The following is a 110,578-nucleotide window of genomic DNA, read 5'->3' on the forward strand; positions in this document are numbered from 1 at the left end:
TCCCCTCGGCTCCACCAGGCGTTCCTGATCAGACACAGCGTTACTGGCTGGACATCATCCGGCGCACCCTTCAGTCTGCGTTCTGTCTCGTCTAGGGTGTATGATGGCTGCGCCGGATATCTTACTGATCGTTGTCGTCGTAGCCGCCTTTGTGGCGATCTCCGCCTTCGTCGGGGTCGCGGTAGCGTCCGACGATAGCCATCGCCGGTATCCCGGCACGAAGTTTGATCGCTCCAGGGACATCGCGGTGATGAATGTTCCGGCCATCCCGTTTTTGGCGCTGCTTTTCGCCAGTTCGATCAGTGATCTGGATAACGGTCGCTTCTTCACGCCCATATTGGCGCTTTGCGCTGGCTTCACCCTAGCGGGCCACTTTTTACCGCCGGTAAAAAGGGCGCGGGAGCGTTTCAGGCGCGCCTATTCCGAAAACCCTCCCTGGTGCTGAACCAGACAAGCCAGCCGCCAGGGCTAGCGATCAGTGCTGGGTCGGCCGGACCAGCGTCAGGTCATAGCCCAGGGCGCGGGTGCGGTTCAGGATGGTTTCGCGGGTCTGGGGCGAAGGTTGCGCGGTGCGGCTGAGTAGCCAGAGGTAGCGGCCCGACGGCTCGCCGACGATGGACCAGGAATAGTCGTCAGCGTGGTCCAGAACCCAATAGTCGCCGACATAGAAGGGGCCGAAGAAGGACACCTTCAGCTTGGCGTTGTCGGTGCCCTCGACGATCTTCGCCTTGCCCTCGGAGGTCTTTTCCGGACCATCGACCGCACCCTGGCGGCAGGTGTTCAATACCCCGATCAGGCCGTCATCGCGTAACCTGTATTGGGCGGTCACGCCTTCGCAGCCGCGCTCGAACCCGTTCTCGTAGCGCCCGATTTCATACCACAGGCCGGCGTAGCGGTTCAGGTCGACCGGCTTTGTGGGTTGGGGCACGGCGGCGTTGCCGACGGGACCGCGTTGCAGGGTGGCGCAGGCGCCCAGCGCCAGCGCGGCGCCGGCGATCAGGGCGATGGAAGCGATACGAGCGATTTTCATGGCCGCAAAACGATGACGAGGGCGCCCGGTTCCGGACACGTGTCCTCGTCAGATCACCGCAGCGCGACGTAGCCCCTTTCGATGACCCGGCGCAGGGCCTCATAGGCTTCGGCCAGTTCGTCATAGGCGGTGCGGGCGGCAGTCAGGCGGGCGACCTGGTCCGGCGTGACGGCCGAGCCGGAGTGAGCGAGGCGCAGCGATTCCGCGACCCATTTGGCGCGGGCCGTGGCGGTCATGACCGCCAGCTTTTGCAGCGAGCCGGCGTCCACGCCGGTCAGGGCGTGCCCGATCACCTCCTTGTTGGCGACGTAGGCGGCGTAGTCGATCTGCTCCAGCTGCCCGCGCAGGCGACGCTGTTCGTGCGGATCGGTGTCCTGCGGCTCGAAATGGTCGCTGTGGCGGCGGGTGCTGGACGTCATCTTGGTCGACATGGGCGAGCCCTCCCCGGCCTGTCCTGGCGGTCTCGGCGGCCGCTCGACAAAGAAGGTGCGCCGTCTCGGTTAACGCCGCGTTGCGCTGGGGACCCACGCATCCGATATCGGGGCCACACAGGATCGGAGAAGACCATGGACCTGAAACTCGACGGCAAGCGCGCCCTGATCTGCGGCGGCTCATCCGGCCTTGGCCGCGCCGTGGCGACGGCCCTGGTCGCGGAGGGCGCGCACGTCGCCCTGCTGTCGCGCGATGAAGGCAAGCTTCAGGCCGTGGCGGATGCGTTGAATGCGGCAGGGCCTGGCCGGGCGGTCGTGGTCACAGCGGACCTGGCGGACCATGAGGCGCTGTTGAAGGCGACGGACCGGGCCGAGCATCTGCTGGGCGGGCACATCGAAATCCTGTTGAACAACACCGGGGGGCCGCCGCCGTCGGGCGTGTCGGGGCTTGAGCCGGCGGTGTGGCGCGATCATTTCGAGTCGATGGTGCTGTCGATCTTCCGCCTGACGGACCGGGTGCTGCCGGCCATGCGGGCGGCCGGCTGGGGGCGGATCCTGAACGTCGCCTCGATCACGGTGGTCGAGCCGTCGGCGGCGCTGGGCGTGTCCAACACCCTGCGGGCCTCGGTCGCGGCCTGGGCCAAGACACTGGCCAATGAGGTCGGACCAGACGGGGTGACGGTCAACACCCTGCTGCCGGGGCGGATCGATACGCCGCGGATCGAAAGGCTGGACCAGGCGACCGCTGAGCGCACCGGCGCGACGCCGCAAGAGGCGCGAGATGAATCCGTCAAATCGATCCCGGTCGGCCGTATCGGCACGACCGAGGAGTTCGGCGCCACCGCCGCCTTCCTGGCCAGTCCGCTGGCGGCCTATGTCACCGGCTCGCTGATCCGGCTGGACGGCGGGGCGATCAAGGCGATCTGATCAGCCGGGCGCACGACGGCGCAGCACGCCGCCGAAGGCCACGCGGCTGCGGCCGTAATCCAGGGTGATGCGGCTGAACCGGCTCAGGATATCGGCGCCCAGCAGCAGGGCGGGCTTGTCGATCAGGTCCATGACCTGAAACACATGCAGGTCGGCGAACAGCAGCGGGGTCGGGCCCAGCGATCGTCCCGCGATGTGCAGGGTGGGCGTCGTGCCGGTGCGGGCCGTCACCGCCCCGCCGACGATGCCAACCATGCGCACCGGCTCGGATGAGGCGGGGGCCTGACCGATGTCGATCGCCTGCATCAGGGTTAGATTGCCGATCGAATATTGCGCGCCGCTGTCGATGAAGGCGGCGACCTCCAAGCCGGCGACATTGATCCGGGTCAGGAGTAACTGACCAAATCGGCCGCGACGACCGGCGACCAGCACGTCCTGCTGACGAAGCCGCGTGGCGTCAGCGCTGGTCGTCAAAGCGATGCTGGTCGACCCCGATGGCGACAGGGCGACCTGGCGGGCGTTGACGTCCAGCGTCAGGCGAAAGCGGGACAGCAGGTCCAGACCGAGCAGGCCGTCGGCGCCCAGGGCGTCGCGCGGGAAGACCGGCAGGGTCAGGTCGCTGAAGCGCCGCCGCCCGATCTCGATCTGCGCCAGTTCAACGGTCGGCGTGACCTCAGCCGCCGTGATCCCGTGCACCACGACCGGGCGGCCGGGCGGCAGGGCCAAGGCCTGGGCCAACTCGGCCGAAACCGCGCTGCGCTCGGCGCCGGTGTCGATGACGAAGACCTGATGGACGCTTCCGTTCAGACGCACGCCGACGCCCATCCGCGTCAACAGATTTTGCAAGAGCCGCACCTGATCGGGCGGGTCTGCTGGGATCGCGGTCTGGACGGACACAAACGGAACAGCCGCCAGCAGGCCCAGCGTCTTGCGCCGCGACGTTTTCACGCTCGATCCTTCGCCAAACCCTGGCCGCAATTGCCTGTCCTCCTCGGGCCTTCGTCAGGGCAGGGCAGGCTACGCGCTTTTGGCGAAGAGCCTGAGACATATTCTTGTCCGTCGTGTCTCAGCGCGGCTGCGCCTTCTCGCCCAGCGTTCGGTGCCGTCTGGCCAATCGGGGGTTGTCGACGTATCGTCCCAGCCGAAACAGGAGGATGCGATGCTGACCTTGCTTATGCTGGCCCTGGCCGACCCCGCGGCGGCGTCTTCCAGCGCGATCACCAGCCGTGATCTTGTTGTTTCCGCACCAAGGGCGGACACGCAGCGTTGCGGCGATCCGCTGATGCAGGCTCGGCAAGGCGGCGCCGGCGCCATGACGCTGGATCGATCGCTCGATGATGGACAGGTCCGGCGCTATCTGCTGCTGGACCGGCGCGATCAGAACAACTGCCCCCTGCCGATCAGCTACGCCGTGCCGGATCAACGGGCGCTGGGTCGAAACCTGATGCCGGCGCAGCCCGATGTCGGCGTGCCGCCGGCTCCGCCCGCGCCGCGTCGCTAGGCGCGGGGATGGGCGGCCGCATAGGCGTTCAAGAGGCGATCCGCGTCGACGCCGGTGTATTTCTGGGTCGTCGACAGGCTGGCGTGGCCCAGCAGTTCCTGGATCGACCGCAGGTCGGCGCCGGCGCCCAGCAGGTGGGTCGCGAAACTGTGGCGTAGGGCGTGAGGCGTAGTGCGCTCCGGCAGACCTAGCCGGCCGCGCAGCCGCTGGACCGAGGCCTGGACATGACGGGGGCTTAAGGGGCCGCCGCGGCGGGCGCGGAACAGGGCGTCGGCGGGCTGGAGCGGGAAGGGCAGCAGGGCCAGATAGGCGTCCACCGCATCGCGCACGGCGGGCAGGATCGGCGCGATCCGCGTCTTTGACCCCTTGCCGACGATACGCAGGGTTTCGCCCAGCGGCGCATCGGCGCGGGTCAGGGACATGGCCTCGGAGATCCGCAGGCCGCAGCCGTAGAGCAGGGTCAGGACAGCTCTGTCACGCGCGGCCTCCCACGGTTCGGCGTCGGGATCGGCGTCCGGTTCGGCCAGCAGGCCGCGCGCCTGATCTTCGGTCACCGGCCGGGGCAGGGACGGCTTGACCTTGGGACCGCGCACCAGGGCCAGCTGCGGGGCGGGCGTGTCCAACCGCCGGTCGAGGAAAGCGTGAAAACCGCGAATGGCCGACAGGCTCTGGCTAAGCGACCGGGCTGCCAGCGGGTGATCGCCTGAGCGCCGCTCGGCCATGTGGGCGCGGACCTCGGCGGCGGTGATCGTCCCCATGTCCTTTAGCGACAGGGTCTCGCCGCGATGGTGTTCGAGGAAGGCGACATAGAGCCGACCGATATGGCCATAGGCCTCCAGCGTGCGCGGCGACAGCCGACGTTCGTGCGCCAGGTGATCGAGCCAGGCGCGCAGGGCGTCGGAGGCGGTCAGTTCAGGGCTTTTCAGTTCAGGACCGGCCATCGCTCGGCCATCCGCTCCGTCACCCGCGCCAGGAAGGCGGCCAGTTCGCAGCCCATGTTGGGGGTGAAGCCTTCGGGCTCGGGCGAGCCGAAAGCGCAGATGCAGGGGCGGGGCGGGCCACCCGGCGTCAGGTGCGGGGCCATGCGGACCAGGGCGATGGACCTCACCTGATCCTCGGCCGCGCCGAAGAAGTTCAATCCCGAGATCATCGGGCCCAGCCAGGTCAGGCCGTGCTCGCCCAGCAGATTGTCGACATCGCCCTCTTCCAGGGCGCGCCAGCCAAAGGGCACGCCGCCCGGTTTTTCCAGAGCGATAGCGGCGCCGGCCAACCCAAACCGCCCCTGCGCCGCCGCATCCAGTCGACGGGCCAGGTCGGAATGATTCTTGGCCTCCATCAGGTCCAGGGTCGCGACGTGCGTCTGGGTCTGGGCGGCGAAGTTGGCGCGGGCGATCAGTTCGATCTCGCGCCGGGCGCCGGTCTCGCGCTCGACCACGGCCTCCAATCGTGTCAGGGCGGCGGCCCCGAACTCGACCACGTTGCGGCCATGCGGCCGCAGACCGATCTCTTCCAGCAGGGACCGGTCGTCCAGCAGGGTCTGGGGATTGGTCTGCAGCCAGCCGCGCACGTCGGGCCAATGCAAGCCATCGCCGATGTGGGGCGTTGCGTCTGATTCCGACGTTTCGAAAAGGTCCAATGAGCCGCTCAAACAGACCTCTCCGGGAACCGCGATGCTAGAGAATAGACTGACCCGTCTTGGCCCAGTCCGCCACGAAGGCATCAAGACCCTTGTCGGTTAACGGGTGGTTCACCAAGGCCTTGAATGTGTCGGCTCCGAAGGTGGCGGCGTCCGATCCGGCGACGGCGGCGGCGGCGACATGGCCGACATTGCGCAGGGACGCGGCCAGGATCTGGGTTTCGAAACCGTGCACGTCATACAGGACGCGGATTTCTTCCAGCAGGCCAATGCCGTCGGCGCCGTTGTCTTCCAGACGTCCGACGAACGGCGAGACGAAGGTGGCGCCGGCCTTGGCGGCCAGCAGCGCCTGGGCGGCCGAGAAGCACAGGGTGACGTTGGTCTTGATGCCCTTGTCGGTGAAGACGCGGCAGGCGCGCAGGCCATCCCAGGTCAGGGGCAGTTTCACCACCACGTTCGGCGCGATGGCGGCCAGCTTGTCGCCTTCCTTGACCATGGTCTCGAAATCGAGCGAGACGGCCTCGGCGGAAATCGGCCCCTCGACCAGGGCGCAGATTTCGGCGATGACCTCGGCGATGTTCCGACCCGACTTGGCGATCAGCGACGGATTGGTGGTGACGCCATCCACCATTCCTGTGGGGACCATGTCCTTGATGACGGCGACGTCGGCGGTATCGAGAAAGAGTTTCATGGGCGGCTTCATAGCCGAGGGCGCAGTTCGGTGAAAGTCGCCTCGGTCCTCATTCCCCTGCCGGTGCCGGAGGCCTTCGACTATGAGGCGCCCGAAGGCATGACGCTGACGCGGGGCGATCAGGTCGCCGTGCCGCTGGGGCCTCGCCTGATCCGCGGCGTGGTGTCCGAGGTGTTCGAGACCACAGGCTCAAACCGGCGACTGAAGGCGATCGACAGCCGATTGGACGATCCGCCGCTGCCTGCGGGCGTCATGGATTTCGTGGAATGGGCCGGACGCTGGACCCTGTCGGCGCCGGGTGAGATGGCGGCGACGGCGCTGAAGGGCTTGCGCGCGCCTCGGCCCCGGCCGGAACGCCGGGTGCGACGCGTGGGCGAGCGGTCGCCGTCGCGCGCCACCCCGGCGCGGACGGGCGTGCTGGAGACCCTGGGCGATCGCGCCATGCCGCCGGCCGACCTGGCGCGGGCGGCGGGGGTGTCATCGGGCGTGGTCAAGGGCCTGATCGACGAGGGCGTGCTGGAGATCATCGAGATCGCGGCCGAGGCGGCGTTCGACCGGCCCGACCCCGACCATGCGCCCGCCGCGTTGAACGGCGACCAGGCGGCGTCGGCGTCGGCGATGGCGGATGGCGTGGCGGGTGGCGGCTTCCGCCCCTTCCTGCTGGACGGGGTGACGGGATCGGGCAAGACCGAGGCCTATCTGGAGGCGATCGCGCGGGTGCTGCGGGCCGATGCGTCCGCGCAAATCCTCATCCTGCTGCCCGAGATCGCTCTGACCCAGGCCCTGATCGAGCGGATCACGGCGCGCTTCGGCGCCGCCCCGGCCGAATGGCATTCCGGCGTCGCCCCGCCGCGCCGCCGCCAGGTGTGGGAGGCGGTCGTCGCCGGGCGCTGCAACATCGTGGTCGGGGCGCGCTCGGCCCTGTTTCTGCCCTTCGTCAATCTGCGCCTGATCGTCGTGGACGAGGAGCACGACGGCTCGTTCAAACAGGAGGAAGGCCTGGTCTATCACGGCCGCGACCTGGCCGTGGCGCGGGCGCGGATCGAGGGGGCGGCGGTGGTCCTGGCCTCGGCGACGCCGTCTCTGGAGACGCTGTGGAACGCGCAGAGCGGGCGCTACGACTGGCTGAAGCTGGGCGCGCGGCACGGAACGGCGGTCCTGCCGGACATCGCCCTGCTGGACCTGCGTCAGAACACGCCCGACCCGCAGACCTGGCTGTCGCAGCCGCTGCGCCTGGCCATCGGCGAAACCCTGCTGCGCGGTGAGCAGACCCTGCTGTTCCTGAACCGGCGCGGCTATGCGCCCGTGGTCCTGTGCCGCGCCTGCGGCCATCGGCTGACGGCGCCGGACACCGACAGCTGGCTGGTCGAGCATCGCTATACCGGGCGGCTGGTCTGTCACCTGACCGGCTTTTCGATGGCTCGGCCCAAGCTGTGTCCCTCGTGCGGGGCCGAGGATTCGCTGGTCTCGGTGGGACCGGGGGTCGAGCGGGTCGAGGAAGAGGTGCGCCAGCTGTTCCCCGAGGCGCGCACCGCGGTCTTCAGCTCCGACACTGCGCCCGACGCCCGATCGGCCCGCGCCCTGATCCAGAAGATGACGGACGGCGAGATCGACATTCTGGTCGCGACACAGGCCGCAGCCAAGGGCCACAACTTCCCGCGCCTGACCCTGGTGGGCGTGGTGGATGCGGATCTAGGGCTACGCGGCGGCGACCTGCGCGCGGCCGAGCGGACCTATCAGCTTTTGGCCCAGGCGACGGGTCGGGCGGGACGGGCGGATCGGCCGGGGCGGGCGCTGCTTCAGACCTGGACGCCCGAGCACCCGGTGCTGATGGCGCTGGCAGCCGGTGATCGTGACTCCTTCGTGGAAGCCGAGATGGCCGAACGCGAGGCGGCGTCCCTGCCGCCCTATGGCCGGCTGGCGGCGATCATCCTGTCCAGCGAGAATGCGGCCGCCGTCGAGAAGACGGCGAACGACCTGGCCCAGGCCATTCCCAACGCCGAACGGCTGGAGGTCTATGGCCCCGCCGATGCGCCCCTGGCCCTGGTGCGGGGGAGGCGGCGCAAACGGCTGCTGGTGCGGGCCGACCGGGACGTGAACCTCCAGGCCTTCCTGCGGGCCTGGCTTCAGCGGGTGAAGGTGCCGGGCTCCGTCCGCCTGACGGTGGACGTGGACCCCTACTCATTCCTCTAGAGGCGGAAATCAGACCGCCATGACGGTGCCGAGCAGCAGGCGGGCGCCGGGGCGGCCCAGGGTGGCGTTGGTCGCCGCCTGAAGCGCGGCCGACAGCTGGTCGATGTCGGGCACGACGCCGGGACGCAGGCCGTTGGCGAAGCGCTGGGCGGCGGTGTTGTAGGCGGCGCGCAGGCGCGGCGCGGACTGCTGGGCGCGGGTGCGAAGGGTCGCATCGGGCACATCGACGCCGGTTTCGATGGTCAGCACGCCCCGACGACCGTTCGCCTGAAGGATCGAGGCGGTGATGACTGGCAGCCGGATATAGGTGTCGGCCGACGGCGCCGCGCCGCCGCTCGAAGCGCGGGCGGAGGTTGAGGCGGCCGTCGCGACGACGGCGAGACCGAGTAGAGCGCGGCGTTCCATGACGAGGTCTCTACCGGCAAGGATTTAAGAAACTGCTGAGCCTGGATCGCATAAGGATATCTTTATGTGTTTGTTGATACTCGACGCGCGCCGGGCTATGAGGGCCCAAACTCATTGCGGCCGGGAGCCCAAGCCATGACCGACTACATCGTTCGCGACATCACCCTGGCCGATTGGGGCAACAAGGAAATCGAGATCGCCGAAACCGAAATGCCGGGCCTGATGTCCCTGCGTGACGAGTTCGGCGCCAGCCAGCCGCTGAAGGGCGCCCGCATCGCCGGCAGCCTGCACATGACGATCCAGACGGCGGTCCTGATCCAGACGCTGGAAGCCTTGGGCGCCGAAGTGCGCTGGGCCTCGTGCAACATCTTCTCGACCCAGGACCACGCCGCCGCCGCCATCGCCGCCAACGGCACCCCGGTCTTCGCCACTAAGGGCGAGACGCTGGAAGAATACTGGGACTACGCCCACAAGATCTTCGAATGGGCCGACGGCGGCTATCCGAACCTGATCCTGGACGACGGCGGCGACGCGACCCTGCTGTGCGTGCTGGGTCCGAAGGCCGAGAAGGACATCTCGGTCCTGGCCAACCCGCAGAACGAAGAGGAAGAGGCTCTCTTCAAGGTCATGAAGCGCTATCTGGCTGAGAAGCCCGGCTTCTATTCGGCCATCCGCGACGCCATCGGCGGCGTGTCGGAAGAGACGACCACGGGCGTCCACCGCCTGTATCAGATGGCCGAAAAGGGCGAGCTGCCCTTCCCCGCCATCAACGTCAACGACAGCGTCACCAAGTCCAAGTTCGACAACCTGTACGGCTGCCGGGAATCGCTGGTCGACGCGATCCGTCGCGGCACCGACGTCATGCTGTCGGGCAAGGTCGCGGTGGTCTGCGGCTACGGCGACGTGGGCAAGGGCTCGGCCGCCTCGCTACGCCAGGGCGGCGCCCGCGTGATCGTGACCGAGATCGACCCGATCTGCGCCCTGCAGGCCGCGATGGAAGGCTATGAGGTCCAGACGCTGGACGACACCGCCGGCCGCGCCGACATCTATGTGACGACGACCGGCAACAAGGACGTCATCACCGTCGACCACATGCGGCAGATGAAGAACAACGCCATCGTCTGCAACATCGGCCACTTCGACTCGGAGATTCAGGTCGCCGGCCTGAAGAACTTCAAGTGGGACGAGATCAAGCCGCAGGTCCACCACGTCGAGTTCCCGGACGGCAAGAAGATCATCCTGCTGTCGGAAGGCCGCCTGGTGAACCTGGGCAACGCCACGGGCCACCCGTCCTTCGTGATGTCGGCGTCCTTCACCAACCAGACGCTGGCCCAGATCGAACTGTGGACCAACGCCGACAAGTACGAGAACAAGGTTTACACCCTGCCCAAGCACCTGGACGAGAAGGTCGCCATGCTGCACTTGGCCAAGCTGGGCGCCAAGCTGACCGTCCTGACAAAAGACCAGGCCGATTACATCAACGTGCCGGTCGAAGGCCCGTTCAAGGCGGATCACTACCGTTACTAAGCTCTCCCCGAGGCTGGAACCGCGAGGTTCCAAGTGACGAGGGCGTCTTCGGACGCCCTCGTCGACGTCCTTGTGGTCGGGGCCGGCGCGGCCGGGATGATGGCCACCATCGAGGCCGCGCGACGCGGGCGGCGAGTCAGGGTCGTGGACCATGCCGACCGGCCGGGCGAGAAGATCCGCATCTCGGGCGGCGGACGCTGCAACTTCACCAATCTGGGCTGCGGGCCGGCGAACTTCCTGGGCGAGAACCCCCGGTTCGCGACCTCGGCCCTGCGCCGCTACACCCAGCACGACTTCGTCAAGCGCATCGATAGGGCCGGGATCGCCTGGCACGAGAAAACGCTGGGTCAGCTGTTCTGCGACGACAGCGCCAAGCAGATCGTCCGTATGCTGACCGACGACATGGCGGCGGCGGGCGTGACCCTGAGCCTGAAGATCGGCGTGACGCGGATCGAGCGATCCGGCGACGGCTTCAAGGCGATCCTGTCGGACGGATCGCAGGTCACGGCGGCGTCGCTGGTCGTGGCGACGGGCGGCAAGTCGATCCCCAAGATGGGGGCGACCGGCTGGGCCTATGAGGTGGCGCGCCAGTTCGACATTCGCGTCACCGAGACGCGGCCGGCGCTGGTTCCCCTGACCTTCGAGGCGGGACTGCTGGAGACGCTGACGCCGCTGGCGGGGGTGGCGGTGGACGCCTCGGTCGCCTCGGCGCCCGAAGGGGCCAAGGCGCGCAAGGCCAGCTTCAACGAGGCGATGCTGTTCACGCATCGCGGTCTGTCGGGTCCGGCCATTCTGCAGATCAGCTCCTACTGGCGCGAGGGCGAGGCGGTGGTGGCCTCGATGGCGCCCGGCCGCGACGTGTTCGAGGAGTTGAAGGCGGCCAAGGCGTCGAACGGCAAACAGGCGGTGCACACCGCGCTGGGCCATATCGTGCCGCGTCGTCTGGCCGAGAGCCTGTGCCAGCGCGAAGGGGCGTCGGGCAATCTGGCGGACCTGTCGGACAAGGTGCTGCGGCGGCTGGATCAGGCGGTCAACGCCTGGGCGGTCAAGCCGGTGGGGTCCGAAGGTTACAGGACCGCCGAGGTGACGCTGGGCGGGGTCGATACGGCCGCGCTGGACCAGCAGACGATGCAGGCCAAGGCGGTTCCGGGCCTATATTTCATCGGCGAGGCGGTGGACGTGACCGGCTGGCTGGGCGGCTATAATTTCCAGTGGGCCTGGTCGTCGGGCTGGGCCGCCGGGCAGGTCTGCTAGAATTTTTTAAGGTGCAATCTGTGCACTTTAGCCGGCGGGTCCGCCGACAAAAACACCGTCTAATTCGTCTAATCTATCTATTTCGGCGCGCGTTCTGGCGGCGCGCGAAGATGTCAAAGACCGGGGCTCCATTCTAACCCGATCCAGGACCATGACCGGCAAAGAGTCGCTGGTCGGTCGTAACTCGTGGTAAAAGCTCGCAATCGTCGTCGCTGATAGGATGGCGAGGACGGCCGAAGCCCCCTGCGGCCCCGCGACGCATGGCGGCGGGCTGCGACGGCGCCTAGCTTGAAGAGGCGGAACGGGCCCCTCTGGCGTTCTCGCGGTCTGGCGTCCCCCTTCCTTGCGCCGGATCGTGCGACGCGATGTCGGACCGCAAGGGCGTGTCGATGCGGCGAAGCTTTCCCCTCCTGGCCTGTCGCATCGACCGCCCATTCTTTTTCGATCGGAGCCCGACATGCCCCTTCTGATGTGCCCCAACGACAACGCCGCCATGCAGACGCTGGAGCGCAACGGCGTCCAGTTCGACATGTGCCCCGACTGCCGGGGCGTCTGGCTGGATCGCGGCGAGCTGGAAAAGCTGATGGCCGCCGCCGTCGAGGAGGGCCGCGCCACAGCCCCGGTCGCGCCCGCGCCGCAGGCCTATCCGCCGCCGCCGCAGCCTCAGCCCTATGCCCAGCCCCCAGCCCAACCCTGGGGCGGCGGGGCGTCACAGCCGTATCGCGGCGACGATCGCGGCTACCGAAGCGACAAATATCGCGACGACCGGCATCGCGACGACGACTATCGCTACAAGAAAAAGAAGCGCGACAGCATCTTCGACATCTTCGACTGAGGCCGGCTAGGCCGCCAGGCCCGCCTGCTGCATCAGGCCTCTCAACGCCGCGACGTTTTGCGGCGCGGCGGTCAGGGCGGTGCGGACGTCGGGCGAGCGCAGCAGCTTGATGGCCTCGGCGCGGGCGCGGTCGGCCACGGGGCCCAGCGGGCCGGCTTCACCGGTGGCCAGTTTCAGCAGGGCCGTCAGCTTTTGAGGCGCAGCCGCCTGGGCGCGGACGATCTGGGCGACCAGATGGGCGTCGGCCTCCAGATTGGCGCCGACCGCGCCGATGGCGTCCATGATCTGGGCCTGGTCGTGGTCGGCCAGATGCGCGGCCTGAACCGAGCGTTGAAGCCGGGCCAGGGTCGCGAGTTTGTGCGAGGCGCTGGGGCCGCCCGGGACGGACTGGCGGATCTCGGTTTCGAAACGCAGCGAGCCGATACAGGCGCTGAGCCACCGCGCGGCGGCGCGTTTGTTCGCCCCGCCGGTCACGTTTTCGCACAGGCGGGTCAGCTGCTCGGCCTCGGCCAAGACCGTCGGGCAGGGGTTGACGTAGGCGCCGACGAAATCGGCCGTAACCAGGCTCTTGGAGCGTTCGACGAAGGCGGTCTGGACCTCTTCCAGCGTCAGCAGACGGCCGGCCGAGGCCGTCAGGGCCATGGCCAGCAGGCGCAGGATGTCGATCTCTCCGACCGGATCATGGGGGCGGAGGCGGCGCTGGCTGGTCAGTTCGCGGGTGACCATACGGGCGAGGGACGCGGCCAGAAGCGGAAACTCACCCGAGGCCAGATGCAGGCCCAGGCGCGCGGCCGGTCCTTCGACCTGGGGCATCATCAGGGCGAGGCGCGGGTCCATCCGCAACAGGGCGTCCATCTCGTCCGGCGCGACCATGCGAACGATGGCCGCCAGATTGGCGCCCTGGTCCAGTGACGGGCCCAAAATCTCGGTCAGGTTGGTGCGCACGGCCAGCATTTCGGCGACGATCTGCTCGACCACCACCACGACCAGGGCGCGCGGCGGACCGTCGGCGGGCGCGGCGTCCATCAGGTCCATCAGCACGGTCAGGCGATCGCGGGCGCCGCGCCGATCCTTCAGCGCGCCGGCGACGACCCCGCCCATGACGAGGGCGCGGTCCGGCGCACCAGCCAGCCGATGGGCCAGATCGGCGATGGAGCGGTCCTCCAGCGACGGAAAGACGCCGTCGCGCCCGGCCTTGCGCAGCCGCGTCATCGCCTGCTCGACCAGCTTCTGATAGTGGCGCACGACGCCGTGCACCTGCTGGCCCGTGGCCTCACTTTCGGGGACCGCGACCTTCTGGATGGCGTGCTGAAGCTCGACCCCGGCCGCCTCCAGCCGTTCGGCCACGTCGGGCCGATGCAGCAGTTCGAAGGCGGTCACGCCCTCGCGTTTCAGCCAGTCCTCCAGCACCCGGCCGATCAGGGCGCGGGCATGGGGCGAATAGAGTTCGGCCGGACTGCTGCAGGCCGGCGGGACCGCCTTGTCGGCGACCTTTTTCTTTCGCTCCTCCGGCGCGCCCAGCGTCAGGATGGTCAGGGAGCTGAACTCCATCGTCTCGGGGTCCAACGTCTCCTTGGTCACGCGCGAGGCGATGGCGAGACGGTCTCGAAGCTGTTCCTCGGCGGTCTCGATGGCGTGTTTGCGGTCTTCGGTCGCGATCAGCAGCGTCCACGACGACGGGGCGCTCTTGCGGACATAGACTTCGTAGTGGATCGGACCCGCCATGGGGCGATCCTGCATCCCAAGCCTTTAAGGCGAGGTTTTCGAAGCCAGAATGTTTCTTGGCGCGCCGGAGGAACGCTGTGCGCGCGTTGAATCGAGGCGGCGCCGTGACCATCTGACTGTCACCAAACCGCTTTCGGGTTGCAGGCGATTTTCATTCGGCCCGAAACGCTCTAGCCCTAATGTGACCGAGATCGAACGGTTACGCTTGCTGTGCGTTGTTGCTCGCGGGAACGTAAAGTTCAGGAGAAGACACCCTTGGCCAATATCACTCTGGTCGATGACGACGAGAACATCGTGGCGTCCGTTTCGCTGGCGCTGGAAAGCCATGGCCACAAGATCACCGCCTATCACGACGGGGCCTCGGGTCTGGCCGCGCTGGAATCCTCGCCGCCCGATCTGGCGATCCTGGACGTGAAGATGCCGCGCATGGACGGGATGGAGGTGCTGCGTCGCCTGCGCCAGACCTCGCAGATCCCGGTGATCATGCTGACGTCCAAGGACGAGGAGATCGACGAGATCCTGGGCTTCAACCTGGGCGCCGACGACTATATCCACAAACCCTTCAGCCAGCGTCTGCTGATCGAGCGGGTCAAAGCGCTGCTGCGGCGCACGGGCGCCGATGGCGGCGAACCGGAATCGGCCGCCGAAGTCTCGGGCCGGGCGATCAAGCGCGGCAAGCTGTCGATGGACCCGGCGCGCCACGAGTCGACCTGGGACGGCAAGCCCGTCAAGCTGACCGTGACCGAGTTCCTGCTGCTGCAGGCCCTGGCCCAGCGTCCCGGCTTCGTGAAGAGCCGCGACAACCTGATGGACGCCGCCTACGACGACCAGGTCTATGTCGACGACCGCACCATCGACAGCCACGTGAAGCGGATGCGCAAGAAGTTCCGCGCCGTGGACAATGAGTTCGACGCGATCGAGACCCTGTATGGCGTCGGCTACCGCTACCGCGAGAGCTGAACCGGGCGGGCGCGAGCCCGACGATGAGCCCCAGCGCCGGCCGTTGTTCCGCTTCGGCGGATTGCGGCTGGGCGGCTTCATCCTGGTGCTCAATCTGCTCAGCCTGCTGATCCTGTTCGGCGGGGCGTTGGCGATCAATGAATGGCGTCCGGGCCTGATCGAGGCGCGTCAGGAATCGCTGACGGTCCAGGCCGAGTTGCTGGCCAATGTGTTGCGCGAAGAAGGCGTGACCCGGGGCGAGCCGACGCCCGAACTGGACTATGTTCGTGCGTCAATCTGGCTGACCGACCGGTTCATCCCGGCGGGCCAGCGGGTGCGGCTGTTTGACGGGAACGGCCTGTTGCTGGTCGATAGCTATCAGGTGACCGAGGCCATCGGCGGGCAGCCCCTGCCCGACGCGCAGCCGGCGGGAACGGCGACCGAGGACGCCGCCAAGGCCAACCTGCTGTCCGAACGCCGGGTCGCCCGCGCCGACAGCGAACTGGCAGCGGAGGTGGCGGCGGCGCTGGACGGCTCGCCCCAATCGACCCTGCGTCGCAACGAATCCGGCGACCGCGTCGTCTCCGTCTCCATTCCCGTGCGCCATGTGCGTCAGGTGCTGGGCGTGCTGACCGTCGAATCCGGGGACGTGGACGAAATCCTGGGCGCTCAGCGGCAGGCGCTGTTCCCGTTCGCCCTGGTGGCGCTGGGGGTCAATCTCTTGGGATCGCTGCTGCTGCATCTGTTCGTGGCGCGGCCGATCATGCGGCTGTCGGCGGCGGCGGATCAGGTGAAGCTGCAACGCGCGCGGGCCATCTCCCTGCCGGATCTGGAGGATCGCAAGGACGAGATCGGCGATCTGGCGCGGTCCCTGGAATCCATGACCGACACCCTGTCGACGCGGATGGACGCCATCGAACGGTTCGCGGCCGATGTGTCGCACGAGATCAAGAACCCCCTGACCTCGATCCGGTCGGCGCTGGAGACCCTGCCGCTGGTCAAGACCGATGCGCACCGCGAGAAGCTGACGGCGCTGTTGCAGCAGGACGTGCGTCGGCTGGACCGGCTGATTACAGACATCTCCAACGCCTCGCGGCTGGATGCGGAGCTGTCGCGCGATCGGCCGCGGCCGGTCGATCTGAACCGTCTGCTGGTCGATATCGTCGGCGTCTATGAGACGACGGCCAAGCCCGGCGACATTCCGGTCGTGCTGACGGCGCCCGAACAGGCCCTGCGGGTCATGGGGCGCGACGGGCCGCTGGGGCAGGTGTTCCGCAACCTGATCGACAACGCCCGCTCGTTCAGCCCCGCAGGCGGCGTGGTGCAGGTGACGCTGGAGGACATCGGGGACGATCTGCCGATCCGGGTCCGGGTCGAGGACCAGGGGCCGGGCATTCCGGCCGAGAATCTGGAGACGGTGTTCGAGCGGTTCTATACCTCGCGGCCCAAGGGGGCGGTGTTCGGCTCCAACTCGGGCCTGGGCCTGTCCATCGTGCGTCAGATCGTCGAGGCGCATGGCGGTCGCGTCCACGCCGAAAACAAGACCGAAGGCGGGGCGCGGTTCGAGATCGTCTTCCCGGCGGTCGGCCGTTGGTCGTGACCCCGGGCCAGCCCGTCCACGCCACCACCGTCGCCGTGCGCCGGCGCGGGGCCTGGCAGGGGGTGATGATCCTGGGACCATCGGGCGCGGGCAAGAGCGATCTGGCGCTGCGGCTGATCGGGCGCGGCTGGCGGCTGGTCAGCGACGACTATACACAGGTCTGGGCCTCGGACGGGGCCGTTCATGCGTCGGCGCCGGCCTCCATCGCCGGTCGGATCGAGGTGCGCGGCCTTGGAATCGTGGCCGCCAGAACACGGCCGGTCTGTCGCGTGGCGCTGGCCGTGGCCTGTATCGCGGAAGGGGTCGAACGGCTTCCGGAGCCGCAGACACGGGCTTTTGCGGGGGTCGATCTGCCCCTACTGGCGCTCGATCCCCGACCCGCCTCGGCCGTCGATGTGGTCGCAGCGGCGTTGGAGACGCTTTGAAACCCCGAAAGACGGGTCTATGACACGCCCCTTGCGGTCCATAGAGGGCGGCGTCCGGCCTCCCTTGCCGGGCGGGGGAATGCCTGGGACGGTTCGGGGCGGGATGCGAGTGAAGTCCTCATGATCGGTCTGGTGATCGTCACCCACGGCGGGTTGGCGTCCGAGTTTCTCTCCGCCATGGAGCATGTGGTGGGCCCGCAGCGCGGCGTCGCGGCCATCTGCATCGGCCCCGACGACGACATGGAGCGTCGGCGTCGCGACATCGTGGACGCGGCCGCGGCCGTGGACGACGGCGAAGGGGTCATCCTGCTGACCGACATGTTCGGCGGCACGCCGTCGAACCTGGCCATCTCGGTGATGGAACAGACCCGCGCCGAGGTCATCGCCGGGCTGAACCTGCCCATGCTGATCAAACTGGCCAGCGTGCGCGGGCGCGAGACGCTGGAATCCTGCGTGGCCCATGCGCAGGACGCCGGTCGCAAATACATCTCCGTCGCGTCCTGGGTGCTCGCAGGCGAAAAATGACCGTCACCGCGACCCTGAACATCTGCAATACGCGCGGCCTGCACGCCCGCGCCTCGGCCAAGTTCGTCAAACTGGCCTCCAGCTTCGAAAGCGAGATCCACGTCACCCGCGACGGCGTGACGGTGGACGCCCGCTCGATCATGGGCCTGCTGATGCTGGGCGCCGGCATCGGCTGCAGCATCGACGTCTCCGCCGAAGGTCCTGACGCCGAAGAGGCCATGGAAGCCCTGACCGACCTGGTCGCGCGCAAGTTCGACGAGGATCAGTAGACCGAGGTCGCGGCCTGAAGCGCTGACCTTATAGGCTATTTGGCGTCCGCTGTTTGTATGGCGGCGAGTGCGGATTTTGCGCTCGCGCTGGTCGGATCGAGCCGAAGCGCGGTCTCGTAGCTGCGCCGCGCGTCTTCACGGCGGCCTGCGGTTAGGTAGGCTTCCCCAAGGCTGTCATGGACATTGGCTGACCGAGGGTGGGCTTCAGCATTCCATTCGAATACGCGGATCGCCGGATCTTTGAAGCCTTTTCGGAGAAGGCCGTAGCCGAGGCTGTTCAACGCCCCTTCACTGAGGTCGTAGGCGTCCGGTCCCACCGTGGGCAACGAGCGGTAGGCCGACTGCATGGCGGCGATGTCGTTGCGCGCCGCCATAGAGGTGAGAAGATCGCCCAGCTGGCGTTCTGGCGTGATGGCTTCGGCGCCGTGCGCGACAGCAAAAAGCGCTCGGCCGAGCTCGATTGTCGTCAGGCCCTGCCAGAAGTTGTTCATCACAATGACCACCGTGCCATCGTCGGCGCGCACGAGGACGCTCTGGTAGCCGGGAATGCTGCCGGTGTGGATCTGGACCGGCATCTTGTCGCCGTTGGTCGTCGGCCATTGCTCCACGCCCCAACCCAAACCGTATTCGTGGCCTCTGTCGGTGAACATTTGCGTCCTGAGCGCCAAGGGTATCAGCCGGTCGTCCTCCAAGGCTCGGCTGAATGCGAGAAGGTCGATAGCGTTGGAATAGACGGCCGCCGCCGAGTAGCTGACCGTCGGGTCCACCATCATCGGCAGGATCATTGCGCCAGCGTCCGAGCGGGCATAACCGCGCGCCAGACGCGGAATGATCGTTGTCCCGTCGAACACGCCGCTGTGGGTCATGCCGGCGGGGATCAACACACGCTGTCGAAGGGCGTCGGCATAGGCGGTTCCGGTCACCTTCTCGACGATCAATCCGAGAAGATAAAAGCCGTTATTGTTGTAGCGCCATTTTCCGGGAGGATCGGTGATCTCCGGCGGGATAAAGGCTTTCGCAAACGCCTCGGGCGCGAAGGTCTGACGCGCCGATGTCCGCCAGAACGGATCGTTGTAGTTCGCCGGCACATCCTTGATGCCGGACGTGTGCGACAGCAGTTGTTCAACGGTGATGGCCGCCGCCGGCGTGCCAGCATAGAGCTCCGGAAGGTAATCGCCCAGCGACCCATCCAACCTAAGCATCCCGTCCTTGACCAGCGACAGGACCAGCACGGCCGTCAGCGGCTTGGTCAAGGAACCGACGCGAAAGACATCGTCGGACTCAAGCTTGGCGCCGAGTTCCAGGGAAGATACGCCGCTTGCCTGACGCAGGATCACTCCGTCTGCATTGGCGAGCAGCACAACGCCGTTGAAGCCGCGATTTCGCACGAAGGCGTCCGTCGTCTCGGCAAGACGCGCCGGAAGGGGGCTGGATTGGGCAGCGCAAGCCATGGCTGGGCTCGCCGCAAGAACGAGGGAGATGAGCAGGGTCAGAATGCGCATGGCGCATGCTGAGCCATTTCGCCTGACAGCGAGCAAGTTAATCTTCAGACAGCTTGGCGGGAGCCAGTATCGATTTTGGGCAGGAAGCGACGGCGCTGTGAACTAAAGCCCCAGCGCCCGTCGGATGTCGCGCCAGTCGACGTATTTGAAGTTCTGGGTTCCCACGTCGTTGACGTCATCCTGGATAACGACAAGGCCGTCGGGGAAGGGGCCGACTTGACCGCTGGCGGCCGCCAGGCCGTCGGTGCCGGTGACGCCGTCAACCGCGCCGTCCACGATCTTGAAGCGGCCCTTGTATTCGGGCGCCGCGCCGTCGATGCGCCAGACGGGGAAGGTGGAGTCGCCCTGGCTGGAGGCGATCAGGTAGCGGCCCGAGGCGTCGGCGATCGTGGTCAGGCCTTCGGCGTCGGCGACCAGGATGTCCTTGGCGATGGGTTGGATCAGGGTGCGGGCCGCGCCCGAGGCCGGGTTCAGGCCATAGCGCCACAGGCCGACGTTCTCCTCGTTGATATAGAGGGCGTCGGTGGCTTCGTCGGCGGCGCAGCCTTCGGAGATGGTTCCGATCTCGGCGGTGCGGACCAGACGCGCCGTGGGCCGGCCGGCGGCGTCCACGCCCAGGATGAACTGGCGCAACTCGCCCTCATGGCCGACCAGGATGGCGTGAACCTCGGCTCCGCGCCGCGCAAAGCAGAAGCCGTAGGGTTCGACCACGTCGGTGGCGACCGCGCCCCAATAGCGCACGCCGTTCTGGCCCGTCCCGGCCGGGTCGAAGGTGTAGAGGGAGATGCCGGTCTTGCCCGGCGTGCGGTCGCTGGCGCCCAGCACCACCTGCGGACGCCCGCCGACTGAGAGGCCCTCGACCACATCGACGTTGTTCAGCAGACCCTCGGGCAGGAACTGCAGAATCTGGCCGTCCAAGCCGTAGATGTAGAGGCCGGACTTCTTGTCCGTGCCGGCGACGAAGCCGGAGGTTTGTTGACCCATGATCATGACCGGCGAAGCGCTGGCCCATACGGCGGGGTCGTCGGCGGCGTCCTGACCCGCCGTGCCGACCGACGGGGTTTCCAGCACGGCCATAACCGGGGCGCCCGGACCGACGAAGCCTGCGCCCTCGCCCTGATAATCGACCTCATGCGTGGCGCAGGCCGCGAGCAGAGCCAAGGCGGCGCAGGCGGTCAGCGAGCGGGCGAGGGAAGGGCGCATGTCGGTCTCCGGACGATCTGGACGCGTCCCTGTGACCAAGCCGCGTGTGGGTCAACGGCGCGGGCGTGACGGTTCGGCGTCGGTTCGATGACTGATGTTCCGTCAAGGGATCAAGCGTCGCCTTTCCGTCGGAAAACCGCGAACTGGGCGTCGTGGAATCGTCGCGGTCGCGTCGCCCCCAAAGGTTAAGCGGCCCCTCCATCGGCTGAAGCGAAACGTCGCTCGCCGAAGGGGACCTGACATGAAACTGAACCTGCTGATGGGCGCCGCGATGGCGCCGATGATCCTGGCGCCGTTCGCACTGCCCGCCCATGCCGATGACGCCGCCGTGGTCGCAGCCTCGGCCGCCGTCGCCGGGGACGTGATCTATGGCCGCGTGACCAACGCCGCCGGCGCGCCGCTGCCGGGGGCCGAGGTTCTGGTGCGCGGCACGGGCCAGCGGGCTGTGACCAACACCCAGGGCGAGTTCACCCTGCCGACCGCCAGCGGCTCTATGGTGCTTGAGGTCAACTATCTGGGCCTGCCCTCGACCAGCCAGACGGTCGTGACGACGCCGGGCGAAGACGCCAATGTCGCCATCGTCCTGGGCGCGCAATCGGCGACGGACGTGGCCGACGTGATCGTGACCGGCGTCATCACCGATGGCGTCGCCCGCTCGCTGAACCAGCAGAAGAACGCCGACGGCACGGTCAACGTCCTGTCGGCCGACGCCATCGGTCGTTATCCCGACCCCAATGTGGCGGAATCGCTTCAACGCGTTCAGGGCATCGCCATCCAGCGCGACCAGGGCGAAGGCCGCTACATCAATGTACGCGGCGCGCCGGCCGCCTTCACCGCCGTGTCGGTGGACGGGGTCGCCATCCCGGCCGTGTCGCCGACGACCCGCGCGGTCGATCTGGACACCCTGCCTTCGGACATCGTCTCCAGCGTCGAGGTGTCCAAGACCCTGACGCCCGCCCAGGACGCCGATTCCATCGCCGGGGCCGTGGACATCAAGACCCGCTCGCCCTTCGACAAGCGCCGCTTGGCCGTCAGCGGCTATGCGGGTGGCAGCTACAACGACTACGGTGGTTCGGACACACGCGCGGGCGCCACGGCGTCCAACGTCTTCGGCCCGGATCAGACCTTCGGCGCCCTGGTGTCGGTCAGCTATTCCGAAACCAACCGCCGGCCGGACAACGTCGAAAACGGCTGGGTTCTGATCAACCGCAACGCCGCGCAGGGCGGCGGCCAGATCTGGGGTCTGGAGAACACTCTGTTCAAGGACTACGAGACCGAACGGACCCGCAAGGCCGTCACCGGCGCGCTTGAATGGCGGCCGAGCGACGCGATCCGTCTGTGGGTCAAGGGCTCCTATGCCCAGTTCCGCGACGACGAGTTCCGCAACACGCTGAACTTCACCTACAGCGACGGAACGCTCCAGCCGGGCTCGACCGACACCAGCGCGACCTTCACCAACGCCCGCATCTACAAGCAGCTGCGTCACCGCACCCAGGAGAACGACATCTCCACCCTGGTGCTGGGCGGCGAGCAGACGTTCGGCAATGGGGCGGTCTGGGACGGCGCCCTGTCGTTCGCCAACAGCAAACAGACCTATCCGCATCGCGACGAGCTGGTCTATCGCTCCAGCGCGACGACCCTGTCCTATAACACGGCCGACCATTATCAGCCGACCTATTCGGCCTTCAGCGATCCCACGGGCTTCTATCTGAACGCCAACAACTACAGCTTCCGGGAAAACACCTTCCGCTCGAACACGACCGAGCAGGACGATGTGGCGTTCAAGACCAATCTGTCGCTGCCCACCGTCATCGGCGGCCGCGAAGTCGAGCTGAAGTTCGGCGCCAAATACAGCACCCGCGACGTTACGGCCGATGAAGAGCGGTTCCGCGACCGCAGCGCGGCCGCCAGCTCCGGCGCCCTGGCGGCGCTGCTGAGCGATCGTCCGTCCCAGAACTACGACTACAATCTGGGCTTCAAGTTCGATGCGGGTCTGGTGACCGACTATTTCGATCGGGTCCGGGCCGGCTCGACCAATCCCGACCCGGCCGCCGGCGTGCGCCGCATTCCGCAGTCGATCACCGCCGACTATACGGCGCAGGAAGATATTCTGGCGGGTTATGGCCAGGCCCGGTTCGATATCGGCGCGACCAATGTGCTGGTCGGCCTGCGTGTCGAGAAGACCGACTTCGAAGGGTCGGCGACCAGCGTGGCCCTGTCGGGCGCCCAGAGCCTGGTCAAGGTCGAGCGCGACCAGACCGACTTCTTCCCGAACCTGACGCTGCGCCACAGCTTCAGCGATCAGCTGGTCGGCCGTTTCGCCCTGACCCGCGCCATTTCGCGCCCGGACTATACCGACATCGTTCCGCGGGTTCTGGAAACCACCGACAGCGGCCGCACGACAGTGACGCGCGGCAATCCCGATCTGAAGCCGACCCTGTCGAACAACATCGATGCGGGACTGGAATACTATCTGCGGCCGCTGGGCGTCATTTCGGCCAACGCCTTCTACAAGGACCTGTCGAACTACCGCTTCACCCTGGTGACGGACGGCGTGCCCTATGTTACCCCGACCACCACGGTCGCCCAGGTCACCGAGGCCCGCAACGCCCGCGACGGCCATATCGCCGGCATTGAGTTCAACTGGCAGCAGACGTTCGACTTCCTGCCGGGCTGGGCGTCGGGCTTCGGCGTCTTCGCCAACTACACCCTGACGGATGCGGAGATCAAAACCAGCCGCGCCTTCGCCGGTCGCGACACCTTCGTGCTGCCGGGTCAGTCGGACGAGACCTATAACGCCGCCCTGTTCTACGAACGGTACGGCTTCAGCGCGCGCGTCTCCTACACGCATCGTAGCGAATTCCTGGAGGCGATCGACGCGACCAATCCCGGCAAGGACCTCTACGTCGAAGGTCGCGGTCAACTGGACTTCACCGCCAGCTACGACTTCGGCAATGGGGTGGAAGTGTTCGGCGAGGCCAAGAACCTGACCGACAGCGCGGGCGTCCGCTATTACGGCGTCAAGGAGCGGACCTACGAGTACGAGAAGTTCGGCTACAACGTCTTCCTGGGCGTGCGCTTCAAGCTCTGAGCGCGCCGGTGAGACATGATCGAAGGGGCCGGGCGGCGACGCTCGGCCCTTTTTCGTCGTCTGACCCTCTGCAATTGGTCGAAACGCGGCCCCATATGGGGTCCAGCGGTTGACCCGTGCGGGGTCGGCGCTAGTGTCCGCGCGCCTTTCCCCGCGCGCCAGAAGACCAGAGGATACCATGGCCGAAGCCACCGCCGCCTACGACGTCGTCATCATCGGCGGAGGCCCTGGCGGCTATAACGCCGCGATCCGCGCCGGCCAGCTGGGCCTGAAGGTCGCCTGCGTGGAGATGCGTTCGACGCTGGGCGGCACCTGCCTGAACGTCGGCTGCATGCCGTCCAAGGCTCTGCTGCATGCGTCGGAACTGTGGAACGCCGCTAATACCGAGTTCGCCAAGATCGGCATCGAGGTCCAGCCCAAGCTGCACCTGGACCAGATGCACAAGGCCAAGGACGACAGCGTCACCGCCCTGACCAAGGGGATCGAGTTCCTGTTCAAGAAGAACAAGGCCGACTGGATCAAGGGCAAGGGCAAGATCGTCGGGAAGGGTAAGGTCGAGGTGACCGCCGCCGACGGTTCGGTCCAGACGCTGGACGCCAAGAACATCGTCATCGCCACCGGCTCGGAGCCGACCCCGCTGCCGGGCGTCGCCTTTGAAGACGGCAAAGTCATCGATTCCACCGGCGCCCTGTCGCTGCCGGCCGTGCCCAGGAAGCTGATCGTGGTCGGCGCCGGGATTATCGGCCTGGAGCTGGGTTCGGTCTGGCGCCGTCTGGGCGCCGAGGTCACGGTGGTCGAGTTCCTGGACCGCATCACGCCCGGCATGGACACCGAGGTCGCCACCGCCTTCCAGCGCACCCTGACCAAACAGGGCATGAGCTTCAAACTGGGCGCCAAGGTCACCGGCGCCAAGTCGGGCAAGGACGGGGTGGAACTGACCGTCGAGCCGTCAGCCGGCGGCGCCGCCGAGACGATCAAGGGCGATGTGGTGCTGGTCGCCATCGGTCGTCGTCCGTACACGGACGGTCTGGGCCTGGACAGCGTCGGCGTGACGCCGGACAAGCGCGGCTTCATCGATCATGACCACTTTAAGGTGGCGGATGGCGTCTGGGTGATCGGCGACGTGACCCACGGTCCGATGCTGGCCCACAAGGCGGAAGAAGACGCGGTCGCCGTGATCGACACCATCGCCGGCAAGTATGGCCACGTGGACTATGCCCTGGTGCCCAGCGTCGTCTACACCTTCCCCGAAGTGGCCTGGGTCGGTCAGACCGAGGACCAGCTGAAGGCGGCCGGCGTTCAGTACAAGAAGGGCAAATTCCCCTTCACCGCCAACAGCCGCGCCAAGATCAATCACGAGACCGACGGCTTCGTGAAGGTTCTGGCCGACGCGGCGACCGACAAGGTGCTGGGCGTCCACATCATGGGCCCGCAGGCCGGCGAGATGATCCACGAGGCCGCCATCACCATGAGCTTCGGCGGCGCGTCGGAAGACATCGCCCGCACCTGCCACGCCCACCCGACCCGTTCGGAAGCCGTCCGTCAGGCGGCCATGGATGTCGAAGGCTGGATGATGCAGGCCTGATCCGAAACGGATCGCGACTTCAAGCAGGGCCCGGACGGCGACGTCCGGGCTTTCGTCACATCAGGCCAGACCCTTCAGCCGATAGAGCGCCTCCAGCGCCTCGCGGGGGGTCAGTTCGTCGGGGTCCACGCCACGCAGGGCCAGTTCCACGGGGGAGGGGCCGCGTATCGGTTCCGGCTCGGCGACGGCGAACAGGGGCAGGTCGTCCAGTCGGGCGGCGGCGGCCTTTTCGCCCTCCAGCCGGTTGAGCACCGAGCGGGCGCGGGCGACGACGGCGCCGGGAACGCCGGCCAGTTTCGCGACCTGGACGCCGTAGGAGCGGTCGGCCGCGCCGGGCGCCGCCTCGTGCAGGAAGACCAGTTCGCCGTTCCATTCGCGCGCGACCATGGACAGGTTGCAGACGTGGTCCAGCCGCGTCTCCAGCTGGGCCAGTTCGTGATAGTGGGTGGCGAACAGGGTGCGCGCCCGGTTGGTCTCGTGCAGGGCCTCGGCCGTGGCCCAGGCGATTGCCAGACCGTCATAGGTGGCGGTGCCGCGCCCGATCTCGTCCAGAACGACGAAGCTCTTCGGCGTGGCCTGGGTCAGGATGGCGGCGGTCTCGACCATCTCCATCATGAAGGTGGAGCGGCCGCGCGCCAGGTCGTCGCCGGCGCCGACGCGGCTGAACAGCCGGTCCACCACGCCCAGCCGCATTGAACGGGCAGGCACGAAGGCGCCGGCCTGGGCCAGGATCACCAGAAGCGCGTTCTGGCGAAGGAAGGTCGATTTACCGGCCATGTTCGGGCCGGTGACGATGGCCAGGCGCGATCCGTCCTGACCCGACCCGTCCAGCCGGGCGTTGTTTGGGGTGTAGGGATCGCCGCCTGCCTTGACCGCCGCCTCCACGACGGGGTGGCGGCCGGCCTCGACGCAGAAGGTCAGGGTGTCGTCCACGATGGGGCGGGTCGCGCCGACTTCCTGGGCCCATTCGGCGAGGGCGGCGTGGGCGTCCAGTTCGGCGAGCGCCTCGGCGACGGCCTGCAGCGGCTGGGCCAGGCGGGCGGCCTCGCGTCGCCAGCCCTCGAAGGTCTCGGCTTCGATGGCGAGCGCCCGGTGGCCGGCCTGGCTGATCTTGGCGTCCAGCTCCGACAGTTCGACAGTGGTGAAGCGGATCTGGTTCGCCAGGGTCTGGCGATGGATGAAAGGGCTGTCGGGCCCGGCGCGGAGCAAGGCTTCGGCCGCCTTGGCGCTGGTTTCGAGGAAATAGCCCAGCACGGCGTTGTGCTTGATCTTGAACGGCACGCCGGACTCGACGACGGCGCGGGCCTCCAGATCGGCGACGACGCGGCGGCTGTCGTCGCGCAGGGTGCGGGCGGCGTCCAGTTCGGGGCGATAGTCGGGGCGCACATAGCCGCCGTCGCGCGCCAGATGGGACGGCTCGTCCACCAGGCCTTCGATCAGGTCGGCCTTGAGCCGCGAAACGTCGGGCGACAGGGTTAGGCGGTCCAGCGCCGAGGCGATGCGGCGCGGCTGGCCGGTCAGAGGATCGACCTGGCCCACAAACAGGCCGGCGACGCCCTCGGCGATCGACAGGCCGGTGCGCACGGCGGCCAGGTCGCGCGGGCCGCCGCGACCCAGCGCCAATCGCCCGACGGCGCGGGCGATGTCGGAGGAGGCCTTCAGCGCGTCGCGCAGATCGCGACGCAGGTCGCGACGCTCCAAGAGCCATTCGACGGCGTCGAGCTGTTCGTTGATGGCCAGGGGATCGCGCAGGGGCCGGGCGATCCGTTCGGCCAGGGCGCGCGCGCCGCCCGAGGTGACGCTGCGGTCGATGCAGGCGAGCAAACTGCCCTCACGCTCGCCGCGCTGGGTGCGGTCGATCTCAAGGCTGGCGCGGGTCGCCGGGTCGATGGCCAGAAAGCCGCTTTCGCCCAGGCGGCGCGGCGGGGCCAGGGCGGGGACCTTGCCGGCCTGGGTCGTCTCCAGATAGGCGGCGATCAGACCCAGGGCCGAGACCTCGGCCTCTTCGAAGGCGCCGAAGCCGTCGAGCGCCGAGACGCCGTACAGGCGTTCGACGCGGGCGCCCGCGGCCTGGGGTTCGGCGATGGCGCCGGCCAGCGCCTGGACCACGCCGCCCGAGCCGTCCAAGGCGTCGCGGGTGGTCTCGTCCGAATACATCCGGTCGGTGACCAGGACTTCGGACGGGCGGAAGGCGGCGAGCGCCGCGCCCAGGTCTTCGATAGAACAGGCGACGCTGTCGACCGCGCCCGACGACAGTTCGACCACGGCGACGGCCGCGCGACCTTTACGCACCGCGACCGCCGCCAGACGGTTGGCGCCGCGCGCGTCCAGCAGGCTGTCTTCGGTCAGGGTGCCGGGGGTGACGACCCGGACCACGCCGCGATGCACCACGGCCTTGCCGCCGCGCTTCTTGGCCTCGGCGGGGTCTTCCAGCTGTTCGCAGATGGCGACCTTGTGGCCGATGCGGATCAGGCGGGCGAGATAGCCCTCCATCGCATGGACCGGCACGCCGGCCATAGGGATGTCCTCGCCCTGATGCTTGCCGCGCTTGGTCAGGGTGATGCCGAGCGCCGCCGCCGCGACCTCGGCGTCCTTGAAGAACAGCTCGTAGAAATCGCCCATGCGGAAGAAGAGGATGGCGTCCGGCTGGCCCGCCTTGGTCGTCAGATATTGAGCCATGAACGGCGTCGCGCCTTCCAGCGAGGCGGCGATTTCCGGGGGATGAGAGACGGGCGCGTTCATGTGGCCACAGGGTGACGGATCGCGCCCGGCGGCTCAAGGCCGTTGACCGGCTCTTGCACAGGCTTGTCGGCCCTGCGATAGGCCGGGTCAGGCGGTTAAGGGAACACGGTGTGACGCCGTGGCTGTGCCCGCAACTGTAGGCGGCGAGAGCGTCGTCCGTCCGGGGTTTCGATCCCGGCGCCACTGGGAGACTGGGAAGGCGAGGACGGCGGTTTACGACCCGCAAGCCAGGAGACCTGGCCGCCGACGTCGCTCGCTCCTGTCCGGGACCAGACAGCAGCGCGGTTTCTCCGTGGAAGCGACCCGACCTTGCGCCGTCCAGACGCCTAAGCGGTCTGGCGGGTCGGTTCGCTCATGACGGTCTCTCGCGCGCATTCGCGGGACCGAACACGGGGGTATCGCTCAATGAAGCGTTCCATTCTTCTTTCGACGGCGGCGATCGCGGCCGCCTTCGCCGCGCCTGCCTTTGCCGAGGACGCGACCCAGCTGGACGAGGTGATCGTCACCGCCACCCGCATCCCGGCCATCGTCGCCGACACGCCCGGCGCCCGCGTCATCGACGCCAAGACCATCGAGCAGCGCGGCGCGATCTTCGCCGCCGACATCCTAGCCGATGTGCCGGGTCTGTCGGTGACGCGCTCGGGCGCCTTTGGCGGCGTGGCCCAGGTGCGGATGCGCGGTGCGACGCCCGGCAAGACCCTGGTCCTGGTCGACGGCGCGCCGGTCAATGACGCGGCCGAACCGAACGGCGCCTATGACTTCTCCAGCTTCGAACTGGCCGACATCGCGCGCATCGAAGTGCTGAGCGGCCCGCAGTCGTCGCTGTGGGGATCCGACGCCATCGGCGGGGTGATTTCCTTCACGACGCAAGAGATCGACGGCCTGCGCGCTGAGGCCGAGGCCGGCAGTTTCGACACCGTGCGCGGCCGCGTGTCGGCGGGCGTCGCCAACGAGACCTACGCCTTCAGCGCCTATGCCTCGCGCTTCGACACCGACGGCATTTCGGCGGCGGACGAGGCTGATGGCAACACCGAGGCCGACGGCTTCCGCAGCACGACGCTCGGCGCCAAGGGGCGGTATGTCCTGTCCGATGCAGTCAAGGTCGATGGATCGGTGCGCTGGAACAAGTCCAAGGCCGATATCGACGGCTATTACTTTGTTCCGCCGGATAGCTATGTGTTCGGTGATACGAACGACACCCAGAAGAGCGAGCAATGGTCAGGCTTTGGTCGGGTGACGGCCAAGGCGTTCGGCCTGACGCACCAGTTCAGCGTTTCGGCGTCGGATCTGGATCGCAGTTCGGTCAGCGGCGGCTCCGGCTCCGGCTCCACCTTCACCGGCGACCGTCAGGCGTATCGCTGGCAGGCGAACGGCCAGGCGCAGGATATCGACTATGCGTTCGGCGTCGAACGCAACGAAACCTCGGCGGCCCTGTCGTCGGGCCTGTCGCGCGATCTGTCGATCACCTCGGTGTTCGGCGTGGCGCAATACGATGTCGGCGCGCTGAATCTGACCGGCGGACTGCGTTACGACGACACCGACGATTTCGGCTCCAAGACGACGGGGCGGGTGTCGGCGGCCTATGACCTGGCCGGTGGCTTCATCCTGTCGGGCGCCTACGGCACGGGCTTCAAGTCGCCGACGGTCAGCCAGGCGGTCTGCGACTTCTGCTTTGCGCCGCGGCCCTATCCCGAGCTGAAGCCGGAAACGGCCGACAGCGTCGAGATCGCCCTGGGCTGGGCCTCGGCCGACGGTCGGTTCGATGGGCGGGCGACCCTTTATCGCCTGAACGTCGAGGACCAGATCACCTATACGGCTGGCCGCTACATCAACGTCGCCAAGACCCGTTCGGACGGGTTCGAGCTGGAAGGCCGCGCCCTGCTGGGCGGCGGGTTCGACCTGACCCTGGCCTATGCCTGGACCGACGCGACGGACCGCACGACGGGCGCGCGCCTGCTGCGCGTGCCGGAACACGCCGGTTCGGCGACCCTGGGCTGGACGGGCGACCGTCTGTCCGGCGCGCTGACGGTGCGGGCGGAAGGCGATCAGGACGATTCGAACGGCTTCTCGACCGTGGCGCGCGACGGTTTCGTCACCGCCAATCTGAACGCGGCCTTTGAACTGAGCGACAAGGTCACCCTGACGGCGCGGATCGAGAACCTGGGCGACGAACACTATCAGCAGGTGTTCGGATACGGCGAGCCGGGACGGTCCGGCTACGTCGGGATCAGGCTGCGCTACTGATCCGGGCGCGGGCGTCGGCGGTGAAGGCCGCCGGCGCCTCGAGCGCCAGAGCCGCCCAGTCCAGATTGGGACAGGGAGCGTGGGCGGCGGCCAGGATGGCGCGCAGTTCGGCGGCGGAGGCGACGCTGGCCACGACCTTGTCGACGCCGGGAAGGGCGAGGGCGTAACCGAGCGCTGCCTGCATCGGATCGCAACGCTGCTCGGCCAGACGCCGACGCGTGCGCGAGAGGGCCTGGGCATGACTGGCCAGTTCGGCCGGAAGATCGTCGCCGCCTGCAAACAGCAGGCCGCCGGCGAAAACCGAAGACAGATGAACCGAGGCGCCTGTGTCGGCGATGGCTTCCAGAACGCCGTCCTGGGCCGCGCGCTGATCCAGCAGGCTGCACGGCACCTGGACCACGTCGGCTTCCAGACGGCGGGCCAGAAGCGCGGGACCGTCCTCGATCGTGGCGCAGAAACCGATGCGGCGGAACAGGCCGCGATCCTTCAGGCTGCGGGCGCGATCCCACAGGGCGCGGCCTTCGGCGCCGGCCAGATCGGCGGCGTTGGAAATCAGCAGAACATCGCCGCGCGGCAGGCCCATCCGCTCCAGCGAACGGCGAGCGCGGGCCTCGACCCGGTCCAGACCTTCGCTGAGCGCAACGGTGCGGACCGTAACCTGGAAAGGCGAGGGGAAGGGCCAGGCCTGACCCAGCAGGCGTTCGCCGTCGCCCTCGGGCCGGGTGGCGATCAGCTTGACCCCGGCGTCGGCTCCGGTTTGCAGCAGAAAACGCATGGCGTCTTCGCGGGCGCCGGAGGGCGCGCTCATGAAGGCGCCGGGCGCGCGCTCGGGCTCGGTCACCACGGCGAGGGCCAGGCGATGGATGGGCGACGACGCCGAAGGTGTGGCGGGGGAATACGACACGCCCGACACTATGATCGCCAATGCTTAAGGGACGCTGAGCGAGACCTTAAGCGAACCCTACTTATCCACCGCTGATATGCGCACTGAGGCGAAAATCAGGCGTCGGCGTCAGGCTGTAAGTCCGGGTGGGCCGAGGCGAAGGCGGGGTGGGCCAAGGCGGTCTGTTCGACCGCCAACAGACGCGGCCAGGGCGACAGGTCCATGTTGAAGCGTCGCGCCGAATACATCTGTGGAATCAAATAACAATCGACCAGGGTCGGGGCGTCGCCGAAGCTCCAGCCGGCGCCGTGGCGGGCGACTAGAGCCTCCAGCGCGTCGAAGCCCGGAGCGATCCACCGGGCCGCCCAGGCGTCCACGGCTGCGTGATCGGCTTTGAATTCAGACCGGATGGCCTTCAACACGCGCAGATTGTTGAGCGGATGAATGTCGCAGCCGATCAGCGCGGCCATGGCGCGCACGGTCGCCCGGTCGTTCGTCCCCTTCGGCAGCAGGGCCGGGTCGGAGTGGGTTTCCTCCAGCCATTCCAGAATGGCCGGGCTCTGGGTCAGGACGAAGTCGCCGTCTTGGAGGGCGGGGACCATGCCCTGCGGGTTCAGCGCCACATAGTCGGGCGTCTTCTGGTCGCCCTTGCGCAGGTCGTGCGCGGCGTTGTCGTAGCCGATCCCCTTGAGATTCAGAGCGATGCGAACGCGGTAGCTGGCGCCCGAGCGCCAGTAGCCGTGCAGGATCATGACTGCACCTCGAAGCTGAGCGTCTCCAGCCCGTCGATGGTCACGACCACGCGGTCCCCCGGCTTGACCGGGCCGACGCCGGACGGGGTGCCGGTGAAGATCAGGTCCCCGGGTTGCAGAGACCACAGGGCGGCGGCCGCCGCGACGATCCGGTCGGGGTTCAGAATCATGTCGTTCAGGACGCTGTCCTGTCTGGTTTCGTCATTGACGCTCAGGCGGATGGCGCCGTCGGGCGACGGCAGGTCGCCCAGGCTGATGGGCCCGCAGGGCGCGGACTGATCGAACCCCTTGGCGGCGTCCCAGGGCCGGCCGGCGGTCTTGGCCTCGGCCTGAAGATCGCGGCGGGTCAGGTCGCAGCCGACGGCCCAGCCGACGATAGCCACGCCGCCATCCTCACCCGGCCCGATCGCGGCGACCAGTTCGGCCTCGTAGTGCAGGTTCGCGGTGGCCGACGGATAGGATGGGTTCGCGCCATCCGAGACGATGGCGTCGCCCGGCTTGGTGAAGAAGAAGGGCGTCTGTTTGTCAGGGTCCGACCCCATTTCGCGCGCATGGGCGGCGTAGTTCTGGCCCACGCACAGGATGCGGCGAACGGGGAAGCGCTGGTCCGATCCGACGATCGGCAAGGACGGGGCGGGGCGGGGCGCAAACAGCCATTGGGTCATAACGACCGTTCTAGTGCGGCGAAAAGCCCGTGGCGAGAGGCGCACGCCCGACCCACCTAAAGGAACCTCGTTGCGCATGTGGCGTTGCAACACGGGGTTCTCTATTCTACCGCCAAGCTTTCAACGGAGCGCGCACCATGGCCACCACCAAGGCTCGAGAAGATATCAAGGCCGACCTGAAGACCCTCAAGGAGGATCTGAAGACCGGCGCCCGCGAAGAGACCCAACGCCTGCGCGACAAGGCCGCCGAGGCCGAGGCCAAGCTGCGCGCCAAGAGCGACGAAGTTCGCGAGCAGGCCCGCAGCTATTACGACGAGGCCCGCGTGAAGGGTCGCGAATATTATGACGACGCGGCCGAACGCTTCGATGAGGCGCAACGCTATGTCGTCGAGCGCGTGCAGGAGCGTCCGCTGCAATCGACCGCCGTGGCGCTCGGCGTCGGCGTCATCCTCGGCATGCTGCTGGCCGGCCGCCGTCGCTGATGTTCAAGGGCATCGTCAAAAAACTGGTGGCGACGGCTGTCGTCGCCGCCAGTGCGTTCCTTGCCGTCGTCTTCCTGGGCGTGGCCATCTTCTATGCGCTCAGCCTGACGCTGACGCCGCTCGGCGCGGCGGCCGTGACGTTTGGTCTGTTCGCCTTGGTCGCCCTGATCGTGGCGCTGGTCTTCCTGAAGGGCGACAAGCACGACGACGCCGAAGAGGAAAATGAGCCTGAGGGCCTTTTGGGCAAGGTGATTCACATCGTTCGCGAGCGTCCGATCGTCGGCGCCGTGGGCGGTCTGGGCGCGGCCTTCCTGCTGCTGCGCAACCCGGCCTTGGCGGCGATCGTCGCCAGCATGGTCGCGGATCGCAAGATGGATCAGGGCGGCTATTCGCGTCGTCGCCGTCGATAGGCGATGGAACGGCCAGGCGACCCTGGCGTTGATGATGCAGACCGACGAACGGCTCCCGGGTCGCCGACGGCAACATCAACTCAGGAGAGCTAAACCCATGATGCGCTGGGCAATTATCTTCCTCGTCGTGGCCCTCGTCGCGGCTGTTCTCGGCTTCGGCGGCATTGCGAACTTCTCGTTCGAGATCGCCAAGTTCGTCGCCGTCGTCGCTATCATTCTGTTCGTCATCGCCCTGGTGGCCGGCGGACTGCGTGGACGCGGCGCGCCACGACTTTAGGCTAAATACATAACGTCGAACGAGGGGCGGAGCCGAAGGCTTCGCCCCTTTTTCATGCACAGCGCGGCCCAATAAGAAAGAACTTTACAACACAAAGCAAATGGGTGATGTTGTCTCAACGGTTCGAGGAGGAGAGCATCATGACCCGCGAGACCCAAGCCATTCAGGACGACATCGCCTATATGCGCAGCCTGGCGCACGAGGGGCGGCATGCACCCCTTCTGGCCGGGCCGATCCTGGTGACGGCCGGCATCGTGTTCGGAACGACCAGTTTGATCCAATGGGCCATCCAGTCGGGTCTCGTTCGGCTCAATCCTTGGTCTCAGCTGTGGGTCTGGATCGTCGCCGGCGTGGTGTTCGCCGTCGCCCTGACGGTCCTGATCGGTCGCATGAAGACCAAGCCCGGCGTCAACTCCGCCGGCAACAAGGCGGTCGGCGCGGCGTGGGAAGGCGTGGGTTACGGCATCTTCGTCACCTGGTTGGCGCTGGTTGCCTTGTCCCTGAAGACCGGACAGTGGTCCTGGATGGCGGTGATGCCGACCGTGGTCCTGGTCGCCTATGGCTCGGCCTGGATGATCGGCGCGGCGATGACGCGGACGCGCTGGATGTCATACACCGCCTTGGCCGCCTACGTCGGCGCGGTCGCCGTCGCCTGGTTCATGGGCAGCGCCACGATCTATCCGGTCTTCGCCGTGATCCTGTTGGCCGTGGCGCTGGTCCCGGGCATCGTCCTGATGCGTCAGGAACCGTCGGAGGTGGTCTGAGCATGGCCGACGACTTCGACATCAGCCGGATCGACGACGTCATTCACGGGCGCATCCGGCTGGGGATCATGGCCTATCTGTCCGGCGCCGGGTCGGCCGACTTCACTACGCTGAAGACCCGGTTGCAGACCACGGACGGCAATCTGTCGGTCCATCTGCGAAAGCTGGAAGAGGCGGGGTTCGTCGCCGTCTCCAAGCGTTTCAACGGTCGCAAGCCGCTGACGGAGGCCAGTTTGACCGATCAGGGACGCGACGCCTTCGTCGCCTATCTGGATGCAATGGCGGGCCTGCTGCCAGAGCGGTGAACATAGGCTAGAAGCGCGGTCATGACCGACCGCCTTCACGCCTTCGAGGCCATCGACAACTTTCGGGACTATGGGGACTACGCCACGGCGGCCGGGCGGCGCGTGAAGCCCGGCCGTCTGCTACGTTCCGCCCACCACGCCCGGGCCAGCGAGGCCGATCTGGAGCGGCTGAAGGCGCTGGACATCGGAGCCGTGGTCGATCTGCGGCGACCGGGCGAGCGCCGCGACCAGCCGTCGCGTCGGCCTGAAGGCTTCAGCGGGGAGGTCATTGAGGGCGGCGTGGACGACGGGGCCGAGGCGCCGCACCTCACCTTTCTGAAGACCGCCGACCTGACGCCGGACTCCGGGCGGCGCTTCATGACGCAGACCTATCGCGCCCTGCCGTTCGACGCATCGCATCAGGAGGTGTTTGGCCGCTATTTCCAGGCCCTGGCGGATCAGGACCGGACGGTGGTGATCCATTGCGCGGCGGGCAAGGACCGGACGGGTTTTCTCGCCGCCCTGACCCACCATCTGCTGGGCGTGTCGCGCGACGATATGGTCGAGGACTATCTGCTGACCAACACCGCCGTCGATCTGGCGGGCCGGGCGCCCGGCATCGCCAAACAACTGCACAAGATGACGGGTCGGGTGGCCTCGGACGACGCGATCGTGGCCTTTCTGGGGGTCGAGGCCGCCTATCTGGAAGCCGCCCTCGCCGAGGTCGAGGCGTGGCATGGATCGGTGGATGCCTATCTGAAGGAGGCGCTGGGCGTCGATGCGGCGCGCCGTGATCGGATCGTGGAGCGGCTGACCGCGTGAGCGAGGTTTTCAGCCACACCGTCACGCGCGACGCGCCTTGGGTCGATCCGGTCGCGGTGGCGGCCGGTCTCGGCGGTGGCGACGGCGCGCTGGCCCTGCTGTCGGACGGCGGGCCGGGCGGTCGCTGGTCTCACGTCGCCCAGGCGCCGGACGTTGTGCAGGTTGGCCCGGTGGATGACGCCGCGCCGTTCGAGGTGCTGCGTGATCCGGTGTTCGCCGCGGGCGTCGTCGGTCTGGCTGCCTATGACGCAGGCGCCCGGCCGGCCACCGGACAGCGCGGCACGGTCTGGCCCGATCTGATGCTGGCCCGCTATCCCGCCATGCTGAGCTTCGATCATCTTGAGCGCTCAGTGTGCGCCACGGGAAGAGGCGCGACGGCGGAGCAGGCGACGGCGGCGGCCGAGCGGGCCCTGACCTGGCTGGCGACGGCCGCGCCGGTCGTGACCCCGTCCGCGCCGGCCGACCGGTTCGAGGCCGAGGCGCCGGCGAGCGCCTATCGCGCCGCCGTGGCGGATGTGGTGGAGCGGATCGGGGAGGGAGAACTATTCCAGGCCAATATCGCCCGGGCCTGGTCCGGGGAGCTGAGCCCCGGCCGCGATCCGTTCGAGGTCTTCCTGCGGCTGCAAAAGGAGCGCGCGTCGCCGTTCGGGGCCTATTGGCGGCTCGGGGATCGGGCGCTGGTGTCGAACTCCCCCGAACTGTTCCTCGCCTTCGATCCCGCCAGTCGCCGCATCGAGGCGCGTCCGATCAAGGGCACGCGCGCGCGGGCGGAAGAGCCTCGAGAGGATGCGGCCATGGCGGACGAACTCAGCGGCAGCGCCAAGGATCGCGCCGAGAACCTGATGATCGTGGACCTCATGCGTAACGACCTGGCCCGCGTGTCGCAGCCGGGGTCGGTCAAGGTCGAGGCGCTTTTCGAGGTTGAACACCATCCGACGGTGCATCATCTGGTCTCGACCGTGACGGGCGAAGCCATGTCTGCGGTCGGTCCGGCCGACTTGCTGGAGGCGACCTTTCCGCCCGGTTCGATCACCGGCGCGCCCAAACACCAGGCGATGAAGGTGATCGCCGCGCACGAGCCGCCGCGCGGACCCTGGTGCGGGTCATTGTTCCTCATCGGCGACGACGGCGCCCTGACCGCGTCGGTCTTGATCCGAACAGCAGGTTTCGAACGGAAAGACGGCGTCTGGAAATATCGCACCCTCGCCGGCGCCGGGATCGTCGCGGACAGCGATCCGGCAGCCGAGGAGGCGGAGACGGAGGCCAAGATTTCAGCCATGCGGCAAGCCCTGATCGGATCCTGAGATCAGCAGCCGGTGCAGTTGATGACGTCCACCGTGCGCGGTCGCAGATAGGACATGCGGCTGAACTTGGTCACATAGGGCGCGACCTGATCGAAGGGCGAGCGGTAGTCGTAGAAGGCCTCGGCGACGATCACGGACTCGCCCTCTTCCAGCATGTCGGACGGAATCTTCGCGTCAGCGACAGTGAGCTTGGACGTCACGCCTTTTCCGACGCTCCAATCGACCCTGTAGGTCGTGGAGTTCACGCGCGTGACGCTGCTGACCCGTTGGGTCAACGATGTTGCAGAAAACGGCGCCATGATCAGATCGCCGATGGCGAAGACGTCGGACAGGTCGGTCTTGGTGATGCTGTCGCTTTGGGAAACGAGATCGGCCACCATCGAGGAGACGTGGCCGGTGCGCTTCAGGGCCATGTAGCCCTGACAGAATTCCACCATGCTGAAGTAGAACAGGATCAGGATCGGCGCGAGGAAGGCGAATTCCACGGCGGCGACGCCGCGCGTGTCACGCCCCAGGAGCCGCAGCCATGGCATCACGGTGAACCGCTTCATTGCCATGGCTCATTGCGGAAGGCGGTGGCGGCGCTGAGCAAGACCTTGCCATTGCCCGCCCGCGATACGGCCTGGCTCAAGAGCGGCGTCACCAAAGGGTGGACGTACCAGACGCGAACCAGAATCAGGTCGCCGGCCTTGCCGCCGTCGTAGGTGGTCTTGCTCGGGTCCATCGCATTGTTGGAGATCGGGTCCGGCACGTTCGGCGCCGAGAACTTGGGCACGACCCGGACGTCCACGGTCACGCGATTGGCGCAGTCCGACTTGAACACCACCATCCGGTCGCAGATCTGGGCCTTGAACTTGTCCTGATCCAGCTTCTGCGTGTTGCCCTGGCCTGTACGGATGAGGCGACCGCTTTCCATGGTCGCCGTCTCCAGCACCGAATCCAGCACGAAGACCACGCCCAGCTCCAGGATCGAGAAGATCATCAGGAAGAAAGGGATGGCGACCATGGCGAACTCGACGGCGGCCGCGCCTTCGCGAGTTCGTCTCGACCGAGGCCGTCGCGACTTCGATGATGTCCACAGGGCCATGGCGTCGGATCAGGGCGCGGTCGGCGCGGTCGTCGTCGAAGATGACCGCGTGCTCGCCGAGCAGGATGCGCCGCAGGTCATCTCCGTCGCCTGTGCGCCGCGCCAGACGCGGACCGAACCGGTGGAGCCGCCGGTCACGACCACTTCACGCTGAAACAGGGTGCGCCCGACGCCATCAACGGCGACCACCTCGGTGACGCCATACCCTTTGCCGACGATGAACATGGTGTTGGCGTCCACCAGCGAGACATCGGCGATCTGAGGGTTGCCGACGATGATCGAGGCGGCGGCTCCCCGAAGCTGAACGCGCGCCGAGCGATCGATCTCGACATTCAGCGCGCCGTCCTGGGCGCTGGCGGCGACGGGGGCGGCGACGAGGGCGGCGGCGAGCAGAAGGGACGAGATGCGAGACATCGGCGGCTCTTGATAGTGGCGCGTGCAAACGCGGACGCGCGCATGATGCAGCCGTGATCCTCAACAAAGGCTGAAGCGCAGATATGAGAATTTTCTTTGGTAAATCTGCGCGTAACCAAACCTCGTGACTCAGATTTAACGGGCCTCGTGCATTTTGATCCTGCGTTTGGGGGTCAAGCGGGCTACCGGCTCCCCCCGCCAAGTTGCTCGCTAGACCATTTGAAAAAGGAACTACCCATGACCAAGTTCATCTCGCGCTTCGCCAAAGACGAATCCGGCGCCACCGCCATCGAATACGGCCTGATCGCCGCTCTGGTCGCCGTCGCCCTGATCACCGTGCTGACCACGATGAGCGGCAAGCTCAGCCAGACCTTCACGAAGGTTTCGACCTCGCTGGACAACGCCAGCAAGTAAATCTCGCCAGAGCTTTACGGGAAGGGCCGGGACGCAAGTTCCGGCCCTTTTTGCATGGTGGAAACCCAACCTTAAGTCCTGTCGAGCAAGATGTCGGTCATGGATACTCTGCTGCTCACCCTGCTCGGCGTCTTTCCGGCCCTGGTCATAATCGGGGGTCTGCACGACCTGATCACCATGAAGATCCCGAACTGGATCTCCCTGGCCCTTGTCGGAGCCTTCTTCCCCATCGCCTTTCTGATCGGCGTCGCGCCGATGGATGTCGCTATCCATGTCGGCATCGGGTTCGCGGCCTTGCTGGTCGGCATGGGCATGTTCGCCGCCGGCTGGATCGGTGGAGGCGACGCCAAGCTGCTGGCCGCCAGCTGTCTTTGGATGGGGATGAGCGGCGTCGCGCCCTTTTTGATCTACACCGGCATAGCGGGCGGCGCCTTCTGCCTGCTGCTGATGACCGCGCGTCAGTATTTTCCGATGGTCGCCCCTTCGGTGTCGCAAGGCTGGGTCATCAATCTGATGCAGCCCAAGGGCGACATTCCTTACGGTGTCGCCATCGCCATCGGCGCCCTGCTGGCCCTGCCCGAGAGCGGGCTGCTGCTGACCTTCGCCTCGGGTCGCTGACACCCCGTTGACCGGCGTTCGCGGCGCTTAGGAAGCGTTAACCCGCAAGGCCCATGATCGTTAACGGTAGGCGTCGGGGGATGAATCCGAAACAGAGCGCCTGCTGGAGACATCCTGGATGAAGCCTGCCCGCATCGTCGTCATCTGCATCGCCGCCGTCTCGGCCATCGGTCTGGCCTTGGTGGTCCGGGCCATGGGGTCGTCATCGAACGAGCCCACGACACCCGCCGCCGCCGCTCCCGTCGAAGTCCGCCCGATGGCCAAGGTGCTGGTCGCCGCCAAGGATCTGGAACCCGGCAAGCGTCTGGTGGAAGCTGACCTGGAATGGAAAGATTGGCCCGTCGACGAGGTCAATCCCGTCTTCATCACCGATGGCTCCACCCCGGTTCCGGCCAAGCCCGCTGCGGAAAGCGCGGCAGAGAAGGCGACGGACGCCGTGAACCGCGTGACCAAGGCGGCGACGGAACTGGCCACGACCGGCGCCAAGTCCGACTACATCGGCTCGGTGGTCCGCGAACCCATTCTGGCCGGAGAGCCGATCGTGTCGCGCAAGATCGTGCGCGCCGGCGATAGCGGCTATCTGGCCGCCTATCTGGAGCCCGGAATGCGGGCCATGGCCATCGCCGTGACGGTCGAATCTGCGGCCGGCGGCTTCATCCTGCCGGGCGACCGCGTCGATGTGGTGCTGACCGCCGAAACCAACCGCGACGGCGCCGTCGAGGGCGCGACCAAGTCCAAGTTCGCCTCGGGCGTCGTGCTACAGAACATCAAGGTCCTGGCCATCGACCAGGCGACCCGCGTCGGCGACGACGCCCAGGCCGTCGTGGGCGCCACCGCGACCCTGGAAGTCCGACCGCAGGACTCAGTTCTGCTGGCCCAGGCCAAGTCCGAGGGCGAACTGTCGCTGTCGCTGCGATCGTATGCCGACACCGCCGGACCATCCGGCGCCACACGCCGCCCTGTCGCGGCCGTTTCCCAACCCCAGGCCGTGCGCATCTATCGCGGCGGCGCGCCCGAAGTGGTGGCCGTGCCATGAGAACTCAACCGATGCGCCGACCCACGATGCGCAAGGCCGCCGCCGCCGCAGCCTGCGCCCTTCTGGCCACCTTGGCCGCCGCGCCTGCCGGCGTCGCCCAAACCCGCGCCGCCGTCTCGACGGGTGCGGCGCAGCGCTTGATCAACCTGCCGCGCGGCACCTCGTTCGCGGTGGATTTGCCGGCCGACGCCCGCGACGTGATCGTCTCCAATCCGCAGGTGGCCGAGGCCATGCTGCACTCGCCGCGCCGCATCACCGTCATCGGCATCGCGCCGGGTGAAACCGACGCTGTCTTCTTGGACGCGGCAGGCCGCACCATCCTGAGTCTGCGGGTTCGGGTGGACGCCGGCACCAGCGCGCTTCAGGACACTCTGGATCGCATGATCCCAGGGGGCGGCGTTAGGGCCGAGGCCGTCAACGACAGCATCATCCTGAGCGGGGTCGCCGAAAATCCTGCGCAATCGACGCAGGCCAGCCGCATCGCCGCCGCCTTCGTTTCGGCGCCCGAGAAGGTTCTGAACCTGATCACCGTTCCGGGCTCGGATCAGGTGACCTTAAAGGTTCGCGTGGTCGAGGTTCAACGCAACGTCATCAAACAACTGGGCTTCAATACGTCGGCGGTGCTGGGCCGATTGGGCGACGCCCAATGGTTGCTCGGCAATGCCGCAACGTGGGGCGTCAACGGCGCCCTGTTGGGCGGCGTCAGCGCCGGAACTTCGATCGATACGACCAAAAACTATCAGTTGCAGCGACCCTGCGGCGGGGCGTTCCCGGCCGGCACGCTCTGTAATTTCACCGTCAACGGCCCGGATGACGCCTCCAACTGGGACACGGCGCAACCCGGCACCGGACCAGGTTCAGATAATCTGAACAAGGGCGAAGCGACGCTAAAGGCCTTCGAGCGCGTGGGTCTGCTGCGTACTCTGGCAGAGCCGAACCTGACTTCAGTCAACGGTGAAGCCGCAAGCTTCCTAGCCGGGGGCGAGTTCCCCGTGCCGGCCAGCCGCGATTCGCAGGGTCAGATCACCGTTCAGTACAAACCCTATGGGGTGGGGCTGTCGTTTCGACCGGTCGTATTGTCGGGCGGTCGCATCAGCCTGCAGGTCAAGGTCGAGGTGTCCGAACTGTCGTCGCAAGGCGGCCTGACGATCGGCGCGGGGACGGCTTCATCGATCACCCTGCCGGGCCTGACGGTTCGCCGCAGCGAGAACACCATCGAAATCCCCTCGGGCGGATCGATGATGATCGCCGGCCTGCTTCAGGAAAACAGCCGCCAGACTGTAGACTCTTTGCCGGGTGTCACGAACCTGCCGGTGCTGGGATCGCTGTTCCGGTCGCGCGATTATCTGATGGGCGAGACCGAACTGGTGGTCATCGTCGAGCCCTATATCGTCAGCCCGACGTCGCCTGATCGGATGCAAACGCCGGCCGATGGCCTGCGAATCGCCGAGGACAGCCAGACCATCCTCTTTGGCCAGTTGAACCAGGTCTATGGGTTGCCGAATGCGCCCCCGGCCGGTTCGGTCGGCTATGTGATCGAGTGAGCACATCCATGACTCGCACCCTGATTGTCACACTTCTGACGACCACGGCCCTGGCGCTGGGCGCCTGTGTCGGCGGCCCCGCCAGCTTGGGCGGCGAGCCGCCGTTGACGCCGACCTCGCGTTATCAGCTCCAGGTCGAGCCGAATCTGGATCGGATCGCCCTCGCGGTTCACGACAGCGGCCTGTCGCCGGCGCAGAACGGCGCGCTGCAAGAGCTGGTCGGGCGCTATCGCTACGTCGGCACCGTGCCGATGGTCATCGAGGCCCCGGCCGGAAACGACCCGGTGGCCCTGAAGACCGCCTATGACATCCAATCGGCCTTGGCGGCCTATGGTGTCTCGCCAGAGCGCATCACCGTGGTCAGCTACGCCGCGCCGGATCCGCGCGCGCCCGTGGTCGTCGGCTATCAGACGATCCGCGCCGCCGTGCCGCAGTGCGGAACCGCCTGGGGCAATCTGAGCCGGACCGGCGACAATCGGTCGTCATCCAACTTCGGATGCGCCGTGACGGCCAATCTGGCGGCCCAGATCGAGGATCCACGCGACATCCAGCGGCCACGCACCATGACGCCGGCGGACGCCGGGCGCCGAACTGTAGTGTTCGATGCCTATCGCGGCGGCAAGCCGACATCGGCCGAGCGCGAAGACCTGATCCGGGATACCGCCGTGTCCCGTGCGGTGAACTGATCATGAGCACAGCCCCAGCCCCTCGCGAGTTCGATACCTTCGACGACGCGTTCGATGTCGATATGGAGTTCGCGCCTCCGGTTGACGACGTCGCCGCGCCGCGCAGCCCGCTTCAGTTCACGCCTGCGGCGTCGGCGATGCCGGCCGGAGCGGCGCCTCAGCCCCAATCGCCGCTTCAGGCCGCGCCTCTGGCGCCGGTCCCGGCCGCCCCGGCCTATGCGCCCGACGCCGCCGGCTTCAATCCGGTCGGTGACGTGGTCGCCCAGGCCCAGGCCAGCCTGATGGATACGGGTCTGGCCTTCACCGGTCTGGCCCCCGCCAGCAACATCGGTGAAGTGTCGGTGCCGCGCATCGCCATCCATGTCTTCGCCGAGCGCCAGGACACCCTCGCCTCGGCCGAGCGTGCGGCCCAGGACCGTCGCCTGTCGCGCGCCACGACCCAGATCCGAGTCGGCGGCGTCGCTGCGGCCGTCGAGACCTATCAGCATGAGCCGACACCGCCGCTGATCATCGTCGAGTGCCTGAAAGACCCCCAGACCCTGCTGTGGGAAGTCGATCAGCTGGCCGAGGTCTGCGACGCCGGCACCAAGGTCGTGGTGATCGGCGCGACGAACGACATCATCCTGTTCCGCGAGCTGATGCGGCGCGGGGTCAGTGAATATCTGGTCGCGCCCTTGCAGCCGCTGCAGCTGATCGCGGCCATCGGCGGCCTGTTCAACGACCCGGCCCAGCCCTTCGTGGGTCGCACCATCGCCTTCGTCGGGGCGCGGGGCGGGGCGGGGGCCTCGGCCGTGGCGCACAACACCGCCTATGCGATTTCCGAGCGGATCGGCGCCAATACGGTGATCGTTGACTATGACCTGCCGTTCGGCACCGCCGGCCTGGATTTCAACCAGGACCCGCTGAACGGCGTCGCCGACGCCCTGGGCCAGCCCGATCGGCTGGATTCAACGCTGCTGGACCGGATGATGGTCCGCTGCACCGACAAGCTGAGCCTGTTTGCGGCGCCCGCCAGTCTCGACACGGACTGGGACATCTCGACCGAGGCGTTCGAGGAGGTCACCAACCAGATCCGGGCCACGGCGCCCTTCGTCGTGCTGGACCTTCCGCACCTGTGGTCGCCGTGGATGCGCCGCACCCTGATCAGCGCCGACGAGGTGGTGGTCGTGGCGACGCCGGACCTGGCGTCCCTGCGCAACGCCAAGAACATGATCGACCTGATCCGTCAGGGCCGCCCCAATGACGCACCCCCGCGCCTGGTGCTGAACCAGGTCGGCGTGCCGGGACGCCCGGAAATTCCAGCCAAGGACTTCGGCGCGGCGCTCGGCGTGCATCCCAGCCTGATCATTCCGTTCGACGCCAAGACCTTTGGCGCCGCGGCCAACAACGGCCAGATGATCTTGGACGCCGGCGCGAAGACCAAGTCGGCCGAAGCCTTCCAGACCCTGGCCCAGATCGTGTCGCGCCGCGAACTGCCGATGGTGGCGGGCCCCAAGGCCAAGCCGGCAAAGGCTGGCAAGGCCGAGAAGACAAAGCCGGCCGATGGGGCGTCGAAATCCCTTTTCGCCAATATGTTCAAGAAGCGCTGACGGATGTTCGGCAAACGCACAGGTCAGCCCGGCGCCGCCCCTGCGCCCCTGCGGCCGGCCCCGGCCCCCGCGCCGGCGTCCGCGCCCGGCGGCGAACCTGTGTCCGTGTTCAGCATGCAGGCGGCCGCCGCGCCTATGGCGGCGACGACTAACGCATCGGCCTTTGCCTATGCGGACGAGGATCTGGAGCCGGCGGCCGACGCCTTCGACCGCGCGTCTGCGCCCACGCAGCCCGCGCCGGCCGATCGTCTGGACGCCCTGGCCTCACGTCCCAAGCCCAAGCCGGCGCCTGAGGCACCGCGTCCCACCGGCAATGTCGCCGGCACAGGTCCGAAGGCCACGGCGGGTCTTGAACAGCTGAAAAAGGCCCAGGCGGTCGCCGAGATCGTCCGGGAACAGAGCGACTACTATCACGCCACGAAGACGACGATCTTCAATGCGCTGATGAACACCATCGACCTGGCCCAACTGGCGCATCTGGACCAGAAGGCGGCGTCGGAAGAGATCCGCGACATCGTCGCCGAACTGGTGGCGATCAAGAACGTCTCCATGTCGGTCGCCGAGCAGGAGCATCTGGTCCAGGACATCGTCAACGACGTTCTGGGCTATGGTCCGCTTGAGCCGCTGCTGAGCCGCGACGACATCGCCGACATCATGGTCAATGGTGCGGGCCGCGTCTTCATCGAGGTCGCGGGCAAGGTCCAGCTGACCAATGTCCGTTTCCGCGACAATACCCAGCTGATGAACATCTGCCAGCGGATCGTGAGCCAGGTCGGCCGCCGCGTGGACGAGTCGAGCCCCATCTGCGACGCCCGCTTGCCGGACGGTTCTCGCGTCAACGTCATTGCTCCGCCGCTGGCCATCGACGGTCCGACGCTGACGATCCGGAAGTTCAAGAAGGACAAGCTGACGATGAAGAATCTGGTGGAGTACGCCTCCATCAGTCCCGAGGGCGCGCGCGTCCTTGGCGTCATCGGCGCGTCACGATGCAATCTGGTCATCTCGGGCGGCACCGGTTCGGGCAAGACGACGCTGCTGAACACCCTGACGGCCTTCATCGACCCGACCGAGCGCGTCATCACCTGCGAGGACGCCGCCGAACTGCAACTGCAGCAGCCGCACGTCGTGCGTCTGGAAACCCGCCCGCCGAACCTGGAAGGCCAGGGCACGATCACGATGCGGGATCTGGTCAAGAACTGTCTGCGGATGCGTCCCGAGCGGATCATCGTCGGCGAGGTGCGCGGACCCGAGGCGTTCGACCTGTTGCAGGCCATGAACACGGGCCACGACGGGTCCATGGGCACGCTGCACGCCAACAGCCCGCGCGAAGCCATCAGCCGGATGGAGTCCATGATCACCATGGGCGGCTACGGCCTGCCGTCCAAGACGATCCGCGAAATGATCGTCGGCTCGGTTGACGTCATTATCCAGGCCGCCCGTCTGCGCGACGGTTCGCGCCGCATCACTCACATCACCGAGGTCGTGGGCCTGGAAGGCGATGTGATCGTGACGCAGGACCTGTTTGTCTACGACATCACTGGCGAGGACGAGAACGGCAAGATCATCGGCCGTCATCGCTCGACCGGCATCGCCCGTCCCCGCTTCTGGGACCGCGCCCGATACTACGGGCTGGAGCGCGAGCTGGCCGACGCCCTGGACGCGGCGGAGTAGGACGATGCTTCCGATTCTCGCCGCCGTTCTGGCTTTCATCACCATCGGCGGACTGGGCTGGGTCTTCGTCGGGGGAGACGATTCCTCGGCTCAGGCCGTCAAGCGCGCGCAAAGCTTGGGCGAACCCAAGAAGAGCGCCGCGATCGCCCGCAAGGCGGCCGCCGCTAATACGCCCGAGGCGCGCCGCAAGCAGATTCTGGTTCAGCTTCAGGATGCCGACCGCCGCGAGCGCAAGGCGCGCACGACCCTGGCGTCGCGGCTGAAACAGGCGGGGCTGAGCCTGAGGGTGACGACCTTCTACATCATCTCAGCCGTGGTCGGGCTCGCGACCGGCCTGGGCGCGCTGATCTTCGGTTTGCCGATCCTGGTGGTTGTAGGCATCGCGCTGATCTTCGGTCTTGGCCTGCCGCGTTGGGTCGTGGGCTTCCTCGGCAAGTCGCGGATGAAGAAGTTCTCGCTGGAGTTCCCCAACGCCGTCGACGTGATCGTGCGCGGCATCAAGTCGGGCCTGCCGGTCCACGAGTGTTTCAAAATCATCGCTCGCGAAAGCCCGGCGCCGCTGGGACCAGAGTTTCAGACGCTGGTCGAGGGCCTGGGCGTCGGCCTGACTCTGGAGCAGGCGCTGGAGAAGATGTACGGCCGGATGCCGACGTCCGAACTGCGCTTCTTCACCATCGTCATCGCCATCCAGCAGAAGACCGGCGGCAACCTGGCCGAGGCGCTGGGCAATCTGTCTGCCGTGCTGCGCGCCCGTCGGATGATGGGCGAAAAGATCAAGGCGTTGTCGTCCGAAGCCCTGGCCTCGGCGGGCATCATCGCCTCCCTGCCGCCTGCGGTCATGACGATGGTCATGTTCACGACGCCTGGCTACATGATGCCGCTGTTCACCGACTTCCGCGGCAACTTCCTCTTGCTGATCGCGGCCGTCCTGATGTCGACCGGCATCTTCGTGATGAAGCGCATGATCTCGTTCAAGTTCTGAGGCCGGGGTCATGGAAAGCTTCATCCGCTTCATCACCGATCCGCAGAACCTGCTCAGCATCGGCGTGGGCGTGCTGGTCTTCGCCACCGTCATCACCCTGATGTCGTCGATGACGGGCGGGGTCGCGCTGGACAAGCGGATGAAGGCTGTCGCGGAACGCCGTGACGACCTGAAACGCCGGTCGCGGGCGAACATGGCCGGTGGTCAGGGCGCGCTGCGTCACACTGATGACGGCTTCAAGAAGCGGATCGTCGATCGGCTGAACCTCAGCAAGCTGCTGGAGGATCCCAAGGTCGCGGGTCAGATGGTGCAGGCCGGTTATCGCGGGCCGCGTCCGCTGACGACCTTCTACTTCTTCCGCTTCGCCTCGCCCTTCATCTTCATGGTGGTGGCGGCCTTCTACCTGTTCATTCTCAAGGTCGTGGACTGGCCCACGATGAATAAGTTGACGGCCACGATGGCGGCAGCGGTGGCCGGCTTCTATGCGCCGAACCTCTATCTCAAGAACAGGATCGACAAGCGCCGCACCTCGATCATGCAGGCGTTTCCTGATGCGCTCGACCTGCTGCTCATCTGCGTCGAAGCCGGCATGTCGATCGAGGCGGCGATCGCCAAGGTCAGTCAGGAAATGGGGCCTTCGTCGATCGATCTGGCCGAGGAATTGTCGCTGCTGTCCGCCGAGCTGTCGTATCTTCCGGACCGTCGCATGGCCTACGAAAACCTGGGCAAGCGCACCAACCACCCGGGCGTGAAGTCGGTGGCCACCGCCATGACGCAGGCTGAAACCTATGGCACGCCGCTGGCGACCGCTCTGCGCGTGATGGCCAAGGAAAATCGCGAGTTGCGCATGTCCGCCGCGGAGAAGAAGGCGGCGGCCTTGCCGGCCAAGCTGACCGTGCCGATGATCCTGTTCTTCCTGCCGGTGCTGTTCGTCGTCATTCTGGGACCAGCGATCCTGAACGTCATGGACATGATGAAGGGCGGTTAAGCCGCTCCAGCTTCCGCCGCCGCCTTCAGACCCTCGGCGGCGCTTTCCAGGGCCTTCTTCATCGCCGGGCGGTGCTTGTCGTGGAACAGCTCGCCGCGAATGCCTGAAAAGCGGATGCCGATGGCGACGATGCAGTTGCCGGGCGCCAGCTCCTCGATCTGGATATAGCGCAGGCTTTGAAACAGGAAGCCGCGCCGTTCGGCCCAGACCAGACGCGCGCGCGGCTGCCATTCCACCACCTGGGCCGCCGACTGGCGTTCGGCCATGTCGGGCCACGCCTCGGTCATGGTCAGACGGCCGCCATAGGCGATGGCGCCCTCGACGTCCTTGTCGATCGGGTTCCAGGCGCCCCAGCCGGACAGGTCCGCGACCAGGTCCCAGATGCGGTCCGAGGTCGCCTGAACGCCGACGCGTTTTTCGATGCGAGTGTCATCCATGGTTTCGCTCTGACACGGCTGGCCGCCGGAAGAAAGGCGCCGAGCCTCAGTCGGCGGCGTCGACCCGCTTCAACCGCCGTCCGTCATCCAACGCCAGCCGCGTCTTCACCTCGAACAGATCGGCGCCGGCCGGAATGATCAGCAGCTTCTTGGGTTGGGCCGTGTTGACGGCGACGACGGCGCCCTTTGGACAGATGTCGAAACAGTCGGCGCCGACGACCGTCAGCTCGCCCTTGCGACCCTGTTTGCCCTTCTTCAGGTGCAGATATTTGCGCAGCGCCTTCTTCAGCGTCAGATCGCCGCCGGGACCGAAGCCGCCGTCCAGCTTTTTCGAACATTTGCGGCAGACCAGAACGACGTCGCGCCATTCGGTCTTTGCGCTCTTGAAGGCCTTCTCACCCATGCGGACAGAAATCGGCGTTCGCGACGGCTTGCACAAGCGGGTGCGGCGCCGTCACCTGTCGTCGGGCTGAAAATTTCACGGGACCTTCACATGCGCCGATTGTTCGCCGCCTCCACAATGGCGCTGCTGCTTGCCGCCGGCTCCGCTCAGGCTCAGGTCGATACGGCCAGCGTGGACGCCGCCGTGCAGCGCGTCATGCCAGAGGTCGTCGCCTGGCGACGCGACTTCCACCAGCACCCCGAACTGGGCTTCGCCGAGACACGGTCGGCCGGTGTGATCGCCGATCATCTGCGGTCGCTGGGGCTGGAGGTCCGCACCGGGGTCGGCAAGACGGGGGTGATCGGCGTGCTGCGCGGCGCACGGCCGGGCCGGACGGTGGCCCTGCGCGCCGACATGGACGCCCTGCCGGTGCAGGAGGCGACGGGCCTCGACTTCGCCTCGAGCGCGACGGGGACATACATGGGCAATATTGTGCCGGTGGCCCACGCCTGCGGCCACGACATGCATATGGCCATGCTGATGGGCGCAGCCGAGGTGCTGGCGGGGATGAAGGACCGGATCGCCGGCACGGTGGTCTTCGTCTTCCAGCCGGCCGAGGAGGGCGCGCCGCCGGGAGAGCCCAAGGGTGGGGCGGCCCTGATGATCGCCGAAGGGGCGCTGAACGATCCCAAGCCCGAGGCCATCTTCGGCCTGCACGTCGTGCCTGGCCGTCCGGGCAGCGTCTTCTATCGGCCGGAAGGTTTCATGGCCGCCTCCGACCGCGTGGACATCCGCCTGAAGGGCAAGCAGACGCACGGCGCCTGGCCCTGGCGCGGGGTCGATGTGATCGCGGTGGCGGGTCAGGTGGTCGAGACGGTCAACACCCTGACCGCGCGCACGGTCGATCCGACCACCACCCCGACCGTCTTCACCATCGCCACGATCAACGCCGGCGTCCGCTACAACATCATCCCCGATAGCGCGACGCTTTCAGGCACGCTGCGCACCTTCGATACGGCCCAGCGCGACGCCTTGGTCGCCCGCGCCGAAACCGCCATCGACCACGTCGCCGAGGCCTACGGCGCCACCGCCGAGTTCGGCGTCAAACAGAACGCCGCCCTGGTGTTCAACGACCCCGGCCTGTCCGCCTGGCTGGCCCCGGTTTTGACCGACGCGGCGGGCGAGGGGAACGTCAACGCCGCGACGCCCCCCACCACGGTGGCTGAGGACTTCAGCTATTTCCAGCAGGTCATCCCCGGCGTCTTCTACCATCTCGGGGCCAGTCCCGACGGCGTCGATCCCGCGACCTCCGCGCCCAATCACTCGCCGGAGTTCTCACCGAACGAGAACGTTCTGCCGCTGGGGGTGAAGACGCATGTGCTGACAGTGCTGCGGTTCCTGGAGCGGAGCTAGAAGAGGCGAGCGATGGCGCGTGAGGCGATGGTCCTGACGTCCAACCACACCATCGATAACTGAGTGAGCTTCGCCATGACCGATGACTTCGAAAGCATCCTCCATATGCTTCCGCCCGACGTGGCGCAGGACATCGCCAACAAGACGGTCGATCGTGGGTTCTTGGAAGAGGGGTTTCTCTCCCCGATGTCCACGGTGTTGATCAACCATCTGGTCCCAAACAACGCTGAGTGGTTCGCCCTATGTGACCGCTTGAACCGGCTGGCGCAGAAGATCGTCAACAACGCCATCATCGATGGGAAGCGCGACGATCCGAAGCCAATCTCGGTCCGGCTTATGTTGAAAAGCAACCAGTCGCTCCAAGGCGCCGTCTTGCTCTCCCAACGCGGAATGACAGCCGAAGCCGAAACGCTGGCGCGGACATGCCTGGAGATCACATTCTGGCTTGGCTACCTCGCGAAAAAACCGGAAGAAGCAGCGGCGCTGTTCATGGCCGAAGAACACAAGTCGAGTTCCGAGCGCGCCAAGATGCTGGCCAAGCTCATGGAACCCGAGGCGGCGGCGCACTTCGTCAAGATCGCGGCCGAAGCCGACGCGGCTTATGCGAAGGGACCGAACAAAATCCGGATCAAAGAGCTGGCCGAACGCGCCAATCTTGCCGACCAATACGTCTACTATCGGACCCTTTGTGCAGTGTCGGCGCACCCGTCGATTTCGTCTTTGGACAGGTTCATAAAGGTCAACGAAGACGGCCTTCTTGGTTTCAATGTCGGCCCAGATGAAGACGGCATCCCGTTCGCGCTCATGAACACCGTCAACGCCCACCTCTGGGGGCTCGGTTTCTTCGCCATCGTCAACGACATGGACGACACAGAAGAGCATCTGAATGGGATCCGCGCCGAGCGCGACCGGCTATTGATGGCGATGGTTTAGACCAGTTGAGGTGCGAGAGATCGCGAACGCGGCCGATCTAGCCGCCGTCCGACAGAACCTTCGCACTCTTACGGTGAGAGGCGGTTGGCTGCGGCGATGTCTGATAGCCACTCTCATCGGACTCTAGGGATGTCGCGTTTAGAGCGCACCGAGTACAGTGACCTTCTAGCCTAACACGATCATCGAAAGCCGGCCTAAAGCCGCTCGAACACCGTCTCGATCACCCGGCGATAGACGGCCGTCAGCGTCTCCAACTCCGCCGTCGGCACGCGTTCGTCGATCTGGTGCATGGTCTGGCCGACCAGGCCCAGTTCCAGCACCGGGCACAGGGCGCGGATGAAGCGGGCGTCGGAGGTGCCGCCGGTGGTGGAGGCCTCGGGGCGGCGGCCCGCTACGGCCTCGACCGCGTCCTGAACCGCTTCCACGAAGGCGCCCGGCTCGGTCAGGAAGGCCTCGCCCGAGCACAGGTGCTCCAGGGTGATCTGAAGTCCGGTCTCGGCCTGCATGGCCCCGGCCTCGCGGTTCAGCCAGTCGATCAGGGCGTCGCCGGTGTGGCTGGGGTTGAAGCGGATGTTTAGCCGCGCCGTCGCCTGGGCCGGGATGATGTTGGTCGCCGGATTGCCGATGTCGATGGTGGTGATTTCGAGGTTCGACGGGGGAAAGTTCTCGTAGCCTTCATCCAGAACGTGGTCGTTCAGGCGGGCCATCAGCTTCGCGATCACCGGGGCCGGGTTGGCGGCGCGCTCGGGATAGGCGACGTGGCCCTGTTTGCCTTGGACGGTGATCCAGGTGTTCAACGAGCCGCGCCGCCCGACCTTGATCATGTCGCCCAGCTGTTGCGACGAGGAGGGTTCGCCGACGACGCAGGCGTCGATGACCTCGCGCTCGGCGGCTAGGGCCTCGACCACCCGTTTTGTGCCGTGCAGGGCGGGGCCTTCCTCGTCGCCGGTGATCAGAAAGGAGAGGGAGCCGGCGGGTTCACCGTCTGCGATGACCTGGGACACGGCGGCGACCCAGGCGGCGATCCCGCCCTTCATGTCAACCGCGCCGCGACCGTACAGGACGCCGTCCTTGACCTCGGCGTTGAAGGGTTGCGACGACCACTGATCCGACGGGCCGGTCGGGACCACGTCCGTATGGCCGGCGAAACAGAGGTTGGGCGAGGCGGTGCCGCGCCGCGCATACAGGTTCTCGATCCGCGCATGGACGCCCTCGCCCCCCGGTCCCTCGAAGGCCAGGCGACGGCAGGTGAAGCCCAGCGCCGTCAGATGCCGTTCCAGCACATCCATCGCCCCTTCGTCGGCGGGGGTGACGGAGGGGATGCGGATCAGGTCGCGAGTCAGTTCGACAGGATCGATAACGGGAGTTGATGCGCGGCTCATGTGGCTATGCTTTACGGAAATCGTGCGGAGGCGAGAAGAGCCATGCCCAAGATCAACATCGACAGCGCGCCGACGACGAACGGCACCACCTATCCCGAGGAATACGCCGGACCGTGCAAGCCGCGTCGCCGCTGGCGGCTGGGCGATGCGGCGGGGCTGAGCCAGTTCGGCGTCAACCTGCTGCGCCTGCCCGACGGCGCCTGGTCCAGCCAGCGCCACTGGCACGCCGAAGAGGACGAGTTCGTCATGGTGCTCGAGGGCGAGGTGGTGCTGATCGAGGACGATGGCGAAACGATCCTGTGCGCCGGCGACTGCGCCGGGTTCAAGTCCGGCGTGCCGAACGGCCATAAGCTGGAGAACCGATCCGGCCGCGAGGCGGTTCTGCTGGAAGTCGGCACACGCAGCCCGACGATCACCCCCGCCGACTATCCCGACATCGACATGGTGCTGCACGCCGGCGTCGACGGCTATTTCCACCGCGACGGCTCGCCCTATCCGAAATACCCAAGAAGAACGTGACCACAGAATCCATAGCTGCCGGCTCCGCCGCCCCGCCCGTTCCGCCGTCTCCATCATCTGGGGGGCCAGAAGGCCCGTCCAGCCCGTGGGGCATTCGCGACTTCCGCCTGTTGTGGTTCGGCCGTGTGGTGGCGGTGCTGGCGATCCAGATTCAGTCGTCGGCCCTGTTGTGGCAGGTCTATGAGATCGCCCGGCGCGATCACCCGATCGAGGAGGCCAGCCTGTATTTGGGGCTGGTGGGGCTGTGTCAGTTCCTGCCGCTGCTGGCCTTCACCCTGCCCGCCGGGGCGATGGCGGATCGGCGCGACAGAAAGCGCACGGTGTGGATCTCGATCCTGGTCGAGGCGGCCTGCGCGGGATCGTTCTTGGCCATGGCCCTGCACGGAAACCCGCCGCTGTGGGGTCTGCTGGCGGTCGCGGCCCTGTTCGGCGCCGCGCGGGCGTTTCTGGCGCCGGCCAGCCAGGCCTTCCTGCCGATGGTCGTGGGGCGAAAGGCTCTGCCGCCGGCCATTGCGGCTCAGTCCATCGCGTTTCAGACCGGGGCCATCGCCGGCCCGGCCCTGGGCGGGGTGATCGTGGGGGTAAACGTGCCGCTAGCCTATGCGGTGTCGCTAGGCATGTTCCTGCTGGCCGTCGCGGCCTTCATCCTGATCCGCACCAGCGGGAGACCTGCGCCCCAGGCCAATCCGCTGTCGCCGGTGGATTCGGTCAAGGAGGGTCTGGCCTATGTGTGGAAGACCAAGATCGTGCTGGGCGCCATTTCGCTGGATTTGGTGGTGGTGCTGCTGGCGGGGGTGGCCCTGCTGACGCCCATCTTCGCGCGCGACATCCTGCATGTCGGACCGCAAGGGTTCGGCCTGTTGCGGGCGTCGTTCGGCGTGGGGGCCATGGTCATGGCCATCTACCTAAGCCGCTATCCGATCCGTCAGAACGGCGGGCGCTGGATGTTCGCGGCGGTGGCGGTGTTCGGCCTGTGCACCATCACTTTTGGCCTGTCGCGCATCGTCTGGCTGTCGGGCCTGGCCCTGTTCATTGGCGGGGCGGCGGACATGATCAGCGTCAATGTGCGCCAGACCCTGATCCAGCTGGCCACGCCCGATCACATGCGCGGCCGGGTGTCGTCGGTGTCCATGCTGTTCATCGGCGCCTCGAACGAACTGGGCGAGGCCTATTCCGGCGTTATGGTCCGGCTGCTGGGCGCGGTTGGCGCGGCGGTGTTCGGCGGGTTCGGCGCCCTGGCCGCGACCGGGGCCTGGGCGACGATGTTCCGGGGGCTGAGGAAGGCAGATCGGCTGACATGACGATCGCGTCTCCTCCCCACAAAGTGGGGAGGGGGACCGCGCAGCGGTGGAGGGGCTCTTGAAGTCCCGCAGGCTCTAGCGATGCGGTGAAAAGCCCCTCCGTCTCTCCGCTGCGCTACGAGCCACCTCCCCATCAGATGGGGAGGAGACGGTCAGGACTGCCTCACCACGCCTTGAAATGCTTCGACAGCTTCAGGCCCTGGTTCTGATAGTGGCTGCCGCTTTCGCCATACAGGCGGCTGGGGCGTTCGGTCAGGGGTTCATAGACCAGGCGGGCGACGATCTGGCCGTGTTCCAACAGGAACGGCGTATCGTGCGTGCGGACCTCCAAGACGCCTTTCGAGCCCGCGCCGTGCGCCTCGTCGGTGCCGAAGCCGGGGTCGAAGAAGCCGGCGTAGTGGACGCGGAACTCGCCGACCGACGGATCGATGGGGGTCATTTCGGCGGCCTGATCGACCGGGATTTCGACGTCGTCGGACGAGGCCAGGATGTAGAACTCGCCCGGGTCCAGCAGCAGTTCGCCACGGCGCAGGCTCAGCGGCTCCCAGAAGTCGCGCGGATCGTGGCCGTCGATGTGGTCCAGATCGACCACGCCCGCATGGCGACGCCCGCGGAAGCCGACGATGTCGCCGCCCTGCAGATCGACGCCGACCGAGCGGGTCTCCAGCTTGGGCGGATCGCCGGCCTTGAGCCTCAGCTGGTTCAGGCGCGTGCCGGGACGGACCAGGATGGAGAAGGTCTGGGGCGCGACCTCCATATAGAGCGGGCCGTCATAACCTTCGGCGACGTCATCGAAGCTGGCGCCCTGATCGGTCAGCAGACGCACGAAGACATCGACGCGGCCGGTCGAGCTTTTCGGATTGGCGCGGGCGATCAGGCCCTGGGGCAGTTTCAGCCGCTCCTGAAGGCGCACGATGTAGACGCAGCCCTTTTCCAGCACGACGCCCGCCTCGGTGATCTCGATGGCGTGCATGGCCACGTCGGCGATGCGGTCCTCGACCTTGCGCCGGCCGGGCAGGAAGGAGGCGCGGATGCGCCAGGCCTGATCCGACAGCCGCAGGTCCAGACTGGCTGGCTGGACCTGGTCGTGGTCGAAGGGCGTGTCGGACGTGACGGCGCCGGCGGCGATCAACGTCTCGATGGACTGGGCGGGCAGGATGCCGGGACGGGGCGCTTGGAAGGAGCTCATGGCGTCTGTCTCACACGGTTTTCACGACTTGTCTCCAAGTCGCGCTTGCAGCCCGCGCGCGGCGGGGCGAGCATATAGCCCATGCACGATGGTCCTGCCTATACCGCCGAGACGAACGGCATCCTGATCCGGGTGCGCCCCAGCTATCTGGCGGGCCAGTCCGATCCAGACGAAGGCCGCTGGGTCTGGGCCTACCAGATCGAGATCGTGAACCTGACGGGTTCGACGGTGCAGCTGATGGCGCGTCGCTGGACCATCACCGACGGCTGCGGCCATGTCGAAGAGGTGCGCGGCCCCGGTGTCGTCGGCGAACAGCCGGTGATCGAACCGGGCGGCAGCTACGCCTACGCCTCGGGCTGTCCGCTGGGCACCGACAGCGGTTCGATGGTGGGCGCCTATTATATGACGGATGCGGACGGGCGCAGTTTCGAGGCGCAGATTCCGGCGTTCTCGCTGGATACGCCCGATGCGCGGCGGGTGCTGAACTGATCCAAGGGCGGATGGGGCTGCGTCAACCCGGATGAACCGCAGCCCCGCCCCTGAAGTCTCGCCGGCCGCTTGCGCGAACCGGCGAGGGGGAAGTCGGCTCCCTAAGGAGCATCTTTTTGGCGCTACGTTCGCGACGCGGTCGCTCGCGACTTGAGCGCAGTCGCGCGCCCTGCGCGAAACGCCGCGCTCAAGTCGCGCGAAGCGCGGTAGCGCCCTTAGATGTAACGACGCAGGCTGCGGGCCAGATCGGAACCGCTTTCTTTGGAGCCGCGACGGACTTGCGGTTGGTAGGCGACACGGGCGTGTTCGACGCAATAGACGCCTTCCGACGAGCGGCGGCCGCAGAAGCTGAACTCGCGCGACGACGGATCGCCGATCGGCCATTTGCACATGTGGGCGCCTAGCGTCATCACGGTCGCCGTGCCCGGCAGGTCCGGGATCGGGGCGGGGACGGGCGCGGCGGGTTCGACCGGCTTGGGCTGGACGGCTTCCAGACGGCGCGGGGCCGAAGGTTGCTGCGCCGGAGCGGCCGGCGCCGGACGCGGACGCGCGGTGCGGAAGGTCGCGGCGACGGTGCGCGCCGGTTGCGACGGGGCGGCCCGGCCCGACAGGCCCAGACGGTGCACCTTGCCGATCACGGCGTTGCGGGTGACCCCGCCGCCCAGTTGTTTGGCGATCTGGCTCGCGGACTGGCCCTCAAGCCAGAGCTTCTTTAGCGCGCCTACGCGGTCGTCGGTCCAGCCTGCGGTCATGCCACCCTCCAGCGAGTTTGGATTCAATATCTAGGTCTAGGCTCCCCCTCCGGGGTCTTGACCTACAACTAATCGTAAACCAGCCGTTAAGGGACGCAAGATGTGCGAATCATCCTGTCCACAGAAACCAGATATTGAATCATCGTTAAGGTTAAGGCGGCGCCGTCGTTTCCGAGACGATCTCGCCTGATCTCTTGCGAAGCGCGGCGGTCGAGCGCATCTGGCGGGCCATGACCGATACGCCCGATCTGATCTCCACCCGGCCTGCCGGCCTGCCGCAGCCGCGTCGCTATCCGGGGATCAACTGGATCGGGGTGCAGACCCTGTATCTGCGCGAGGTGCGGCGCTTCTGGAAGGTGGGCGCCCAGACAGTGGCGGCGCCGGTGGTCACGACGCTGCTTTATATGCTGGTGTTCGTGGTGGCGCTTCAGAACGCGCGGCCGCCGCTGCACGGCACGCCGTTCGCCCTGTTCGTCGCGCCCGGCCTGATCATGATGGCCATGTTGAACAATGCCTTCGCCAACGCCTCGTCCAGCCTGATCCAGGCCAAGATCATGGGTACGGCCACCGACTTCCTGACCCCGCCGCTCAGCCCGCTGGAGCTGACGCTGGGCTTTACGCTGGGCGCCGCGACGCGCGGTCTGGCGGTCGGTCTGGTGACGGCGATCTGCGTGCTGCCGTTCGCGCCTCTGGGCATCGCCAACATCTTCGCGATCGTCTGGTTCGCCCTCGCCGCCTGTTTCATCATGGGCATGACCGGGGTGCTGGCGGGCCTGTGGAGCGAGAAGTTCGACCACCTGTCGGCGGTCCAGAACTTCATCGTCATGCCGATGACCTTCCTGTCGGGGACCTTCTATCTGGTCGAGAACCTGCCCGAGCCGTTCCGGGCGCTGAGCCGCTACAACCCCTTCTTCTATCTGATCGACGGCTTCCGTTACGGTTTCATCGGCCATGCCGAGAGCAATCTGACGGTCGGCGTCATAGGGTCGGCCGTGCTGATGGCCGTCATGGGCGTGGTCTGCTGGCTGGTGTTCCGCTCGGGCTGGCGTCTTAAGAGCTAGATCGCTACCTGTTGCGGATCGCTCCCCCGAGAGGTCCGCTTCATGCTGTTTCGTTCGCTCGTCGCCGCCACGGCCCTGTTCGCCGCCACATCCGCTTTTGGGCCCGCCTTCGCTCAGGAAGCGACGCCCCAGGCCGGCGACCGCCCCGACATCGCCGCCGGCGCCGCCCAGTTCATCAAGCCCACCAACGCCGAGCGGACCCAGGTCCTGGTCGGTTTCCTGACGACGCTGGGCTTCACGCCCGAAATCCAGACCTTCGAGGGTGGCAACCAGGCCACCGGCCCGATGGAAGGCGCCAATGTCGTCGTCACCGTGGGCGAGGGCGACAAGGATATCGTCCTGACCGCCCACTATGACGCGGTGAAGCTGCGCGACGGAACCCTGTCGCAGGGCATTGTCGACAACGTCGGCTCGGTCATGGCGATGATGGAAGCGGCCAAGACGCTGGACATGGCGCTGGAAGGCCAGCCGGTCGCCCACCGCTTCGTCTTCGTCTTCACCGACCAGGAAGAGTTGGGCCTTCTGGGCGCCAAGGCCTTCCTGGCGAAACACGGCAAGGACCGGATCGCCGCCGTCATCAACGCCGATGTCGCCGCCTATGGTCAGACGGTCATGTATGGCGAGAACAATGGGCCGCAATCGGCCTTCGTGCTGGAGACGCTACGCGGCCTGTGCGCCGAACGCGGCTTCGACTGCATGCCCTATCCGACCTATCCGCCCAGCGACGACCGCGCCTTCTCGGCCGCGGGCGTGCCGGTCGTGTCGATGGGCACCCAGGATGCGGTCGGCGCCCACCAGATGTGGCTGGCCTTCAACGGCGGCAAGGACAACGGTTTGAAGGAGGGCTTCGTCCCGCCCGTCTTCCAGCGCATCCACTCGACCGAAGACAAGCTGTCGTATCTGAAGGGCGTCGACGTCGCTCGCTTCGGCCTGTTCATCGCCGACCTGGGCCTGGCCCTGGACAAGAAGCTGGTCGAAATCCAGGCCAAGGACGCGGCCGTCGCCGCCGAAACCGCGCCGGCGGCCCCGGCGACGACGCCCGGCGGCGAGTGACGACGGTCATCGAGGTTCGCGGCGTCAAGCCGACGCCGAAGGAAGGTCGGGCGGCCTCAAGGCGTGGCCCGTCGTCCGGCGCTGGGCGAACCTGCCCGTGTTGTTTCTGGGCGGCGCCATGCTGGCGACCATCGCCGTCTGCCTCGGCCTGCCCCTGGAGCGGACCGGCTGGATCGTCGGTCTTCAGCTGATCGGACTGTACGGCTTTATCGGGCTGTCGGCCCTGGCGCATTACAGGGTCATGGCGGCGGCGCGCCGGTCCCCGATCGCGCAGAAGCCGACCGACTGGCGCATCGATGACAGCGGTCTGGCGCTGTCGGGGGCGGATTTCGACACCCGCATCGGCTGGCGCAATCTGGTCGCGGTGGTGGAGGAGAAGGATCGGCTGCTCTTCGCAGCCTCGCCCAACACCAACTTCATCCTGCCCTTGCGCGTGCTGGAGACGGATCAACGGCAGGCGTTGCGCGTCTTGATCGCCGATGTGCGAGCGCGGGGCGTCCTCGGCGCCGGTGTTGACTAAGACCCGCGCGCGTCCGACAACGCCTGACCGTATTGATCCGGCTCCGTCGCGCTCGCGCCGGGGCCGTCTCGCTTTTGGAGGTCTTGGTCCCGTGTCCACTGAACATCTGATGGGTGTCTACAATCGCGCGCCGCTGGAAGTGGAACGCGGCCGAGGCGCGCGTCTGTGGGCGACCGACGGGACCGAATATCTCGACTGCGTCGCCGGTATCTCGACCAACGGCCTGGGCCACGCCCACCCCGAACTGGTCCAGGCGGTCAAGGACCAGGCCGAGAAGCTGTGGCACGTCTCCAACATCTTCCGCATTCCGGGTCAGGAAGCGCTGGCCGACGCCCTGTGCGAATCCAGCTTCGCCGACGTGGTGTTCTTCACCAACTCGGGCACCGAAGCCGTCGAATGCGCGCTGAAGACGGCGCGCAAATACCACTCGGCCAACGGCGCGCCTGAGCGGATCGACATCTACGGCTTCGACGGCTCGTTCCACGGTCGGACCTATGGCGCGATCAACGCCGCCGCCAACCCCAGCTATACCGAGGGCTTCGGCCCGCCGATGCAGGGCTTCCACCAGCTGAAGTGGGGCGACCACGAGGCGATCAAGGCCGCCATCGCCAACCCCACGACCGCCGCCATCATCGTCGAGCCCGTGCAGGGCGAGGGCGGCTGCCGCGCCATGCCCGAACAATGCCTGCGGGGGCTGCGCGACCTGTGCGACGAACACGGCGTCCTGATCATCTTCGACGAGGTCCAGTGCGGCATGGGCCGGACCGGCAAGCTGTGGGCCCACGAATGGGCGGGCATGGCGCCGGACATCATGGCGGTGGCCAAGGCCCTGGGCGGGGGCTTCCCCATCGGCGCCTGCCTGGCCTCGGCAAAGGCGGCCAAAGGGATGACGGTCGGCGTTCACGGCTCGACCTTCGGCGGCAACCCTCTGGCCATGGCCGTGGGCCAGAAGGCGCTTAGCCTGATCAACAGCCCCGAGACGCTGAACAACGTCAACGAGGTCGCCGGCTATCTGAAGCAGCAGTTCGCCGGCCTTCAGGAACGCTTCCCCGATGTGATCGCCGACGTCCGCGGCAAGGGCCTTCTGATCGGCATCAAGATGGTGCCGAACAATCGCGAGTTCATGGCCCTGGCGCGCGACACGCAGCAGCTGCTGATCGCCGGCGGGGGCGACAACTGCGTGCGCCTGCTGCCGCCGCTGAACCTGACGCTGGACGAGGCCCGCGAAGCCGTGGCCCGTTTCGAAGCGGCCTGCGAGGTCGCCCGCGAAAAGCTGGCGGCCTGATGGTCCGGCACTTCCTCGACATCCACCGGCTGGACGCGGCGGATCTGCGCGCCATCCTGGACGATGCCCATGCCCGCAAGGCCGCCCGCAAGGGCTGGCCCCAGGGGCGCGCCGACGCCGATGCGCCGGGCAAGGACCGCGTCCTGGCCATGATCTTCGAAAAGAACTCGACCCGCACGCGGTTCAGCTTCGACGCGGCGATCCGCCAACTGGGCGGCTCGTCCATCATCGCCACGGCCTCCGACATGCAGTTGGGCCGCGGCGAGCCGGTGGAGGACACCGCCCGCGTGCTGTCGCGCATGGTCGATGCCGTGATGATCCGCGCCAACGATCACGAGGATGTCGAGCGGTTCGCCCGCGTCTCGACCGTGCCCGTGGTCAACGGCCTGACCGACCGGTCGCACCCGTGCCAGATCCTGGCCGATCTGCAGACGATCGAAGAGCATCGCGGGCCGATCGCCGGCAAGACGATCGCCTGGATCGGCGACGGCAACAACGTCTGCCACAGCTTCATGCACGCGGCGCCCAAGTTCGGCTTTCATCTGAACGTCGCCTGCCCGGCGGAATACCACCCGGACCTGCGCGATCTGGCCAAGGGCGGCGACGCCGTCACCCTGACCAGCGATCCGCGCGAGGCGGTCAAGGGCGCCGACGTCGTCGTCACCGACACCTGGGTCTCCATGGGGGATCAGGACTATGAGGCGCGCCTGTCGGCGTTCGAACATTACGGCGTCGATGAAGCCCTGATGGATCTCGCCGATCCCGAAGCGGTCTTCCTGCATTGCCTTCCCGCCCACCGTGGCGAGGAAGTCGCCGACGCCGTCATTGACGGGCCGCGCTCTCTGGTCTGGGACGAGGCCGAAAACCGCATCCACGCCCAGAAGGCCGTTCTGGCCTGGTGCTTCGGCGGCTGATCTACGCTCAGTCCTTGCCGCTGATCGGCGGCGAGGCTGTCGACGGTCCCAGCGCCAGCAGACCGTCGTAGGCGCCGTCCTCTACTGGCGTCAGGATGACGCCTCTTACCTCGTCGTCATCGCTGGCGATCGAAGGATTGACGCCGCAGGCATCCCGCCCACAGTTCCAGGCAAAGCCGCCTTGCTGGGCGACCCTCAGGCTTAACGTCTCACTCGTGGGCAAATGGCCGGTCTCGGGAATGCCTATGTCCGGATATCTGGCGAGAGGGGTCTTCCGCGCGTGGATATTGCCCGCCAGTCCGATCACGCGCGCATCGGGTCTGTTCTGGCGCGCCTCGCTGAGAAGCTGGCCCATATTCAGCTCATACCACGCCTGATCGAGTTCTTGCCCTCGGGTCATGCTGGGCTGGAAAAGGTGGAGCGAGATGTCGCGTCCCGACGCCTTGAGCATTCGCGCTTTTTGCAAAAGAGCCAGAAGAGCCTTGCTGGTGCGTCCATCCTGACGCACGCGGTTCAGAAGAGAACTGCCGCTCAACGTGGCCAATGCGCTCGCCTCGTCCGGCTGTGAAATGAACGCATCGAGAGTGGATTGGAGCGTGTCTTCAAGTTCCAGTGCGACGACCACGGGCCCTTGCTCCGCAGCAGCGCAGGCGATTTCGCCGACGGCGCGCGGCGCTTCCTCCGTCCCGTGCAACTCGCCGATCATGATGACCCGTTCGGGCCTCTCCAAAAGCGCGGTCGTCCCATCCGGCGGCGAACAGGCCATGATGGCCGCGCTCAGCAGTCCCAGCATTCTCACTTCCCCCTGAAGTTATCGAGTTGCGAAAGACGCAACCTTGAGGGCGGAATTGTGGTGCGCTGGGACTGCTTATTGCGTCAGTCTTCCTACAGCTTCACGTCCGACACGCCGCCGACATCCGGGACGCTCTTGGTCAGGTTGGCCTTGAGAACTTCATAGCCGAAGCCCAGAGCGCCCTTGTCGGAGACCCACACGCGGCCGTCGTCGGCGTCGAAGCGGACTAGGGTCAGGTGGGCGTCGTCCTTGCCGTCCGGGTACCAGGCGGCGACGACCGGGTTCCAGTATTTCTCGATGCGGCTGCGGTCCTGATCGACGGCCAGGCGGCCGTGGATGCAGGCCTGAACCTTGCCGTCCTTGGCCTGGTAGCAGAACATGCCGTTCTGGCCGCCGCCGCCGACGTCACGGGCGAAATCGGTGTCGTCGCGGGTGAAGAACCAGATGGTCCCCGTCTCGTCCTCGCCGAAACCGGTCATGGGTTGGTGGTGATAGCCGGGGCGATCGATGCCCAGCATGCCGGTATTGGACTCCTTCAGGCTCTTCCAGAATTCCTTCTCGGCCTCGGCGGGGGTCAGTTTGTCGGACACGCGGTCTCTCCTTGAGTGGTTCGCAAGGTTCAACCGACCGGCCCTAATCGGGTTCCCGCAGCTTAAGCGCCGGGTATCCAGGGCGCACGCTCGGCGCCGAATAGCGTCGCCAGGTGGATCAGCAGCAGCATGGCGATCGCCGCCGCGCCGACCATCAGGAACCGCCACGGCATCAGGCGCGGTCCCTTGAACGGATCTGGCGGCCGGGCGCCCCGCCATCCGCAAAAGACCATGACGGCGAGGGCGACGCCCAGCAGGACGAGGGTGGTGGTCAGGCTCATGCGCCGCAGGTGGCGAAAGCCGCGCGGCTTGGCAAGCGAACCCTTGCCGGGAGGTTAATCTTCATGCCGCGTTAACCGAGATGATTCACAAATCCGGCTGTCTGGCGTGATGTCCACAGGATTGGGATATCGCTGCTAGATATTGCGGTTAACCATCAGTTTACACCCTCGATATTGACGGTATAGCCTTCGTCGCATGGGCTGGGAGACGAATCAGTGAGCGCTGCAGCGCCGTGGAGCGTTAAGGGAATCGATCCCAAAGCACGCGAGGTCGCCAAGGATCTGGCGCGCCGGTCCGGCATGACGCTGGGCGAATGGCTCAACTCCATGATCATGGAAGACGAGGAGGAGGGCTACGCCACCCTGCCGCGTCGCTCCCAGGCCGCCGAATACGAACGCCGCAACCGCAGCCGCCGTCTGGACGACGCCTATGAGGTCGAAGACAGCCAGCAGCGGATCAGCGCCTCCATCGATGTGATCGCCGCGCGGCTGGAAGCCGCAGAACGTCGCTCGACCGTCGCCATTCAGGGCGTGGATCAAGCCGTCGCGGGCCTGATGCGTCGGCTGGACGGCCAAGAGGTTGAGGCGCAGGGCGCCGCCCGCCGCATCGACGACATCGCTGAGGAGTTGCGCGAAGGGCATCGCCGCCTGCGCGCCTTCGAACGCGACACCGGCCCGTCGACCCAGGAAGCCTTCGGCAAGATCGAGACCTCCTTGGGCGCCCTGACCGGGCGTCTGTACGACATCGAGGAACGCCAGCGTCTGGGCGTCAGCGATCTGCGCGAGCGGATGGAGGCGGTCGAGAAGGCCGCCGGCCCCGGCGTCGGCACGGAGATGCTGGCTCAGGTCAGCGCGCGTCTGGACGAGGCCCAGAACCGCACGACCGAAGCCCTGAAGACGCTGGAACGCTCGTTCGCCGCGCTGGACCAGCGGATGCGGACGGCCGAAAGCCGCGTCGAGCCGGAAAGCGCGCGCGACCTGGCCCGTTTCGAGAAACTGGCCGAAAGCTTGTCGCGTCAGATCGACAACAATCGCGCCGAGATGATGCAGCGTCTGGACGCCGCCGAAACCGGCGCGCGCATCGACCGCATCGAACGCGCCGTCCAGGCCGTCGGCGATCAGTTGAAGGCGTCCGAAGAGAAGGGCGCCATCGGCCTTGAGGCCATGGGCCGCGAGGTCCTGCGCATCGCCCGCAACCTGAATGCGCGGGTCAAGAAGGTTGAGACGGACAACGACGGTCGCACCGACGCCGTCGCCCGCGCCGCCGCCGACGTCGTCAGCCAGACCATCGAAACCGAAGTCGCCCGCCGCGCCGCGCGTCTGGACCAGGAGTTCGCCCGCCACGTTGACCGCGTCGATCAACGCCTGACCGCCAGCGACGATCGCCACGCCATCGCCCTGGAGAAGCTTGGCGGCGAGATCACCCGCATCTCGGACCAGCTGAGCGATCGCATCGCCCAGTCCGAGCGCCGCTCGCAGCAGGCGCTGGAAGACATCGGCCGACGCCTGTCGGAAAGCTCGGACAAGATCGAGCAGCGCTACGACCGCGCGTCCGGCGAACTGGCCGAGCGGATGCGTCTGAGCGAGGAGCGCACCGCCCGTCTGCTGGCCGAGGCCCGCGAAAGCATCGACGCCCGCGCGCCGACGCCGATCCGCGACAAGCCGCTGGACAATGAGCCGGCGTGGACCCCGGCGCGACAGGTGCTGGAACGCGCCGCCTCGGCGACCATACAGGCCCCGATCCAGTCTGCATCCATCGAAGGCGACTGGCGCGCCGCCGCCTTCCCCGATGAGACCTTCACCGACCAGGACGCCTGGTCCAGCGATCCGGTGACGCCCGAAGTCGCGACCGCTGCGCCCTTCCCGTCGGCCCCCGTCGTCCAGACCGAGGCCGAGCCCGCCGAGGCGCTGGCCGACGACATGCCGATGCGCCAGGTCGATCCCGACGGCGTCGAACCCATCATCCAGCCCTTCAGCGGTTTCGGCGGCGCCGATGTCGACGATGCGCTGGAGGCGACGTCGCCGGGCTTCTCGACCGCACCGGTCGAAAAGCGTGACGCCGCCGTCCTAGACGCGGACGACGACGATTTCGGCGGTGAAACCGAGTTCGTGGATCCGCGCCGGCTGCGCTCCAGCATGGAAGCCGCCGCTGCGGCCGGCCGCGCCGCCTCGACCCGCAGCACCATCGACGCCGCCCGCGCCGCAATCACCGCGCCGGCTGAACCGGAACCTGCGCCCCGGTCGGGCTTCGGCCTGAAGCGCGGCGGCAAGTCCAAGCTGCAAGAACGGCTGGACCGGCAGGCGTCCAAGGACGGATCGACGGTCAAGAAGGCCTTCCTGGCTTCGGTCACGGCGGTCGCCCTGACCGGGGGCGTCTATGGCTATCTGTCCCTGACCGACGGCGGTGCGCCGGACTTCGAGATGCCCAGCTTCGGCGGCGGCTCGACAGCAAACGGCGCCGTGCCGCTGGCCGCGTCGGCGGTGACGCCGACCGGGCCGAAGGCGACCTTCGACATCGGCGGCCCTGGCGCTGCGGACTATGAGGCGGCGATCGGCAAGCTGGAGGCCGGCGACAACTCTGGCCTAGACGGCATGAAGCGCGCCGCCAACCTGGGCTACGCCCCCGCCCAGACCTATCTGGGTCAGCTGTATCTGGACGGCGCCAACGGCGTGCCCGCCGACCCGGCGCAGAGCCGTCAGTGGGGCCGTCGCGCGGCCGAGGGCGGTGATCCGCGCGGAATGCATCTGTATGGGATGCAGCTCTATGAAGGCGACGGCGGCGCGACCAATCAGGCCGAGGCCCTGACCTGGCTGCTGAACGCGGCCGAGCGCGGTCTGCCGGACAGCCAGTACAATGTCGCGCGCATCTATGAGACCGGCGCCGACGGCGTGGCCAAGAATCCGACCGAAGCGCTGAAATGGTACATGATCGCCGCGCGCGGCGGGGATGCGGAGGCCCAGGCCGCCGTGACGCGCCTGCGTCCGACGGCCAGCGCCACGGCTCAGCGCGCGGCCCGCACCGCCGCCGACGCCTTCGTGGCCCAGTCGCAGGGTCAGTCGCAGGCCCAAGCCCAGGCGACAGGCTAGATTCATAGGCGCCGGGCGGCTATCGGTCGCCCGGTCGTCCCCGACCTCGCCCGCCTGACGGCGATTCTTGTGTCCGCTCCAGCCGAAGGCGCGTCCTTTGGACATCTATCTGCCGATCGCCGAGGTTTCGGTGAACTGGCCGACCCTGGTGATCCTGGGGGCGGTGGTCGGATTCGTGTCCGGCCTGTTCGGCATCGGCGGCGGCTTCCTGATGGCGCCGATCCTGGTTTTCTTGGGCATCCCCCCGACCGTCGCCGTCGCCAGCCAGGCCAGCCACGTCGTGGCCTCCTCGACGTCGGGCGTCATCCGCTATGCGGGCGCTGGTTCGGTCGATTTCAAGATGGGGTCAGTGATGGCGGCCGGGGGTGCGGCCGGCGCCCTGGCGGGGGTCGAGCTGTTTCGCTACCTGCGCCTGCTGGGCCAGGCCGATCTGGTCGTGGCCCTGTCCTATCTCGTCTTCCTGGGCGCGATCGGCATTCTGATGCTGAACGAAAGCCTGACCGAAATCCTGCGCCGCCGCCGGGGCCTGCCCGCGCCGCACAAGCAGCGTCGGCGGCCGATGTGGCTGTATGGTCTGCCGCTGAAGATGAAGTTCCCGAAGTCGGGTCTGTATATCAGCGCCTTGCCGCCGTTCGGCCTGGGCGTCTTCGCAGGCGTCCTGTCGGCCATCATGGGGGTGGGCGGCGGCTTCATCCTGGTCCCGGCCATGCTCTATATCCTTCGCATGCGCGCGGGCGCGGTGGTGGGCACCAGCCTGTTCCAGATCATCATCACCACCGCCATCACCACCATCCTGCAAGCCGGACGAAACCAGACGGTCGACATCGTCCTGTCCACCATTCTGCTGCTGGGCGGCGTTGTCGGCGCCCAGATCGGCGCGCGCTTCGCCGGGCGGTTCCGCGCCGAGGAACTGCGGGCGGCGCTGGGCCTGATCGTGCTGCTGGTCGGGATCCAGATGGGGCTGGATCTGTTCGTGCGGCCCAACGACATCTTCATGATCGCGCCGGGGATCGCCGACTGATGCAGGCGCTTCCTCCCCCTCCGCCCCCTGTCGCGGCCCCGCCGCTCGATCGTTCCGAAGCGACGACCGGCGACCTGCGCGTCGCCGCCGCCCTGACCGACGCCCAGGTCCGGGTCGATAGCAGTTTCCGGGGCGCGTCCATCGTCCTCTACGGCGCGGTGTTCAATCCGACGCCTGAACCGGCCGACGTGGTGGTGGTGGTGCGGGGGCCGGACGCGCCGATCCGCCTGGTCAAGAAGACGCGCACGTCCGGTGTCTGGCTGAACAGCCGGCCCGTGCTGTTCGAGGGTGCGCCCGGCTTCTACATGACCGCCTCGACGCGCCCGCTCAACGACATCGCCGACTTCGGCCAGCTGCGCCGGCTGGGCGTCGGCGTCGATCACCTGCGCATCGACGCGCCCGAGGAAAGCCGCACCGTCACCCGCTACGGCGTGCGCGATGTGGTCGTCAGCCGTCTGGGCGACGACTATCTGGATTGGCGCCGCGCGGTGATCCGGCTGAAGGAGGCCGCCGCCCTCTACGACACCGACTCCGAAGGGGTCGAGTTCGTCGACCGGGGTCTGTTCCGCGCCGAGGTCAAACTGCCGACTGTCGCGCCCACCGGCAAATACTACGCCGAAGTCTGGCTGTTTCAGGACGGCGAGCCGCAGTCGGTGTCGAACCTGACGCTGACGGTCGAGAAGGTCGGGCTGGAGCGCGACATCTATGAGTTCGCCCACCGTCGGCCGTGGCTGTACGGCGTGCTGTGCGTCGTGCTGGCCGCCCTGACCGGCTATGGCGCCTCGCGCATCTTCAGCCGGCGGAGCTGAAGCCCAGCTCGGCGCGCAGGCCCTCGGCCGTCAATCCGCCGGCCCTCAGCTCGGCCAGGGTGATCGAGCGATCGCGCTTGGCGTAGCGCCGCCCGTCCGGTCCTGTTAGCAAGCTGTGATGACGATAGGTCTGCGCCGGCCAGCCCATCAGGGTCTGGATCAGCCGCTGCACATGCGTGGCCTCGAACAGGTCTTGGCCCCGGATCACGTGTGTGATCCCCTGCAAGGCGTCGTCATGCGTCACGGCCAGATGATAGGCGACGCCCGTATCCTTACGCGCCAGGACCACATCGCCTGCCGCCTCGGGATCCACGGCGACGACGCCGCTTTCGCCGTTCGGACCCTCGCCCTCCTCGACGAAACTCAGGCCGTTCCAGGCCGCCTCGCCCAAGGCCCCCCGCGCCTGATCCAGCGAGAGCCGCCATGCGAACGGAGCGCCCGAGGCCAGCAGATGCGCCTCCTCGTCGGCTGAATGCGGACCAGGCCTCGCCGCTTCCATCGCCCCGTGCGGTGCGTCGCCGATGGCGCTAAGGATCTCCTTGCGCGTGCGGAAACACCGATAGAGCAGGCCTCGGGCCCGCAGGTTCTCGATCACGGCGGCATACTCGGCCAGATGATCGGACTGGCGCCGGACCGGCGTATCCCAGTCCAGACCCAGCCAGGCCAGGTCCTGCAGAATGTCGGCCTCATACTCCGGCCGGCATCGCGTCGGATCGATATCCTCGATGCGCAGCACGAACCGCCCGCCTGCCGCCTTCGCCGCCGTCCAGGCGGTCAGGGCCGAGAAAGCGTGGCCCTTGTGCAGGCGGCCGGTAGGCGAAGGGGCGAAGCGGGTCGTGAACATCACGACGCTCCTTAGCGGTTTGCGGCCCTCAACGGCGCCCCCGCTCTTTCCGACAAGCGCGACGGGCCGTAAGCATGGCGTATGCCGCTCGCACCCACGCCTGATGATATCGCCGCTGCGCGCCAGGCGCTGGTCGCCGCCGATCCGGCGCTCGTGCGCGTGGATGCGCAGACGCCGCCGCTGGAGTGGCGGCTGCGGGTGGGCGGGTTCGAAGGCTTGTTCCGCATGATCGTGGAGCAGCAGGTGTCGGTGGCCTCGGCCGCTTCGGTCTGGGCGCGGCTGCGCGAAGGCATGGGCGGCATCACGCCCGAGCTGTTGCTGGCGCACGATCTGGATCAGCTGCGCGGCATGGGTCTGTCGCGGCAGAAGGCGACCTATGGTCAGGGGATCGCGCGGGCGCAGATCGCGGGCGAGATCGATCTGGAGCATCTGGCCAACCTGGATGACGAGGCCGCGATCGCCTCCCTGACGGCGCTGAAGGGCGTCGGCCTGTGGACGGCCGAGGCCTATCTGATGATGTGCGAGGGGCGGCTGGATGTCTTCCCGGGCGGCGACGTGGCCTTGCAGGAGGCGATCCGTTGGGCGGACGGCGCAGAAGTGCGGCCCGATCAGAAGGGTGCCTATGCCCGCGCCGAGATCTGGCGGCCCTATCGTGCGGTCGCCACTCATCTGCTGTGGGCCTGGTACACGGGCGTCAAGCGCGGCGAGATCGCGCTGGATGCGCCGGCGTGACCCCGCTCGATCCTGCTCTGACCGAACCGCTGCGCAATCCGCAGACCGTGTTGACCGCGCTGGATTTCGCCGGCGTGGCGGTGTTCGCCGCCACCGGCGCCCTGGCCGCCGCGCGCGAGAAGCACGACGTGGTCACCTTCGCCTTCTTCGGCGCCATCACTGGCGTGGGCGGCGGGACGCTGCGTGACCTGTTGCTGGGCCTTCCGGTCTTCTGGGTGCAGGACTGGCGCTATCTGGCGGTCTGCCTGTTCGCCTCGACGGCCCTGTGGCTGGTGGGGCAGCGCGACTGGCGGTTTCGCGCCCTGCTGTGGCTGGATGCGGTGGGTCTTGCGGCCTATGGCGTGATGGGGGCGGCCAAGGCCGAGGCAGCCGGGGCGCCGGCCCTGATCTGCATCGTCATGGGCACGCTGACGGCCTGTTTCGGCGGGGTGGTGCGCGACACCCTGGCGGGTCAGCCGTCGATCCTGCTGCGGCGAGAGATCAACGTCACGGCCGCGATCCTGGCGGCGACGGTCTATATGGTCTTGAGGGCGCCAGGCGTCGGCGTCTGGCCCGCCGCCATCGTCGCGGCGCTGTCGGGCTTCCTACTGCGCGCGGCCGCCTTGCGCTGGGGCTGGACCCTGCCGGGGTTCCCGACCCACGCGCGCCGGGTCTGAGGCAGGACGTCACGAAAACGCTGCACACTGGTCATGGCGATGAGCGGGAATCAGGGGTAGGCTGATCTCACAAGACTAGGGAAGGAGACGTGTCCTCACCTCTGTCGCCTCAAAATCCCCCCGTCCGCGCGGGAGGGCCTGATGCAGGTTCTCCATCGACCGCCCTCCGGTTTTCCCGCGTTGGTGCTTAACGCCGACTTCCGGCCGCTGTCGTACTATCCGCTGTCGCTGTGGCCGTGGGAGGAGGCGGTCAAGGCGGTCTATCAGGACCGCGTGGACGTGGTGTCCCTGTATGACAAGGTCGTCCGCTCGCCGTCGATGGAGATGCAGCTTCCCAGCGTGATCGCGCTGCGCAGCTATGTGGATCAGGACCGCAGCCCCGCCTTCACGCGCTTCAACGTCTTCCTGCGCGACGGCTTCGCCTGTCAGTACTGCGGTCAGTCGGCTGAATTGACCTTCGACCACGTCATCCCGCGCTCACAGGGCGGACGCACGACCTGGGACAATATCGTTGCGGCCTGCAGCCCCTGCAATCTGGCCAAGGGCGGGCGAACGCCGCGCCAGGCGATGATGCCGATCCGCCGCGAACCCTATCGCCCCAACGCCTGGCAGCTTCAGGATGCCGGCCGACGCTTCCCACCGCACTATCTGCACCAGAGCTGGCTGGACTACCTTTATTGGGACATAGAGCTCGAACCTTAGGGTTCTTTTCAGTTGCTCGAAATGGCTCAAACACCCTTGTGGTGGGCAGGTTCAGGGTTCGTTCTTTTACCGCTGATTTCTCGATTATCCTCCGAAATCCTCCCGGCTGGTGACCATGTGGTGACCAAAACCGGGACCAGAAACGGGACCCCTCGTGGGCCCGAGGAGAGATCGAATGGTTCAGAACCCGAGGTCCGGAAAGATCACCAAACGCCTGGTCGACGCCCTGACGTCTGAAGGGGTGCGCTTCACCCTCTGGGACACGCAGCTCAAGGGTTTCGGGGTGCGCGTCGCCGTCAGCGATACCAAAACCTACGTCGTTCGATACAGGACGATCGGCGGCGCTGACCGCCTCCTTCACATCGCTCGCCATGGCGTCGTGACCGCCGAGGAAGCCCGCGAACGAGCGGCCGCTGTACTGGCCGAAGTCGCGTCAGGTGGTGACCCTCAGGGGACCAAAGTCGAACGACGCGAAGAACTGACCATGTCGGAGCTCTGCGACCTCTACATGAAGGAGGGCGTGACGATGAAGAAAGCGACGACCCTTCGGATCGATCGCATCCGCATCGCCCGCCACATCAAACCCCGCCTGGGCAAGATGAAGGTCACCGATATCGGCCGAGCGGACATCGAGCGGCTGATGGTCGATGTCGGGTCGGGACGCATTCGTGGAGAGGCGACGCCGCACACTCGCGGCGGTATTCATGCGGCCTCGCGCACGGTCGGACTGCTGGGCGGTATCTTCACGTTCGCCGTTGAGCGGGAGTTCGTGAAGACCAACCCCACGCGAGGGGTGAAACGCTACAAGGACAACCGTCGGGACCGCTTCCTTTCCCCGGCCGAACTGGCCCGGCTCGGCGATGTCCTGGCGGAGCTCGAGAAGCATGGGGGCGATCCGCGCCACATCAACATCATCCGCCTGCTGGCGCTGACCGGCGCCCGCAAGAACGAGATCGCCAGGCTCAAGTGGTCGGAGATCGACCGCACCATGGGGATGCTCCGGCTGGAGGATTCCAAGACCGGGGCGAAGGTGATCCGTCTCGGGAGCGCGGCGCTGAAGCTGATCGAGGGCCTGCTCTCGAACGGGAGCATCTACGTGTTCCCGGATCGGAAGGATCCCAAGCGTCCGATCGCCAATCTCGACTGGGCCTGGGTCGGCATCCGCAAACGCGCCGGGATGGAAGACCTGCGGATCCATGACCTTCGGCACAGCTTCGCGAGCGCCGGGCTGGCCGGCGGCGAAGGGCTTCAGCTCATCGGCAAGCTGCTCGGCCACAGTCACGTCAGCACCACAAGTCGATACGCCCACCTGGCGGACGACCCGGTCCGTGCCGCCGCCGACAGGATCAGCGAGAGCGTCGCCGCCTCTCTCGCGGGCTGGTCGGTTGAAGACGGACAGACGGCCCATTGAAAGACGGCCGCCCGGCGGGTCGCCGGGCGGCCGAAGTTGTCGCGATGGACTGGGGAGCTAGGCGCCCTCGTGAGCGGCCTCGCCCCAATGTCCGGCCTGGCGAGGCTGGCTCGACGAAGACCGGAGGCCCGAGAGCTGGCTGCGCGCCCACTCGTGCAGCAGGCTCTTGGGGTAGTAGGGGGTCCGCCCGAGGTGGGTGCAGGGCGGTCCGTCAGACCGGGTGCAGAACACCTTCGCCAGTGTCGACGGTGACCGGCGGATGCCCATACGTAGAAGCTCGGTGGACGCTTCCTTGCGGGTCAGCAGCATTTCCTCAGTTCCGTGAAGATGTAGACCGGCCATGTGGCGCTCCTTTCCGTCTGAACCAGAACTGCAACCAAGCAAGCATCGACGGAAATAAACCGCAACCGGCGGACGTAGAGAACTGATGGACGGAATGAATAGGTGACCTGTTCGATCTGTTTCGGCCTGTTCCGATCTGGTTCTGAGTAAGGAAATCGATCACAGCCTTGTGAGATGGGTCGCTTATGAACTTCGGTTTTTCTTGGATCCCGCGGAGAAGCAAGACATCAAGCGGTGGTGAATGAAGGTGGCCTTGGCGTTGCCCTCGAGTGCGGACATAGTCGAGCGGGCTTTTACGCCCATACTGGTGAACCACAGCCGTTCAGGGGAACTGCATGTCTAGCTTCACGGATCGAGCCATGAGCGCCGAGGTATCGCCCGAGCTTTTTGCGGCGTCGTTGGAAGCCATCGGCGAACTGCCTGCGGATCAACGTGGTTCGTTCGAAGGTCGCGCCTTCCGCCTGTTCAGACTACTCGAGGAGCGTGACGAAGCGGATGAGGCAGCGCTTAATGCCTTTGCCATTCAGCTTCGGCTGGAGGCGCTCGCGCGGTTGCATGATGATCGTGGTCTGCGAGCCTGGACGCTTCCGGGGGACGCCGAAGGCGCTGACTACATACATGCCGACGTAGTGGCTGCCGCGGCAGTTGAGCCGCTTCTGGCGATCGATGATCACACAGTCGGATTCGATCTCGAGTCTTTCCGCGCGCGCGTGCTGGCCGACGCGGCTGTGCGCGGACACGCCTAGCCGGGACATCCTTCGTCATGCCAAGGCGCACAAAGTCACTGAAGCGAGGTGCGGCCGGCGACGCGGCCCCCGCAGGAGATATTGCGACGCGCGCCGGCGTGGTCGCCCAGCGCCTGCTCGCGGAGCGCGGCCTCCACTATCTCGAGGATATGTTACCCGACGATGCCCGAGAGTTGCTCCGAGCGGCTTGGCGTGAGGCCGCCGAACAGATGTTCGAAGGGCGTGACCTCGATGTTGTGCAGGCGGAAATCGACATCATGATCGACAGCCTGGATATGACCGAGCCGCCACCGCCCATGCATCGGTCCGAAATGCACTGACGCCTGCGGCATCACCCCTCATCGCGGTGGAGAGACGATGACCTTCACGTCAATCAGGCCGGTCCGTGGTTTAGACAGATCGGACTGGAAGCCTGCAGGGTTTTTCAGGTGGTTGTCGGGATCGTAAACGAGGCAGATGAGCTGGTCGACTTCGCTGTTACCGCCGTAATCGACAAAGTCGTTGGCGAGTTCTTTCTTGATCTTGGTCGTGTCGGACTTGCGGACGTATTTGAGTTCCACCATCGCCCGCAGCGGTTTGAGAAAGAACTCGCACCTCGACGCGCTGCCGGCGACGGATGGGCTCCATTCCTCTTCACGCACATCCGGGAAGTAGGCGGCGAGGATCGAGCGGAACAGGTATTGGCAGTCCCACTCGTCCTTGATGGCATAAACCGCTCCACCGTGCGGGTGGGTCTTCAAAGCAAGGACACTCTCGTGGAAACGGCGGGCAAGTGTGACGATCAGGTCCAGATCCGCGGTTTCGGAACTGACTGTGGCAGCGGGTGGCGAGGGTTTGCGTGCCAAGGTGTAATCAATGGCTCCGAGAACGTGGAAAACCTGCCGGCGGGCGACGTCGACGATGTGTGGTGCGCCGACGATCTTGTGCTTGAGTTCGTAGGCGGCCTGCTCCTCGTCGAGGTCGTCGACCATTGCCTGCACGAAAGCCCGGTACGCTACGAGCCCCTGCTCAAATCGCTCAGGTGAGGCGAACATCTCATTTGGGATCCGGACGTCCGCCACAAACTCCTCGGAGTAGTGGTAGAGATTGGAAATGATATCGCGCGATGTGCCATGCCATGGATCCTTCCAGGACCCTGGGTAGCCCTTCGCATCTTGCATGGCGCCGCGAAACTCATCGTCGATCGCGATGCGGGCTTTACGAAGATACTCCAGGCTCTCGACTGCCCACTCCATCTTGTCCATCAAATAGCCCCGGGGTTGGTCTCGTCCTTAATGCGGAGCTTTAGGATGCCGTAGGCGGCTGGGAAAGTGGTGCGATCTCATGCCTACCGAAAGTCCCGCGTCCTGACTCGAATGCCCTCGAGCGACAGGTCCGGAATGTAGATGTCCCGGGCCTTGGGTGTCCGGGCGTCCGGCTTACTGCCCCGATAGACCTCGTCGCCCCGCCCATGCGGCAACCGGAACTCGCCCCTCCGGCCCAGCGACGCCAAGAGGTCCGAGCCGTCGTGCAGCCGCTCGGCGACGATGTGCACCACCTCGCCTTCGCGCTGCACCCTGCCGTCGACCACCAGCAGGCTGGCGCCCAGCACCACCCGCCGCTGCTGCTCGTAGAGGCTCGGCCAGATCACTAGATTGGCCACACCGGTCTCGTCCTCGATGGTGATGAACATCACCCCCTTGGCCGATCCCGGCTTCTGACGGACCAGAACGAGGCCGGCGACCCGGGTCAGGCGGCGGTCGCGCATGGCCGTCCCGTCGGCGCAGGTCATCACATGCCGGACCTGGAGTTCGTCGCGCAGGAAGGCCAGCGGGTGGTCCCGCAGCGTCACGCCCACATGGGTGTAGTCCTCCACCACCTCCTGACCGGCGGGCATGGCCGGCAGGGCAGCATCAGGCTCATCCACCTCCGGCACGAGTTCGCCGGCCTCCGCCGAGGCCGCCGCGAACAGCGGCAGGGGATCGTCGCGGAGCGCCTTGATCGACCACAGGGCGTCGCGGCGGGACAGGCGGAGCCCCTCCAGAAAGGCGTCGGCCTCGGCCAGTCGCGTCAGGGCCCCGACGGGCGTCATGGCCCGTCGCCACAGATCGTCGATGCCGGCGAAGGGCCGATCCCCGCGGTTCGTCACCAGCCGGGCCGCGTCCCCGTTGGCCAGGCCCCGCACCATGCGCAGTCCCAGCCGCACCGCGAACCGGTCCTCCCGCTCCGTGGGCTCCAGGGTGCAGTCCCAGCGACTGGCATTGACGCAGACCGGCCGCACCTCGACCCCGTGCTCGCGGGCGTCCCGCACGATCTGGGCCGGCGCGTAGAACCCCATCGGCTGGGCGTTGAGCAGGGCGGCGCAGAAGACATCGGGATGCCAGCACTTGAGCCAGGAGGAGGCGTAGGCGATCAGGGCGAACGACGCCGCATGGCTTTCCGGGAAGCCGTAGGATCCGAAGCCTTCCAGCTGGCTGAAGGTCTTCTCCGCGAACTCGGCCGTATAGCCCCGCTCGACCATCCCTCCGACCAGCTTGTCCTTGAAGTGGCTGACCCCGCCGGTGAATTTGAAGGTCGCCATGGCGCGGCGCAGCTGATCGGCTTCCGACGCGGTGAATCCGGCGCATTCGATCGCCACCCGCATCGCCTGCTCCTGGAACAGGGGCACGCCGAGCGTCTTGCCCAGAACCTCCTCCAGTTCCGGCTTGGGAAAGACGACCGGCTCCTTCCCCTCGCGGCGCCGCAGGTAAGGATGGACCATGTCGCCCTGAATGGGGCCCGGTCGCACGATGGCGACCTCGATCACCAGGTCATAGAAGGTGCGCGGCTTGATGCGCGGCAGCATGGCCATCTGCGCGCGGCTTTCGATCTGGAAGACCCCGAGCGTGTCGGCCTTGCGGATCATGGCGTAGGTCTTGGGATCCTCGGCCGGGATGGAGGCCAGGTCCAGATCCATGCCCTTGTGATCGCGCAACAGGTCGAGACCGCGCCGCATGCAGCTGAGCATGCCCAGCGCCAGGACATCGACCTTCATGAACTTCAAGGCGTCGATGTCGTCCTTGTCCCATTCGATCACCTGACGATCCTTCATCGCCGCCGGCTCGATGGGCACGAGATCGTCCAGCCGGTCGTCGGTCAGGACGAACCCGCCGGGATGCTGGGACAGGTGGCGCGGAAACCCGATCAGCTGTCGTGACAGGTCCAGCGCCAACCTCAGACGCCGGTCCTCCAGATTGAGGTTCAGCTCCTCGGCGTGCCGATCCTCGACCCCCTCCGACGAATAGCTCCAGACCTGGGACGAGAGGGTCTTGATCAGGTCTTCGGTCAGGCCCAGCGCCTTGCCGACATCGCGCAGGGCGCCGCGCGAGCGGTAGCGGATGACGGTGGCGCACAGGGCGGACCGGTCCCGCCCATAGGTGTCATAGATCCACTGGATCACCTCCTCGCGGCGCTCGTGCTCGAAGTCGACGTCGATGTCCGGCGGCTCCTTGCGCTCCTGACTGACGAAGCGTTCGAACAGGAGGTCGTTGCGCCCCGGATCGATGGAGGTGACGCCCAGCACGAAGCAGACCGCCGAGTTGGCGGCCGACCCTCGCCCCTGACACAGGATGTCCCGGCTGCGGGCGAAGCGGACGATGGAGTGAACGGTCAGGAAGTAGGGCGCATAGCCCAGGGTCTCGATCAGTCCGAGCTCGTGTTTCAGCGCCGCCCGCACCTTGTCAGGCAAGCCTTCCGGATACCGGTCCGCCGCCCCCGCCCAGGTCAGGGCCTCCAGCGCCTCCTGCGGGGTCTGTCCCGCCGCCGCCTCGCGCGGATACTGGTAGGCCAGCTCGTCCAGGCTGAAGCGGCAGAGATCGGCGATCTCGACCGTGCGCGCTAGGGCCTCCGGATAGCGCGCGAACAGTCGGTGCATCTCGCCCACCGGCTTCAGGTGCCGGTCGGCCGTCCGGCTCCGGCGAAAGCCCACGTCGTCGATGGTGCAGCCTTCCCGGATACAGGTGACGACATCCTGCAGGATCCTGCGGTCGGGATGGTGGAACAGAACGTCGTTGGTCACCACCGTCCGCACCGCCGCGGCCCTCGCGGCTTCGCAGAGCTGATGCAGTCTCATCTGGTCGCGCGGCCGCCGATGCAGGGTCAGGGCCAGATGGGCGTCGTCGCCGAAGACTTCGACCAGATGCACCAGGTTCCGACGCGCCGCCGTCAGGCCGTCGGGGACCAGCACGGCGATCCATCCTTCGCCCCAAGTCTCCAGGTCGTCCCACCCGAGCCGGCATCCGCCCTTGCCCGCCCGCCGCTTGCCCACCGTCAGCAGGCGACAGAGCCGGGCGTAGCCCGCCCGGTCCCGGGGATAGACGAGAATCTCCGCCCCATCCTCCAGCACGAGACGGCAGCCCACGATCAGCCGAACCCCGGTCGCCCGCGCTGCCTCGTGCGCCCGGACGATGCCCGCCAGACTGTTCCGGTCCGTCACCGCCAGCGCGTCGAGCCCACAGGCGGCCGCCTGGGCAAACAGCTCCTCGCAAGAACTCGCCCCTCTCAGGAACGAGAAGTGGGACGCGCATTGGAGTTCGACGTACGACATGGGCCCAACGGGAGGTTTGTTCCCGTTATGTTCACATTCTTCGACGCCAGGAAAGCGAGATCACTTTCTTATTCAGGGGGCGGTGGCGTGTGACCGAGGGCGATGGCCTTCTTTCGCTGGGCAGGACTAAGCGCTGCCCAGAACCTGTGCACGCGTCCAGTGGGCATCGACTGTAAATCGTCGATGTGCTGCTGACGTTTGAGCTCGACCTTGAAGAAGCTGGGCTGGTGGTCGATCCCATTGGTCTTCAGACGCCAGAAGACCACGTTTGCGTATTTCGGCGTCAATGTCCCGTGCCGCTTGTAGTATTCCAACGCGCCTTCAAGGATCGCGTTGTTCTCCGCAGCAGCCAGCTTCTCCAGCGCGGCGATGCAGGCCTTGAGCTGCATCTCATTGGTCAGTTCGGTCAGTCGCCGCTTGGCCTCCTGTGGCGTCAGTCGGCGTCCTTCCTGGACGATGGCGACGTCGAACTTCAGAATGCAGTGTGACCCGACCCAAAGGGTCTCGTCGGTCCGCTCGTTGCCGATCTCGAAGTGGTAGCGGAGCCCTTCCTGACCGCAGAGGCGACAGGTCTCGACCGGCGCGCCGTGGTCCTCGGTCCGCTCGGTGAACCGCCATTCGCGGAACGCCGCAGGCAGGGTTTTGGCGATGGACAGGGGCAGGATGCTGTCGCGCACCCGGCTGGTGTAATGCTCCACGTCCCTCGCTCCCTTCCGGCCCGATCGATAATCTAGACGTGCAACGCAGACCGACGCTATCCCAACTGTCGAGGCTGCCGGGATTAAAAAGTCTTCGTTCCAGCCAGCTATTGGCGTTCTTGCAGGAATCCGTACAACTAACCGCTGTCCGGCGAAGCGGAACGCCGTTGAAGTTAGGGTCGGGGTTGGCGGCGATAAACAACACGGCGGCGCCGCAGGCGGCCGGCTACATCCTTCAACTCGAAAGGGCGCTTCACCATCTGGCCCATGCCGGTGTGGGGGCCGTGATCGCCGTGGAACATCTGGACGACGTGGTCGTCCTCAAGGATGGTAAGGCCGTCGTTCAGGAACAGGACAAGAGCACGGCGACGCCCAGCGCCCGATTGCTCTCTGACCGCAGCAAGGCGATCTGGCGCACGCTGGAAATCTGGTTGCTCCAGCAGGAGACGCCTGAGGCGATCGCCTGCGAGCGATATCTCTTCTTCGTCAATCGGCCTGTGGAGACGGCCATTTCCACCCTCTTGAAGAAGCGCAAGCTTGGCGAGGCGAGCGCGGCGCAGGTGTTGGTCGCCCTGCGAGCCGAAGGCACGGCGCCGTCCAAGAAAACGACCAAGGTCACACAGGCGCAGGCCTTGATCGACCGGGTGCTACAACGCTCCGACGACGAACTGCTCGACCTGATCGGACGCATCGAGATCGTCGAGGCCGGCGACCCGGCAGAGGATCGCGCCGCCATGGCGAACGGCCTCGGTTTGAGCCCCAGGGCGAATGCGGAGGACATTCTGGACGGCCTGCTCGGATGGCTGACGCGGCTGGTGCGTGAGGAATGGAATGCCGGGCGTCCCGGAATGGTGTCGCGTGCCGCGATTCTACTCCAGAAGGATGCCCTCCAGGCTCGCCAGGCGCGGAGCCGCCTTCTTCCGAGGGCGGCCTCGGATGTACGGGTGTCCGACGCCGATCGTGCCGGCGCCTTGTCGCGGACGTTTGTCGAGCACCTCGGCCGGATCGAAGCCCAGGATGAGGATGTTGTCGACGCCGTCGATCATTTCCTGAAGTTCAATGCCGAAAAGCACCGGCTCGTCATCGAGGGCGAGGTCGCCGACGGGGAATGGCGCGATCGGGGTGACCGCCTGCGCACCCGATGGCAGAATTTGATGCGGCGCCGAACCCGGGAGATGAAGCCCAAGCCGCCGACGGAGATCGGACAAGCCGTGCTCGCCGACGCCACTTATGATCACCAGGAACCGCTGGATGGTCAGCCCTGCGGCGAGCTCTACATGACGTCCGGCCACTACCACCGCCTGGCAGACGAGAATCAGGTCTGGTGGGACCCTAACTATTCCCCGGAGCCCTCCGGTGAAGATTGATCACGAGGAACTGCTGGCCAGAAACCCGGCTCTGATGGCCAGCGCCTTCTGGCATGTCGCCCAGCGCCACGCCGGCAAAGCCCATGGCGCGCCGCCGATCCTGCCCATCTTTGTGGTCAGCGCCGCCCTGCTTCTTCACCGCGCGACGGTGGACAAGGTCCACGGCATGAATTTCGACAGCGGGTTCCTCAAAGCCGTCGTGGAGCGGCCCGACTTGCTCGCCGGCCTGCAACGCCGTGTGGAGGCGCATGCCGACACCGCGCTCAAGGCGCTGCAGGTGGGTGTCGCCTCGGGCCTTCTGATCCGCGAAGGCGGAGAAGGCTTTCCTCGCTTCAGGGCGATGAGCGGCGCCGATCTTCCGCAAGCTATCCGGGATCTCGACCCCCCGGTCTCTCACGTCCTGAGCGCCGCCAAGCGGCTCGGGACCTGGTTCGCCATGGACGGCTTTGAAGCCGCCCAGCGACAGCTGAACATCGAGTTCTGACCCATGAAGCTCTTCATCCGCGAAATCATCATCTGGCCGGAAGACGTTCGCTTCGAACCCCGGACGCTGACCTTCGACCCGGGCGCGGTGTCGGTGGTGACCGGATGGAGCGGCACTGGCAAATCCTCGATCGTCAACATCATCGACTATGTGCTCGGGTCGGGCTCCTGCTCGATCGCTGTCGGTGTGATCCGCAACGCGGTTTCTTGGTTCGGACTAACCATCGAAACCGACGCCGGCCTTATGAGGATCGCCCGCCCTAAGCCGGCGGCGCGTCAGGTGTCCGAGGAGATATGGCTGCAACAGGGGCCTGAGGTGGAGCAGCCCCTGCCCATGCGCCCGGCGGCGAACTCCAACGTCGCGCGTCTTAAAGCGCTGCTCGACATCTATTCCGGCCTGTCCAATCTGGCGCTCGATCCGGAGAAGGACAAAGGCTTCGGCGGGCGGGCGAGTTTCCGCGATCTGGCGGCCTTCAACCTTCTGCCACAACATGTCGTGGCCAATCCCTACACGCTCTTCTTCAAGGCGGACTCTTCGGAGCATCGCGAGACCTTGCGCCACGTGCTGCCTCTCGCTTTGGGGATCGTGACCAACGAAGACTTGGTGAGACTCCATCGCCTTCGGCTGCTGCGTGACGAATTACGCAAGGTCGAGACAGAGCTGCGGACCCGGCGCAACGCCATCGACAACTGGAGCGCAAACGCACGCGGCGCCTTCTTCCGCGCCCAGGAGCTCAGTCTCGTGCCGCCCGGAGAGCCGCCCGGAGACCTGCGCGGGCTGCTCTCGGTGCTCGCCGAGGTGGTCGCCGCCGGCGGTCAATCTGTCGCCGCTCCTGGCCGGGTCACGGCTGCGGTGACCCGGCTGGACGACATTCGTCGTCAGGAGCAGGCGCTCGACCAGAAGATCGGCGCCGAACGGCGTCGCCTACGCAAGCTGCGCAGCCTTTCCCGAGCGGTGGTCGACTATGCCGATGTGCTGGCTGAGCAGTCGGCGAGCGTGAAAGGTGTCGGCTGGTTCAAGGCTCATGTCGCGGGAGAGTCCTGCGTTCTGTGTGGATCGGACACCGAAGCGGCGAAAGACGCCCTGGAGGAACTGAACGACCCGATCGCTGAGCTGCAGAGCCTCTCGACTGGCGCGACGACCGCTCGGCCTATGGTTGATCGTGACCTTATCGCTGTTCAGGGCTCCCTGCTTCAGGCGGAAAACGATCTTCAGGCCCTGCAACGCACCCGACGCGAGTTCGAGGCGCAGGTCGATAAGGAACGCGGCCAGTCGCAGAGCCTGGAGAACATCTTCAGATTTATCGGATCGACCGAACAGGCCTTGCGCATGCTCGGGGATATCCAGGGTGACGAGGGTCTGGAGGCCCAGGTCGCCAAACTTCGCGGCGACATCCGGGATATCGAGCGGCAAGGCAACGACGAAGAACGCCGCCGCCGCGCTTCGGACGTCCATGCCCGTATCTCAAGCTACATCGTCCGCTTCATCGAGCATCTCGGGATCGAAGGCGCCGAAGGCCGGCCCATGCTCGATGAGCGCGAGCTGAATCTCCGGTTCGAACGCGAGGGCGCCAAGGGCGCGGATTTTCTCTGGGAAATCGGCAGCGGCGAGAACTGGATGGCCTACCATCTCGCCGCCCTGCTCGCGCTTCACGGGGTCTTCCTCAATCGTCTCCAGAACAATCCGGTGCCGACCTTCCTCGTCATAGATCAGCCGAGCCAGGTCTATTTCCCGAGCGACACCTTCGAACAGATCGTCACCGGCGAAGCCGATCTTGACGAGCCTGGAGAGTCGATTGGCGCCGCTCGTGGGCGCAAAGGTCGGCTCGGCGATCTGGAGAGTACGCGCAAGATTTTCGCGAGCCTCGCTCGCGCGCACGGGTCGTTCAACTCCCGCCTGCAGATCATCGTGCTGGATCATGCGGACCATCATGCATGGGGCGACATCGAGGGCGTCAAAGAGGTGGCCAACTGGCGCGGCGAGGCCGATTTCCTCATCCCCTCGCACTGGTTGGCCGACGAGGCCGCTCCCGACGCGCCCAACGAGGTGACCCCGGATTGACGCGACAATCGATCACCCGAACAGTCCATGGATAAACCAGGCTTGCGACCCCGTCCGACCATCTTCGCCGTCGCCAGCCCGGAACAACCAGAACCGCCGCCCCACCTCATCCTCAACCTGGAAGTAGTCACGAACGGCCCAGACCTCGGCGTCCCGCCGTCGCCATTCTCCGAATATCCTTTCAGGGCCGTCCGCGCGGACTACCCGACGCCGTACGCCTCGCCATGTGAAGTGGGTCGGGGGATTGTCGGGCAGCAGGGCCATGGTCTCGACGGGCTCGGGCCGCTTCAACAGGCGTGCGGGACGCGGCCAATCCGGCGTCCAGTCCAGAACCGGAGCGACAGAAAGGGGCGGCGCCTTGCCGACGGAGCGCTCGGGCACGTCGCTCTCGACCGGGACCAGTCGATACAGGCGCTGGGCGCCGATGCGGTTGGACAGCATATCGACGAGATCCGACAGGTCTGGCCCCTCGGTCTCGCCCAAGGCGCTCTTGCCCCACCGCCAATCGAGGGGTTCGGCCTGGACTGCGGACAGGGTCATGCGCTCGATGCCGAACCCCGGATCGATCTTTTCGATCCGGTCGGTCAGCAGGCGCGACAGCCGGGCCGCATCCCGGGTCGGTCGGGCCAGGCCCACCCTCTGCGCCTCGACCCGGTTGTCGACACGGACGCACAACCAGTCCAGCCGTCTGGCTCCCAGGCTCAGGATCTCCAACGCCGCGCACAGTTCCGAGGCGAGCGCCGTGACATGGCGCTCGAGGGTCTCCGGCGCGCCGATCGGCTCCCCGAACACCCGCGACACCGTCGGGATCTCCGGCGCCTCGACCGGGACGAGCGGCTCGTCCACACGCCCGTAGGCCTGGTCGATGCGACGGCCGAGGTCATGACCGAACCGGAGCGTGAGAGGCGCGCGAGGCCGATGTGCGACGTCGGCGATCCGGTCGAAGCCCATCCGGTGCAGATGCGCGATCAACGCCTCCGGAAGCCGCAGCGCCGCCAGCGGCAATCCTGCGATGGCGGCGTCGACGGCGTCGGGCGCGATCATACGGTGCGCGCGTCGGAAGCGGACCACGGCATGGGCGGAGCCATAGGTCGGACCGATCGCGGCGTCGGCTTCAATGCCTTCCTCCTTCAGGCGTAGGATCATGTCCGCCAGCATGGCGGCCTCCCCGCCCTGAAGGTGGGCGGCCCCGGTGGCGTCGATGGCGAGGCCATCCGGCGGATCGGGCTGGCAGACGGGGGCGTACCGGCGCATGGCCCAGACGGCGAGACGACCGAGCGCGGCCTCGTCGCCCGCCGGATCCGCCACCCGAACGTCGAGGCCGGGGATGAGGGCCTGAGCCTGGGTCGCCGCCATGCCGACGCGTGCGCCCTGGGCCAGCGCCGCCGTGTTGGCGGCGAGCACGATCCGACGGCGCCCGGACCGACCCGCGAGGATCAGGGGAAGCTCAGGCGGCGGCGCGACGTCCGCCAGTCCGCGTCGCAGACGATCGACGGACCAGTTCGGCAGGTAGAGCGAGACGACCCGTCTCATCACAGGCTTCCAAGGTGAAATCCGCGGCCTCGGCGCCGCGACAACGGATGAGTTCGACGAACCAGCGCGCCCGCCCCACGCCGGGCACGGGCAAGGGCGAGGAGGGGGCCGGGCTGATGCGCCAGCGCGTGGCGGAGGCGGTGTGCTGACCGAAGTCGGCGGCTTCCGAAGCCCGTCGCCATCGGCGCACCGCCAGACCCAGGCCGCCCGAGTCTTCGGCGGCCAGTTGCAGCCGTCGGGACGCGACGAGACTGAGGCGGGCGGTCTCGGCCACGACGGCGGCCAGACCGGGATGACGAAGGCCTTCCTCGAAACAGGCGAGAAGGGAAGGCTCGTCCCCGGCCTCGACATAGATCACCCGGTCCGGCCCCAGACCGGCCTGACGCAGGGCCGGTGCGAAGAGGTCGGGGCGGGTTACGCACCACAACACCTGGCCGGGCCGCCGGGCGGCGATGCCTGCGGCGAACAGGGCGGCTGCGGCGCCGTCCACGGCCTCCTCGCCGCCGCCTGCGATCTCATGAACGGCGCCCAGTGAAAGACCGCCGCTGGGGAGATGGCGATCGAGATCTTTCACGCCGAAGGGCAACACCCCGGTGGTGTTCCGGCCGCCCTGTTCAAGGGCGCGGATCCGATCGCGCAGGATGTCGAGCCCGGCAGGCAGGCGGGCGCGCATGAGAAGCCTCCTGTTCCCAAGGCTGATGAATGTTCCTGTAATGTTCTGGTTCTGTATGATGCGAAGAGTCAACCTTCGCTCATCTCTTATCCCCTTCGCCGGACGACCTGTGGACCGCGCGCCAGGACGGCCAGGGACGGTCGCCGCTGGCTTTTTCAGCGAAGTCGGCGATCAATGGGGCGGTAGACGGAGGTCCGCATGTGCAACGAGTATCAGCTCATCCTGCCGTTCGACGAGGTGATCGAGACCTTCAACCGAACCGGCGACCGTCTCGTCTTTCCCGGCGGCATGCCCAACTTCGGACCCATGGCCTCGATCCGTATCGGCGACCGGGCGCCCATCATCACGCGAGGCCCCGATGGCTCGCAGCTGATCGTGTCGCCCTGGGCCTGGAAGTCGCCACAGGGAAGACCCGTGTTCAACTTCCGATCCGACGGTCGATCCTTCGACGGCGTCACCCGCTGCCTGATCCCCACCGACGGCTTCTTCGAGTTCACCGATGCCGAGCCGGGTCAGAAGCGCAAGACCAAGTGGCGGTTCACCATGGCCGACGCGCCGATCTTCTGGGTCGCCGGCCTGGTTCAAGACGGCGCCTTCGCCATGCTGACCACCGAGCCGGGACCGGACATCGCCCCCTACCACGACCGCCAGATCGTCCTGCTGAGACCCGATGCGGCCCTCGATTGGCTGGACCTGCGCAAACCCGAGGCCGAGCTGCTGCGCCCCCTGCCGGAAGGCAGCCTGTCTGTCGAGAAGGTCTTCCCGGAAGCGGCATGAGTTCGGCAAATCGTCACCGACCCAGATCCTGACCCAGATGCTTGCCGCTGAGGACCTGGGCGAAGCCGCGCGCATCGAGCGAAAGCGTGACCGCTTTTCCCACGGTTGGCGGGGTCTCGCCGACACCCAGCCGCCCATAGTGTTCGGAGCCGTCAGCGGCGCGCACCACCACATAGGCGGAGCCGCCCAGTTCGTCGTGGAAGCCGGTCTTCACGACCTTGCCCTGGACCGGCGCCTTGCCCAGCTGTTCCGCCGACCGCGCGCCGTCAAGACGCCGTTGGTTGAGGGTGCGAATGACGTCCTTCGAGAGCTGCAGCCTCCGAAGTCGGGCTTCCATATCCGGGGCCAGCCGGAAGCGCCGCCCTGTTCGTTCGGCGAGGCCCAGGGTCTCCAGATGGCGCAACCGTCCCCGGGTCAGCGCCGTCCAGGCGTCAGTGCCCCCGATCCCGTCATCGACACAGCCGTTGTTGTCCGCAGCTGCCAGGAGACGGCGGTCGAAGGCGGTGAACCGGTCGGCCTCGGTCTCACGCCAGACCCGCCGTTCGGCGTCCTGACGGCTGAGGTCGCCGAGCCGCTCCTGGGCCACTTCCTGGGCCCGGGCGCGAAAGCCGTAGCCGATGTAGTCGCGCGGAATCACGAGGTCCCGGCCGTCGCTTCTCCGGCCGCGCACAAGCACATGGGCGTGCGGCTGGTCGGTGTCGAAATGGCAGACGGCGATCCAGTTCAGACCCGGTTCTCCAAGGTCGTCGGCGACCCTCGACATGACCTCCCTGGCGAAGCCCTGGAGGTCCGAAATCCGATCGCCGTGCTCGGGTGAAATGATGAAGCGAAAATGGTGCCTGTCCTTCGCCCAGCACTCCGTGGCGCCGGTCGGATCGACCCTCTCACGCACCGGTCCGAAAAAGGCCGCGCGCTCGCCGTCCTCGCCCGCGCCCATGCGGCCGAGATAGGCGATATGGGCGGCGAGCGCCGCGCCCCGGGCGAACCCCTTGCCCATGTGCCGGGACACCAGCGCCTTGACCGTGACGCGCTGCCGGACGTCGAGACGGAAGGGACGACCCGAGCGGTTCTGGGCCGCGCGCAGACACCCGGCGCGGTCCCCGTAGGCGAACAGGCGCGAGGCCGCGAGCCTCTGGAACATGGCGATCCGGACGCTGGTCTTGTCCGACTTCAACCTCTGCGGAAGGCGCACTTTCAAGGTCGAGACGTCATCCTTTGACGCTTGGGCGAGGCGTACCTCAATGGCGGTTCGGACCTGCATGATCGGGGCTCCGGCCTGTCGTCGTCGCGGAATCAGGCGTCAACTCAGCGCAAGTCGACGTCGGTCTCCGCAATCCTCGCAAGTGTCTGCCCGGGCTCAGGAAAACAGAAGGCCAAAACCCCTCTTTTATCTTGCCCTAAGCCCTCAATCTGACGATTTCCAACCAGCCTCTCCAACAGTGAACACAGCCGATCAAACCTCGGCAAGACCCAGGCGACCCCGGCGTTCAGACCGCTTCGGGTCCGCCGGATGACAAGAAAAATCCCGCCCGGCCGAAGCCGAGCGGGTCATTGATCCAGATCGTGATGTCTCAGGCGGCCCGGGCCTTGATGGGCACGTGCCGCAGCCCGTTCTCCATCGCCTTCTGGCCGAGGTTGAGCGCCGGTCCGAACGGCCGCTGATCCTCCCGCACCCCGGCCAGCGAATGGACCAGGGTCAGGCAGACCTCCGGCTCCAGCGCGATCAACTCGTCGTTCGCCCGGAAGGGAGCCGCCTTTCCGTTCCTGTCGAAATCCGCCCGGGCGAGGATCAGCTTCACCCCCTTCTGCTGGGCCCATTTGATCGCCAGCTTCTCGGAGCCTTTCGCCCCGGTCGTCGCCAGAGCCATGTCCGGCCACTCCCCCTTAGCCCAGTTGAGGGCGTCGAAGATCCGCCCGGCGTCCTCGGCCGTGTCCGCCATCGGCGCGCCCCGGAAGGCGACGACCGGACCGCCCGGATCGGCCTCTCCGGACCGACGATTCCGGATCGCCCGGATCGCCTGTTTCGCCTCCAGCTGCGCCGCCGTCAGATGGGTGCCGCGCCGTGATCCCCGCCAGGCGGTCCAGACCTCCCCGGTCGCGATCGTCCAGGTTTCGGAGGCCGCATCCCGGATCAGTTCGCAGGCCTGCGTCGCCGCATCTCCGGATCTCGCTTTCGCCGTTGCGTCCTGAAGTTCGACATCGGCCGCTTCCGATCCGTCGAAATCCCGATCCAGGGCGCGCATCGCGTCACGGGCGCGGTCGGCGTCCCGTTCAATCCGTCCCGCGGCCGAGTGGAAGGCGCCGATAAGCGCTTCGCCGAGGATCGTCTGATAGTCCTCCAGAGCGGTGTCGGAGATCACGTCCACGAGCTCGGTCATGAGCGCGCGCCCCAGCTGGATCAGGGCGTCCTCGGTGGGGTGCGGACGCGCATCCCCCAAGGACGCGGTCAGGTCGTCGAAGGCGGAGTCGGTCTTCGAAGAGGCGGAGAAGGCGGTGTTGAAGTGGGTCATCGAACCATTCCTTTGAAAAGAGACTGTCGAAGCGCCCCATGCGCAACGACCCCGGCTTTGGCCACGGCGGGGTCCTCGGCAGTCACCGGAGCGGAGGGCCGCTTGCCCTCCGTGGAGGGGAACGGCGCAGCCGTTGACTTCCGGGGTGCCGTGACAAAGTCGGAGGGCGTTGTGTGGGGGCAAGTCGTCGTCGCCCTTCGCGACGACGACTCCATTCGGCGCCGTCGCGCCGATACGGACGAGAAGGCGTCGATCTTCTCGTCCCTCGACGCCGGCGGGCCGGCGGCGCATCCCCAGGCGAGCGAGCCGTCCTCAAGGCGCCACGCCCGCGAGGCGCATAAGGCCCTCCACCGACAGCGGTGTGGGCCGATAGGCGATCGCTGCATGGGCGGCGCAGAAGGCGCCGCGTTCAGACGGACGACCGCAGAGGCTGAAGGCGGCGTCGCCCGGTTCGCCATACGGCCAACGGCAATCCATCCGCCTCACCGACAGAATGGTCGCAACGCCATCGGGCGGCGGCTCGGGCGCCACGTGATGCGCCGCCTCGCGACGAGTCCGGGCGCCTGTGCGCCCCTCCGAGAGGCCGAGGCGAGCGACCTTGCCGAGGACGGCGTTGCGGGTGAGGCCGCCGCCGAGTTCCAGGGCGATGGTCTCGGCGCTCCGCCCTTCGGGCCACAGGCGCTTCAGCAGATTGATACGGGCTTGGGTCCATGCGGACATGGCGGTCTCCTTCGGCGAGCCCCGATGGCTCGTCCGACCGCGCCCTTCCTCCGGCCTTTCCGTCGCCAGCACGAAGAAGGGCCCGAGGCGCAGCGCGCCCGGGCCCTTCAAATCTCCCCTTCGGATCAGAACGGGATGTCGTCGTTGAGATCGTAGCCGCCGCCCGCCTCGACGCCGCGATCGGCGACGCCGGAGCGGTCTTCGGACGGTTCGCCGACGACGCGCCGGTTCTTCAACCGGATGTCGCTGACGACGAGGCGAAGGTCGTAGTGCTCCACCCCGTCCTTGCCGGTCCAGGTGTCGTTTTCGACATGGCCCTGGATCACGACGCGGCTGCCCTTTCGGGCATAGGGCTGGATGTAGTTTTCAGCCGTCGCCTCGTTGAAGCAGATACAGTTGAAGCCGGTGGTCCGCTCGCCGGGTTCACCGTTGGCGCGCCGGAAGCGGGTGGTTTCCACCACGCGGAAGCTCGCGCGCTTCTTGCCGGAGCCTTGCGCCGACAGGATGGAAGGGTCTGCGGCCAGGTAGCCTTCGAGGGTCAGGGTTTGCATGGTCAGTCTCCTTGAAATCAGGATGAGCGGTTGAGGATCAGGCGGCGGCGCGGTCGTCCGCCGCGTCTGCGCTCGCATCGGCCTGGCGGTCTTCCGCCCAGTCGAGGACGGTGAGCCGATTGATCACCAGCTCCTTGGCCGTCCGCTCCGACCCGTCGCGGGCGGTGTAGGCGGTGTCGATGAAGGCGCCGATCACGACGGCCTCGCACCCTTGCGCCAGCCCGCGCGCGATGACCTTCTCGTTGAGGCCCTTCGACCAGCTGACGCAGTTGACGCCGACCAGCCGGGCCTTGCCGGCATTGTCGGTCCCGCGCTGTTCGAGCAGGCGGAAGACCGCCTTGCCGAAGTCGTCGCTGATCTGGGGGTCGGCCGCGAGGCGGCCCGTGAACACCATGGTCTGCATATCAGTCTCCTGTTGATGCGAAGCCGCCGGGGAGCCGATCTCCCCAATCCCGCTTCGCCCGAGACCTCCCTTCCTCCTCAGCTCCCGGCCGGGCGCTTTCGCCCCGGGCGTGACCGCCTGGACTGTCGCTATCGATCCGCTTTCGCGCGATGCTGGGGCATGTGCGTTCTCACCCTCGCCTGGGATATCCACCCGGACTGGCCGCTCGTGGCGGCCGGCAACCGCGACGAAGAGTACGCTCGACTTTCGGAACCACTGGTGCTCCGCCGGGTCGTTCACCTGACCGATACGGCCAAGGTTGTTTGGAGTGACGGAACGCGAAGGGCCGTCGTCATGCGTGGAGACCGTCACAGTGCGCATGGTTTCCAAGCGCCTCAATCACTCGGCAGTCGGAAATCCGCCCACCTGAGCAACTCGCCGCCTGAATACGGGTGAGTTCGGCGTGCAGCGCCTGAAGCCCGGCGATGCGAGTCTCAACCGCCGCAAGCTGGCGTTCGGCGATCCGGTTGACCTCCGTGCAGGGCTGGTCGGGTTCGTCGGACAGCGCCAGCAGGGCGCGGATGTCGTCGATCTCGAACCCCAGCTGCCGCGCGTGGCGAATGAAGGCGAGCCGCCGCGTCGCAGCGCCGTCGTAAAGGCGTCGGTCGCTCGCGGTGCGGGGCGGCTCCTCCAGCAGTCCGATCTTCTCGTAGAACCGGATCGTCGGAACCTTCACGCCGGTCTCGGCCGAAAGGCGCCCGATCGTCCGGAGCGGGGGAGGGGATGGGTCTCTGGCCATGCTCGAAATATAGGGCTTGATCCTCTAGTGGCTAGAGGATGCATGAAGGGTGCATGACGACGCCCGCTCCGACAGAATCCTGCGCCCCGGCCCGAGGCTGCTGCGGCCATCAGGTCCGGTTCGACGGGGCCTCGCCCGCCTATCGGCGCGTGCTGATGGCCGTCATCGCCCTTAATCTGGGTGGGTTCTTCGCGGTCGCCGCGGGCGGTCTCATGCAGGGATCGGCGGCTCTCGCCGCCAATGCGATGGACTTCCTGGCCGACAGCGCCACCTACGCCGTCAGCCTCTGGGCCATCGGCAAGTCCGTGCGGGTGCGGTCCGGTGCCGCAGTCTTCAAAAGCGCAAGCCTCCTCGTCATGGCCGTGAGCATTCTCGGCTACGCCGTCTGGAGAGCGGTCACGGGGCAGCCGCCCGAAGGCGTCGTCATCACCGGTCTGGGACTGGTCGGCTTCGCCGCGAATCTAATCGCCGCCCTGCTGCTCGTGCGTTTCCGTGACGGTGACGCCAACGTGCGCTCCGTCTGGCTTTGCACACGGAACGATCTGATCCACAGCCTGGGCGTCGCCGCGGCCGGCGGGCTGGTCTGGCTGACTGGATCCCGGTGGCCGGACTTGCTGGCGGGCCTTCTGCTGGGCGGCGTCTTCCTCCAGTCCGCCATTTCGATCTTGGTGCAGGCTAGGGCGGAGAGCCGCGCAGCCCACGCCGCTGTTCGGACTTTGTAACGCATTGCCTAACTTCGAGAACGAAAGTATGCAGCGCGCGATGACCTGGTCGATGACGACATGGGCGAAGCTGATCGTGGCGATGACTCTTGTCTTCGCCGCCTTCTTCTTTGCGCCCGCCGTCGACGCCGCGACCTGTCTGCCGGAACCGCCTGCGGCTCACGCGGTCGTCGATCATGATCAAAGCGAGGGCGACCACAGCGGCAAGAGCGGCGGTCACGGGATCTGCTCGCACGGCCACTGCCACCACACCTCAACGGCGCGCGGTCCTGCCGTGGACGCCTTTGCTCCGTCGTTCGGCGAGCCTCCTCTGCAAAGCGGCCGACAGGATGACTTCCGGGCGTCCATCACGCCTGACGGCCTGAAGCGTCCTCCCAGAGTCTGACCGAAGACCTGCGCCTTAGCGCGCCTCTTCGTCCTCAGAAACTCTGGAAATGAATCATGTCTCCCACATCTCGCAGGCGGCCGCGTTACGCGGTCGGCTGCGCCCTCGCTGCGATCGCGGCGACCCTGGCCAGTCCCGTATGGGCTGACCCAGCTCCGACCTATGCCCAACTCCTCGCTCAACTCGGGAATGCGCCTGCGACCCTTGAGGCGGGCGCCAACTACGACGCAGCGGAAGCCCGTGTCCGTCAGGCACGGGTGCGTCCCAACCCTGTCCTCGGCTTCGATGTCGAGAACGGCTATGGCTCAGGCCCCTATTCGGGTCTGAACAACGCGGACATGACCCTGGCGATCAGTCAGGATCTCGAGCTGTGGGGACGTCGTTCGACGCGCATCGCCGCCGCTCGCGCCGAGGCCGGCGCAGTGGGCCTTCAACGAGACCTTGCGGTCATCGACGCCGCAGGCCGCCTGGCCCTGATCTATGCCGAAGCGGAGGCCGCGCAGAGGCGAGCCACGCTCGCGGAAGAAACCCTCACGCTGACCGTCGCGGATGCCCGCGCGGCCCTGACCCTCGTGGAGGAAGGTCGCGAACCTCTCCTCCGCGGCATTCAGGGGGAGGCCGAGGCTGCCTCGGCGCGCGCGACGCGGGATGAAGCTGTCGCGGAACGCGACGCGGCCTATGCCCGTCTCACGGCTGTCGCCATGATCCCGGTTCCGGTCACGCAGATCGAAGACAGCCTTCTCGACGAGGCGCCGACGACGATCGGATCCGTGATCGAGGATGCGCCGACGGTCCGCGTCGCCGAAGCCCAACGGTCCGCCGCCGAACGACGCATCGATGTTCAACGGGTTCAGGCCCGCCCCGACATCAACGCCAGTATCGGCATCCGCCGCTTCGAGGCGGAAGATGCGACGGCGCTGACTTTCGGCGTCAGCATGCCGCTGCCGTTGTTCGACCGGAACCGGGGAAACATCGAAGCGGCGCAAGCCGAGTTTCGCGCTGCCGACGCCCGGCTGATGAGTGCGCGGCAGGAAGCCCAGGCGGACCGCGCTGCCGCGGTCGCTCGCCTTTCGGCCTCGGTCAGTCGCGTCAACGCTGCTGACGGCGGCGTCACCGCCGCAGAGGAAGCCTATCGCCTGTCCCGCATCGGCTTTGAGTCCGGCCGCATTTCCCAGGTCGAACTGCGGGTGACCCGCACCGCCCTCGTCAACGCCCGGTCTGCAGCGGTCGACGCGCGTCTCGCGCGCGTCCGAGCCGAGATCGATCTCGCGCGCCTTGATGGCCGCGCCCCCTTCGAAGGAGCCCAGTGATGCGCAAGCGCACATCGAACAAGACCCTGCTGATCGGCGGCGTCGCCGCCCTGGTCATTCTCGGAGGCGGCGGCCTCTGGTTGGCCACCCGGTCCTCCGAACCCGCCGCGCCGGCTGCCGCCGAAGGCGAAGCCGGCCATGCCGAGGAAGAGGGGGGACACGCCGAGGGGGAGGCCGCCGGGGCAGAGACCGAAGGTCGGATTGAACTCACCACAGCAGAGATCCAGGCAGCGGGCATCACGGTCGTCGGCGTCGGCGGCGGAGGAGGAGGGGAGACCCGGCTCGCCGGCCGCGTAGAGCCGATGGTCGATTCTCGCGCTGCCGTGGGCGCTGCCGTCGGAGGTCGCGTCGAGCGCGTTCTCGTCGCGCCGGGTCAGTCGGTCCGCGCCGGTCAGCCGCTTGTGAGCCTTGTCAGCGGCGAGGCGGCGACCTTCCGCGCGGACGCCGACGCGGCCGGGGCATCCGCTGAAGCGGCGCGCCAGGCCTATGAGCGAAATCGCAGTCTGGCGGATCAGGGCATCGTCGCGCGGCAGGAGGTCGAAGCGTCACGCGCCCAGTTCCTGAGCGCCGAGGCGGCGACCCGCGCCGCTCGCGCCCGCTCGGCGGCCGCTGGCTCTCCGAACGCTTCGGGCAGGCTCAGCGTGACCAGTCCGATCTCGGGCGTGGTCAGCAGCGTCCAGGTCGGTCCGGGCGGGTTCGTCGCCCAGGGCGGCGTGGTGGCGGAAGTCAGCAATCCTGCTCGTGTCGAGATGGTCTTCAACGCACCGCCTGCCCTTGCGGCCAATGTGCGTGCCGGTGCGCCAATGCGCGTGACCGGGCCGAACGGCGAGTTCGACGCCGTCGTCACCGGCGTCGCCGCCGACGCCGGTCTCAGCGAAAGCGGCGCGACCGTGATCCGGGCCCGACCCTCTGGCGCGTCTCTGCCGCCAGCCGGTTCGGCCGTCACTGGCGCCATCGTGACCGGCGAGGCGACTGGCGGGATGACCGTGCCCACCGAGGCGGTCCAGACCGTCGATGGAAACACCGTGGTCTTCGTGCAGGTCGAGGGCGGCTTCCAAGCCGTGCAAGTGCTCGCAGGCCGCCAGGCCGCGGGCCGCACCGAGATCCTGCGCGGGCTCACCGGATCTGAACGCGTGGCGTCCGCCAACGCCTTCCTGCTCAAGGCCGAAATGGCCAAGGGCGAAGCCGAGCACGGGCACTAGGGGGCGTCATGTTCAAAGCACTTATCGAAGCCTCGGTCCGCTTCCGATGGTTCGTGGTCCTGGCGACGGCGATCGTCGCCGCCTTCGGCCTCTACAACCTGACGCAGCTACCCATCGACGCCGTGCCGGACATCACCAACCGGCAGGTTCAGATCAACACCATCGCGCCAGCGCTCGCGCCCGAGCAGATGGAACGTCAGGTCACCTATCCGCTCGAAACCGCGATGGCGGGTATTCCTGGCATCCAGACCACGCGGTCGCTGAGCCGAAACGGCTTCAGCCAGGTCACGGTCATCTTCTCCGACAACACGGACATCTACTTCGCCCGCCAGCAGGTGGCCGAACGGATGGCCCAGGCGCGCGAACGGTTGCCCGAAGGCGTGGAGCCGGCGCTTGCGCCCATCACCACGGGACTGGGCGAGGTGCTGATGTGGACGGTCGACTTCAAGCCGTTCAACAGCGCCAACCTCGCCAAACCGGGTGAGCCCGGCTGGCAGGCGGGCGGCGCCTATCTGACGCCCGAAGGCGAACTCCTGACCACGCCCCAGGCCCGCGCAACCTATCTCCGCACGGTTCAGGACTGGATCATCGCCCCGCGCATGCGGACCGCGAAGGGACTGGCCGGCGTTGATGTGAACGGCGGCTATGTGAAGGAGTATGCGGTCCGACCCGACGCCGCGCGTCTGGCGGGTTACGGTCTGAGCCTGAACGATCTCGTCGTCGCGCTGGAACGGGCTAACACCCAGGCTGGCGCTGGCTATGTCCAGCGGTCCGGCGAAGCCTTGACCGTGCGGACCGACGCCTTGGCGCAGACCATCCCGGATCTCGCCCAGGCCCCCGTCGTCAACCGCAACGGACTGGTCGTCCGGGTCGCCGACGTCGCCACCGTCGAGATTGGCCAGGCGCCGCGTCTCGGCGGCGCCAGCCGCGACGGCCACGAGGCCGTGGTTGGTACGGCGCTGATGCTGGCCGGCGGCAACAGCCGGACGGTGGCCCAAGCCGCAGCCGAACGTCTCGAGGAGGTTTCCGCGAGCCTGCCGCCGAGCGTTGTCGCCGAACCGGTCCTGAACCGCAGCTCGCTGGTCAACAAGACCATCTCAACCGTCGCCAAGAACCTGATCGAAGGCGCTCTGCTGGTGATCGTGGTGCTGTTCCTGCTGCTCGGCAACATCCGTGCGGCCTCGATCACCGCCCTGATGATCCCGATCAGCTTCCTGTTCGCGGTCATCGGCATGAACCGCTTTGGCATCAGCGGAAACCTGATGAGCCTCGGCGCGCTGGACTTCGGCCTTCTGGTCGACGGCGCGGTCGTGGTGGTCGAGAATACCCTGCTGATGCTCAGCCAGCGGCGGGCCGAAGCCGGTCGAATGCTGACACGCCGGGAGCGGCTCGAGGTTGCTGGAGCCGCGGCGCGTCAGATGGTCAAACCGGCTGCTTTTGGCCAGCTGATCATCCTCCTGGTCTTCACGCCGCTGCTGATGCTTGAGGGCGTGGAGGGCAAGACCTTCATCCCCATGGGCGCAACGGTGATGCTGGCCCTCGTCGGCGCCTTCATCTTCTCCTTCACCTTCGTGCCGGCGATGACGGCCCTGCTGGTCCGGGATCCGAAGAAGGTCGAGGTCGATGAGCACGGCCACGCCCACGAGCACGAGACCTTCATCCTCCGATACGCGCGGCGCTGGATCGAACCGGCGATCCGCGCCGCCGTCGACCGGCCCAAAGTCGTCCTGGCGTCCGCGCTCGGCGCCCTCGTCATTGGCGGCATCGCCTTCAGTTCTTTGGGGCGGGAGTTCATTCCGACCCTGGATGAAGGCGATATCGCCATGCAGGCGTTGCGCGTGCCGTCCGCCTCGCTGGAACAATCGCTGGCGATGCAGATGGCCCTCGAACGCGTCATCAAGGCCCAGCCCGAGGTGAAGACTGTCTTCGCCCGGACCGGGACGGCGGAGGCGGCGGTGGACCCGATGCCGCCGAACATTTCGGACGCGGTCATCGTCCTGAAAGACCGCAAGGAGTGGCCCGATCCGAACCTTCCGAAAGAGGAGCTGATCGAACGGTTCGAAGAGCTCGCCGCCGGACAACTCGGCAACAGCTTCGAGTTCAGCCAGCCCATCGAGCTGCGCTTCAACGAGCTGATCTCGGGGGTTCGGACCGACCTCGCCGTGATGGTCTATGGCGACGACTTCACCCAGCTGCAGGCCACTGCGGACCGGGTCGCCGCCGCCCTGCGCGCAACGCCCGGATCTGCCGACGTTCGCGTCGAACAGGCGTCCGGGCTGCCCACCCTGACCGTCAGCGTGGATCGTTTCGCGGCCGCCAACTACGGCTTGTCGGCCGCCGATGTCTCCGAGGCGGTTTCGGCCGCGGTCGGCGGCGCCGAGGCCGGGCAAATCTTCGAAGGCGATCGTCGCTTCAGCGTCGTCGTCCGTCTCGCGGATGATGCACGGAATGATCCGGCGGCCCTTGCGGCTCTGCCGGTAACGACCGCCACAGGCGTGACCGTGCCGCTCTCCTCCGTCGCCCGGATTCAGGTCGCGGAAGGACAGAACCAGATCAGCCGCAATGACGGCAGCCGGCGGATGGTGGTGCAGGCCAACGTTCGCGGGCGCGACCTGGGCGGCTTCGTCACCGAGGCCCAGGCCAAGGTGGAGGCCGACGTCGATCTTCCGACCGGCTACTCCCTGACCTGGGGTGGCCAGTTCGAGAACCTGAAGCGGGCCGAACAGCGTCTGGGGCTGGTCATTCCGATCGTCTTCATCCTGATCGGGGTCTTGCTTTTCATGGCTCTGGGATCCATCGCCGAGGCGGGCCTGGTGTTCGCGTGCGTTCCGTTGGCTCTGGTCGGCGGCGCCCTGGCGCTTGTCCTCAGGGGGATGCCGTTCTCGGTTTCCGCAGCGGTCGGCTTCATCGCCGTGTCCGGCGTCGCGACCTTGAACGGTCTCGTGCTGATGCAGGCCATTCGGGAGCGTCTCACGGGCGGAGCGGCGCCGCGTCTTGCCGCCATCGAAGGCGCGACAAGCCGGCTTCGCGCCGTCCTGACGACGGCTCTCGTCGCCATCGTCGGGTTTATCCCGATGGCATTCGCTCACGGCGCCGGCGCCGAAGTGCAGAAGCCGCTGGCCACCGTGGTCATCGGAGGCCTGCTCACGGCCACCGCGCTGACGCTCCTTGTCCTTCCGACCTTCGCGGCCAAGGCCGTGAAACACCGGAAGGCGGAAGGGATCGAGGAATGAGCGGGGCCCACGAAACAGAGCAGGTCCAGCGCCGCACCCTCCTGGTGGTGCTGTTCCTGAACGCTCTGCTGTTCGTGGGCCTGGGAGTCGGCGGCCTCGCCGCCGACTCCAGCGCTCTGCTCGCGAACGCCGTCGACAACGGCTCCGACGCGGCCGTCTATCTGATCAGCTTCCTCGCCGTCGGGCGCGCGCTGATCTGGAAGACGCGGGCGGCTCAGGTCTCCGGCGTGATGCTGCTGATCTTCTCGGTCCTCGTCCTGCTCGACGCCCTGCGCCGGACGCTGACGGGAACCGAGCCGGTCGGACCGACCATGATGGTGCTCGCTGTCGTAGCGGCGGTTATCAATCTGATCTGCCTGCTGTTGATCCGTCGTCAGCAGAGCAGCGACGTCAACATGAAGGCGGCCGAGACATTCAGCCTGAACGATTTCGCCTCGAACGGCGGCATCCTCGTCGCAGGCGGCCTGGTGATGTGGTTGGACCAGTCGTGGCCCGACCTGCTGGTGGGGGTGCTGGTCGCCGCCATAGCCGCCAAGGGCGGCTTCGACATTCTACGCGATGCGCGCCTTGCGCGACGCGACGCGGAGAGCTCGGTGACATGAGCCCGCCGTTGATCGACATCGCCTCCGTCCAGCGCTGGCGCAAACTCTTCATCGCCGCCGGGTTGTTCGCCCTGCTGGCCTGGACCGCTCTCGTGAAGGCCCAGCCACAGCTCGAGCATCCCGTCGAACATCTCGGGCTGATCGCCATCATGGTTTGCGTCTTGGGGCGCGCCTGGTGCTCGCTCTACATCGGCGGCCGAAAGAAGCAGGAGATCGTCACCAGCGGGCCTTATTCGCTGTGTCGAAACCCGCTTTATGTTTTCAGCTTCATCGGCGCATTCGGGATCGGCGCACAGACGGGCAGCCTGACCGTCGGCGCCACCTTCGCCGTCGCCTGCTGGATCGTGTTCCGCATCGTCGCGAGCCGAGAGGAAAGCTTCCTGACGTCGGCCTTCGGCGACACCTACCGCAGCTACGTCGTGCGCACCCCCCGCTTCGTTCCGAACCTGCGCCTCTGGCGTGATGAGGCGGAACTGTCCGTCCGGCCGGCCTTCTTCCTCCGGACTGTCCGCGACGGCCTTGTCTTCCTTCTGGCGTTGCCCGTGTTCGAGGGACTGGAGCACCTCCAGAACCTCGGCTGGCTCGACGCTCTCATCGCCCTACCGTGAGGTCGAGATGAACCGCAAGCGACTGGTCATCCTCCTGAGTGCGGCTTTGGCGATCGCCGCCTTCGTCGCTGGAGCCGTCGCCCAGCGCGCCGGGATGTTCGTGCCTGACCGCTCGATCCCTACCCGTGATGTCTCCTGAGGAGCCCGATCATGCCCAAGACCCTCCGCCTCAACATTCCCGTCCTCCTGCCTCATGCGCCCGATGTGCAGGACGGCTGCGTTGGACGGCTGATCGCGCTGTTGCGGGCCGAACCCGGCGTCTCTGAGGCGCATGTCGCCGAAGGCGAGGGAGGCCCAGAGCTTTGCATCCATTACGACCCCGACCAGCTGTCGCTGGCTCAGGTCCGTCGCCGTGCGCGTCAGGCCGGAGCCGAGGTCAGTGAGCGTTTCGGGCATCTCGTCGGGCGAGTGGAGGGTGTCCGCCACGCCCGGCACGCCCGCACGCTCGCGGCCGCGCTCGGCGAAGAAGCCGGCGTGATCGAGGCGGTGCTGGATCCGGCTGGCGCTCTGCGCCTGGAGTTCGACCGGCAGATCACGAACCGTGAGACGCTTGTCGATCGCCTTGCGAGCCACGGCCTCGCACTGGTCGGAGCGACGGAGGACGCTGCTTCAGCCACTGCAAAGCGCCCTGATGCGCAGCCGACTGCGCCATCCGATGACGAGGCCAGTCATACGCCCGATGACGGTCACGGCCATGGCCACTTCGATGGCGATGGCCATGACCACGGACATTCCGAAGGCGACGGGCACGACCATGGTCATGGCGGCTTCCTCGGACCCAACACGGAGCTCATTTTCGCGGTCGGCAGCGGTGTCGCGCTCACGATTGGTTGGCTGATCGAGAAATTCATTCCGGGCGTGCCGGGATGGCTGCCCTTCGGCCTTTTCCTGATCGCCTATGCCTTGGGCGGCTGGTTCACGGTCGGCGAGGCTGTCGGGAATCTGCGGCGCAAGCGTTTCGAGATCGACACCCTGATGCTGGTGGCCGCAGCCGGCGCCGCGGCGCTCGGAGCCTGGGCGGAAGGGGCGCTGCTACTGTTCCTGTTCAGCCTCGGGCACGCCCTCGAACACTTCGCGATGGGTCGCGCCAAGAAGGCGATCGAGGCTCTGGCCGCCTTGGCCCCGCGCACCGCTCATGTGCGGCGAGGAGAGGCCGTCGTCGAACTTCCGGTCGAAGAGCTGGAAGTCGGCGACCTCGTCGTCGTCCGGCCGAACGAGCGTCTCCCGGCCGACGGCTTCGTCGTGAAGGGAACATCCAGCGTGAACCAGGCTCCCGTGACAGGGGAGAGCATTCCGGTGGACAAGCAGCCTGTCCTGAACCCCGAGGAGGCCCGCGCCAAGCCGGCGAATGTCTCGGCGGCGTCGGTGGTCTTCGCCGGCACCATTAACGGCGGCGGCGCCATCGAGATCGAAACGACGCGTCGATCCAACGACACCACCTTGGCCAAGGTCGTCCGGATGGTGAGTGAGGCCGAGACCCAAAAGTCGCCGACCCAGCGCTTCACCGATCGCTTCGAGCGCGTCTTCGTGCCCCTCGTGCTCGGTCTGGCCTTCGTCCTCCTGTTTGCATGGGTTGTCGTCGACGAGCCGTTCCGCGACAGCTTCTATCGGGCGATGGCCGTGCTGGTGGCCGCCAGTCCGTGCGCTCTCGCGATCGCCACGCCGAGCGCGGTGTTGTCCGGGGTCGCCCGGGCGGCCCGCGCCGGGGTTCTCGTCAAGGGTGGCGCGCCGCTCGAAAACCTGGGAGCGCTCGACGCCATCGCGTTTGACAAGACCGGGACGCTGACCGAGGGGCGGCCGCGGATCACCGATGTCGTTCCGTTCGGCCAGACGACAGAGAGCGAGCTCCTGGAGATTGCTGTCGCGGTCGAACGGCTCAGCGATCACCCCTTGGCGGAAGCGATCGTCCGCGACGGAAGCCAGCGGTTGGTCGCCGCCCCCGTTCGAACCGCAACGGATTTGCGTAGCCTGACTGGCAAGGGCGTCACGGCACGCCTGGACGACCAGGATGTTTGGATCGGCAAACCGGAGATGTTCGGTTCGGACGCCATCGCTCCGCTCGCACCGGACACCGAGATCGCCGTCGCGGGCCTTCGAAACCAGGGACGGACGCTCATGGTGGTTCGCCGCGGGACAAAGGATCTCGGGGTCATCGGCCTTCTCGACACGCCTCGGGCCAAGGCGCGCGAGACCCTTACCGCGCTCCGCGCGCTCGGCATTCGCCGCATGATCATGATCTCGGGCGACCACCAGAAGGCGGCCCAGGCGGTGGCCGGTCAGGTCGGGCTGACCGAGGCGTGGGGCGACCTGATGCCGGAGGACAAGGTCGACGCCATCAAGAAACTCCGGGCGGAGACCAAGGTCGCCATGGTCGGCGATGGCGTCAACGATGCTCCGGCGATGGCCACCGCGACGGTCGGCGTCGCCATGGGTGCGGCGGGATCGGACGTCGCCCTGGAGACCGCCGACGTAGCCTTGATGGCGGATGATTTGTCGAAGTTGCCCTTCACCGTGGGTCTCAGCCGTCAAACCCGCCGCATCATCCGCCAGAACCTGTTCGTCAGCCTCGGGGTCGTGGCGTTCCTCGTCCCGGCGACGATCCTCGGTCTCGGCATCGGCCCTGCCGTCGCCCTCCACGAGGGTTCCACCCTGCTGGTCGTCTTCAACGCGCTTCGCCTTCTGGCGTGGCGCGGTCCGCGCGGCGTCGAATGACCCGCCTTCAGGAAAGCAAAGGATAGTCCAATGAAACGTCTCGGCTGGGTTGGCGTCATCGCCGCCTTTCTCCTGATCTCGGTCTTCGGCTTCGGGATGCTCTCGCGGCAGGGTCGCCCGGCGCCGGAGCCGACGGCAGTCGATGCACGCCCGATCGACCAGCATGCCGGGCACGGCGATGCCGCCTCGGATAATCCCGCCACCCGTTCCTACAAGGAGGCGAACGAGCGGATGCACGCCGCTATGAACATCGACTACAGCGGCGACGCCGATGTCGACTTCATGCGCGGGATGATCGCCCACCACGAGGGGGCGGTCGCCATGGCAAGGATTGCGCTCGACCAAGGTTCGGATCCCGAGGTCAAGGGCCTCGCGGAGGAGATCATTCGGACTCAGGAAGCTGAAATTGTCCGTATGCGGGTGTGGCTGGCCAACCGCGCGGCTCGCCCGGCGGACGCGCAGGGCTGAAGCCATGGGGGGCAAGCGATCCCCGATCCGGAGCAAGGCTCCTCGATGGCGTCCAGGGCGCTACAAGGGGCGCGGCCGGTCCAAGCTATACGGGAGGCCAGAGCCGTTCCGGCCGGTGCAGGACACACTGATCGCGATTGGCGCGAGCCTCGTCGCCGGCGCGATCGTCGTCTGTCTCGCCGTACCGCTGGCGGCGACCTACCGCATCCCGGTGTTCGTGTCCTTCGGCGTTCTCATGTCGCTCCTGGCGATCATGACCTATCGTCTCGGGCGGAAGGGGCAGGCTGGACGGGTCATGACCGCCGCCATGGCGACTGTATGTCTCTTGGGGTTCGGCCTTCTTGTTCTGACGCGAGATCAGTTGCAGTTCGGTCCGCGTCATCACGATCACCCCGGAGTGGCCGAAGCGGCACGGCCTTGAGACTGCAGCGCAGACCGCCAGGCCGCAGCCGGTCTGGGTTTCGCGGGACGGTGTCGCTCTTCCCATTTGGTAATCGTCGGCGCGCTGCCGCTGTTGATTCCAGTCGCCGGACTTGTCGGTATCGCGCCCGGCGACCCGCAGTGAGCCGGCAAGCGTAAGTCGCTGTTTCGCTAGGCTGCGGCACCCTCCAGGATCGACTGGACCGGATGGCGGCGCAGCACCCCCTCCACGACATCGGGCCGGTCCACCGGAACGAAGACCCGTGGGGCATAGGCGATGATCTCGACGAAGCAGCCGAGCGAGACCAGGGCGTCACGGTCGGTGCGGCCCCCGACCACTTCCAGCCGCCAGCGGTCCATGACCCGCGATCGCTTGAGCCACAGGCCGCCCGAAAGGGCGAGCTGGACATTGCGGTCGAGTACGGCCGCAGCGGTGCGCCCGCCATCGGCCCAGGCGTCGCCGACCTCGGTCAGGCCCAGCGCCGTCTTCAGGCTGGCGGCCTGAACCTCGTCCAGCACGCGGCCCAGCCAACGCCGACCGTCCGGCGCGCGTACGCGGCGAACCGAACAGCCCTTGGACGGCAGCCTTCCCCAGATTGGCAACAGAAGGCCGGTCGCCAGGGTCAGGCGGCGCGTCCGCCACGGATCGGTCGCGGCGACTTCGGCGTCCCAGACCGCCCGCCACGCCGCCTCATCGGTCTGGGCCCAGGCCGACTCCTCGAACGTCTTCTCCGGCGTGACCTGATGCTGGTCAGGCCGCAAGAGGCGCACCGCCGGAACAAGCCGGTCGTCATCGGTCGTGGTGGTCAACCCGAACTCGGCCAGGGCGGCGCGGCCGGAACGGTCGTTGACGACCAGGCGGAAGGCCGAGCCTTCAGCGCCTGCCAACGCCGCGTCCGAGCTGACGAGTTCACGCCGCACCTTGAGTTCGAAGGTGACGAGTGCGGTTTCCGCCCCGGTCGAGACGTCGGTCCGGATGGTCTCCTCCTCCACCACGGCCAACTCCTCAGCCTCGATGTCCTCCAGCCCGCGGTCCAGGTCGGCCGAGGCGGCGGCCCTTTCGAGAATGCCTGAAAGGATGCCGTCGAAGTCGGCGAACAGGGCGTTCTGGTCGGCGATGCGCAACGCCAGCAGCCGGTTCAGGAAGGTGTGGATCGGCGGCAGGTCGTCGGAGAGCTTGAGCCCCCCGTCGGCGTCGCGCAGCTTCAGGCCGGTCCTGGTCTCGAAGTCCTCCAGCGTCATGGACGACAGCTCGCCAAAGCCGAGCGCGCCATAGAAGACGAGCAAGGCGCGTCGCGCCCACGGGCTTTCCAGATTGTCCTCGGCCCGGAACAGACCGGCCCCGGCCGTTCGGCGTTCGCCGCGCGTCAGGGCTCCCAGCGAATCCAGCCGTCGAGCGATGGTCGAGGTGAACCGCTTCTCGCCGTGGATGTCGGTGGTGACCGGGCGGAACAGCGGCGGACAGGCCTGATGGGTGCGATGACTGCGCCCCAGACCCTGGATGGCGGCATCCGCCCGCCAGCCCGGTTCGACCAGGTAGTGCGAGCGGCGCTGCTGGTTCGGCGCCGAGAGGTCGGAGTGGTAGCTGCGTCCTGTGCCGCCTGCGTCCGAGAAGACCAGGATACGCTTGCGGCCGGACATGAAGGCGTCGGTCTCCGACCGCGCGGCCGAGGCGCCGCGGCGCTCGACGAGCCGGCGTCCGTCGCGCGCGACGACGCGACGCGACCGTCCCGTGATCTCTGCGACCGCCTCTGTTCCGAAGGTGTCCAGAAGGGCGTCCAGAACGCCGGGCACGGCGGGCAGGAGCGCCATCTTCTCGATCAGGTCTTCGCGCCGGCGCAACGCCTCCTGGCTCACGGCGGGCCGGCCGTCGACCATGACCGGGACCAGCGTCACCGAGCCGTCGTCACCCTCGATCGCCTCCATGAGATTCACCGGGAAAGCCTCGCGCAGATAGTCGAGGACATATTCGCGCGGCGTCAGGTCAATGGAGAGGTTGTTCCATTCCTCCGGCGGGATGGACGCCAGTCTTCGCTCCATCACCGCCTCGTTCGTCGAAACGATCTGGATCACGGCGGAACGCCCTTCGGTCAGGTCCGCCCGGATCGACGCCGCAAGCGTCGGCGCCTTCAATCCCGCGAGGAGGTGGCCGAAGAAGCGCAGCTTGGCGCCTTCAAACGCGGAATGGACGGCTGAGGCGGCCAGGCCGCTCTTGGCCTTGCCTTCCTCATCATTGAAGCCGGTCGCTTTCAGCGCCTCGCCCAGATTGGCGTGGATCAGCTGGAAGGCGTCGGCCCAGGCGTCCCAGATGCTGATGTCGTCCTCGGTCAGGGCGTGGAAGAGCGGCTCGTACTCGACGCCCTCGAACGACAACGACCGCGCCACATAGAGGCCGAGCGCCTTGAGCTCGCGCGCGACGAGCTCCATGGCGGCGACCCCGCCCTTGTCCATGGCGTCGAGGAAGTCGTCGCGGGTGACGAAGGGCGCCTCCGGCCCGCCCCAAAGACCCAGACGGGCCGCGTAAGCCAGATTCTCCGCGGTGGTGGCGCCGGTCGCCGAGACATAGAGCACCCGGGCGTTCGGCAGCCGGTTCTGAAGCGCCAGGCCGGCCATCCCCTGCAGGGAGGCCTTCTTCGTTCCCCGCGCCCCCTTGCCGCCCCCCGCGGCGTTGGCCATGGCGTGGGCCTCGTCGAAGGCGATGACCCCGTCGAAATCCTCGCCCAGCCAGGCGACGATCTGGTCGAGCCGCGACATCTTCTGGCCGCGCGCAGGCTGACGCAGGGTGGCGTAGGTGGTGAAGACAATCCCGCGATCCAGCCGCACGCCATCTCCCAACTTCCAGCTGTTGAGCGGCACGATGTCGTGGGCCCCGCCGCCGATGGCGGCCCAATCGCGCCGGGCGTCGTCCAGCAGGGAGTCGTTCTTCGACAACCACAGGGCCTTGGTCCGCCCCTGGGCCATGTTGTCGGCGATGACGGCGGCGATCTCCCGGCCCTTGCCGCAGCCGGTGCCGTCGCCAAGGAAGAAGCCGCGCCGGAGCTGGACGGAACCCTCATCCTCCTCCCGCGACAACCTGAGCTGACGAGCCGACTCTCCCGGCGTCCACCAGGCGGGCAGCATGCCGGCGTGAGCCTCGCCGGCGTAGATGACCGTCTCCAGCTGGGCGTCGGAGATCCGGCCGTCGAGACGCACCGCCGCCGGAAGGACCGGCCGGTATGACGGGGCGGGCGGGGCGACCGAGGCCATCGGACCGGACTCGACCAGGGCTGACGGGTGGGGCGTCTGCGCCGTCAGGGCGATCCGCGCCAGCCGGTGCGCCTGGTAGAGGCCGACATCGCGGCCCTCGCCCGTCCAGGCGAGGGTCTGATAGGTGATGGGGGACGCTCCCGCGAGGAAGCCGAGACGCCCGGACGGCAGGGCGAGTGACCGGTCCCGGGGCGCCAGCAAGGTCTGCGCCCCGAGTTCGAGGCGAACCCTCGGCCTCGCCTTGACGCGCTCGGGCACAGCCGAGGCCAGGGCGGCACAGGCGGCGAGATCTTCACCGTTCGCGAGCGCAGCGACCGCGGCGCCGCCCTCGAGCCGGTCCAGAACCAGCAACCCGGTCTCCACGCTGGTGCCGTGCCTGGAGAAGGCGCGTGGCGGAAAGCCGATCCGGGCGACGACACGCCCCCTGGCGCTCAACCGACGCATCAGACCCTCGTCGATGAGGGCGGTGATCGGCACGACGGCGGCCAGGCGCCCGCCATCGGCCAGGGCCGAGAAGGCCCCGGTCAGATGCGCCTCCAGATCGGTGAAGGGCGGATTGCAGACCGCGACGTCGAACCCGCCCGCGCCCGGCAACAGGTTCTGGACGCGTCGTCCATCAAGACGTGACCGCGTCGCCGAAACGAAGAGGCCGTCGAGCAGGACGGCGCGACCCTCGGCCAGTTCGTTCAGCGTCAGAACTCCGCCGCAGGCCTCGGCCACGATAGCGATCAGCCCGGTGCCCGCCGAAGGCTCCAGCACTTGGTCACCCGGGCGAACCTGACCGGCCAGCACCACGAGCGCCGCCAGTTCCGGCGGCGTGGAGAACTGGTCCAGCGCGATCTGATCTTCGCTGCGTCGGCTGTGGGTCAGACCCAGGGCGCCGACCGTCGCCAGAAGGACGGCGATGGCGGCCGGCGCGTCCTCGAGCCGCGACACCTGGGGCGCCAGCCGGCGGATCTGCAAAACGGTCGCCGCCTCGATGGCCTCATAGGCGTCCCGCCAGTTCCACAAGCCCTCGGCGTCCGACCCGCCGAAGCCGGTGGTCATGACGCTGGAGACCAGTTTGCGGTGCAGCGGGCGGGACCGGGCCAGGTGGGTGGCGAGCACCCGGGCTGCGGCCATGAGGTTGGCGGCGCGGTCGCACGGGCGTGGTGCGCTGAAGAGCGAGAGGCTGGCGGTCTGAGGCGGTGTCTGCGCGGCGGTCATGGGAAGGGCTCCGTCGCCTGGAGCGGCGGGCTCATCCCTCCGGTCCTCCAGGCTCGCGCCCAGCCGCCCTTCCTCCCGCCTTCCATGACGAAGGCCCGCCGCGACGATGTCGCGACGGGCCTCGTCGTCTTCACGCCTGGATCAGGCGGCGTCGTCGAGCGCCGCCTCGCCTTCAGCGGTGACCTCGAAGGCGCCGACGCCGTCGTCAGCATCGCCTTCGCTCTCTTCCGCCGTATCGCTCTCCGGACCGTCAGCGTCCGACGCCGCGACCTCGTCGACGTCGGGCGGTGTGGTCCAGGACAGGCTGGCCGGCGCCCATCCCTTCTCGGCCGCATTCTCCTCGACCCAGGGGATCAGATCGGCCTTCTTCAGCAGGGCCGCTCTCACATCGGCCCGGTCCATCTCTTCCAGCATCTTCAGCAGCAGGGTTTTGGAATGCGGCTTCAGGAACTCGGCGTCCGGGGTCCAGTGCAGACTGATGTCCGCGCCGCAAAGCTCGGCGAGTTCAGCGGCTTCGGCCCGGGCCGACTTGCGGATCAGTGTGGTCCGCTCCTCCCGAACATCCAGGGAGAGGGCGGTGAGCTCGGCCAGCAAACCCATCTTGTCGCCATGGGCGAGACCATGCACCCAGGCGATCACCGTCTGGCCCGACGCCTCCCACGCGGCGCGTCGATCGTCGAGCCTCTGGCGGACCTCGCCGTCCAACGCCTCGATGACGCGACCGCCGGTCGGCTTGAAGGCGGACGCGGTCAGGGCGAGGGCGGACTCGGACCTCTGGCCGGAGGTCCTGACGGCCAGCTGATTGAACAGGCGGGCGATCAGCGCCGTGAAGGCGACGCCGGGATCGTCGGCGAGGGCGCGGATCAGACCGCGGGTGGCCACGTCGGTGCGCACGGCGTGAAGGGCGTGGTTGACGCCCTCGGTCTCGGGTTCCGGCGTATCGACCTCGGGCGGCCGGTAGACGGGAGCGGCAGCGATGCCCCCCGCGGAGGCGGGCGCCTCATCGTCGGTCTCGTCCTCGACTTCCGGTTCCACGGGCGTGAAGCACCGGACTTCGATCCCGGTGCGTAGTGCAGGACGCAGGACCAGGGTCGTGGCTGCCCGGCCGCTCCATCCCGCCTGATCCATGGCCAGGCGGTCGCGGATCATGACGTCGAGCGCGGCGTCCACCGCCTCGGCGTCGGTCGTCTCCGTCAGGACCGCCTCGACCCCTTCGACGGCGGCGTTGAAGGCGTCTCGCTTGTCGCGGTAGGCCGCCATCTCCGTGGCCGGAAGCATGCCGCCGTAGACGTAACCGGCGGCTTCCAGATCGTCCGGCAGGTCCGGTTCGGGGCCCGCCGTGACGTGGACCGCCAGGCCCTCGGCCTCGTAGATCAGGGCGATCTCCCGTGCACGTCGGGTCCAGGCCTCCGTGAGAATGGCCGGGTCCAGCAGCACCGGCGGCAGCTCGCCGAACAGATCGGTCTCGGAGCGGCCGCCGGCCTCGGCGTATCGCTCCGGGCCGATGAGGGCGCAGCGAGGGTCGCGCGCGGTGACGCGAGCCTCGTCGAGCTTTTCGGTCACGCGCCAATCCTGGAAACCGTGACCGTCGAGGGTCATCCGGGCCAGCTCCGCCTGCTCGTCGGGGTCGGAGAGCCTGGCGAGCAGGCGCGCCTGGCGCAGGTTCAGCCGGCCGAGCCGCAGCGCCTGCAGCGCGACATCCGGCAGGGCGGCAAGGGCCGCGAGACGTTTGATGTCGATTTCCGCGTATCCCAGCGCCTTGGCGATCGTGGGCACGCCGAGCTTGCGTTTCAGCATCCGGCCGATCGCCGCGATGATGTCGGCGACATGGACCGGCACGGCCGTGTTGGTGAGCAGGACGGCCGCGGCCTGGCGGGCGGGATCCGTCTCGACGAAGACATCGACGAGGAAGCTGTCGTCGATACGTCCCTGTTCGACCAGAAGACGAAGCGCCAGCAAGCGCCGCCTGCCGTCGAGCGCCATGTTGGCGGCTTCCTTCTTTCGACCGGGCCGGACGGTCAGGGGCTGCAGCTGACCGGCGGCGAACAGAGTCTCGGCAAGCAGCGGAATGTCATCGTCGGAGGGCTCGCCGAAGCGAAGGTTCTCCGGGGCGATGTCGAGATCACGGAGATGGACCAGCGGGCGGTTACGGGTCGACGCGACCTGGAAGGGGGTGGCGACGACGGCGACGGCGGTGGAACGGGACATGAGGGCTCTCCTGCCGTAGGCGAGGTCCATCCCCGCCTTTACGGCGCCCGTCCGCGCTCTTCCTTTCCCGCTTTCTGATGGTCTCGAGCGGCCTCGTTCCAGTCGCCGAACGGGGCTGGGGGAAAGGCGACGATCGCTTCCACGCCATCGCGCTCGAGCCGCCTGGCCAGCCGCATCGCGGCGATCTCCCCGGCTTCGCCCCGGTCTCCGGCGATTAGAACCGTCGAAACATGGTGGGGTGCATGCCACCGCGAGAGGTTTCCGGCTGACATGAGCGCCCAGCCCGGCAGGTCGAAGCGGACCATGGCGGACAGGGTGGTGACGACGCCTTCGGCCACCAGCATCCGCGCCGCCGCGGGACGCAGCCGTACGGCCGATCCCGGCGGGACTTGGCCCACGGTCTTGCGGGGAACGCTCAGACCCGATGCGACCTGCCCGTTGGTCGCGAGATAGGTGAGCTCGACGGCCGTGAGATCCCCCGAGGGCGACCGGATCCCGGTCATCATCGCGCGTCCGACGCGCCGCCCCGGCCGGTAGACCGAGAGGGGCGCGCGGGGATGTTCGAGCAGGTCGTCGAGGTCTTCCCGCCAAGCGACGCCGCGCACGGCGAGGTGACGTGCGACCACGCCGGTCCGGGCGGGCCTTACCCCATCCTGCCAGAGCGCACCCGCGACCGCCCGCCGTCGGGGGTGGTCGATCACGGGCCTGTCCGGCGTGTCCGCGACACCCATGAGCCGACCGCCGTGATCGACCAGTCCGCGACGCCGCAGGTCGTCGCGCACCTCCCGCCAATCGGCCGCGCCGAAGGTGTGGATGACGACACGGCCGCCATCGAGCAGGAGCGAGACGGAACGGTCCGCCTTCCCATGGCCGGGCGCCGGCACATTGGCGCGCAAGCCGTTCTGGTAGAGGTCTCCGCCGAGGATCGCCACGATCTGGCGCAGGCTCACCGGAAGTGCCCGAGGGTGCGCAGGCTGGCCGTACCGTCCCTCCCGACGACCAGATGATCGTGAACCTGGATGTCGAAGACCTTGGCGGCGTCGACGATCTTCCGCGTCATCTCGATGTCGGCGCGGGACGGCTCGGGATCGCCCGAAGGGTGATTGTGCACGAGGATGATGGACGCGGCCGACCCCTCCAGCGCCCGCCGCACGACCTCGCGCGGATAGACGGGGGCATGGTCGATCGTGCCCTGGGCGACCAGTTCGTCGCTCAGGAGCCGGTTGCGCTTGTCGAGGAACAGGGCCCGGAACTGCTCGCGGGGTTCCTCGGCCAATGCGACCCGAACATAGGCGAGCAAGGCCGTCCAGCTGGTGATGACGGGCCGTCTCGAAGCCTCGGCGCGGACCAGCCGTTCGCTGAGCACACGAAGCAGTTTCAGGTCGGTGAGAGCCGCTGGTCCCAGTCCGCTGGCGCGCGCCAGTTCCGGCACATCGGCGGAAGCAATGGCGGCGATGTCGCCGAACCGGTCGAACAGGGCGTCCACGGCGGGCATTGATGTCTGTCGCAGGCTGCGGCCCAGCAGAAGCGCGAGGAGGGCG

General features: G+C 67.2%; 108 protein-coding genes and 1 riboswitch (1 of these 109 cut by a window edge). Of the genes, 65 read left to right on the forward strand and 43 right to left on the reverse strand.

Features of this window, described 5'->3' with window-relative positions; genetic code table 11:
• Positions 1-103 precede the first annotated feature (103 nt).
• Positions 104-445 (forward strand): hypothetical protein, encoded by a 342-nt coding sequence (locus BVE01S_RS10700; protein ID WP_157076454.1) that lies wholly within the window; start codon positions 104-106, stop codon positions 443-445.
• Positions 446-475: 30 nt separating this feature from the next.
• Here BVE01S_RS10700 and BVE01S_RS10705 read toward each other — a convergent pair whose 3' ends face one another.
• Together BVE01S_RS10705 and BVE01S_RS10710 are read right to left on the reverse strand one after the other, a co-directional pair.
• Positions 476-1,030 (reverse strand): lipocalin family protein, encoded by a 555-nt coding sequence (locus BVE01S_RS10705; protein ID WP_066627395.1) that lies wholly within the window; start codon positions 1,028-1,030, stop codon positions 476-478.
• Positions 1,031-1,083: 53 nt separating this feature from the next.
• Entirely contained in the window at positions 1,084-1,461 is a 378-nt protein-coding gene (locus tag BVE01S_RS10710) for a hypothetical protein (protein WP_055754368.1), read from the reverse strand.
• Positions 1,462-1,596: 135 nt separating this feature from the next.
• On the opposite strand from BVE01S_RS10710, the gene BVE01S_RS10715 reads away from it, so the two are divergent.
• The gene (locus BVE01S_RS10715) at positions 1,597-2,388 is read left to right on the forward strand and encodes an SDR family oxidoreductase (protein WP_066627397.1); all 792 of its coding nucleotides are present in this window, start codon (positions 1,597-1,599) and stop codon (positions 2,386-2,388) included.
• Here BVE01S_RS10715 and BVE01S_RS10720 read toward each other — a convergent pair whose 3' ends face one another.
• Positions 2,389-3,336, reverse strand: a complete 948-nt coding sequence (locus tag BVE01S_RS10720; protein WP_066627399.1) for an aspartyl protease family protein — start codon at positions 3,334-3,336, stop codon at positions 2,389-2,391.
• 211 nt (positions 3,337-3,547) lie between these two features.
• Between BVE01S_RS10720 and BVE01S_RS10725 the strand changes: the two genes are divergently transcribed.
• Positions 3,548-3,889 (forward strand): hypothetical protein, encoded by a 342-nt coding sequence (locus BVE01S_RS10725; protein ID WP_055807558.1) that lies wholly within the window; start codon positions 3,548-3,550, stop codon positions 3,887-3,889.
• Here the strand turns inward: BVE01S_RS10725 and BVE01S_RS10730 are convergent.
• The 3 genes from BVE01S_RS10730 to fsa are packed head-to-tail and all read right to left on the reverse strand — an operon-like array spanning position 3,886 to position 6,216.
• Positions 3,886-4,830, reverse strand: a complete 945-nt coding sequence (locus BVE01S_RS10730; protein WP_066627402.1) for a tyrosine recombinase XerC — start codon at positions 4,828-4,830, stop codon at positions 3,886-3,888. The genes BVE01S_RS10725 and BVE01S_RS10730 overlap by 4 nt on opposite strands.
• On the reverse strand, positions 4,812-5,525 hold the full coding sequence (locus tag BVE01S_RS10735; RefSeq protein ID WP_066627405.1) for a DUF484 family protein: 714 nt from the start codon (positions 5,523-5,525) through the stop codon (positions 4,812-4,814). Before BVE01S_RS10735 ends, BVE01S_RS10730 begins: the two co-directional genes overlap by 19 nt.
• Before the next feature lie 37 nt (positions 5,526-5,562).
• Positions 5,563-6,216 carry a fructose-6-phosphate aldolase gene (fsa, locus tag BVE01S_RS10740; protein ID WP_026108568.1) on the reverse strand — a complete coding sequence of 218 codons (654 nt, stop codon included), beginning with the start codon at positions 6,214-6,216 and terminating at the stop codon, positions 5,563-5,565.
• Positions 6,217-6,246: 30 nt separating this feature from the next.
• Here fsa and BVE01S_RS10745 point away from each other — a divergent pair, with 30 nt between their 5' ends.
• Positions 6,247-8,409 (forward strand): primosomal protein N', encoded by a 2,163-nt coding sequence (locus tag BVE01S_RS10745; RefSeq protein WP_066627408.1) that lies wholly within the window; start codon positions 6,247-6,249, stop codon positions 8,407-8,409.
• A 9-nt stretch (positions 8,410-8,418) separates the two neighbouring features.
• On the opposite strand, the gene BVE01S_RS10750 is transcribed toward BVE01S_RS10745, so the two are convergent.
• Positions 8,419-8,814, reverse strand: coding sequence for a hypothetical protein (locus BVE01S_RS10750; protein WP_055754374.1), 396 nt, complete (start codon positions 8,812-8,814; stop codon positions 8,419-8,421).
• 135 nt (positions 8,815-8,949) lie between these two features.
• Here BVE01S_RS10750 and ahcY point away from each other — a divergent pair, with 135 nt between their 5' ends.
• The 3 genes from ahcY (at position 8,950) to BVE01S_RS10765 (ending at position 12,430) form a co-directional block, all read left to right on the forward strand.
• Positions 8,950-10,341 (forward strand): adenosylhomocysteinase, encoded by a 1,392-nt coding sequence (ahcY, locus tag BVE01S_RS10755; protein WP_017506126.1) that lies wholly within the window; start codon positions 8,950-8,952, stop codon positions 10,339-10,341.
• 33 nt (positions 10,342-10,374) lie between these two features.
• Entirely contained in the window at positions 10,375-11,595 is a 1,221-nt protein-coding gene (locus BVE01S_RS10760; protein ID WP_084375378.1) for a BaiN/RdsA family NAD(P)/FAD-dependent oxidoreductase, read from the forward strand.
• Positions 11,596-12,052: 457 nt separating this feature from the next.
• Entirely contained in the window at positions 12,053-12,430 is a 378-nt protein-coding gene (locus BVE01S_RS10765) for a TFIIB-type zinc ribbon-containing protein (protein ID WP_066627411.1), read from the forward strand.
• Positions 12,431-12,436: 6 nt separating this feature from the next.
• On the opposite strand, the gene BVE01S_RS10770 is transcribed toward BVE01S_RS10765, so the two are convergent.
• Positions 12,437-14,155, reverse strand: coding sequence for a hypothetical protein (locus tag BVE01S_RS10770; RefSeq protein WP_066627560.1), 1,719 nt, complete (start codon positions 14,153-14,155; stop codon positions 12,437-12,439).
• A gap of 255 nt (positions 14,156-14,410) precedes the next feature.
• Here BVE01S_RS10770 and chvI point away from each other — a divergent pair, with 255 nt between their 5' ends.
• From chvI to BVE01S_RS10795, 5 genes are all read left to right on the forward strand, one after another.
• The gene (gene chvI / locus BVE01S_RS10775) at positions 14,411-15,115 is read left to right on the forward strand and encodes a two-component response regulator ChvI (RefSeq protein ID WP_039243953.1); all 705 of its coding nucleotides are present in this window, start codon (positions 14,411-14,413) and stop codon (positions 15,113-15,115) included.
• Positions 15,084-16,694: a two-component sensor histidine kinase ChvG gene (gene chvG, locus BVE01S_RS10780; protein WP_066627413.1), complete on the forward strand. Its 1,611-nt coding sequence runs from the start codon at positions 15,084-15,086 to the stop codon at positions 16,692-16,694. Before chvI ends, chvG begins: the two co-directional genes overlap by 32 nt.
• Positions 16,691-17,119 carry an HPr kinase/phosphorylase gene (locus tag BVE01S_RS10785; RefSeq protein ID WP_066627563.1) on the forward strand — a complete coding sequence of 143 codons (429 nt, stop codon included), beginning with the start codon at positions 16,691-16,693 and terminating at the stop codon, positions 17,117-17,119. The genes chvG and BVE01S_RS10785 overlap by 4 nt, the downstream gene beginning before the upstream one ends.
• Positions 17,120-17,239: 120 nt before the next feature.
• Entirely contained in the window at positions 17,240-17,644 is a 405-nt protein-coding gene (locus BVE01S_RS10790) for a PTS sugar transporter subunit IIA (protein ID WP_017506133.1), read from the forward strand.
• Positions 17,641-17,913 carry an HPr family phosphocarrier protein gene (locus tag BVE01S_RS10795; protein WP_017506134.1) on the forward strand — a complete coding sequence of 91 codons (273 nt, stop codon included), beginning with the start codon at positions 17,641-17,643 and terminating at the stop codon, positions 17,911-17,913. Before BVE01S_RS10790 ends, BVE01S_RS10795 begins: the two co-directional genes overlap by 4 nt.
• Before the next feature lie 35 nt (positions 17,914-17,948).
• Here BVE01S_RS10795 and BVE01S_RS10800 read toward each other — a convergent pair whose 3' ends face one another.
• Positions 17,949-19,415, reverse strand: a complete 1,467-nt coding sequence (locus BVE01S_RS10800; protein ID WP_066627415.1) for a serine hydrolase domain-containing protein — start codon at positions 19,413-19,415, stop codon at positions 17,949-17,951.
• 102 nt (positions 19,416-19,517) lie between these two features.
• Positions 19,518-20,618: a phytase gene (locus BVE01S_RS10805; RefSeq protein WP_066627418.1), complete on the reverse strand. Its 1,101-nt coding sequence runs from the start codon at positions 20,616-20,618 to the stop codon at positions 19,518-19,520.
• 241 nt (positions 20,619-20,859) lie between these two features.
• On the opposite strand from BVE01S_RS10805, the gene BVE01S_RS10810 reads away from it, so the two are divergent.
• Together BVE01S_RS10810 and lpdA are read left to right on the forward strand one after the other, a co-directional pair.
• The gene (locus BVE01S_RS10810) at positions 20,860-23,709 is read left to right on the forward strand and encodes a TonB-dependent receptor (protein ID WP_066627421.1); all 2,850 of its coding nucleotides are present in this window, start codon (positions 20,860-20,862) and stop codon (positions 23,707-23,709) included.
• A 178-nt stretch (positions 23,710-23,887) separates the two neighbouring features.
• Positions 23,888-25,294 (forward strand): dihydrolipoyl dehydrogenase, encoded by a 1,407-nt coding sequence (lpdA, locus tag BVE01S_RS10815; RefSeq protein ID WP_066627425.1) that lies wholly within the window; start codon positions 23,888-23,890, stop codon positions 25,292-25,294.
• A gap of 60 nt (positions 25,295-25,354) precedes the next feature.
• On the opposite strand, the gene mutS is transcribed toward lpdA, so the two are convergent.
• The gene (gene mutS, locus BVE01S_RS10820) at positions 25,355-28,036 is read right to left on the reverse strand and encodes a DNA mismatch repair protein MutS (RefSeq protein ID WP_066627428.1); all 2,682 of its coding nucleotides are present in this window, start codon (positions 28,034-28,036) and stop codon (positions 25,355-25,357) included.
• Positions 28,037-28,086: 50 nt separating this feature from the next.
• Positions 28,087-28,295, forward strand: a riboswitch (cobalamin riboswitch).
• Between the two features lie 146 nt (positions 28,296-28,441).
• On the opposite strand from mutS, the gene BVE01S_RS10825 reads away from it, so the two are divergent.
• On the forward strand, positions 28,442-30,280 hold the full coding sequence (locus tag BVE01S_RS10825; RefSeq protein WP_066627430.1) for a TonB-dependent receptor plug domain-containing protein: 1,839 nt from the start codon (positions 28,442-28,444) through the stop codon (positions 30,278-30,280).
• On the opposite strand, the gene BVE01S_RS10830 is transcribed toward BVE01S_RS10825, so the two are convergent.
• From BVE01S_RS10830 to BVE01S_RS10840, 3 genes are all read right to left on the reverse strand, one after another.
• Positions 30,264-31,184, reverse strand: coding sequence for an aldo/keto reductase (locus tag BVE01S_RS10830; RefSeq protein WP_205678582.1), 921 nt, complete (start codon positions 31,182-31,184; stop codon positions 30,264-30,266). The two genes, BVE01S_RS10825 and BVE01S_RS10830, sit on opposite strands and share 17 nt — an antisense overlap.
• Before the next feature lie 95 nt (positions 31,185-31,279).
• A complete protein-coding gene (gene maiA, locus BVE01S_RS10835) occupies positions 31,280-31,915 on the reverse strand; it encodes a maleylacetoacetate isomerase (protein WP_066627434.1) in 636 nt (211 codons plus the stop codon).
• Positions 31,912-32,580, reverse strand: a complete 669-nt coding sequence (locus BVE01S_RS10840) for a fumarylacetoacetate hydrolase family protein (protein WP_066627436.1) — start codon at positions 32,578-32,580, stop codon at positions 31,912-31,914. Before BVE01S_RS10840 ends, maiA begins: the two co-directional genes overlap by 4 nt.
• Positions 32,581-32,717: 137 nt before the next feature.
• Here BVE01S_RS10840 and BVE01S_RS10845 point away from each other — a divergent pair, with 137 nt between their 5' ends.
• The 7 genes from BVE01S_RS10845 (at position 32,718) to BVE01S_RS10875 (ending at position 36,923) form a co-directional block, all read left to right on the forward strand.
• Positions 32,718-33,062, forward strand: coding sequence for an ElaB/YgaM/YqjD family protein (locus BVE01S_RS10845; RefSeq protein ID WP_017506144.1), 345 nt, complete (start codon positions 32,718-32,720; stop codon positions 33,060-33,062).
• Positions 33,062-33,472, forward strand: a complete 411-nt coding sequence (locus tag BVE01S_RS10850; RefSeq protein ID WP_066627438.1) for a hypothetical protein — start codon at positions 33,062-33,064, stop codon at positions 33,470-33,472. The genes BVE01S_RS10845 and BVE01S_RS10850 overlap by 1 nt, the downstream gene beginning before the upstream one ends.
• A 34-nt stretch (positions 33,473-33,506) precedes the next feature.
• Positions 33,507-33,749 (forward strand): DUF1328 domain-containing protein, encoded by a 243-nt coding sequence (locus tag BVE01S_RS10855; RefSeq protein ID WP_441441203.1) that lies wholly within the window; start codon positions 33,507-33,509, stop codon positions 33,747-33,749.
• Positions 33,750-33,889: 140 nt separating this feature from the next.
• Positions 33,890-34,513: a hypothetical protein gene (locus BVE01S_RS10860; RefSeq protein WP_240612149.1), complete on the forward strand. Its 624-nt coding sequence runs from the start codon at positions 33,890-33,892 to the stop codon at positions 34,511-34,513.
• 2 nt (positions 34,514-34,515) lie between these two features.
• Positions 34,516-34,818 carry a winged helix-turn-helix domain-containing protein gene (locus BVE01S_RS10865; protein WP_066627442.1) on the forward strand — a complete coding sequence of 101 codons (303 nt, stop codon included), beginning with the start codon at positions 34,516-34,518 and terminating at the stop codon, positions 34,816-34,818.
• 21 nt (positions 34,819-34,839) lie between these two features.
• Positions 34,840-35,619: a tyrosine-protein phosphatase gene (locus BVE01S_RS10870; RefSeq protein WP_066627444.1), complete on the forward strand. Its 780-nt coding sequence runs from the start codon at positions 34,840-34,842 to the stop codon at positions 35,617-35,619.
• Positions 35,616-36,923 (forward strand): anthranilate synthase component I family protein, encoded by a 1,308-nt coding sequence (locus tag BVE01S_RS10875; RefSeq protein WP_066627447.1) that lies wholly within the window; start codon positions 35,616-35,618, stop codon positions 36,921-36,923. Before BVE01S_RS10870 ends, BVE01S_RS10875 begins: the two co-directional genes overlap by 4 nt.
• Before the next feature lie 2 nt (positions 36,924-36,925).
• On the opposite strand, the gene BVE01S_RS10880 is transcribed toward BVE01S_RS10875, so the two are convergent.
• From BVE01S_RS10880 to BVE01S_RS10890, 3 genes are read right to left on the reverse strand one after another with little or no spacing between them, the layout of a single operon-like run.
• A complete protein-coding gene (locus BVE01S_RS10880; protein WP_066627449.1) occupies positions 36,926-37,474 on the reverse strand; it encodes a TadE/TadG family type IV pilus assembly protein in 549 nt (182 codons plus the stop codon).
• Positions 37,471-38,010: a TadE/TadG family type IV pilus assembly protein gene (locus tag BVE01S_RS10885; RefSeq protein ID WP_066627458.1), complete on the reverse strand. Its 540-nt coding sequence runs from the start codon at positions 38,008-38,010 to the stop codon at positions 37,471-37,473. The genes BVE01S_RS10880 and BVE01S_RS10885 overlap by 4 nt, the downstream gene beginning before the upstream one ends.
• Before the next feature lie 9 nt (positions 38,011-38,019).
• A complete protein-coding gene (locus tag BVE01S_RS10890; protein WP_066627460.1) occupies positions 38,020-38,424 on the reverse strand; it encodes a pilus assembly protein N-terminal domain-containing protein in 405 nt (134 codons plus the stop codon).
• A gap of 237 nt (positions 38,425-38,661) precedes the next feature.
• On the opposite strand from BVE01S_RS10890, the gene BVE01S_RS10895 reads away from it, so the two are divergent.
• The 9 genes from BVE01S_RS10895 to BVE01S_RS10935 all read left to right on the forward strand — a co-directional run bounded on the left by BVE01S_RS10895 (position 38,662) and on the right by BVE01S_RS10935 (position 47,952).
• Positions 38,662-38,838, forward strand: coding sequence for a Flp family type IVb pilin (locus tag BVE01S_RS10895; protein ID WP_066627462.1), 177 nt, complete (start codon positions 38,662-38,664; stop codon positions 38,836-38,838).
• 99 nt (positions 38,839-38,937) lie between these two features.
• Complete coding sequence (locus BVE01S_RS10900; RefSeq protein WP_066627566.1) at positions 38,938-39,456, forward strand: A24 family peptidase; 519 nt, start codon at positions 38,938-38,940, stop codon at positions 39,454-39,456.
• Positions 39,457-39,574: 118 nt separating this feature from the next.
• Positions 39,575-40,492: a Flp pilus assembly protein CpaB gene (cpaB, locus tag BVE01S_RS10905; RefSeq protein ID WP_066627464.1), complete on the forward strand. Its 918-nt coding sequence runs from the start codon at positions 39,575-39,577 to the stop codon at positions 40,490-40,492.
• 11 nt (positions 40,493-40,503) lie between these two features.
• Complete coding sequence (locus tag BVE01S_RS10910; protein ID WP_066627466.1) at positions 40,504-42,036, forward strand: type II and III secretion system protein family protein; 1,533 nt, start codon at positions 40,504-40,506, stop codon at positions 42,034-42,036.
• Between the two features lie 8 nt (positions 42,037-42,044).
• Positions 42,045-42,722 carry a CpaD family pilus assembly protein gene (locus BVE01S_RS10915; protein ID WP_066627470.1) on the forward strand — a complete coding sequence of 226 codons (678 nt, stop codon included), beginning with the start codon at positions 42,045-42,047 and terminating at the stop codon, positions 42,720-42,722.
• A gap of 2 nt (positions 42,723-42,724) precedes the next feature.
• A complete protein-coding gene (locus BVE01S_RS10920; RefSeq protein WP_066627472.1) occupies positions 42,725-44,311 on the forward strand; it encodes a CpaE/TadZ family protein in 1,587 nt (528 codons plus the stop codon).
• A 3-nt stretch (positions 44,312-44,314) separates the two neighbouring features.
• The gene (locus tag BVE01S_RS10925; protein ID WP_039243986.1) at positions 44,315-45,982 is read left to right on the forward strand and encodes a TadA family conjugal transfer-associated ATPase; all 1,668 of its coding nucleotides are present in this window, start codon (positions 44,315-44,317) and stop codon (positions 45,980-45,982) included.
• Positions 45,983-45,986: 4 nt separating this feature from the next.
• On the forward strand, positions 45,987-46,964 hold the full coding sequence (locus tag BVE01S_RS10930; protein ID WP_066627475.1) for a type II secretion system F family protein: 978 nt from the start codon (positions 45,987-45,989) through the stop codon (positions 46,962-46,964).
• 10 nt (positions 46,965-46,974) lie between these two features.
• Positions 46,975-47,952, forward strand: coding sequence for a type II secretion system F family protein (locus tag BVE01S_RS10935; RefSeq protein ID WP_066627477.1), 978 nt, complete (start codon positions 46,975-46,977; stop codon positions 47,950-47,952).
• Here BVE01S_RS10935 and BVE01S_RS10940 read toward each other — a convergent pair.
• A complete protein-coding gene (locus BVE01S_RS10940; RefSeq protein WP_055754401.1) occupies positions 47,949-48,389 on the reverse strand; it encodes an SRPBCC domain-containing protein in 441 nt (146 codons plus the stop codon). The genes BVE01S_RS10935 and BVE01S_RS10940 overlap by 4 nt on opposite strands.
• Before the next feature lie 46 nt (positions 48,390-48,435).
• Positions 48,436-48,792 (reverse strand): hypothetical protein, encoded by a 357-nt coding sequence (locus BVE01S_RS10945; RefSeq protein ID WP_066627479.1) that lies wholly within the window; start codon positions 48,790-48,792, stop codon positions 48,436-48,438.
• Between the two features lie 90 nt (positions 48,793-48,882).
• Between BVE01S_RS10945 and BVE01S_RS10950 the strand changes: the two genes are divergently transcribed.
• Both BVE01S_RS10950 and BVE01S_RS10955 read left to right on the forward strand, forming a co-directional pair.
• A complete protein-coding gene (locus BVE01S_RS10950; RefSeq protein ID WP_066627481.1) occupies positions 48,883-50,184 on the forward strand; it encodes an amidohydrolase in 1,302 nt (433 codons plus the stop codon).
• A 75-nt stretch (positions 50,185-50,259) separates the two neighbouring features.
• Positions 50,260-51,117, forward strand: a complete 858-nt coding sequence (locus BVE01S_RS10955) for a DUF5677 domain-containing protein (protein WP_066627483.1) — start codon at positions 50,260-50,262, stop codon at positions 51,115-51,117.
• A 194-nt stretch (positions 51,118-51,311) separates the two neighbouring features.
• Here BVE01S_RS10955 and dapE read toward each other — a convergent pair whose 3' ends face one another.
• Positions 51,312-52,499 carry a succinyl-diaminopimelate desuccinylase gene (gene dapE / locus BVE01S_RS10960; RefSeq protein ID WP_066627486.1) on the reverse strand — a complete coding sequence of 396 codons (1,188 nt, stop codon included), beginning with the start codon at positions 52,497-52,499 and terminating at the stop codon, positions 51,312-51,314.
• A 42-nt stretch (positions 52,500-52,541) separates the two neighbouring features.
• Between dapE and BVE01S_RS10965 the strand changes: the two genes are divergently transcribed.
• Together BVE01S_RS10965 and BVE01S_RS10970 are read left to right on the forward strand one after the other, a co-directional pair.
• Positions 52,542-53,018 carry a cupin domain-containing protein gene (locus BVE01S_RS10965; protein ID WP_066627488.1) on the forward strand — a complete coding sequence of 159 codons (477 nt, stop codon included), beginning with the start codon at positions 52,542-52,544 and terminating at the stop codon, positions 53,016-53,018.
• Entirely contained in the window at positions 53,015-54,319 is a 1,305-nt protein-coding gene (locus tag BVE01S_RS10970) for an MFS transporter (RefSeq protein WP_240612147.1), read from the forward strand. The genes BVE01S_RS10965 and BVE01S_RS10970 overlap by 4 nt, the downstream gene beginning before the upstream one ends.
• A gap of 163 nt (positions 54,320-54,482) precedes the next feature.
• Here the strand turns inward: BVE01S_RS10970 and BVE01S_RS10975 are convergent, their stop codons facing one another.
• Positions 54,483-55,508, reverse strand: a complete 1,026-nt coding sequence (locus BVE01S_RS10975) for a 2'-deoxycytidine 5'-triphosphate deaminase (protein WP_066627490.1) — start codon at positions 55,506-55,508, stop codon at positions 54,483-54,485.
• 81 nt (positions 55,509-55,589) lie between these two features.
• Between BVE01S_RS10975 and apaG the strand changes: the two genes are divergently transcribed.
• Positions 55,590-55,997, forward strand: coding sequence for a Co2+/Mg2+ efflux facilitator ApaG/CorD (apaG, locus tag BVE01S_RS10980; protein ID WP_066627493.1), 408 nt, complete (start codon positions 55,590-55,592; stop codon positions 55,995-55,997).
• Positions 55,998-56,212: 215 nt separating this feature from the next.
• Here the strand turns inward: apaG and gcrA are convergent, their stop codons facing one another.
• Positions 56,213-56,749, reverse strand: coding sequence for a cell cycle sigma 70 cofactor GcrA (gene gcrA / locus BVE01S_RS10985; RefSeq protein ID WP_017506617.1), 537 nt, complete (start codon positions 56,747-56,749; stop codon positions 56,213-56,215).
• 230 nt (positions 56,750-56,979) lie between these two features.
• Between gcrA and BVE01S_RS10990 the strand changes: the two genes are divergently transcribed.
• The 5 genes from BVE01S_RS10990 to argF all read left to right on the forward strand — a co-directional run bounded on the left by BVE01S_RS10990 (position 56,980) and on the right by argF (position 61,582).
• The gene (locus BVE01S_RS10990) at positions 56,980-57,810 is read left to right on the forward strand and encodes an ABC transporter permease (RefSeq protein ID WP_045810698.1); all 831 of its coding nucleotides are present in this window, start codon (positions 56,980-56,982) and stop codon (positions 57,808-57,810) included.
• 42 nt (positions 57,811-57,852) lie between these two features.
• Positions 57,853-58,863 (forward strand): M28 family metallopeptidase, encoded by a 1,011-nt coding sequence (locus BVE01S_RS10995; RefSeq protein ID WP_066627496.1) that lies wholly within the window; start codon positions 57,853-57,855, stop codon positions 58,861-58,863.
• Between the two features lie 97 nt (positions 58,864-58,960).
• Positions 58,961-59,383 (forward strand): YcxB family protein, encoded by a 423-nt coding sequence (locus tag BVE01S_RS11000; protein ID WP_105625176.1) that lies wholly within the window; start codon positions 58,961-58,963, stop codon positions 59,381-59,383.
• A gap of 91 nt (positions 59,384-59,474) precedes the next feature.
• On the forward strand, positions 59,475-60,668 hold the full coding sequence (locus BVE01S_RS11005; protein ID WP_255353562.1) for an aspartate aminotransferase family protein: 1,194 nt from the start codon (positions 59,475-59,477) through the stop codon (positions 60,666-60,668).
• On the forward strand, positions 60,668-61,582 hold the full coding sequence (gene argF / locus BVE01S_RS11010) for an ornithine carbamoyltransferase (protein WP_066627502.1): 915 nt from the start codon (positions 60,668-60,670) through the stop codon (positions 61,580-61,582). Before BVE01S_RS11005 ends, argF begins: the two co-directional genes overlap by 1 nt.
• Positions 61,583-61,589: 7 nt before the next feature.
• Here the strand turns inward: argF and BVE01S_RS11015 are convergent, their stop codons facing one another.
• From BVE01S_RS11015 to BVE01S_RS11025, 3 genes are all read right to left on the reverse strand, one after another.
• A complete protein-coding gene (locus BVE01S_RS11015; protein ID WP_066627504.1) occupies positions 61,590-62,375 on the reverse strand; it encodes a TraB/GumN family protein in 786 nt (261 codons plus the stop codon).
• A gap of 92 nt (positions 62,376-62,467) precedes the next feature.
• On the reverse strand, positions 62,468-62,965 hold the full coding sequence (locus BVE01S_RS11020; RefSeq protein ID WP_066627506.1) for a pyridoxamine 5'-phosphate oxidase family protein: 498 nt from the start codon (positions 62,963-62,965) through the stop codon (positions 62,468-62,470).
• Between the two features lie 62 nt (positions 62,966-63,027).
• Positions 63,028-63,246 (reverse strand): hypothetical protein, encoded by a 219-nt coding sequence (locus BVE01S_RS11025; RefSeq protein ID WP_045810644.1) that lies wholly within the window; start codon positions 63,244-63,246, stop codon positions 63,028-63,030.
• 216 nt (positions 63,247-63,462) lie between these two features.
• Between BVE01S_RS11025 and BVE01S_RS11030 the strand changes: the two genes are divergently transcribed.
• The 3 genes from BVE01S_RS11030 (at position 63,463) to BVE01S_RS11040 (ending at position 68,163) form a co-directional block, all read left to right on the forward strand.
• Positions 63,463-66,333 carry an SEL1-like repeat protein gene (locus tag BVE01S_RS11030; protein WP_240612146.1) on the forward strand — a complete coding sequence of 957 codons (2,871 nt, stop codon included), beginning with the start codon at positions 63,463-63,465 and terminating at the stop codon, positions 66,331-66,333.
• A gap of 97 nt (positions 66,334-66,430) precedes the next feature.
• Positions 66,431-67,354 (forward strand): sulfite exporter TauE/SafE family protein, encoded by a 924-nt coding sequence (locus BVE01S_RS11035; RefSeq protein WP_017506607.1) that lies wholly within the window; start codon positions 66,431-66,433, stop codon positions 67,352-67,354.
• Entirely contained in the window at positions 67,354-68,163 is an 810-nt protein-coding gene (locus BVE01S_RS11040) for a TIGR02186 family protein (protein WP_066627510.1), read from the forward strand. Before BVE01S_RS11035 ends, BVE01S_RS11040 begins: the two co-directional genes overlap by 1 nt.
• On the opposite strand, the gene gluQRS is transcribed toward BVE01S_RS11040, so the two are convergent.
• Complete coding sequence (gluQRS, locus tag BVE01S_RS11045) at positions 68,147-69,010, reverse strand: tRNA glutamyl-Q(34) synthetase GluQRS (RefSeq protein WP_066627512.1); 864 nt, start codon at positions 69,008-69,010, stop codon at positions 68,147-68,149. The two genes, BVE01S_RS11040 and gluQRS, sit on opposite strands and share 17 nt — an antisense overlap.
• Positions 69,011-69,088: 78 nt before the next feature.
• Between gluQRS and BVE01S_RS11050 the strand changes: the two genes are divergently transcribed.
• From BVE01S_RS11050 to BVE01S_RS11065, 4 genes are all read left to right on the forward strand, one after another.
• Positions 69,089-69,739, forward strand: coding sequence for a DNA-3-methyladenine glycosylase family protein (locus tag BVE01S_RS11050; protein WP_066627518.1), 651 nt, complete (start codon positions 69,089-69,091; stop codon positions 69,737-69,739).
• Entirely contained in the window at positions 69,736-70,395 is a 660-nt protein-coding gene (locus tag BVE01S_RS11055; protein WP_066552818.1) for a trimeric intracellular cation channel family protein, read from the forward strand. The genes BVE01S_RS11050 and BVE01S_RS11055 overlap by 4 nt, the downstream gene beginning before the upstream one ends.
• A 141-nt stretch (positions 70,396-70,536) precedes the next feature.
• Positions 70,537-71,097, forward strand: coding sequence for an HNH endonuclease (locus BVE01S_RS11060; protein WP_026108602.1), 561 nt, complete (start codon positions 70,537-70,539; stop codon positions 71,095-71,097).
• 175 nt (positions 71,098-71,272) lie between these two features.
• The gene (locus tag BVE01S_RS11065) at positions 71,273-72,508 is read left to right on the forward strand and encodes a site-specific integrase (RefSeq protein WP_035308713.1); all 1,236 of its coding nucleotides are present in this window, start codon (positions 71,273-71,275) and stop codon (positions 72,506-72,508) included.
• A gap of 57 nt (positions 72,509-72,565) precedes the next feature.
• Here the strand turns inward: BVE01S_RS11065 and BVE01S_RS11070 are convergent, their stop codons facing one another.
• A complete protein-coding gene (locus BVE01S_RS11070) occupies positions 72,566-72,850 on the reverse strand; it encodes a hypothetical protein (RefSeq protein ID WP_035308711.1) in 285 nt (94 codons plus the stop codon).
• Positions 72,851-73,209: 359 nt separating this feature from the next.
• Here BVE01S_RS11070 and BVE01S_RS11075 point away from each other — a divergent pair, with 359 nt between their 5' ends.
• A complete protein-coding gene (locus BVE01S_RS11075) occupies positions 73,210-73,596 on the forward strand; it encodes a hypothetical protein (RefSeq protein ID WP_054764216.1) in 387 nt (128 codons plus the stop codon).
• Between the two features lie 152 nt (positions 73,597-73,748).
• Here BVE01S_RS11075 and BVE01S_RS16815 read toward each other — a convergent pair whose 3' ends face one another.
• From BVE01S_RS16815 to BVE01S_RS11095, 4 genes are all read right to left on the reverse strand, one after another.
• Positions 73,749-73,928 (reverse strand): hypothetical protein, encoded by a 180-nt coding sequence (locus tag BVE01S_RS16815; protein ID WP_155988133.1) that lies wholly within the window; start codon positions 73,926-73,928, stop codon positions 73,749-73,751.
• Between the two features lie 6 nt (positions 73,929-73,934).
• Entirely contained in the window at positions 73,935-74,840 is a 906-nt protein-coding gene (locus tag BVE01S_RS11085; protein ID WP_066627522.1) for a PD-(D/E)XK nuclease domain-containing protein, read from the reverse strand.
• An 83-nt stretch (positions 74,841-74,923) separates the two neighbouring features.
• Positions 74,924-78,160, reverse strand: a complete 3,237-nt coding sequence (locus tag BVE01S_RS11090; RefSeq protein WP_054764215.1) for an error-prone DNA polymerase — start codon at positions 78,158-78,160, stop codon at positions 74,924-74,926.
• A 68-nt stretch (positions 78,161-78,228) separates the two neighbouring features.
• Positions 78,229-78,858, reverse strand: a complete 630-nt coding sequence (locus BVE01S_RS11095; RefSeq protein ID WP_035307865.1) for a hypothetical protein — start codon at positions 78,856-78,858, stop codon at positions 78,229-78,231.
• A 185-nt stretch (positions 78,859-79,043) separates the two neighbouring features.
• On the opposite strand from BVE01S_RS11095, the gene BVE01S_RS11100 reads away from it, so the two are divergent.
• From BVE01S_RS11100 to BVE01S_RS11110, 3 genes are read left to right on the forward strand one after another with little or no spacing between them, the layout of a single operon-like run.
• Entirely contained in the window at positions 79,044-80,225 is a 1,182-nt protein-coding gene (locus tag BVE01S_RS11100; RefSeq protein ID WP_035307863.1) for an ABC-three component system protein, read from the forward strand.
• Positions 80,215-80,709, forward strand: coding sequence for a three component ABC system middle component (locus tag BVE01S_RS11105; RefSeq protein WP_035307862.1), 495 nt, complete (start codon positions 80,215-80,217; stop codon positions 80,707-80,709). Before BVE01S_RS11100 ends, BVE01S_RS11105 begins: the two co-directional genes overlap by 11 nt.
• A 3-nt stretch (positions 80,710-80,712) precedes the next feature.
• Positions 80,713-82,770, forward strand: coding sequence for a DUF3732 domain-containing protein (locus tag BVE01S_RS11110; protein WP_035307860.1), 2,058 nt, complete (start codon positions 80,713-80,715; stop codon positions 82,768-82,770).
• 12 nt (positions 82,771-82,782) lie between these two features.
• Here BVE01S_RS11110 and BVE01S_RS11115 read toward each other — a convergent pair whose 3' ends face one another.
• Positions 82,783-84,303: a Y-family DNA polymerase gene (locus BVE01S_RS11115; RefSeq protein WP_054764214.1), complete on the reverse strand. Its 1,521-nt coding sequence runs from the start codon at positions 84,301-84,303 to the stop codon at positions 82,783-82,785.
• On the reverse strand, positions 84,218-84,976 hold the full coding sequence (locus BVE01S_RS11120; RefSeq protein ID WP_035307855.1) for an ImuA family protein: 759 nt from the start codon (positions 84,974-84,976) through the stop codon (positions 84,218-84,220). Before BVE01S_RS11120 ends, BVE01S_RS11115 begins: the two co-directional genes overlap by 86 nt.
• Before the next feature lie 198 nt (positions 84,977-85,174).
• Here BVE01S_RS11120 and BVE01S_RS11125 point away from each other — a divergent pair, with 198 nt between their 5' ends.
• Positions 85,175-85,753 (forward strand): SOS response-associated peptidase family protein, encoded by a 579-nt coding sequence (locus BVE01S_RS11125; protein WP_066627524.1) that lies wholly within the window; start codon positions 85,175-85,177, stop codon positions 85,751-85,753.
• Positions 85,754-85,766: 13 nt separating this feature from the next.
• On the opposite strand, the gene BVE01S_RS11130 is transcribed toward BVE01S_RS11125, so the two are convergent.
• The 5 genes from BVE01S_RS11130 to BVE01S_RS11150 form a co-directional block, all read right to left on the reverse strand.
• Positions 85,767-87,014: a DUF3363 domain-containing protein gene (locus BVE01S_RS11130; RefSeq protein ID WP_035307850.1), complete on the reverse strand. Its 1,248-nt coding sequence runs from the start codon at positions 87,012-87,014 to the stop codon at positions 85,767-85,769.
• Positions 87,015-87,324: 310 nt separating this feature from the next.
• Complete coding sequence (locus tag BVE01S_RS11135) at positions 87,325-88,263, reverse strand: DUF2493 domain-containing protein (protein ID WP_035307847.1); 939 nt, start codon at positions 88,261-88,263, stop codon at positions 87,325-87,327.
• 312 nt (positions 88,264-88,575) lie between these two features.
• On the reverse strand, positions 88,576-88,983 hold the full coding sequence (locus tag BVE01S_RS11140; RefSeq protein WP_066555132.1) for a GcrA family cell cycle regulator: 408 nt from the start codon (positions 88,981-88,983) through the stop codon (positions 88,576-88,578).
• Between the two features lie 125 nt (positions 88,984-89,108).
• Positions 89,109-89,534: a single-stranded DNA-binding protein gene (locus BVE01S_RS11145; RefSeq protein WP_035307844.1), complete on the reverse strand. Its 426-nt coding sequence runs from the start codon at positions 89,532-89,534 to the stop codon at positions 89,109-89,111.
• Between the two features lie 37 nt (positions 89,535-89,571).
• Positions 89,572-89,937, reverse strand: a complete 366-nt coding sequence (locus BVE01S_RS11150; protein ID WP_035307841.1) for a single-stranded DNA-binding protein — start codon at positions 89,935-89,937, stop codon at positions 89,572-89,574.
• 159 nt (positions 89,938-90,096) lie between these two features.
• On the opposite strand from BVE01S_RS11150, the gene BVE01S_RS17475 reads away from it, so the two are divergent.
• Complete coding sequence (locus BVE01S_RS17475; RefSeq protein ID WP_119412789.1) at positions 90,097-90,372, forward strand: NRDE family protein; 276 nt, start codon at positions 90,097-90,099, stop codon at positions 90,370-90,372.
• Here the strand turns inward: BVE01S_RS17475 and BVE01S_RS11155 are convergent.
• A complete protein-coding gene (locus BVE01S_RS11155) occupies positions 90,269-90,715 on the reverse strand; it encodes a MerR family transcriptional regulator (protein ID WP_035307839.1) in 447 nt (148 codons plus the stop codon). The genes BVE01S_RS17475 and BVE01S_RS11155 overlap by 104 nt on opposite strands.
• 53 nt (positions 90,716-90,768) lie before the next feature.
• On the opposite strand from BVE01S_RS11155, the gene BVE01S_RS11160 reads away from it, so the two are divergent.
• The 11 genes from BVE01S_RS11160 (at position 90,769) to BVE01S_RS11205 (ending at position 102,378) form a co-directional block, all read left to right on the forward strand.
• Entirely contained in the window at positions 90,769-91,437 is a 669-nt protein-coding gene (locus BVE01S_RS11160; protein ID WP_054764212.1) for a cation efflux transmembrane domain-containing protein, read from the forward strand.
• Between the two features lie 28 nt (positions 91,438-91,465).
• Positions 91,466-91,822: a hypothetical protein gene (locus tag BVE01S_RS11165; protein ID WP_197019742.1), complete on the forward strand. Its 357-nt coding sequence runs from the start codon at positions 91,466-91,468 to the stop codon at positions 91,820-91,822.
• Between the two features lie 56 nt (positions 91,823-91,878).
• Positions 91,879-93,132, forward strand: coding sequence for a TolC family protein (locus tag BVE01S_RS11170; protein WP_066627529.1), 1,254 nt, complete (start codon positions 91,879-91,881; stop codon positions 93,130-93,132).
• A complete protein-coding gene (locus BVE01S_RS11175; protein WP_035307835.1) occupies positions 93,132-94,334 on the forward strand; it encodes an efflux RND transporter periplasmic adaptor subunit in 1,203 nt (400 codons plus the stop codon). The genes BVE01S_RS11170 and BVE01S_RS11175 overlap by 1 nt, the downstream gene beginning before the upstream one ends.
• 8 nt (positions 94,335-94,342) lie before the next feature.
• Entirely contained in the window at positions 94,343-97,567 is a 3,225-nt protein-coding gene (locus BVE01S_RS11180) for an efflux RND transporter permease subunit (RefSeq protein ID WP_066627532.1), read from the forward strand.
• Positions 97,564-98,169, forward strand: a complete 606-nt coding sequence (locus BVE01S_RS11185) for a cation efflux transmembrane domain-containing protein (protein WP_035307831.1) — start codon at positions 97,564-97,566, stop codon at positions 98,167-98,169. Before BVE01S_RS11180 ends, BVE01S_RS11185 begins: the two co-directional genes overlap by 4 nt.
• Positions 98,166-98,777 carry a methyltransferase family protein gene (locus tag BVE01S_RS11190; RefSeq protein WP_035307829.1) on the forward strand — a complete coding sequence of 204 codons (612 nt, stop codon included), beginning with the start codon at positions 98,166-98,168 and terminating at the stop codon, positions 98,775-98,777. The genes BVE01S_RS11185 and BVE01S_RS11190 overlap by 4 nt, the downstream gene beginning before the upstream one ends.
• A 7-nt stretch (positions 98,778-98,784) precedes the next feature.
• Positions 98,785-98,916: a hypothetical protein gene (locus tag BVE01S_RS17390; RefSeq protein ID WP_255347087.1), complete on the forward strand. Its 132-nt coding sequence runs from the start codon at positions 98,785-98,787 to the stop codon at positions 98,914-98,916.
• 11 nt (positions 98,917-98,927) lie between these two features.
• Positions 98,928-101,489 (forward strand): heavy metal translocating P-type ATPase, encoded by a 2,562-nt coding sequence (locus BVE01S_RS11195; protein WP_035307827.1) that lies wholly within the window; start codon positions 98,928-98,930, stop codon positions 101,487-101,489.
• A gap of 30 nt (positions 101,490-101,519) precedes the next feature.
• A complete protein-coding gene (copM, locus tag BVE01S_RS11200) occupies positions 101,520-101,957 on the forward strand; it encodes a CopM family metallochaperone (protein WP_035307825.1) in 438 nt (145 codons plus the stop codon).
• 115 nt (positions 101,958-102,072) lie between these two features.
• Entirely contained in the window at positions 102,073-102,378 is a 306-nt protein-coding gene (locus BVE01S_RS11205; RefSeq protein WP_035307824.1) for a hypothetical protein, read from the forward strand.
• A gap of 170 nt (positions 102,379-102,548) precedes the next feature.
• On the opposite strand, the gene BVE01S_RS11210 is transcribed toward BVE01S_RS11205, so the two are convergent.
• From BVE01S_RS11210 to radC, 4 genes are all read right to left on the reverse strand, one after another.
• Positions 102,549-106,829 (reverse strand): strawberry notch-like NTP hydrolase domain-containing protein, encoded by a 4,281-nt coding sequence (locus tag BVE01S_RS11210; protein WP_035307822.1) that lies wholly within the window; start codon positions 106,827-106,829, stop codon positions 102,549-102,551.
• Positions 106,830-106,970: 141 nt separating this feature from the next.
• A complete protein-coding gene (locus BVE01S_RS11215; protein WP_052004749.1) occupies positions 106,971-109,037 on the reverse strand; it encodes a ParB/RepB/Spo0J family partition protein in 2,067 nt (688 codons plus the stop codon).
• Between the two features lie 38 nt (positions 109,038-109,075).
• Complete coding sequence (locus BVE01S_RS11220) at positions 109,076-109,987, reverse strand: toprim domain-containing protein (protein WP_054764208.1); 912 nt, start codon at positions 109,985-109,987, stop codon at positions 109,076-109,078.
• Positions 109,984-110,578: the 3' portion of a RadC family protein gene (gene radC, locus BVE01S_RS11225; RefSeq protein WP_084375385.1), read on the reverse strand. Its footprint extends 86 nt past the window's final position; 595 of the gene's 681 nt are visible here — the last part of the coding sequence; its start codon lies beyond the right edge, outside the window; the stop codon is at positions 109,984-109,986. The genes BVE01S_RS11220 and radC overlap by 4 nt, the downstream gene beginning before the upstream one ends.

The organism is Brevundimonas vesicularis NBRC 12165 (assembly GCF_001592205.1).
Classification (GTDB): domain Bacteria; phylum Pseudomonadota; class Alphaproteobacteria; order Caulobacterales; family Caulobacteraceae; genus Brevundimonas; species Brevundimonas vesicularis.

Excerpts from the sequence above, each read along its gene's own strand:
- BVE01S_RS10700 (WP_157076454.1), top strand. The coding sequence starts at position 104 with ATGGCTGCGCCGGATATCTTACTGATCGTTGTCGTCGTAGCCGCCTTT.
- BVE01S_RS10705 (WP_066627395.1), bottom strand. The coding sequence starts at position 1,030 with ATGAAAATCGCTCGTATCGCTTCCATCGCCCTGATCGCCGGCGCCGCG.
- BVE01S_RS10710 (WP_055754368.1), bottom strand. The coding sequence starts at position 1,461 with ATGTCGACCAAGATGACGTCCAGCACCCGCCGCCACAGCGACCATTTC.
- BVE01S_RS10715 (WP_066627397.1), top strand. The coding sequence starts at position 1,597 with ATGGACCTGAAACTCGACGGCAAGCGCGCCCTGATCTGCGGCGGCTCA.
- BVE01S_RS10725 (WP_055807558.1), top strand. The coding sequence starts at position 3,548 with ATGCTGACCTTGCTTATGCTGGCCCTGGCCGACCCCGCGGCGGCGTCT.
- BVE01S_RS10730 (WP_066627402.1), bottom strand. The coding sequence starts at position 4,830 with ATGGCCGGTCCTGAACTGAAAAGCCCTGAACTGACCGCCTCCGACGCC.
- fsa (WP_026108568.1), bottom strand. The coding sequence starts at position 6,216 with ATGAAACTCTTTCTCGATACCGCCGACGTCGCCGTCATCAAGGACATG.
- BVE01S_RS10750 (WP_055754374.1), bottom strand. The coding sequence starts at position 8,814 with ATGGAACGCCGCGCTCTACTCGGTCTCGCCGTCGTCGCGACGGCCGCC.
- ahcY (WP_017506126.1), top strand. The coding sequence starts at position 8,950 with ATGACCGACTACATCGTTCGCGACATCACCCTGGCCGATTGGGGCAAC.
- BVE01S_RS10765 (WP_066627411.1), top strand. The coding sequence starts at position 12,053 with ATGCCCCTTCTGATGTGCCCCAACGACAACGCCGCCATGCAGACGCTG.
- BVE01S_RS10770 (WP_066627560.1), bottom strand. The coding sequence starts at position 14,155 with ATGGCGGGTCCGATCCACTACGAAGTCTATGTCCGCAAGAGCGCCCCG.
- chvG (WP_066627413.1), top strand. The coding sequence starts at position 15,084 with ATGGCGTCGGCTACCGCTACCGCGAGAGCTGAACCGGGCGGGCGCGAG.
- BVE01S_RS10790 (WP_017506133.1), top strand. The coding sequence starts at position 17,240 with ATGATCGGTCTGGTGATCGTCACCCACGGCGGGTTGGCGTCCGAGTTT.
- BVE01S_RS10795 (WP_017506134.1), top strand. The coding sequence starts at position 17,641 with ATGACCGTCACCGCGACCCTGAACATCTGCAATACGCGCGGCCTGCAC.
- BVE01S_RS10800 (WP_066627415.1), bottom strand. The coding sequence starts at position 19,415 with ATGCGCATTCTGACCCTGCTCATCTCCCTCGTTCTTGCGGCGAGCCCA.
- BVE01S_RS10805 (WP_066627418.1), bottom strand. The coding sequence starts at position 20,618 with ATGCGCCCTTCCCTCGCCCGCTCGCTGACCGCCTGCGCCGCCTTGGCT.
- BVE01S_RS10810 (WP_066627421.1), top strand. The coding sequence starts at position 20,860 with ATGAAACTGAACCTGCTGATGGGCGCCGCGATGGCGCCGATGATCCTG.
- lpdA (WP_066627425.1), top strand. The coding sequence starts at position 23,888 with ATGGCCGAAGCCACCGCCGCCTACGACGTCGTCATCATCGGCGGAGGC.
- mutS (WP_066627428.1), bottom strand. The coding sequence starts at position 28,036 with ATGAACGCGCCCGTCTCTCATCCCCCGGAAATCGCCGCCTCGCTGGAA.
- BVE01S_RS10825 (WP_066627430.1), top strand. The coding sequence starts at position 28,442 with ATGAAGCGTTCCATTCTTCTTTCGACGGCGGCGATCGCGGCCGCCTTC.
- maiA (WP_066627434.1), bottom strand. The coding sequence starts at position 31,915 with ATGATCCTGCACGGCTACTGGCGCTCGGGCGCCAGCTACCGCGTTCGC.
- BVE01S_RS10840 (WP_066627436.1), bottom strand. The coding sequence starts at position 32,580 with ATGACCCAATGGCTGTTTGCGCCCCGCCCCGCCCCGTCCTTGCCGATC.
- BVE01S_RS10845 (WP_017506144.1), top strand. The coding sequence starts at position 32,718 with ATGGCCACCACCAAGGCTCGAGAAGATATCAAGGCCGACCTGAAGACC.
- BVE01S_RS10850 (WP_066627438.1), top strand. The coding sequence starts at position 33,062 with ATGTTCAAGGGCATCGTCAAAAAACTGGTGGCGACGGCTGTCGTCGCC.
- BVE01S_RS10855 (WP_441441203.1), top strand. The coding sequence starts at position 33,507 with ATGCAGACCGACGAACGGCTCCCGGGTCGCCGACGGCAACATCAACTC.
- BVE01S_RS10860 (WP_240612149.1), top strand. The coding sequence starts at position 33,890 with ATGACCCGCGAGACCCAAGCCATTCAGGACGACATCGCCTATATGCGC.
- BVE01S_RS10865 (WP_066627442.1), top strand. The coding sequence starts at position 34,516 with ATGGCCGACGACTTCGACATCAGCCGGATCGACGACGTCATTCACGGG.
- BVE01S_RS10870 (WP_066627444.1), top strand. The coding sequence starts at position 34,840 with ATGACCGACCGCCTTCACGCCTTCGAGGCCATCGACAACTTTCGGGAC.
- BVE01S_RS10880 (WP_066627449.1), bottom strand. The coding sequence starts at position 37,474 with ATGAAGCGGTTCACCGTGATGCCATGGCTGCGGCTCCTGGGGCGTGAC.
- BVE01S_RS10885 (WP_066627458.1), bottom strand. The coding sequence starts at position 38,010 with ATGGCCCTGTGGACATCATCGAAGTCGCGACGGCCTCGGTCGAGACGA.
- BVE01S_RS10890 (WP_066627460.1), bottom strand. The coding sequence starts at position 38,424 with ATGTCTCGCATCTCGTCCCTTCTGCTCGCCGCCGCCCTCGTCGCCGCC.
- BVE01S_RS10895 (WP_066627462.1), top strand. The coding sequence starts at position 38,662 with ATGACCAAGTTCATCTCGCGCTTCGCCAAAGACGAATCCGGCGCCACC.
- BVE01S_RS10900 (WP_066627566.1), top strand. The coding sequence starts at position 38,938 with ATGGATACTCTGCTGCTCACCCTGCTCGGCGTCTTTCCGGCCCTGGTC.
- cpaB (WP_066627464.1), top strand. The coding sequence starts at position 39,575 with ATGAAGCCTGCCCGCATCGTCGTCATCTGCATCGCCGCCGTCTCGGCC.
- BVE01S_RS10910 (WP_066627466.1), top strand. The coding sequence starts at position 40,504 with ATGCGCCGACCCACGATGCGCAAGGCCGCCGCCGCCGCAGCCTGCGCC.
- BVE01S_RS10915 (WP_066627470.1), top strand. The coding sequence starts at position 42,045 with ATGACTCGCACCCTGATTGTCACACTTCTGACGACCACGGCCCTGGCG.
- BVE01S_RS10920 (WP_066627472.1), top strand. The coding sequence starts at position 42,725 with ATGAGCACAGCCCCAGCCCCTCGCGAGTTCGATACCTTCGACGACGCG.
- BVE01S_RS10925 (WP_039243986.1), top strand. The coding sequence starts at position 44,315 with ATGTTCGGCAAACGCACAGGTCAGCCCGGCGCCGCCCCTGCGCCCCTG.
- BVE01S_RS10930 (WP_066627475.1), top strand. The coding sequence starts at position 45,987 with ATGCTTCCGATTCTCGCCGCCGTTCTGGCTTTCATCACCATCGGCGGA.
- BVE01S_RS10935 (WP_066627477.1), top strand. The coding sequence starts at position 46,975 with ATGGAAAGCTTCATCCGCTTCATCACCGATCCGCAGAACCTGCTCAGC.
- BVE01S_RS10940 (WP_055754401.1), bottom strand. The coding sequence starts at position 48,389 with ATGGATGACACTCGCATCGAAAAACGCGTCGGCGTTCAGGCGACCTCG.
- BVE01S_RS10945 (WP_066627479.1), bottom strand. The coding sequence starts at position 48,792 with ATGGGTGAGAAGGCCTTCAAGAGCGCAAAGACCGAATGGCGCGACGTC.
- BVE01S_RS10950 (WP_066627481.1), top strand. The coding sequence starts at position 48,883 with ATGCGCCGATTGTTCGCCGCCTCCACAATGGCGCTGCTGCTTGCCGCC.
- BVE01S_RS10955 (WP_066627483.1), top strand. The coding sequence starts at position 50,260 with ATGACCGATGACTTCGAAAGCATCCTCCATATGCTTCCGCCCGACGTG.
- dapE (WP_066627486.1), bottom strand. The coding sequence starts at position 52,499 with ATGAGCCGCGCATCAACTCCCGTTATCGATCCTGTCGAACTGACTCGC.
- BVE01S_RS10965 (WP_066627488.1), top strand. The coding sequence starts at position 52,542 with ATGCCCAAGATCAACATCGACAGCGCGCCGACGACGAACGGCACCACC.
- BVE01S_RS10975 (WP_066627490.1), bottom strand. The coding sequence starts at position 55,508 with ATGAGCTCCTTCCAAGCGCCCCGTCCCGGCATCCTGCCCGCCCAGTCC.
- apaG (WP_066627493.1), top strand. The coding sequence starts at position 55,590 with ATGCACGATGGTCCTGCCTATACCGCCGAGACGAACGGCATCCTGATC.
- gcrA (WP_017506617.1), bottom strand. The coding sequence starts at position 56,749 with ATGACCGCAGGCTGGACCGACGACCGCGTAGGCGCGCTAAAGAAGCTC.
- BVE01S_RS10990 (WP_045810698.1), top strand. The coding sequence starts at position 56,980 with ATGACCGATACGCCCGATCTGATCTCCACCCGGCCTGCCGGCCTGCCG.
- BVE01S_RS10995 (WP_066627496.1), top strand. The coding sequence starts at position 57,853 with ATGCTGTTTCGTTCGCTCGTCGCCGCCACGGCCCTGTTCGCCGCCACA.
- argF (WP_066627502.1), top strand. The coding sequence starts at position 60,668 with ATGGTCCGGCACTTCCTCGACATCCACCGGCTGGACGCGGCGGATCTG.
- BVE01S_RS11015 (WP_066627504.1), bottom strand. The coding sequence starts at position 62,375 with ATGCTGGGACTGCTGAGCGCGGCCATCATGGCCTGTTCGCCGCCGGAT.
- BVE01S_RS11025 (WP_045810644.1), bottom strand. The coding sequence starts at position 63,246 with ATGAGCCTGACCACCACCCTCGTCCTGCTGGGCGTCGCCCTCGCCGTC.
- BVE01S_RS11040 (WP_066627510.1), top strand. The coding sequence starts at position 67,354 with ATGCAGGCGCTTCCTCCCCCTCCGCCCCCTGTCGCGGCCCCGCCGCTC.
- BVE01S_RS11050 (WP_066627518.1), top strand. The coding sequence starts at position 69,089 with ATGCCGCTCGCACCCACGCCTGATGATATCGCCGCTGCGCGCCAGGCG.
- BVE01S_RS11060 (WP_026108602.1), top strand. The coding sequence starts at position 70,537 with ATGCAGGTTCTCCATCGACCGCCCTCCGGTTTTCCCGCGTTGGTGCTT.
- BVE01S_RS11065 (WP_035308713.1), top strand. The coding sequence starts at position 71,273 with ATGGTTCAGAACCCGAGGTCCGGAAAGATCACCAAACGCCTGGTCGAC.
- BVE01S_RS11070 (WP_035308711.1), bottom strand. The coding sequence starts at position 72,850 with ATGGCCGGTCTACATCTTCACGGAACTGAGGAAATGCTGCTGACCCGC.
- BVE01S_RS11075 (WP_054764216.1), top strand. The coding sequence starts at position 73,210 with ATGAGCGCCGAGGTATCGCCCGAGCTTTTTGCGGCGTCGTTGGAAGCC.
- BVE01S_RS16815 (WP_155988133.1), bottom strand. The coding sequence starts at position 73,928 with ATGCCGCAGGCGTCAGTGCATTTCGGACCGATGCATGGGCGGTGGCGG.
- BVE01S_RS11085 (WP_066627522.1), bottom strand. The coding sequence starts at position 74,840 with ATGGACAAGATGGAGTGGGCAGTCGAGAGCCTGGAGTATCTTCGTAAA.
- BVE01S_RS11090 (WP_054764215.1), bottom strand. The coding sequence starts at position 78,160 with ATGTCGTACGTCGAACTCCAATGCGCGTCCCACTTCTCGTTCCTGAGA.
- BVE01S_RS11110 (WP_035307860.1), top strand. The coding sequence starts at position 80,713 with ATGAAGCTCTTCATCCGCGAAATCATCATCTGGCCGGAAGACGTTCGC.
- BVE01S_RS11115 (WP_054764214.1), bottom strand. The coding sequence starts at position 84,303 with ATGAGACGGGTCGTCTCGCTCTACCTGCCGAACTGGTCCGTCGATCGT.
- BVE01S_RS11120 (WP_035307855.1), bottom strand. The coding sequence starts at position 84,976 with ATGCGCGCCCGCCTGCCTGCCGGGCTCGACATCCTGCGCGATCGGATC.
- BVE01S_RS11125 (WP_066627524.1), top strand. The coding sequence starts at position 85,175 with ATGTGCAACGAGTATCAGCTCATCCTGCCGTTCGACGAGGTGATCGAG.
- BVE01S_RS11130 (WP_035307850.1), bottom strand. The coding sequence starts at position 87,014 with ATGCAGGTCCGAACCGCCATTGAGGTACGCCTCGCCCAAGCGTCAAAG.
- BVE01S_RS11135 (WP_035307847.1), bottom strand. The coding sequence starts at position 88,263 with ATGACCCACTTCAACACCGCCTTCTCCGCCTCTTCGAAGACCGACTCC.
- BVE01S_RS11140 (WP_066555132.1), bottom strand. The coding sequence starts at position 88,983 with ATGTCCGCATGGACCCAAGCCCGTATCAATCTGCTGAAGCGCCTGTGG.
- BVE01S_RS11145 (WP_035307844.1), bottom strand. The coding sequence starts at position 89,534 with ATGCAAACCCTGACCCTCGAAGGCTACCTGGCCGCAGACCCTTCCATC.
- BVE01S_RS11150 (WP_035307841.1), bottom strand. The coding sequence starts at position 89,937 with ATGCAGACCATGGTGTTCACGGGCCGCCTCGCGGCCGACCCCCAGATC.
- BVE01S_RS17475 (WP_119412789.1), top strand. The coding sequence starts at position 90,097 with ATGTGCGTTCTCACCCTCGCCTGGGATATCCACCCGGACTGGCCGCTC.
- BVE01S_RS11155 (WP_035307839.1), bottom strand. The coding sequence starts at position 90,715 with ATGGCCAGAGACCCATCCCCTCCCCCGCTCCGGACGATCGGGCGCCTT.
- BVE01S_RS11160 (WP_054764212.1), top strand. The coding sequence starts at position 90,769 with ATGACGACGCCCGCTCCGACAGAATCCTGCGCCCCGGCCCGAGGCTGC.
- BVE01S_RS11165 (WP_197019742.1), top strand. The coding sequence starts at position 91,466 with ATGCAGCGCGCGATGACCTGGTCGATGACGACATGGGCGAAGCTGATC.
- BVE01S_RS11170 (WP_066627529.1), top strand. The coding sequence starts at position 91,879 with ATGTCTCCCACATCTCGCAGGCGGCCGCGTTACGCGGTCGGCTGCGCC.
- BVE01S_RS11175 (WP_035307835.1), top strand. The coding sequence starts at position 93,132 with ATGCGCAAGCGCACATCGAACAAGACCCTGCTGATCGGCGGCGTCGCC.
- BVE01S_RS11180 (WP_066627532.1), top strand. The coding sequence starts at position 94,343 with ATGTTCAAAGCACTTATCGAAGCCTCGGTCCGCTTCCGATGGTTCGTG.
- BVE01S_RS11185 (WP_035307831.1), top strand. The coding sequence starts at position 97,564 with ATGAGCGGGGCCCACGAAACAGAGCAGGTCCAGCGCCGCACCCTCCTG.
- BVE01S_RS11190 (WP_035307829.1), top strand. The coding sequence starts at position 98,166 with ATGAGCCCGCCGTTGATCGACATCGCCTCCGTCCAGCGCTGGCGCAAA.
- BVE01S_RS17390 (WP_255347087.1), top strand. The coding sequence starts at position 98,785 with ATGAACCGCAAGCGACTGGTCATCCTCCTGAGTGCGGCTTTGGCGATC.
- BVE01S_RS11195 (WP_035307827.1), top strand. The coding sequence starts at position 98,928 with ATGCCCAAGACCCTCCGCCTCAACATTCCCGTCCTCCTGCCTCATGCG.
- copM (WP_035307825.1), top strand. The coding sequence starts at position 101,520 with ATGAAACGTCTCGGCTGGGTTGGCGTCATCGCCGCCTTTCTCCTGATC.
- BVE01S_RS11210 (WP_035307822.1), bottom strand. The coding sequence starts at position 106,829 with ATGACCGCCGCGCAGACACCGCCTCAGACCGCCAGCCTCTCGCTCTTC.
- BVE01S_RS11215 (WP_052004749.1), bottom strand. The coding sequence starts at position 109,037 with ATGTCCCGTTCCACCGCCGTCGCCGTCGTCGCCACCCCCTTCCAGGTC.